The sequence below is a fragment of the Tenacibaculum piscium genome, assembly GCF_021390715.1.
Lineage (GTDB): Bacteria > Bacteroidota > Bacteroidia > Flavobacteriales > Flavobacteriaceae > Polaribacter > Polaribacter piscius.
Genome location: NZ_JAJGWT010000002.1, coordinates 115,344 through 230,686, shown reverse-complemented (window position 1 = coordinate 230,686; position 115,343 = coordinate 115,344). Strand labels below are relative to the sequence as shown.

103 protein-coding genes, 1 tRNA gene and 1 pseudogene (1 of these 105 only partly in view) are annotated in these 115,343 nt (G+C 30.3%); 47 read left to right on the top strand and 58 right to left on the bottom strand.

Translation table 11 applies throughout. The features are described 5' to 3' along the window. The 3 genes in view from trhO to L0U77_RS03195 are tightly spaced (at most 32 nt apart) and all read left to right on the top strand, a layout consistent with a single transcriptional unit that may run on beyond the window. Positions 1-626, top strand: partial view of an oxygen-dependent tRNA uridine(34) hydroxylase TrhO gene (trhO, locus tag L0U77_RS03205; protein ID WP_233861670.1) — the 3' portion only. Its footprint begins 406 nt before the window's first position; only the last 626 of its 1,032 coding nucleotides appear in the window; its start codon lies off the left edge, out of view; its stop codon occupies positions 624-626. Beyond that, positions 626-1,873 carry a peptidase U32 family protein gene (locus L0U77_RS03200; protein WP_101918479.1) on the top strand — a complete coding sequence of 416 codons (1,248 nt, stop codon included), beginning with the start codon at positions 626-628 and terminating at the stop codon, positions 1,871-1,873. Before trhO ends, L0U77_RS03200 begins: the two co-directional genes overlap by 1 nt. A 32-nt stretch (positions 1,874-1,905) precedes the next feature. Then, positions 1,906-2,136: a ferredoxin gene (locus L0U77_RS03195; RefSeq protein WP_101918480.1), complete on the top strand. Its 231-nt coding sequence runs from the start codon at positions 1,906-1,908 to the stop codon at positions 2,134-2,136. 84 nt (positions 2,137-2,220) lie between these two features. Here L0U77_RS03195 and rpmA read toward each other — a convergent pair whose 3' ends face one another. After that, on the bottom strand, positions 2,221-2,481 hold the full coding sequence (gene rpmA / locus L0U77_RS03190) for a 50S ribosomal protein L27 (RefSeq protein WP_101918481.1): 261 nt from the start codon (positions 2,479-2,481) through the stop codon (positions 2,221-2,223). Between the two features lie 36 nt (positions 2,482-2,517). Next, positions 2,518-3,144, bottom strand: coding sequence for a 50S ribosomal protein L21 (gene rplU / locus L0U77_RS03185; protein ID WP_101918482.1), 627 nt, complete (start codon positions 3,142-3,144; stop codon positions 2,518-2,520). Positions 3,145-3,383: 239 nt separating this feature from the next. On the opposite strand from rplU, the gene L0U77_RS03180 reads away from it, so the two are divergent. The 4 genes from L0U77_RS03180 to L0U77_RS03165 all read left to right on the top strand — a co-directional run bounded on the left by L0U77_RS03180 (position 3,384) and on the right by L0U77_RS03165 (position 7,949). Next, positions 3,384-4,697, top strand: coding sequence for a M16 family metallopeptidase (locus L0U77_RS03180; RefSeq protein WP_233861668.1), 1,314 nt, complete (start codon positions 3,384-3,386; stop codon positions 4,695-4,697). A gap of 24 nt (positions 4,698-4,721) precedes the next feature. Beyond that, entirely contained in the window at positions 4,722-6,185 is a 1,464-nt protein-coding gene (locus L0U77_RS03175; RefSeq protein WP_233861666.1) for a M16 family metallopeptidase, read from the top strand. A 69-nt stretch (positions 6,186-6,254) separates the two neighbouring features. Beyond that, on the top strand, positions 6,255-6,836 hold the full coding sequence (locus L0U77_RS03170; protein ID WP_101918485.1) for a cation transporter: 582 nt from the start codon (positions 6,255-6,257) through the stop codon (positions 6,834-6,836). 87 nt (positions 6,837-6,923) lie between these two features. Beyond that, the gene (locus tag L0U77_RS03165; protein ID WP_233897578.1) at positions 6,924-7,949 is read left to right on the top strand and encodes a COX15/CtaA family protein; all 1,026 of its coding nucleotides are present in this window, start codon (positions 6,924-6,926) and stop codon (positions 7,947-7,949) included. 6 nt (positions 7,950-7,955) lie between these two features. Here L0U77_RS03165 and gldD read toward each other — a convergent pair whose 3' ends face one another. Genes gldD through mutY form a run of 4 tightly spaced genes read right to left on the bottom strand, consistent with a single transcriptional unit; the run spans position 7,956 to position 11,351 of the window. Continuing rightward, on the bottom strand, positions 7,956-8,534 hold the full coding sequence (gldD, locus tag L0U77_RS03160) for a gliding motility lipoprotein GldD (protein WP_233897579.1): 579 nt from the start codon (positions 8,532-8,534) through the stop codon (positions 7,956-7,958). Continuing rightward, positions 8,527-9,828, bottom strand: coding sequence for a gliding motility-associated protein GldE (gene gldE / locus L0U77_RS03155; protein ID WP_193699921.1), 1,302 nt, complete (start codon positions 9,826-9,828; stop codon positions 8,527-8,529). Before gldE ends, gldD begins: the two co-directional genes overlap by 8 nt. A gap of 19 nt (positions 9,829-9,847) precedes the next feature. Continuing rightward, entirely contained in the window at positions 9,848-10,237 is a 390-nt protein-coding gene (locus tag L0U77_RS03150) for a single-stranded DNA-binding protein (protein ID WP_193699922.1), read from the bottom strand. A gap of 43 nt (positions 10,238-10,280) precedes the next feature. Continuing rightward, the gene (gene mutY, locus L0U77_RS03145; RefSeq protein WP_233900728.1) at positions 10,281-11,351 is read right to left on the bottom strand and encodes an A/G-specific adenine glycosylase; all 1,071 of its coding nucleotides are present in this window, start codon (positions 11,349-11,351) and stop codon (positions 10,281-10,283) included. A gap of 133 nt (positions 11,352-11,484) precedes the next feature. Here mutY and L0U77_RS03140 point away from each other — a divergent pair, with 133 nt between their 5' ends. Both L0U77_RS03140 and L0U77_RS03135 read left to right on the top strand, forming a co-directional pair. Next, positions 11,485-11,775: an HU family DNA-binding protein gene (locus tag L0U77_RS03140; protein ID WP_233883169.1), complete on the top strand. Its 291-nt coding sequence runs from the start codon at positions 11,485-11,487 to the stop codon at positions 11,773-11,775. 325 nt (positions 11,776-12,100) lie between these two features. Further along, the gene (locus L0U77_RS03135) at positions 12,101-13,636 is read left to right on the top strand and encodes an Rne/Rng family ribonuclease (RefSeq protein WP_233897581.1); all 1,536 of its coding nucleotides are present in this window, start codon (positions 12,101-12,103) and stop codon (positions 13,634-13,636) included. A gap of 61 nt (positions 13,637-13,697) precedes the next feature. Here the strand turns inward: L0U77_RS03135 and L0U77_RS03130 are convergent, their stop codons facing one another. Further along, complete coding sequence (locus tag L0U77_RS03130; protein ID WP_233897582.1) at positions 13,698-15,884, bottom strand: patatin-like phospholipase family protein; 2,187 nt, start codon at positions 15,882-15,884, stop codon at positions 13,698-13,700. 54 nt (positions 15,885-15,938) lie between these two features. Continuing rightward, positions 15,939-17,744, bottom strand: coding sequence for an excinuclease ABC subunit UvrC (gene uvrC, locus L0U77_RS03125; RefSeq protein WP_233900727.1), 1,806 nt, complete (start codon positions 17,742-17,744; stop codon positions 15,939-15,941). Positions 17,745-17,895: 151 nt separating this feature from the next. On the opposite strand from uvrC, the gene L0U77_RS03120 reads away from it, so the two are divergent. The 3 genes from L0U77_RS03120 to moaA all read left to right on the top strand — a co-directional run bounded on the left by L0U77_RS03120 (position 17,896) and on the right by moaA (position 22,025). Continuing rightward, positions 17,896-19,674, top strand: a complete 1,779-nt coding sequence (locus L0U77_RS03120; RefSeq protein ID WP_233897584.1) for a MutS-related protein — start codon at positions 17,896-17,898, stop codon at positions 19,672-19,674. A gap of 142 nt (positions 19,675-19,816) precedes the next feature. Beyond that, positions 19,817-20,842, top strand: coding sequence for a virulence RhuM family protein (locus L0U77_RS03115; RefSeq protein WP_233897585.1), 1,026 nt, complete (start codon positions 19,817-19,819; stop codon positions 20,840-20,842). A gap of 175 nt (positions 20,843-21,017) precedes the next feature. After that, positions 21,018-22,025, top strand: a complete 1,008-nt coding sequence (gene moaA / locus L0U77_RS03110) for a GTP 3',8-cyclase MoaA (protein WP_193699924.1) — start codon at positions 21,018-21,020, stop codon at positions 22,023-22,025. 114 nt (positions 22,026-22,139) lie between these two features. Here moaA and L0U77_RS03105 read toward each other — a convergent pair whose 3' ends face one another. Both L0U77_RS03105 and L0U77_RS03100 read right to left on the bottom strand, forming a co-directional pair. Beyond that, a complete protein-coding gene (locus L0U77_RS03105) occupies positions 22,140-22,757 on the bottom strand; it encodes an NAD(P)/FAD-dependent oxidoreductase (RefSeq protein WP_233900726.1) in 618 nt (205 codons plus the stop codon). Positions 22,758-22,778: 21 nt separating this feature from the next. Continuing rightward, complete coding sequence (locus L0U77_RS03100; RefSeq protein WP_101918496.1) at positions 22,779-23,360, bottom strand: MarC family protein; 582 nt, start codon at positions 23,358-23,360, stop codon at positions 22,779-22,781. Positions 23,361-23,470: 110 nt separating this feature from the next. Here L0U77_RS03100 and L0U77_RS03095 point away from each other — a divergent pair, with 110 nt between their 5' ends. Then, positions 23,471-24,040, top strand: coding sequence for a DUF3109 family protein (locus L0U77_RS03095; RefSeq protein ID WP_101918497.1), 570 nt, complete (start codon positions 23,471-23,473; stop codon positions 24,038-24,040). A gap of 93 nt (positions 24,041-24,133) precedes the next feature. On the opposite strand, the gene L0U77_RS03090 is transcribed toward L0U77_RS03095, so the two are convergent. The 4 genes from L0U77_RS03090 to L0U77_RS03075 form a co-directional block, all read right to left on the bottom strand. Continuing rightward, positions 24,134-25,108 carry a LuxE/PaaK family acyltransferase gene (locus L0U77_RS03090; RefSeq protein ID WP_233883176.1) on the bottom strand — a complete coding sequence of 325 codons (975 nt, stop codon included), beginning with the start codon at positions 25,106-25,108 and terminating at the stop codon, positions 24,134-24,136. 123 nt (positions 25,109-25,231) lie between these two features. Next, positions 25,232-25,549: a hypothetical protein gene (locus L0U77_RS03085; RefSeq protein ID WP_101918499.1), complete on the bottom strand. Its 318-nt coding sequence runs from the start codon at positions 25,547-25,549 to the stop codon at positions 25,232-25,234. Beyond that, positions 25,539-25,913: a hypothetical protein gene (locus tag L0U77_RS03080; RefSeq protein ID WP_101918500.1), complete on the bottom strand. Its 375-nt coding sequence runs from the start codon at positions 25,911-25,913 to the stop codon at positions 25,539-25,541. Before L0U77_RS03080 ends, L0U77_RS03085 begins: the two co-directional genes overlap by 11 nt. 26 nt (positions 25,914-25,939) lie before the next feature. Next, complete coding sequence (locus L0U77_RS03075) at positions 25,940-26,275, bottom strand: roadblock/LC7 domain-containing protein (protein ID WP_101918501.1); 336 nt, start codon at positions 26,273-26,275, stop codon at positions 25,940-25,942. Between the two features lie 802 nt (positions 26,276-27,077). On the opposite strand from L0U77_RS03075, the gene amaB reads away from it, so the two are divergent. From amaB to L0U77_RS03060, 3 genes are all read left to right on the top strand, one after another. Beyond that, positions 27,078-28,619 carry an L-piperidine-6-carboxylate dehydrogenase gene (gene amaB / locus L0U77_RS03070; RefSeq protein WP_101918666.1) on the top strand — a complete coding sequence of 514 codons (1,542 nt, stop codon included), beginning with the start codon at positions 27,078-27,080 and terminating at the stop codon, positions 28,617-28,619. 517 nt (positions 28,620-29,136) lie between these two features. Further along, positions 29,137-29,574, top strand: coding sequence for a hypothetical protein (locus tag L0U77_RS03065; protein ID WP_145993243.1), 438 nt, complete (start codon positions 29,137-29,139; stop codon positions 29,572-29,574). Between the two features lie 136 nt (positions 29,575-29,710). Further along, positions 29,711-30,478, top strand: a complete 768-nt coding sequence (locus tag L0U77_RS03060) for a copper resistance protein NlpE (protein WP_233900725.1) — start codon at positions 29,711-29,713, stop codon at positions 30,476-30,478. 91 nt (positions 30,479-30,569) lie between these two features. On the opposite strand, the gene L0U77_RS03055 is transcribed toward L0U77_RS03060, so the two are convergent. Next, complete coding sequence (locus tag L0U77_RS03055) at positions 30,570-31,760, bottom strand: ATP-binding protein (RefSeq protein WP_317173920.1); 1,191 nt, start codon at positions 31,758-31,760, stop codon at positions 30,570-30,572. Positions 31,761-31,991: 231 nt separating this feature from the next. Between L0U77_RS03055 and L0U77_RS03050 the strand changes: the two genes are divergently transcribed. Beyond that, positions 31,992-32,675 (top strand): ion channel, encoded by a 684-nt coding sequence (locus tag L0U77_RS03050; protein WP_233900724.1) that lies wholly within the window; start codon positions 31,992-31,994, stop codon positions 32,673-32,675. 14 nt (positions 32,676-32,689) lie between these two features. Here the strand turns inward: L0U77_RS03050 and L0U77_RS03045 are convergent, their stop codons facing one another. The 7 genes from L0U77_RS03045 to L0U77_RS03015 form a co-directional block, all read right to left on the bottom strand. Continuing rightward, the gene (locus tag L0U77_RS03045) at positions 32,690-33,943 is read right to left on the bottom strand and encodes a DUF1302 family protein (RefSeq protein WP_233900723.1); all 1,254 of its coding nucleotides are present in this window, start codon (positions 33,941-33,943) and stop codon (positions 32,690-32,692) included. Continuing rightward, a complete protein-coding gene (locus L0U77_RS03040) occupies positions 33,943-34,734 on the bottom strand; it encodes an outer membrane lipoprotein-sorting protein (protein ID WP_233900722.1) in 792 nt (263 codons plus the stop codon). The genes L0U77_RS03045 and L0U77_RS03040 overlap by 1 nt, the downstream gene beginning before the upstream one ends. A 39-nt stretch (positions 34,735-34,773) precedes the next feature. Further along, positions 34,774-37,119 carry an efflux RND transporter permease subunit gene (locus tag L0U77_RS03035; protein ID WP_233900721.1) on the bottom strand — a complete coding sequence of 782 codons (2,346 nt, stop codon included), beginning with the start codon at positions 37,117-37,119 and terminating at the stop codon, positions 34,774-34,776. A 104-nt stretch (positions 37,120-37,223) separates the two neighbouring features. Beyond that, entirely contained in the window at positions 37,224-37,808 is a 585-nt protein-coding gene (locus L0U77_RS03030; protein ID WP_233900720.1) for a TetR/AcrR family transcriptional regulator, read from the bottom strand. A 65-nt stretch (positions 37,809-37,873) separates the two neighbouring features. After that, a complete protein-coding gene (locus tag L0U77_RS03025) occupies positions 37,874-39,160 on the bottom strand; it encodes an MFS transporter (protein ID WP_233900719.1) in 1,287 nt (428 codons plus the stop codon). Between the two features lie 27 nt (positions 39,161-39,187). Further along, complete coding sequence (locus L0U77_RS03020; protein WP_101918507.1) at positions 39,188-39,847, bottom strand: hypothetical protein; 660 nt, start codon at positions 39,845-39,847, stop codon at positions 39,188-39,190. A gap of 113 nt (positions 39,848-39,960) precedes the next feature. After that, a complete protein-coding gene (locus L0U77_RS03015; protein ID WP_233883187.1) occupies positions 39,961-40,956 on the bottom strand; it encodes an NAD(P)H-dependent glycerol-3-phosphate dehydrogenase in 996 nt (331 codons plus the stop codon). Positions 40,957-41,061: 105 nt separating this feature from the next. Here L0U77_RS03015 and dut point away from each other — a divergent pair, with 105 nt between their 5' ends. Further along, entirely contained in the window at positions 41,062-41,493 is a 432-nt protein-coding gene (dut, locus tag L0U77_RS03010) for a dUTP diphosphatase (RefSeq protein ID WP_233900718.1), read from the top strand. A gap of 88 nt (positions 41,494-41,581) precedes the next feature. Here the strand turns inward: dut and recA are convergent, their stop codons facing one another. After that, complete coding sequence (gene recA, locus L0U77_RS03005; RefSeq protein ID WP_058886190.1) at positions 41,582-42,589, bottom strand: recombinase RecA; 1,008 nt, start codon at positions 42,587-42,589, stop codon at positions 41,582-41,584. A 159-nt stretch (positions 42,590-42,748) separates the two neighbouring features. Here recA and L0U77_RS03000 point away from each other — a divergent pair, with 159 nt between their 5' ends. The 4 genes from L0U77_RS03000 (at position 42,749) to L0U77_RS02985 (ending at position 45,243) form a co-directional block, all read left to right on the top strand. Beyond that, complete coding sequence (locus tag L0U77_RS03000; protein WP_233900717.1) at positions 42,749-43,546, top strand: aldose epimerase family protein; 798 nt, start codon at positions 42,749-42,751, stop codon at positions 43,544-43,546. A gap of 1 nt (position 43,547) precedes the next feature. Further along, positions 43,548-44,114 (top strand): pseudouridine synthase, encoded by a 567-nt coding sequence (locus L0U77_RS02995; protein ID WP_233900716.1) that lies wholly within the window; start codon positions 43,548-43,550, stop codon positions 44,112-44,114. 97 nt (positions 44,115-44,211) lie between these two features. Continuing rightward, entirely contained in the window at positions 44,212-44,376 is a 165-nt protein-coding gene (locus tag L0U77_RS02990) for a hypothetical protein (protein WP_233900715.1), read from the top strand. 15 nt (positions 44,377-44,391) lie between these two features. Next, the gene (locus L0U77_RS02985; RefSeq protein ID WP_233900714.1) at positions 44,392-45,243 is read left to right on the top strand and encodes an N-acetylglucosamine kinase; all 852 of its coding nucleotides are present in this window, start codon (positions 44,392-44,394) and stop codon (positions 45,241-45,243) included. Positions 45,244-45,440: 197 nt separating this feature from the next. On the opposite strand, the gene L0U77_RS02980 is transcribed toward L0U77_RS02985, so the two are convergent. Further along, on the bottom strand, positions 45,441-45,881 hold the full coding sequence (locus L0U77_RS02980) for a GNAT family N-acetyltransferase (RefSeq protein ID WP_233897594.1): 441 nt from the start codon (positions 45,879-45,881) through the stop codon (positions 45,441-45,443). A gap of 37 nt (positions 45,882-45,918) precedes the next feature. Further along, positions 45,919-46,353 carry an RpiB/LacA/LacB family sugar-phosphate isomerase gene (locus L0U77_RS02975; RefSeq protein WP_233900713.1) on the bottom strand — a complete coding sequence of 145 codons (435 nt, stop codon included), beginning with the start codon at positions 46,351-46,353 and terminating at the stop codon, positions 45,919-45,921. Positions 46,354-46,995: 642 nt separating this feature from the next. Here L0U77_RS02975 and rnr point away from each other — a divergent pair. From rnr to L0U77_RS02960, 3 genes are all read left to right on the top strand, one after another. Then, positions 46,996-49,212: a ribonuclease R gene (rnr, locus tag L0U77_RS02970; RefSeq protein WP_233900712.1), complete on the top strand. Its 2,217-nt coding sequence runs from the start codon at positions 46,996-46,998 to the stop codon at positions 49,210-49,212. A gap of 118 nt (positions 49,213-49,330) precedes the next feature. Further along, entirely contained in the window at positions 49,331-50,095 is a 765-nt protein-coding gene (locus L0U77_RS02965) for a head GIN domain-containing protein (RefSeq protein ID WP_233898904.1), read from the top strand. Positions 50,096-50,180: 85 nt separating this feature from the next. After that, positions 50,181-50,408: a Sec-independent protein translocase subunit TatA/TatB gene (locus L0U77_RS02960; RefSeq protein ID WP_101918517.1), complete on the top strand. Its 228-nt coding sequence runs from the start codon at positions 50,181-50,183 to the stop codon at positions 50,406-50,408. A gap of 67 nt (positions 50,409-50,475) precedes the next feature. On the opposite strand, the gene L0U77_RS02955 is transcribed toward L0U77_RS02960, so the two are convergent. Both L0U77_RS02955 and L0U77_RS02950 read right to left on the bottom strand, forming a co-directional pair. Continuing rightward, the gene (locus L0U77_RS02955) at positions 50,476-50,793 is read right to left on the bottom strand and encodes a heavy metal-binding domain-containing protein (protein WP_233861637.1); all 318 of its coding nucleotides are present in this window, start codon (positions 50,791-50,793) and stop codon (positions 50,476-50,478) included. Positions 50,794-50,811: 18 nt separating this feature from the next. After that, positions 50,812-51,750 carry an SPFH domain-containing protein gene (locus tag L0U77_RS02950; RefSeq protein WP_233883211.1) on the bottom strand — a complete coding sequence of 313 codons (939 nt, stop codon included), beginning with the start codon at positions 51,748-51,750 and terminating at the stop codon, positions 50,812-50,814. A 131-nt stretch (positions 51,751-51,881) separates the two neighbouring features. On the opposite strand from L0U77_RS02950, the gene L0U77_RS02945 reads away from it, so the two are divergent. Beyond that, complete coding sequence (locus L0U77_RS02945) at positions 51,882-52,280, top strand: DoxX family membrane protein (protein ID WP_101913996.1); 399 nt, start codon at positions 51,882-51,884, stop codon at positions 52,278-52,280. Positions 52,281-52,459: 179 nt separating this feature from the next. Here the strand turns inward: L0U77_RS02945 and L0U77_RS02940 are convergent, their stop codons facing one another. The 4 genes from L0U77_RS02940 to L0U77_RS02925 form a co-directional block, all read right to left on the bottom strand. Beyond that, positions 52,460-53,317: a class I SAM-dependent methyltransferase gene (locus L0U77_RS02940; protein WP_233900711.1), complete on the bottom strand. Its 858-nt coding sequence runs from the start codon at positions 53,315-53,317 to the stop codon at positions 52,460-52,462. 108 nt (positions 53,318-53,425) lie between these two features. Then, a complete protein-coding gene (mnmG, locus tag L0U77_RS02935; protein ID WP_233900710.1) occupies positions 53,426-55,303 on the bottom strand; it encodes a tRNA uridine-5-carboxymethylaminomethyl(34) synthesis enzyme MnmG in 1,878 nt (625 codons plus the stop codon). A gap of 29 nt (positions 55,304-55,332) precedes the next feature. After that, complete coding sequence (ybeY, locus tag L0U77_RS02930) at positions 55,333-55,749, bottom strand: rRNA maturation RNase YbeY (protein ID WP_233900709.1); 417 nt, start codon at positions 55,747-55,749, stop codon at positions 55,333-55,335. 36 nt (positions 55,750-55,785) lie between these two features. After that, positions 55,786-59,142, bottom strand: coding sequence for a DUF4175 family protein (locus L0U77_RS02925; protein WP_233900708.1), 3,357 nt, complete (start codon positions 59,140-59,142; stop codon positions 55,786-55,788). 132 nt (positions 59,143-59,274) lie between these two features. Here L0U77_RS02925 and gltX point away from each other — a divergent pair, with 132 nt between their 5' ends. Beyond that, positions 59,275-60,792 (top strand): glutamate--tRNA ligase, encoded by a 1,518-nt coding sequence (gene gltX / locus L0U77_RS02920; RefSeq protein WP_233897601.1) that lies wholly within the window; start codon positions 59,275-59,277, stop codon positions 60,790-60,792. Between the two features lie 82 nt (positions 60,793-60,874). On the opposite strand, the gene L0U77_RS02915 is transcribed toward gltX, so the two are convergent. Further along, positions 60,875-61,486 carry an outer membrane beta-barrel protein gene (locus L0U77_RS02915; protein WP_233900707.1) on the bottom strand — a complete coding sequence of 204 codons (612 nt, stop codon included), beginning with the start codon at positions 61,484-61,486 and terminating at the stop codon, positions 60,875-60,877. Positions 61,487-61,540: 54 nt separating this feature from the next. Further along, a complete protein-coding gene (locus tag L0U77_RS02910) occupies positions 61,541-61,975 on the bottom strand; it encodes a tellurite resistance TerB family protein (protein ID WP_101918525.1) in 435 nt (144 codons plus the stop codon). A 201-nt stretch (positions 61,976-62,176) separates the two neighbouring features. On the opposite strand from L0U77_RS02910, the gene L0U77_RS02905 reads away from it, so the two are divergent. The 4 genes from L0U77_RS02905 (at position 62,177) to L0U77_RS02890 (ending at position 71,363) form a co-directional block, all read left to right on the top strand. Next, the gene (locus L0U77_RS02905; RefSeq protein WP_233900706.1) at positions 62,177-63,379 is read left to right on the top strand and encodes an exonuclease SbcCD subunit D C-terminal domain-containing protein; all 1,203 of its coding nucleotides are present in this window, start codon (positions 62,177-62,179) and stop codon (positions 63,377-63,379) included. Positions 63,380-63,401: 22 nt separating this feature from the next. Beyond that, on the top strand, positions 63,402-67,055 hold the full coding sequence (locus L0U77_RS02900; protein ID WP_233900705.1) for an SbcC/MukB-like Walker B domain-containing protein: 3,654 nt from the start codon (positions 63,402-63,404) through the stop codon (positions 67,053-67,055). Positions 67,056-67,105: 50 nt separating this feature from the next. Then, positions 67,106-70,438 (top strand): transcription-repair coupling factor, encoded by a 3,333-nt coding sequence (gene mfd, locus L0U77_RS02895; protein WP_233900704.1) that lies wholly within the window; start codon positions 67,106-67,108, stop codon positions 70,436-70,438. Between the two features lie 67 nt (positions 70,439-70,505). Beyond that, complete coding sequence (locus tag L0U77_RS02890; RefSeq protein ID WP_233900703.1) at positions 70,506-71,363, top strand: DMT family transporter; 858 nt, start codon at positions 70,506-70,508, stop codon at positions 71,361-71,363. A 23-nt stretch (positions 71,364-71,386) separates the two neighbouring features. Here the strand turns inward: L0U77_RS02890 and L0U77_RS02885 are convergent, their stop codons facing one another. Together L0U77_RS02885 and L0U77_RS02880 are read right to left on the bottom strand one after the other, a co-directional pair. Beyond that, the gene (locus L0U77_RS02885) at positions 71,387-71,752 is read right to left on the bottom strand and encodes a helix-turn-helix domain-containing protein (protein ID WP_233897609.1); all 366 of its coding nucleotides are present in this window, start codon (positions 71,750-71,752) and stop codon (positions 71,387-71,389) included. 2 nt (positions 71,753-71,754) lie between these two features. Further along, positions 71,755-72,048 carry a type II toxin-antitoxin system HigB family toxin gene (locus L0U77_RS02880; protein WP_233883237.1) on the bottom strand — a complete coding sequence of 98 codons (294 nt, stop codon included), beginning with the start codon at positions 72,046-72,048 and terminating at the stop codon, positions 71,755-71,757. A 112-nt stretch (positions 72,049-72,160) separates the two neighbouring features. Between L0U77_RS02880 and L0U77_RS02875 the strand changes: the two are divergent. Further along, a pseudogene (locus L0U77_RS02875) lies at positions 72,161-72,307 on the top strand (EamA family transporter); the annotation flags it as partial. Positions 72,308-72,428: 121 nt separating this feature from the next. Next, on the top strand, positions 72,429-72,617 hold the full coding sequence (locus L0U77_RS02870; RefSeq protein WP_233900701.1) for a hypothetical protein: 189 nt from the start codon (positions 72,429-72,431) through the stop codon (positions 72,615-72,617). Positions 72,618-72,684: 67 nt separating this feature from the next. Here the strand turns inward: L0U77_RS02870 and L0U77_RS02865 are convergent, their stop codons facing one another. After that, positions 72,685-73,770 (bottom strand): hypothetical protein, encoded by a 1,086-nt coding sequence (locus tag L0U77_RS02865; RefSeq protein WP_233883240.1) that lies wholly within the window; start codon positions 73,768-73,770, stop codon positions 72,685-72,687. A gap of 41 nt (positions 73,771-73,811) precedes the next feature. Beyond that, the gene (gene dprA, locus L0U77_RS02860; protein ID WP_233883242.1) at positions 73,812-74,915 is read right to left on the bottom strand and encodes a DNA-processing protein DprA; all 1,104 of its coding nucleotides are present in this window, start codon (positions 74,913-74,915) and stop codon (positions 73,812-73,814) included. Between the two features lie 153 nt (positions 74,916-75,068). On the opposite strand from dprA, the gene L0U77_RS02855 reads away from it, so the two are divergent. Beyond that, positions 75,069-75,596 (top strand): acyl-CoA thioesterase, encoded by a 528-nt coding sequence (locus L0U77_RS02855; RefSeq protein ID WP_101918537.1) that lies wholly within the window; start codon positions 75,069-75,071, stop codon positions 75,594-75,596. A gap of 97 nt (positions 75,597-75,693) precedes the next feature. Here L0U77_RS02855 and L0U77_RS02850 read toward each other — a convergent pair whose 3' ends face one another. The 6 genes from L0U77_RS02850 to L0U77_RS02825 form a co-directional block, all read right to left on the bottom strand. Beyond that, positions 75,694-76,740 carry an AI-2E family transporter gene (locus L0U77_RS02850; RefSeq protein ID WP_233897612.1) on the bottom strand — a complete coding sequence of 349 codons (1,047 nt, stop codon included), beginning with the start codon at positions 76,738-76,740 and terminating at the stop codon, positions 75,694-75,696. 10 nt (positions 76,741-76,750) lie between these two features. Continuing rightward, positions 76,751-78,214, bottom strand: coding sequence for a murein hydrolase activator EnvC family protein (locus L0U77_RS02845; RefSeq protein WP_233897613.1), 1,464 nt, complete (start codon positions 78,212-78,214; stop codon positions 76,751-76,753). After that, entirely contained in the window at positions 78,214-78,984 is a 771-nt protein-coding gene (gene lolB1 / locus L0U77_RS02840; RefSeq protein ID WP_233897614.1) for a lipoprotein insertase outer membrane protein LolB1, read from the bottom strand. The genes L0U77_RS02845 and lolB1 overlap by 1 nt, the downstream gene beginning before the upstream one ends. Before the next feature lie 58 nt (positions 78,985-79,042). Then, on the bottom strand, positions 79,043-80,020 hold the full coding sequence (locus L0U77_RS02835; protein ID WP_233897615.1) for a hypothetical protein: 978 nt from the start codon (positions 80,018-80,020) through the stop codon (positions 79,043-79,045). Positions 80,021-80,081: 61 nt separating this feature from the next. Then, a complete protein-coding gene (locus L0U77_RS02830) occupies positions 80,082-81,098 on the bottom strand; it encodes a sugar phosphate nucleotidyltransferase (RefSeq protein ID WP_233897616.1) in 1,017 nt (338 codons plus the stop codon). An 88-nt stretch (positions 81,099-81,186) separates the two neighbouring features. Continuing rightward, entirely contained in the window at positions 81,187-82,848 is a 1,662-nt protein-coding gene (locus L0U77_RS02825; RefSeq protein ID WP_233897617.1) for an ABC transporter ATP-binding protein, read from the bottom strand. 139 nt (positions 82,849-82,987) lie between these two features. Here L0U77_RS02825 and L0U77_RS02820 point away from each other — a divergent pair, with 139 nt between their 5' ends. Further along, entirely contained in the window at positions 82,988-84,862 is a 1,875-nt protein-coding gene (locus L0U77_RS02820; RefSeq protein ID WP_233897618.1) for an ABC-F family ATP-binding cassette domain-containing protein, read from the top strand. 89 nt (positions 84,863-84,951) lie between these two features. Here the strand turns inward: L0U77_RS02820 and L0U77_RS02815 are convergent, their stop codons facing one another. Then, a complete protein-coding gene (locus tag L0U77_RS02815) occupies positions 84,952-85,668 on the bottom strand; it encodes a 3'-5' exonuclease (protein WP_193699953.1) in 717 nt (238 codons plus the stop codon). A gap of 245 nt (positions 85,669-85,913) precedes the next feature. On the opposite strand from L0U77_RS02815, the gene L0U77_RS02810 reads away from it, so the two are divergent. Continuing rightward, on the top strand, positions 85,914-86,603 hold the full coding sequence (locus tag L0U77_RS02810) for a response regulator transcription factor (RefSeq protein ID WP_233897619.1): 690 nt from the start codon (positions 85,914-85,916) through the stop codon (positions 86,601-86,603). A gap of 84 nt (positions 86,604-86,687) precedes the next feature. Continuing rightward, positions 86,688-87,731, top strand: coding sequence for a sensor histidine kinase (locus L0U77_RS02805; protein ID WP_233861599.1), 1,044 nt, complete (start codon positions 86,688-86,690; stop codon positions 87,729-87,731). Between the two features lie 93 nt (positions 87,732-87,824). Here the strand turns inward: L0U77_RS02805 and purD are convergent, their stop codons facing one another. From purD to L0U77_RS02780, 5 genes are all read right to left on the bottom strand, one after another. Further along, positions 87,825-89,099: a phosphoribosylamine--glycine ligase gene (gene purD / locus L0U77_RS02800; RefSeq protein WP_233899990.1), complete on the bottom strand. Its 1,275-nt coding sequence runs from the start codon at positions 89,097-89,099 to the stop codon at positions 87,825-87,827. A 58-nt stretch (positions 89,100-89,157) separates the two neighbouring features. After that, positions 89,158-90,849 (bottom strand): DUF6909 family protein, encoded by a 1,692-nt coding sequence (locus L0U77_RS02795; RefSeq protein ID WP_101918548.1) that lies wholly within the window; start codon positions 90,847-90,849, stop codon positions 89,158-89,160. Between the two features lie 55 nt (positions 90,850-90,904). Continuing rightward, positions 90,905-92,506, bottom strand: coding sequence for a S41 family peptidase (locus tag L0U77_RS02790; protein ID WP_233900700.1), 1,602 nt, complete (start codon positions 92,504-92,506; stop codon positions 90,905-90,907). Between the two features lie 17 nt (positions 92,507-92,523). After that, the gene (gene rnpA / locus L0U77_RS02785; protein WP_101918550.1) at positions 92,524-92,934 is read right to left on the bottom strand and encodes a ribonuclease P protein component; all 411 of its coding nucleotides are present in this window, start codon (positions 92,932-92,934) and stop codon (positions 92,524-92,526) included. 534 nt (positions 92,935-93,468) lie between these two features. After that, positions 93,469-93,612, bottom strand: coding sequence for a hypothetical protein (locus L0U77_RS02780; RefSeq protein ID WP_159459607.1), 144 nt, complete (start codon positions 93,610-93,612; stop codon positions 93,469-93,471). Positions 93,613-94,008: 396 nt separating this feature from the next. Between L0U77_RS02780 and L0U77_RS02775 the strand changes: the two genes are divergently transcribed. Then, positions 94,009-94,479 carry a hypothetical protein gene (locus L0U77_RS02775; RefSeq protein ID WP_233900699.1) on the top strand — a complete coding sequence of 157 codons (471 nt, stop codon included), beginning with the start codon at positions 94,009-94,011 and terminating at the stop codon, positions 94,477-94,479. A 3-nt stretch (positions 94,480-94,482) separates the two neighbouring features. On the opposite strand, the gene L0U77_RS02770 is transcribed toward L0U77_RS02775, so the two are convergent. Further along, a complete protein-coding gene (locus L0U77_RS02770; RefSeq protein ID WP_101918552.1) occupies positions 94,483-94,935 on the bottom strand; it encodes a hypothetical protein in 453 nt (150 codons plus the stop codon). Between the two features lie 114 nt (positions 94,936-95,049). Between L0U77_RS02770 and L0U77_RS02765 the strand changes: the two genes are divergently transcribed. Next, on the top strand, positions 95,050-95,508 hold the full coding sequence (locus tag L0U77_RS02765) for a GreA/GreB family elongation factor (protein ID WP_233900698.1): 459 nt from the start codon (positions 95,050-95,052) through the stop codon (positions 95,506-95,508). Between the two features lie 23 nt (positions 95,509-95,531). On the opposite strand, the gene L0U77_RS02760 is transcribed toward L0U77_RS02765, so the two are convergent. Both L0U77_RS02760 and L0U77_RS02755 read right to left on the bottom strand, forming a co-directional pair. Further along, positions 95,532-96,470 (bottom strand): ABC transporter ATP-binding protein, encoded by a 939-nt coding sequence (locus tag L0U77_RS02760; protein ID WP_233897623.1) that lies wholly within the window; start codon positions 96,468-96,470, stop codon positions 95,532-95,534. A gap of 236 nt (positions 96,471-96,706) precedes the next feature. After that, positions 96,707-98,875, bottom strand: a complete 2,169-nt coding sequence (locus tag L0U77_RS02755) for a prolyl oligopeptidase family serine peptidase (RefSeq protein WP_233900697.1) — start codon at positions 98,873-98,875, stop codon at positions 96,707-96,709. A 208-nt stretch (positions 98,876-99,083) separates the two neighbouring features. Between L0U77_RS02755 and trxA the strand changes: the two genes are divergently transcribed. From trxA to L0U77_RS02725, 6 genes are all read left to right on the top strand, one after another. Continuing rightward, positions 99,084-99,443: a thioredoxin gene (gene trxA / locus L0U77_RS02750; protein ID WP_233900696.1), complete on the top strand. Its 360-nt coding sequence runs from the start codon at positions 99,084-99,086 to the stop codon at positions 99,441-99,443. 324 nt (positions 99,444-99,767) lie between these two features. Further along, positions 99,768-100,739: a ribonucleotide-diphosphate reductase subunit beta gene (locus L0U77_RS02745; protein ID WP_101918557.1), complete on the top strand. Its 972-nt coding sequence runs from the start codon at positions 99,768-99,770 to the stop codon at positions 100,737-100,739. Positions 100,740-100,931: 192 nt separating this feature from the next. Continuing rightward, positions 100,932-103,331: a ribonucleoside-diphosphate reductase subunit alpha gene (locus L0U77_RS02740; protein ID WP_233900695.1), complete on the top strand. Its 2,400-nt coding sequence runs from the start codon at positions 100,932-100,934 to the stop codon at positions 103,329-103,331. A 620-nt stretch (positions 103,332-103,951) separates the two neighbouring features. Beyond that, positions 103,952-104,617 (top strand): succinate dehydrogenase cytochrome b subunit, encoded by a 666-nt coding sequence (locus L0U77_RS02735; protein WP_101918559.1) that lies wholly within the window; start codon positions 103,952-103,954, stop codon positions 104,615-104,617. A 12-nt stretch (positions 104,618-104,629) separates the two neighbouring features. Beyond that, positions 104,630-106,642 carry a fumarate reductase/succinate dehydrogenase flavoprotein subunit gene (locus L0U77_RS02730; RefSeq protein WP_233899995.1) on the top strand — a complete coding sequence of 671 codons (2,013 nt, stop codon included), beginning with the start codon at positions 104,630-104,632 and terminating at the stop codon, positions 106,640-106,642. 9 nt (positions 106,643-106,651) lie between these two features. Beyond that, positions 106,652-107,398, top strand: coding sequence for a succinate dehydrogenase/fumarate reductase iron-sulfur subunit (locus L0U77_RS02725; RefSeq protein WP_233899996.1), 747 nt, complete (start codon positions 106,652-106,654; stop codon positions 107,396-107,398). Positions 107,399-107,781: 383 nt separating this feature from the next. Here the strand turns inward: L0U77_RS02725 and corA are convergent, their stop codons facing one another. From corA to L0U77_RS02695, 6 genes are all read right to left on the bottom strand, one after another. After that, the gene (gene corA, locus L0U77_RS02720; RefSeq protein WP_233883273.1) at positions 107,782-108,846 is read right to left on the bottom strand and encodes a magnesium/cobalt transporter CorA; all 1,065 of its coding nucleotides are present in this window, start codon (positions 108,844-108,846) and stop codon (positions 107,782-107,784) included. Positions 108,847-108,855: 9 nt separating this feature from the next. Further along, the gene (locus tag L0U77_RS02715) at positions 108,856-109,488 is read right to left on the bottom strand and encodes a DUF6973 domain-containing protein (protein ID WP_233897627.1); all 633 of its coding nucleotides are present in this window, start codon (positions 109,486-109,488) and stop codon (positions 108,856-108,858) included. A gap of 182 nt (positions 109,489-109,670) precedes the next feature. Beyond that, positions 109,671-110,963, bottom strand: a complete 1,293-nt coding sequence (locus L0U77_RS02710) for an aminopeptidase P family protein (RefSeq protein WP_233897628.1) — start codon at positions 110,961-110,963, stop codon at positions 109,671-109,673. 306 nt (positions 110,964-111,269) lie between these two features. Then, on the bottom strand, positions 111,270-112,628 hold the full coding sequence (locus L0U77_RS02705) for a DEAD/DEAH box helicase (protein ID WP_233897629.1): 1,359 nt from the start codon (positions 112,626-112,628) through the stop codon (positions 111,270-111,272). A gap of 122 nt (positions 112,629-112,750) precedes the next feature. Further along, positions 112,751-113,716, bottom strand: coding sequence for a succinylglutamate desuccinylase/aspartoacylase family protein (locus tag L0U77_RS02700; protein ID WP_233897630.1), 966 nt, complete (start codon positions 113,714-113,716; stop codon positions 112,751-112,753). Continuing rightward, positions 113,697-114,584, bottom strand: a complete 888-nt coding sequence (locus L0U77_RS02695; protein WP_233900694.1) for a RimK family alpha-L-glutamate ligase — start codon at positions 114,582-114,584, stop codon at positions 113,697-113,699. The genes L0U77_RS02700 and L0U77_RS02695 overlap by 20 nt, the downstream gene beginning before the upstream one ends. A 153-nt stretch (positions 114,585-114,737) precedes the next feature. Between L0U77_RS02695 and folB the strand changes: the two genes are divergently transcribed. Together folB and L0U77_RS02685 are read left to right on the top strand one after the other, a co-directional pair. After that, complete coding sequence (folB, locus tag L0U77_RS02690; RefSeq protein WP_233897674.1) at positions 114,738-115,100, top strand: dihydroneopterin aldolase; 363 nt, start codon at positions 114,738-114,740, stop codon at positions 115,098-115,100. Positions 115,101-115,225: 125 nt separating this feature from the next. Then, positions 115,226-115,296: transfer RNA gene (locus L0U77_RS02685), tRNA-Cys, on the top strand. Positions 115,297-115,343: the final 47 nt, after the last annotated feature.

Genomic DNA, 115,343 nt, shown 5'->3' with positions numbered 1-115,343 from the left:
CCAAAGAATTTAATGAAATGCTAGCAAATCCAAACACCGTTTGTGTTGATATGCGAAATCATTACGAAAGTGAAATTGGTCACTTTGATGGTGCAATTACACCCGATGTTGATACTTTTAGAGATTCTTTAGACATTATTGAACAAGATTTAAAAGACAATAAAGACGATAAAAATTTGTTGATGTATTGTACTGGTGGAATCCGTTGTGAAAAAGCATCGGCATATTACAAACACAAAGGTTTTAAAAATGTTTTTCAACTTGAAGGCGGAATTATTGAATATACCCGTCAGGTAAAATCAGAAAATATTGAAAATAAATTTATCGGTAAAAATTTCGTTTTTGACCACAGAAGAGCCGAACGAATTACTGATGATGTGATATCTAACTGTCATCAATGTGGAAAAGCTTGTGATGAACACACAAACTGCGCCAATGAAGGCTGTCATTTATTGTTTATTCAATGTGATGAATGTTCAGAAAAAATGGAAAACACTTGTTCTACGGATTGTCAAGAAGTTATTCAATTATCTTGGGAAGAACAAAAAGCATTGCGAAAAGGTACACATGCTAGTAATAAAATCTTCAAAAAAGGACGCTCTGAAGTTCTAAAATTTAAGAAATAATGCAAAAAATAGAATTAATGGCACCCGCTGGTAACTTTGAATCGTTACAAGCCGCCTTAGACAATGGTTGTGATTCTATCTATTTTGGGGTAGAACAATTGAATATGCGCGCTAGAGCCACCGTGAATTTTACACTGGATGATTTAGACGAAATTTCAAAACGTTGTTCAGAAAAAGGAGTTAGAACTTACTTAACCTTAAATACCATTGTGTACGATCATGATTTATCCGTGGTTAAAAATTTAATAAAAAAAGCGAAACAAGCAAATATTACAGCCGTAATTGCCATGGATCAAGCCGTTATTTCAATGGCGAGAGCACAAGAAATGGAAGTTCATATTTCTACTCAAATCAATATCACCAACATTGAAACAGTGAAGTTTTATGCAATGTTTGCTGATACCGTCGTATTGAGTAGAGAATTAAGCTTACGTCAGGTAAAAAAAATTACCGAAGAAATTAAAAATGAAGGTATTAAAGGACCTGCAGGACGTTTACTCGAAGTTGAAATATTCGGACACGGTGCTTTATGTATGGCGGTTTCTGGTAAATGCTACATGAGTTTACATTCGCATAATTCATCAGCAAATAGAGGCGCCTGCAAACAAAATTGTCGTAAAAAATATACCGTAATTGACCAAGAATCTGGTTTTGAAATGGAATTAGACAATGAGTACATTATGTCGCCTAAAGATTTATGTACCATTGATTTTCTTGACCAAATTGCCGATGCAGGAATTAAAGTCCTGAAAATTGAAGGAAGAGGAAGAGCACCTGAATATGTAGCCAAAGTAATTAAGTGTTATCGTGATGCAATTGATAGCTTAAACAACAATACCTACGATAAAGAAAAAGTTATTTCATGGATGCAAGAACTCGAAAAAGTATACAATCGTGGGTTTTGGAATGGCTATTATTTAGGGCAAAAATTAGGAGAATGGAGTAAAGAACCTGGTTCACATGCTACTCAGAAAAAAGTATATCTTGGTAAAGGAATGCACTATTTCTCTAAAGCTGAAATTGGACAATTTAAAATTGAAGCCTACGACCTAACAATTGGCGATACCATTTTAATTACAGGACCAACAACAGGCGCTCAAGAAATGGAATTAAAAAGTATGTTTGTAAACGATAAAGAAGCGCAAACAGCCACTAAAGGAAGCGAAGTTACCATGAAATTAGATTTTAAAATTCGTCCTTCGGATAAATTATATAAAGTTGTAAAAACTGAATTTTCTAAAAATTAAAATTATTTTTAGAATTAAAAAAATAACAATAAATGGTTATAATTACATTGCAAAGAAATAAGTGTATTGGTTGTAACTATTGTGTAGAAGTTGCACCTGCACAATTTCAGATGTCTAAAAAAGATGGAAAATCAGTATTGTTATATGCTACCGAAAAAAAAGGTTTTTTCACCCTAAAGACACCCGATGATACTATTTTTGAAGCATCACTAGAAGCTAAAAAAGCCTGTCCTGTTAAAATTATCGAAGTAAAACAACGTTAATTAATTATAAATCAGAATTTAAAACATAAAAAAGCTCAAACAATATCTTGTTTGAGCTTTTTTTTTTGAATAGTCAAAAATTTCTTACGCCTCGAAAGGAACTATAGAAACATATGATCTATCATTTCTTTTCTTTCTGAAAGTAACAACACCATCAACTTTAGCATGTAAAGTATGATCTTTCCCCATGTAAACATTATTACCTGGATTGTGAGTTGTACCTCTTTGACGAACAATAATATTACCTGCAATTGCAGCTTGTCCTCCAAAAATCTTTACTCCTAATCGTTTCGATTCTGATTCTCTACCATTCTTCGAACTACCGACACCTTTTTTATGAGCCATCTTATTTTGATTTTTTTAGATTAAACTTGTACGGGATTATTTTTCAATTCCTCCGTCTAACTTGTCTTGTAACACTTTTAATACGTCCCATTCACCATCAGCAGCTAATTGTGCTTGCTTTGGCCAAGTAGTAGTAACTAAGTGTGATAAACGAGAACTAGCTTCTACTAAAATTTTACTTAATGTAGCTGGGTCTTGTTTTGCAACTTTCGCAAAAGTATCGATTCCTGCATTTACTAAAGCTTCAGCAGCTTTAGGTCCAGCACCTTCAATCTTTGTTAAGTCATCAGCTTTAGTACTTTTCTTCGCAGCTTTCTTTGGTGCAGCTTTCGCAGCAGCCTTAGAAGTACCCGAAGCAACGATAGATTCAATTTGAATCTCCGTTAAATACTGTCTGTGTCCGTTTTTCTTTTTGTAACCTTTTCTTCTTTTCTTCTTGAAAACGATTACTTTATCACCTTTTAAGTGACGTAATACCTTTGCAGTTACTCCTGCACCTGTTATAGCTGGGGCGCCAATAGTTACGTTCCCTTTGTCTGCAATTAGCATAACGTTCTCAAATGTTACATTTGATCCCTCTGCGTCTTGTAAACGGTGTACGAATACTTTTTGGTCTTGTGCTACTTTAAATTGCTGCCCTGCTATCTCTACGATTGCGTACATACTTTTTGTTTTGCGTTATACTTAAATTTTACATTTTCTTAGTGAAAATGAGGATGCAAATATACACCCTTTAAAAATAAGAAACAATCTATCAATCAGAAAATTACTACTTTTTTATCTCCCTAAAAAAACACCCTATTTTTTAGTAACAAATAGCGTAACTTCACGTCAAATATCTTTAAATCAATTAAAAAAACGTTTAAATAGTTTCAATATAACCCAAAAAAATATCAAAATAAATGAAAAAAATACGAATAACTCTTGCTTTAACATTCTTAATTACAACCTACGCAAAGGCACAAAAAGTAAGCTTTGAAGAGTATGATTTAAACAACGGAATGCACGTAATTTTACATCAAGATACCTCAGCTCCCGTAGTAACTACTGCTGTAATGTATCATGTTGGCGCAAAAGATGAACAACCGAACAGAACAGGAATGGCACATTTTTTTGAACACTTATTGTTCGAAGGAACTAAAAACATCAAAAAAGGAGATTGGTTTAAAATAGTAGCCGCTAACGGTGGAAAAAATAACGCAAATACCACCGATGACAGAACCTATTATTATGAAATATTTCCATCAAATAATCTAGCCTTAGGTTTATGGATGGAATCAGAAAGATTACTGCATCCTGTAATTAATCAAAGTGGTGTAGATACTCAAAATGAAGTCGTTAAAGAAGAAAAAAGATTGCGTGTCGATAATCAACCCTATGGAAAATTTTTGGAAAATGTAAAAAAACATATCTTCAAAAAACATCCCTACAAAGGAACAACTATCGGAAAAATGGAACACTTAGACAACGCAACTTTAGAAGAATTTTTAGCATTCAATAAAAAATTCTATGTTCCAAATAATGCCACTTTAGTAGTTGCTGGTGATATTGATATCAAAAATACCAAAAAATTAATCCAAGATTATTTTGCAACAATTCCTAGAGGTGCCGAAATAACAAGAAATTTTAGCAAAGAAACGCCTATCACACAGCAAATAAACGCCAAAGCGTATGATGCCAATATTCAAATTCCTGCCATTGTAAACGCTTACAGAACTCCCGCTATGAAAACCAGAGATGCCCGAGTTTTAGACATGATTTCAACCTATCTAAGCGACGGAAAAAGCTCCGTTTTATATAAAAAATTAGTCGACACCAAAAAAATGGCACTTCAAGTTGGCGCTTTTAGCTTTAGTCAAGAAGATTACGGAACTTATATCGTGTATGGTCTTCCTTTAGGAAAAACCTCCCTGACTGATATAACCAAAGAAATTGATGAAGAAATTGTGAAAATTCAAACCAATTTAATATCCGTAAAAGCCTACCAGAAATTACAAAACAAATTCGAAAATAACTTCGTAAATGCCAATGCAAGCGTCGAAGGAATCGCTAATTCTTTAGCAAGATACCACGTTTTATATGGCGATACCAATTTAATTAATACCGAAATCGATATTTATAGAAGTATCACTCGTAAAGAAATTAAAGAAGTAGCAAAGAAATATTTAAACCCAAATCAACGATTGGTTTTAGAATATTTACCAACAAAAAAATAAATCAAAAGACATTAATATTTTATTATGAAAACAAAAATAATAACACTTATCACAATTTTAGCAATGTCTTTTGTTAGTACTGCACAAATTGATAGAAGCATACAACCAACGCCAACATCAGCACCAAAAGTCAAATTAGGAAAGGTTGAAAAATTTACCCTACCCAACGGATTACAAGTAATTATGGTCGAAAATCATAAATTACCAAGAGCATCCGCTAGTTTAACCATTGATAACAAACCCGTTTTTGAAGCCAACAAAGCAGGCGTTGCGAGTATGATGGGAAGCCTATTAGGACGTGGAACACCAAGTATTTCTAAAGACGATTTTAACGAAAAAGTAGATTACTTAGGAGCGTATGTTAATTTTTATAGTTCGGGCGCATCAGCAAGTTCTTTAAAAAAATACTTTCCTGAAATAATAGCTTTAATGGCGGACGGAATTAAAAATTCAACATTCACACAAGAAGAATTTAACAAAGAAGTAAAAGTAACTTTAGATGGTTTAAAATCCGAAGAAAAAAGTGTAACCGCCATCGCTAGAAGAGTCGAAAATGCGTTGATATACGGAAAAAAGCATCCTTATGGAGAATTTATCAGCAAAGAAACTATTGAAAATATTTCACTTGCCGATGTACAAAAAAATTTCAATACGTATTACAAACCAAACAACGCATATCTAGTGATTGTTGGTGATATTAATCCATCAAAAACAAAGAAAATGGTTACCAAATTATTTGGCGACTGGAAAAAAGGAACTATTCCTGCTAATTCTTTTGAGAAACCAAAAAATGTAAAAAATACCCAAATCAATTTTATTGATATGCCAAACGCTGTACAATCTGAAATTGTGGTGGCAAATAATATCAATTTAAAATTAGGCGATAAAGATTATTACGCAGCAATAGTAGCAAACACCATTCTTGGTGGTGGCGGAACAGCTCGTTTATTCTTGAATCTACGAGAAGATAAAGGCTATACTTATGGTTCATATTCGAGCGTTAGACAAAGTCGTATTGCCGCCACATTTAGAGCAACCGCAAGTGTTCGAAATATAGTTACCGATAGTTCTGTGGTAGAAATCATGAAAGAAATTCATGAAATTCGAACTCAAAAAGTAAGCCCAGAAGAACTCAAAAATGCCAAAGCAAAATATGTTGGAGATTTTGTGATGGAAGTTCAAAAACCAGTAACAGCAGCAAGGTATGCCCTGAATATCGCCTTATATAATTTGCCAGAAAATTTTTACGAAAACTATTTGAAAAATATCAATGCCGTAACTTTAGAAGATGTTCAAAATGCCGCTATCAACTATTTTAAAGCCGATAAAGCTAGAGTTATTATCACAGGAAAAGCAACCGATGTCCTGGAAAATTTAACGAAAAATAACACCTATCCTATTCAATATTTCGATACTCAAGCGAATAAAACCTCTAAACCAACAATGAAATCAGTAGAGAAATCAGCAGTGAAATCAAGAATAAAATAAAACCAAGAATAAATAATATTTAATACTCAAAGAATAATAACTTTGCAAATAATCCATAAAATTAATATGATGAAAATAATCAAAATAGTATTCGTACTTGCCTTTGTTAGTTTTTTAACAATCAGCTGTAAAAATGACACCAAAAAAACTGAAACAACTCAAGAACAAAGTATTAAAACAGCTCCTAGCGATGTAAAAGAACTTTCTTTAAACATCTCTGGAATGACCTGCGAAATAGGTTGTGCTAAAAAAATAGCCTCAGATTTATCTAAAAAAGAAGGCGTTTTAGAAGCAAATGTTGTTTTTAAAGATAGCGTTGCCAACATCAAATACAATGAAAAAACGACTAATAAAGCCGATTTAATTGCGTTTGTAGAAGCTATTGGAAACGGAAAATTATACAAAGCATCAGAAACAAGTAAAAAAACGTGCAAAACTGGCGATAAAAAAGCATGTGCATCAAAATGTAAAAAAGAATGCGAAATGGCTTGTTGTGACAAAAATGGCACAGCTAAAAAAGAATGTACATCAAAATGTAAAGAAGAGTGCAAAAAAGAATGCAGTGCTAAAACAGGTGAAGCCAAAAAAGAATGTGCTGCTGCTTGTGAAAAAAAATGTTGTACCAAAACAACAAATGAAATAAAAGCATAATTTTTATTAAAAATTAGATCGTAAGCTCCTCAAATGAGGAGCTTTTTTTGTGCGTTTGTAGTATCTTTGTAAAAAAAATTTCTTCTGATGAAAAAACATTTTCCTCTCATCGTAAAAATAGCATTAGTATCAGTATATATTATCTTTTTAGCAGGTTCAATAGTCCGCATGACAGGCGCAGGAATGGGATGTCCCGATTGGCCTAAATGTTTTGGATATTATATCCCGCCAACATCCGAAGCACAAATTACTTGGCAACCCAATACCGAATATCAAAAAGGAATGATTATCATCAAAAATGAAACCCTTTTTGTTGCCGAAAATCATTTAAAAACAAGCACTGATTTTAATCTTGATAATTGGGAAAAATATACCAAACACGAATACGCAAAATTTAATAAATTACACACCTGGACAGAATATATCAATCGCTTATCTTCTGCCCTAGCGGGAATTCCATTCTTATTTCTAATTGTAATTTCGCTTTCTTTTTGGAAAGAAAATAAAAAAATCACGCTCTTATCTTTCGGAGCTTTCTTTTTGATGCTCTTTGAAGCTTGGCTTGGTAAAACAGTTGTAGATACCAATTTAAAACCAGCCATTATTACCATTCACATGATTGGAGGATTGGTTATTATCGGCTTGTTATTATGGTTATTATTCATCGTTTCTACGCATAAAAAAACAACGTATAAATACAATTCATTATTTAATAAATTGCTGATTTTTTCAGTAATATTTTCTTTAATTCAAATTGCCTTAGGAACGCAAGTTCGTCAGTTTATTGATGAACAAGTAAAACTATTTGGTTTTGAAAACAAACAGTATAGTTTATTAAATCCGAATCTTAAATTTTACATACATCGCTCCTTTACTATCGCCATTGTGTTGGTAAATTTAGGATTGTTTTATTTAAATCAACTTAAAAATTTAGGCTATAAACTCATCAATTGGATTGTTTTTTTACTATTTCTAGAAACAATTACAGGAATTTTAATGTACTATGCCGAATTTCCATTAGGAACACAAGCGATACATTTGCTTTCTGGAGCGGTTTTATTTGGGTTGCAATTCTATTTATTATTACAGAGTAGAAAAAATACACATCTATAAAGCGTATTATTTTTCCCATTTTAACGTTTCTAACAGATGAATCATATCTTTTTTGATGTATGCAACGGCTGGTAAAATAGAATCGTAATTGGGTTTGGTATAGAAAAATAACGACCCTTTTAAAAAATGATGCGTACTATCGGTTACATGAAATTGAATTTGAGAAGCGGCATTTCCTGAAATTTCGCACATTTTACCATATACTTTTTTATCGGTATGTGCATAATCTCTCCATGAAATATGATCGGCTTTTACAGTGTGTTCTAATACCAATTTTTCGGCTTCCATTAATAATTCTCGTAAATTATTCGTTATAGGACGATACGTAATATCAATGGAAGCCTTTAATGTTGGATACTCAATTTTCAACCAATTTTTGGGCATTTTTTTGATGCGTGCATTCTTTGATACCTCAAAATTATAGGGCATATTTTTATTTAATTCATTCGATTCATTCGATTGATTTAATGCACGATACCCTAATTCGGGATATTCTAAACGCAAATACGCCTTGGGTTTAGGCAACGATTCTTCGCCACAACTGCTACATATCAATAAAAATAAGAATCCTAAAAATTTAAACATTTCGAGTTGTTTTTATTTGTTTAATACGTTTTTGATCTGATGACTCAATCGTAAAAGTATACGTACTAAAATTTATTTTTTCATCTTTTTTAGGAACACGCCCAAAAACTTCTAATAGAAATCCTGCTAAGGTTTCACTTTCTCCTTTTAAGACTTCAAATTTTTCTTGGTCATCATCCTCTAAAACACGACAAAAATCTTTAATGGTTATTTTGCCTTCAAAAATATAATTATTTTCATCAAGTTTTGAATATCTTAAATCATCATCATCAAATTCATCATTAATATCGCCTACAATTTCCTCGATAACATCTTCTAAAGTAACAATTCCACTAGTACCTCCGTACTCATCAACCACAATTGCTAAGTGCATTTTTAAGGCTTTAAACTCATTTAATAAGTCATCTAGTTTTTTATTTTCAGGAACGAAAAATGGTGCTCTAATTAATTTTTGCCAATTCAGTGTTTTTTTATTCAGATGTGCCAATAAATCTTTGGCATATAAAACACCGATAATCGTATCTATATTTTCATGATACACAGGATTTCGTGAATATCCATGCTTTAAAATCATCTTTAAAACCTCTTCATAAGAAGTATCATCAGCAATCGCACAGACATCGGTTCTTGGCTTCATTATTTGCACGGTTTCGGTATTTCCAAAATTTACGATGCCTTCTAAAATTTTCTGTTCTTCTTTGGTCGTTGCTCCACTTGAGGTCAATTCTAAGGCTTCCGATAAGCGTTCTACCGAAAAATTACTGTTTTTATTTCCTAATTTGTTTTCGACAATGCTCGTTAATTTGATTAGCGGAGTGCTAAAAGGCGTTAAAAGGACATTTAAAAACTGAATTGGTTTTGCCATAAAATTGGCAAATTGTAATGATTTTCTGGTTGCGTATACTTTTGGTAATACTTCGCCAAATAGCAAAATTAAGAAGGTTACAAAAACGACTTCTAGTAAAAATTTTACGCCCTCTGAGAGTCCGCTAAAAAATACTTCACCAAGAGTTGCGAATAATAATACGATAAGAATATTGATAAAATTATTAGTTATTAAAATGGTTCCTAATAATTTCTTCGGATTATCTAGCAGTTTTACAACGGTATTTTTCTCTTTTGATGCGGTTCTTAATTCGTCTATTTCTGTTGGTGAAATAGAGAAAAAAGCAACTTCAGTTCCTGAAACTAATGCGGAACCTATCAATAATAAAAGTAATAATAAACAGTGTAGCGTCGTTAATACATCGGTATTTAATAACACTAAAAACAAGGAGCTGGGTTCTGTATCCAATTTTTAAGATTTAAGTAAACTAGAAGGGTCGATTATCATCTTTTTGCGTTGTAATTGCTGGTTTTGCAAGGTCTTTTTGGGTTGATAAAAAGGTCATTTCTTGTACCTGAATTTCGGTAACGTATCGTTTTTGTCCATCGGCTTCATATTGACGTGTTTTAATACGTCCTTCACAGTATATTTTATCGCCTTTGGTTAAATATTTTTCACAGATTTCCGCCAATTTATTACGCACCACAAGATTGTGCCACTCAACATTGGTTATTTTTTCACCTGTTTGACGATTTGTATATCGGTCACTGGTCGCCAATGAAAAACGCCCTACGGCTTTTCCTGCTTCAAAATAATGCATTTTTACTTCCGTTCCTAAGCGTCCTACTAAAATAACTTTATTTACTGTTCCTGACATAAATTATGAAATATGAATCGGTATAAAATCAAATATACAAAATTTACAGAGCCTTATTAAAAAAATCATTTAAAAAGTTGGCTATCAAAACAGGTACGGCAAACTCATTTATCGCCTTCCATGAAGTTATTTCGAAATCGTTTTTATTGATTTGATTGATTTCATTGATTTGGTTCATTTTTACAATCCAAAATTTTGTGTATAAATGCTGATGCGATAATTTATGTACAATATCCTTTTGATTATATAATGATACAGAGGTTTGCTTTGTAAAAAGTGTTTCAACTATTTGATGCTCGATCAATGGAACTTCAGTAATAGGTTCGGAAGTTTCAATAAGCGGAAATTGATATAATCCTTGCCAAATTCCTTTATCGACTCTTTGTTGAATAAGTGTTTTATTAGCATCAGTAACGACTACCAGATAATTAAAATAGCGTTTTTTTACTTTAATTTTCTTCTCTTTTACAGGAAGTTCTTTTATAAGTTTTTTTTCTAAAGCGATACAACTTGCTGATAAAGGACAAGAATCGCACAACGGATTTTGTGGTTTACATTGTATCGCTCCGAAATCCATAATTGCCTGATTATAGGTTCCAGGTTGTGAGGTATCCAATAATGTTTGTGCCAATTCTTTAAATTCCTTTATTCCTTTGGAGGAATTAATCGGCGTTTTGATGCCAAAATAACGTGCTAATACTCGATATACATTTCCATCAACAACCGCCACAGGTTCCTCAAAACAAATCGAAGCAATCGCCGATGCCGTATAATCACCAACGCCTTTTAAGGTTAATAACTCTTTATAGGTCGTTGGAAAAACTCCCTGAAGTTCATCAGCAATATATTTTGCCGTAAAATGTAAATTCCTCGCACGAGAATAATATCCTAAACCTTGCCATAATTTAAGCACCAGATCTTGCTCGGCTTTTGCCAAATCAAACACGGTTTCAAAGTTGGTTGTAAAACGTAGAAAATAAGGCAAACCTTGAGCAACACGCGTTTGTTGTAACATAATTTCACTCAGCCAAACCAAGTATGGATCTTTGGTTTTTCGCCAAGGTAAATCTCTTTTATTTTTTAAATACCAATAAATAAGTTGGTTAGCAAACATTGTTTATGTAAATTGAGCCCGTAAAATTACTGTTTTTTATTTAGATATTTTTATTCTTATTATTTTCCGAATAGATTAATTATCATATATTTGCACCCTCTATTTCAAAAAATAAATTCAAAATATATATAGAATGACAAAAGCAGATATCGTATCTAAAATTTCAGACAAGAGTGGAATTGAAAAAGCGGATGTATTAGCAACTGTGGAAGCGTTTATGAACGAGGTAAAGGATGCATTAGAGAGCGGAGATAATGTATATTTAAGAGGTTTTGGAAGTTTCATTATCAAAACTAGAGCAGAAAAAACAGGTAGAAATATTTCTAAAAATACGACCATCAAAATTCCTGCACACAACATACCTGCTTTTAAACCATCAAAAGTGTTTACAGAAGGGGTAAAAACAAAAGTATCTGTAAAGTAATAATATTATTAACCAAAAATCTTTATTTTAATAAGGTTTTATAACACATTTTAATTATGCCAAGCGGTAAGAAAAGAAAGAGAGCAAAGATCTCGACACACAAAAGAAAGAAAAGAGCAAGAGCAAATCGCCATAAGAAAAAGTAAGCTAACGCTTACTTTTTCATTGCTTTTAAAAGTAATTGAAAAAAAAATCAGTTCATTGACATTAAGGTTTAAACACCTTAAAACGGTATAAAAATTATACCTGTTTACAAATTTTAATCCGTCTTCGTAAATTTATGTGATTTTTTACATAATTGCGTTGGCACAAAACTATATTCAGAATGAAAACAGAATTAATAATTCGCTCAAATTCTTCTGATATTGATTTCGCCTTACTAAGAGATGGTAGATTAATTGAACTAAACAAAGAAACAAGCGATAATAAATTTGCTGTTGGTGACATTTTCCTTGCTAAAATAGGAAAAGTTTTAACAGGATTAAACGCCGCTTTTGTAAATGTTGGATATCCTAAAGATGGTTTTTTACACTATCATGACCTAGGACCTCAAGTACAATCTTTAAATAGTTTTATTAAAAAGGTAAGCATCGGTAATTATAAAGATTTCACTTTAAAAAACTTTCGCGCTGAAAAAGATATCAATAAAGACGGAAGTATTCATGATGTACTAAAATCAGGTCAAAATTTATTAGTACAAATTGTAAAAGAACCAATTTCTACCAAAGGACCGCGCATTAGCTCGGAACTATCAATAGCTGGTAGGTATTTAGTTTTAGTTCCTTTTTCTAACAGAGTATCTGTATCGCAAAAAATAGCAGACCCAAAAGAAAAAGAACGTTTAAAAAAATTAGCAAAAAGTATCAAACCCAAAGGATTTGGACTTATTTTACGTACTGTTGCCCAACATAAAAAGGTAGCAGAACTAGATAAAGATTTACAAAATTCACTTGAACGTTGGGAAAAAATGTGTAACAGCATTGCCAATCAAAATACCCCAACAAAAATTTTAAGTGAGTTAAACAGAGCATCCTCTATCTTAAGAGATGTAATGAACGATTCTTTTACAAGTATTGTAACAAATGATGAAACACTAATGGTGGAAATTAAAGAATATTTACAAGAAATTTATCCTGAAAAGGAAAATATTGTAAAACTTCACCAAAATGACACGCCCATTTTTGAAAAATATGGTATCGAACGTCAAATAAAAACATCATTTGGAAAAACAGTTTCTATGAGCAAAGGTGCGTATTTAGTTATTGAACACACCGAAGCATTACATGTTATTGATGTAAATAGTGGTAACCGCTCCAATAAAGCATTAAACCAAGAAGAAACTGCCTTAGAAGTTAACTTAATTTCTGCCACCGAAGTTGCACGTCAGTTGCAATTACGCGATATGGGAGGAATTATTGTCGTTGACTTTATTGATATGAAAAGCACTGAAAATAGGCAAAAATTATATCAACACTTAAAAGATGCGATGTCTTTAGACCGTACGAAACATAAAATTTTACCTCCGAGTAAATTTGGTTTAATACAAATTACAAGACAACGTGTACGACCTGAATTAGCAATAAAAACACGTGAACCAAATCCTAATAAAAACGCAGAAGTTGAGGCTCCTATTGTTTTAATAGATAAAATAGCCGTTGAATTAGAACGTTTGATTAATAGCGATAAAAATTATAAAAATATTACATTAAATGTACATCCTTTTATAGCCGCTTATTTAACAAAAGGTCCTGTTTCTATTCGTTTAAAATGGTTTTTAGAACACAAAAAGTGGATTAAAATATTACCAAGAGATGCATACCAATACTTACAATATAAATTCTTTTTAAAAAAGAATACGTAAGTAAGGCAATCTTATTATGAAATTAAAAACCCGTTTCTAAAGAAACGGGTTTTTTTATGGCTTAAAACCAAAATCCTAAATTGAATAACCAATGTCTTTCTTTATGGTCTGGAGACCAAGTGTACTTTAATTCAATAGGTCCTAAGAACGTTTCGACACTATATCCCAAAGCATAGCCTGATTTAGTATTGTCAAAAAAATAGCCTCCCGAAAGAATATCTTCTTCTACCCGCGCATAATTAGCGATAAAACTTACATAATGCTTGTTTAAAATTTCATATCGAATATTAAATTCCGACTTTAAAAAAGATTGATTACTTAAAGCTCCCGAAGCATATCCGTATAAAGGCGTAAAATTATTAATGAAATTCTGATTATATCCTCCCAAACGGTAATCAAACATTTCTGAGTTTTTTTTACCCAAAGTATAGCCTATATCAGAAGTATATTGAACAGTCATTTTATCTAAAAAAGTAGTCGCAAAACCGATAGTCGCATTTGCTTGTGAAAATTGATGAAATGGATTACTATTCGCCTCCAACCTATTTAACCTATTATTTCTATCAGACCAAGTGAACCATTTAAAGCCAAAATCAGCATAAAAACCTTCGGTGGGAAACATCACTTTATTGTAGGTATCTAATTTTAAAAAAGCATATAAATTTACATAGTTACTTTTATCAAAAAAAGATTGCTTTCCATTGGTTAAAATATTTTCTGAGGATGCTTGTAACCATTTATGTTCAATTCCTGTTCCGAACGCGAACTTTTTATCAATTGTTGTTTTTAAATACAAGGCATTTGTAAAATCATTATATTTTATATTGATTAAACTATTATCAAATAAAAATTCACTTTTAAAAGAATTATGACTCGATGAAAAACCATAACTTGGTGTTATTCCGTTATCAATAAAATATTCAAAATTATAACGAACTCGATCACCAATAGCGATATCTAGTGATAATTCATCATTTTGTTTTAGAAATTTTTTATGATTATAATTTAACAATACTGCTGATTTATATAAAACATCATAATGTAATCCAAATCGTAAATACGACTGAATAGGTTCTTCTTTAACGGTTATCATCAATTTTTTACCTGAAAATGATTTTGTTAAATGATAATCTATTCTTCTAAAATTATTCGTTGCTGTTAGGGTGTTTATTTTTCTAGAAATTCCTTGATACGAAACACTATCGCCTTTTTCTAGCTGAAGTTTTCCTAGAATATAATCATTGGTATAGTTTTTATTTCCTTTGATAATAATTCTATCGACTAAAAACTTTCTTTTTTTTAAGTTTCTGACAGGTGCTTTTCTTTTAATAACTTGAAACTTTGCAATGCTATCAAAAACAGCTTTAAAAGGTTTAACAGTTTTAGTTCCTTCTTTTAAGATTTCAGCTGTTTTATCAAAAGAAATGACATTATATTCAAGTAAACTAGGTTGTAAATAGACGTCTAATAAAGCTACTTGTTCATCTGATTTTTTATACATCTGAAAGTTAATAATTTGCATTAATAGCGAGGCTGCGGATGCTAATTCTTGTTTTTCCAATAATTTACCTTGCACGCTAACACCAATAACGAAATCAACTTTTTCTTTCATAATATCGACAGGAAAATTATTGACCACGCCTCCATCAATGAGTAGTTTTCCATCAATTTCCACAGGATTTAACAAAGAAGGAAACGCACCACTCGCTCTTAACGCTAAGGGTAACGAACCACTTTCGAGCACTTCTTGCGCGCCTGTTTCAATATTTGTGGCGATACAAAAAAAAGGAATTGGCAGGTTTGAAAAGCTTTTAATATCATCGACAGGCGCTAATAATTCTGTTAAAAAGTTTAAAACATTTTGTCCTTTTGACACGCCTAAAGGAAGTCCTATTTTTTTATTTTTGATCGGTAAACTAATGGCATATTTTTCATCATGTTCTTTATTAAAAAAGGGCATTTCTCGTCTAGGGATTTTATCTACGACCATTTGCATAAAATCAGTAGTTAGCACAATTTCTTTGATTTGGTCAGCAGTATATCCTGAGGCATATAAGCCACCAACAATAGCGCCCATGCTGGTTCCTCCGATATAATCTAATTGAACACCTGATTTTTCTAATTCTTTTAAAACGGCAATATGAGCAAGTCCTTTAGCGCCTCCACCACTTAAAACAAGTCCAACTTTAGGTTGTTTTTGTGCAAAAATTACTACTGGAATCAACAAGAATAGTAACAGCTTTTTCATTTTTATTGTGTTATTTTAAATATTATTTTAGATGTTTTTTGTTTATTTTTTTGTTTATTTTTTCTGATAGAACTCTTGTATCTTAAGTGCTTTTGCCTTTCCAATAGCATTTTTTAAAGCTTCAAAAGATGCTTCTTTGATTCTTTTTGTCGATTTAAATGTACGTAATAAGGTGGCAATTGTTTGCTCTCCAATCGTCGGAATTTGTTCTAATTCTGATTTTATAGCCGTTTTACTTCTTTTATTTCGATGAAGCGTAATTCCAAAGCGATGGGCTTCGTTTCGTAAAAATTGAATTATTTTTAAGCTTTCTGATTTTTTATCTAAATATAACGGCACAGAATCTCCAGGATAATAAATTTCTTCCAATCGTTTTGCAATCCCGATAATGGCTATTTTTCCTCGTAAATTTAAAGCGTCTAAACTTTTTAAGGCAGATGATAATTGTCCTTTTCCACCATCAACAATAATAAGCTGTGGCAATGGCTCATTTTCAGCTAACAAACGTTTGTATCTACGAAAAACAACTTCTTCCATCGATGCAAAATCATCAGGACCTTCCACGGTTTTTATATTATAATGACGATAGTCTTTTTTACTTGGTTTCCCATCTTTAAAAACCACACAAGCAGCAACAGGATGCGTTCCTTGAATATTTGAATTATCGAAACATTCAATATGACGAGGTTCATCTTGCAAACGTAAATCTCGTTGCATTTGCCTCATTATTCGATTTATATGACGCTCAGGATTGACCATTTTTAATTGCTTAAATTGCTCCATTCGATAATATTTCGCATTGCGTTGCGACAAATCAACCAATCGTTTTTTATCGCCTACTTTAGGAACAAATACATTTATTTTTTCGCCTAAATCAATATCAAAAGGCAGATAAATTTGGCTAGATATCGAATTAAATCGACGGCGTGTTTCAATAATAAATAATGTTAATAATTGTGTATCTGTTTCGGCTAATTTCTTTTTTATTTCCGTGGTGTACGATTGCACAATAGCTCCATTCATCACTTTAAAGAAATTGACATAGCCATGAGTTTCATCAGAAATAATAGAAAATACATCGACATTATTAATAGACGGATTTACAATAGTCGATTTTGATTGATAGTTTTGTAAAGAAGCTAATTTATCTTTGATTTTCTGAGCTTCTTCAAATTTCATTTCCGAAGCAAAATCGAGCATTTTTTGTTCAAATTTAGCCAGAATTTCTTTAAAATTTCCTTTTAAAATACTGCGTATCGCTTTAATTTCTTCTAAATAATTTTCTTCATCCTGATAACCTTCGCAAGCACCTTTACAATTTCCTAAATGATATTCTAAACAGACTTTATATTTATGAGTTGCTATTTTTTGTTCGCTCAAATCGTAAGAGCAAGTTCGCAACGGATAGAGTTCTTTTATCAAACTTAACAGCGACTGCACCATTTTCATATTGGTATATGGACCAAAATATTCCGAGCCATCTTTGTTGTAATTTCGGGTAGAAAATACTCTAGGAAAACGCTCTTTTTTAATACAAAGCCACGGATACGATTTATCATCTTTCAATAAAACATTGTAGCGAGGTTGGTATTTTTTTATCAGATTATTTTCTAATAATAACGCATCTGTTTCCGTATCGACCACAATATGTTCGATACGCACAATTTTTTTTACTAAAATACGCGTTTTGCCATTTTCATGCGTTTTTGTAAAATAAGAAGCAACTCGCTTCTTTAAATTTTTTGCTTTTCCGACATAAATAATCACTTCCTCTTTATCAAAATATTGATAAACTCCTGGCGAAGTAGGCAGTGTTTTTAGTTGAAGTGCTAATGAAGTTGATATTGGTAAAATCGACATACAACAAATGTATAATTTTATAAAGATACTCAAACTATATTCAAAGATATATAAGATATCTAAATTGCTATATGTACATTTACCTCCATATTTATTTACACAATTATTTATACAGTTATTTTTAGATTATTTTTAAATTATTTTCAACAAAATGTCAACACCAATCCAATTTTATAAAAAAACAATAAACTCTCTAACAAACGAATTACAACAGCTAAAAAAACAATTACGAATCACGAATATTTTACGACTTTTAGCCTTTTTACTGATTTGTTTTTCAAGTTATACGGGCTTTACCAAAAATAATTTATTTTTTATCGGTAGTTTTTTGGGTATTGTTATTTTTATATCTTTAGTCTCTAAAAATCAACGATTAAGAACACAAAAAAATCTTATTGATGCTAAATTAAAAATCAATAAAATAGAAATTGACGTTTTAAATGATGAGTTTTCCAACTTAGAAAATGGCGAAGAATTTATAAATCCAGCACATCATTTTAGCCATGATATTGACTTATTTGGTAAGGGTTCTTTTTTTCAATATATCAACAGAACAAGCACCGATGCAGGAAAAAAACGACTCGCCAACAGTTTAAGTAGTAACGATATTAATACCATTCAAGAAAAACAAAAAATAGTACAAGAACTCGCTTTAAAAATAACTTGGCGACAACATTTCAACGCCCTAGCAAGTTTAATAACAATCAAAACTCCGATACCGAAAATTGTAAATTGGTTGGATTTATATCAACAAAAATTACCGTCATTTTTACGCTTATTTTCATATATATTTTCAGGGATTTCACTTGTTTTAATAGGCTTGTTATATTTTGAAATTATCCCGTTTTCAATCCTGTTGATTTGGTTTTTAATTGGTATATCCATCACTGCTTTTTACATTAAAAATATTCAAGAACTTGCTGGTCAAACAAGCAATGCTAAAGAAACATTTAATCAATATTATCAGTTATTAGCACACATCGAAAATGAAGATTTCAGCAATGAAACCCTACAAAAAAAACAACAACAAATTCAGCAAGAAAACCAAAAAGCTTCCAAAATATTTAAAGATTTTTCCAAAATATTAGACGCTTTCGACCAACGTAATAATGTTATTATCGGCATTCTTGGAAACGGACTTTTTCTGATGGATATTCGCAATACCATCAAAATAGAACAATGGATTATCCGCTACAAAAATACAGTGGAACAATGGTTTAACACCGTTTCTTTTTTTGATGCACAAAACTCTTTAGCCAATCTTGTTTTTAACAAACCTGCATATATTTTTCCAAATATTATGTCAGAAAATACCGAAAAACAAGTTTTAAACGCCGTGAATTTAGGGCATCCTTTATTAGATCCAACCAAAAGAATTGACAATGATTTTGTAATCGATACTCAAGATTTTTTTATTGTTACAGGAGCCAATATGGCAGGAAAAAGTACCTTTTTAAGAAGTATTTCTTTGGCGATTGTAATGTCGAACGTTGGTTTGCCGATTTGTGCCGAAAAAGCAAGATATACTCCGATAAAATTAATTACCAGCATGCGAACTTCCGATTCGTTAAATGATGATGAATCGTATTTTTATGCGGAATTAAAACGATTGAAATTTATCGTAAATGAAATTAAAACCGAAAAATATTTTATCATTTTAGATGAAATTTTAAAAGGAACCAATAGCCAAGATAAAGCCAGCGGTTCTAAAAAATTCGTTGAAAAATTAAACAATTCAACAGCTACTGGAATTATCGCCACACACGATGTGAGTTTGTGTGATTTATCAGAACAATACAACAGTATTCACAACTATTATTTTGATGCCGAAATTATTAATAATGAATTAGATTTCGACTATAAAATAAAAAATGGTATCTGTAAAAATATGAACGCTTCATTCTTATTGAAGAAAATGGAAATTATTTAAAATTGAATGATAAACATCAGTAATGTATAAGCCTCTTTTTACCTAAAAATACACTGTACTGATTCTATGAACTAGATATTCTTACACATAAAGTTATAATATAAATTGATTATTTTATTTACATTTGAGTAAAATTAAAACAATGAGTAATTTAGATGAACAAAAAAACTTTATATTTTACACTTCTGAAAGTGGAGCAACAAGTATTCAAGTTAGTATTGATGAAGATACAGTTTGGATGAATGAAAAAGCAATTGCAGAAGTTTTTGGTACATCTAGACAGAACATAAATTACCATATTAATAATATATTTTTAGAAGGAGAATTATCTAAAAGTTCCGTGTGCAAAGAAGTTTTGCACACGAGAAAATTAGGAAATAATACTTTTCAACAAAGTACCGCTTATTTCAATCTAGATGCAATTATATCAATTGGTTATAGAGTAAATTCTGTTGAAGCTACACGATTTAGAGTTTGGGCAACAAAAGCATTAAAAGAATATCTCATAAAAGGATTTGTATTAGACGATGACAGATTAAAACAAGGAAAAAACTTATTTGATAAAGATTATTTTGATGAATTAATTGAACGTATAAGAGAGATACGAGCTTCTGAAAGACGTTTTTACCAAAAAATAACAGATATATATGCTACTGCAATTGATTACGATACAGCATCACCTATAACAAAAACATTTTTTGCTACAGTTCAAAATAAATTAGAATTTGCTATAACAAAACATACAGCTCCTGAATTAATTAAATTACGAGCAAGTTCTGAAAAACCCAATATGGGATTAACAAGTTGGAAAAATGAAAAAAAGGGAGGTAAAATCTTAAAAACAGATGTTAGAGTTGCTAAAAATTATTTAGAAAAAGAAGAGATAACGGAACTAAATAGAATTGTAACAATGTATCTTGATTATGCTGAAAATCAAGCAGAAAAAGGCAGAAAAATGTCTATGAAAGATTGGGTTGATAAATTAGATGCTTTTTTAGTATTTAATGAGTATAATATTCTGAAAGATGCAGGAAAAGTTAAAACAATAGTAGCTAAAAAATTTGCAGAAGAAGAATATAAAAAATTTAGAATACTACAAGATAATGAATATGAATCAGATTTTGATAAATTAGTATCAAAAACGAAAAAAGGAAAAATATCAGAATAATATTTTATTTAAGTTAAACTGTTTACAACAATCGTAACCGTTACTCAACTCATTAAAAACACTTTTGTTAATTTTTAAACAGGCTCTAAAACCTTTCTTTCAATAAAAAAACATCAATATAAAACTATCATAAATAGCATAAAACAATTGAATCCGTAAAGCGTATCTTTGTACTATGGATACACTTATCGATACTTTTGGCAGACAAATTAACTATCTTCGATTGGCAGTTACCGATCGCTGTAACCTTCGCTGTCAGTACTGTATGCCCGCACACGGAATTGATATTGTTGCTCGAAAAGAGCTTTTAAGCTACAAAGAAATGTACCGAATTATTCGAGTACTTACCGAACTTGGCGTTCGTAAAGTTCGATTAACAGGAGGCGAACCTTTTGCACGTAAAGACTTTATGTCTTTTTTAGAAATGCTGTCTTATAATGATTTATTGGACGAAATAAACATTACTACAAACGGTGTATTGATTGGTAAACATATCGAAACCTTAGAAAAATTAGATAAAGTAAAAACCATTAATTTAAGTATTGATAGTTTAGATACCGATAAATTTGCCAAAATTACACGTCGTGATGTGTTTACAGAAGTGTATAAAACTTTTGAAGTATTAGCAAAAAGTAGTCTTCATTTAAAATTAAATGTGGTGATACAATCGGGGGTTAACACCAATGAAATTAACGATTTTGTAGGATTAACAAAAGATAAAAATATCGCAGTTCGGTTTATTGAAGAAATGCCTTTTAACGGAAAAGGACAACGAAATATTCAAGAAAACTGGAATTATAACAAAATTTTAGCAGAAATAAAATCAGGGTACAGGCTTGAGAATATGATTTCAGAAAAATCATCGACTTCCCGTAATTTTACCATTGAAAATCATCAAGGAAAAAAACATGTAGGAACAGTTGGTATTATTCCTGCTTTTACACGCACTATTTGCAACGATTGTAATCGCATCAGAATTACCTCAACAGGAACTTTTAAAAATTGTTTATTTGATGATGGTGTTTTTAACTTACGTGATTTTATCAGAAATGGTGCTTCTAATAACGATTTAAAAGAACTTTTTTTATCATTAATAAAAGAAAAACCTGAAAATGGTTTTATCGCAGAGGCAAACAGAAAAAAAGGTGCTGTTTCCGAAAGTATGAGTACTATTGGTGGATAAACTTTAGAAGAATTAAAAGCAAGAAGTTTTAACTCCTTGCTTTTTTGCTATTTTACTATTTTACTATTTTGATGTTAGCATATAAATTTCATGATGTATTCTTATCATGTATTTTTATTTATTTTTGTCATGTATTTTTGTCGGAATATTATCATTCCAAACAGTTAGAATATCGGTAGCGACACTTGCTCCACTACCAGCTGCAATAGCAAACTGACTTCGCCAACCCGCTAGGGTTCCGCAAACATATAATCCTTTTTTTATCAAATGATTAAAATTACGCAATTGGATTCTATGTTTCATAACATTGGCTCGGCTGTGAGGCTCTATATATTGTGCTAAACCAGCTATTTCAAAAGGTTTTGAATAATTTAAAGCGATAACCACTTTTTCACTATAATAATCGCCTTTATTGGTGCTAATCTTATAAATATTCTCTTGATTATCAGCATCTAAAACTGCCAATACTTTTTCATTTTCAATTTGAAACACCTCAGGATATTGACTTTTTAACTTTGCTTTTCCTTGAATTAAAATATCACTTCCTAAAGTTTCAGCAGGCAATCCTAAGACATTGTTAAACAATGCATCTTGTAAATGAGATGTTTTTTGATGCATGATTATTCCTATTTTTTTATCTATTGCATAGGATTTTTTATGCGCTGAACCCAATACCAACGCACATTGCATACCCGAAACGCCTCCTCCGATTATTAATACATCAAAAATCATATTAAAAATTATATTAAAAAATTAAGCTAATAATACTTTTATATTTTCAGCGAATAATCGAACCGCAATAGCTAATAAAATTACACCAAAAATCTTTCTAATAATTTTAATTCCGTTGTTTCCGATAAGCTTTTCAATTTTTACGGATGTTTTTAATACAATGTAAATAAGTATAACATTTAGTAAAACGGCTACAATAATATTTTCGATATTAAATTCTGCTCGCAAAGACAGTAAAGTTGTTAAACTTCCTGGTCCTGCAATTAAAGGAAAAGCAAGCGGAAAAACAGTCGCTGTTAAAGTTTCATCTTCATCTTCTTTATATAAAGTAATTCCTAAAATCATTTCTAAGGCGATAAAAAACAGAATAAATGCCCCTGCAACAGCAAAAGAATGTACATCTACGCCAATAACACTTAACAACTGTTTTCCTACAAATAAAAATAAAATCATAATGGCCCCTGCTATAATGGAGGCTTTTTCTGATTGAATATGTCCTACTTTTTTTCGTAGATCGATAATAATAGGAATATTTCCAATAATATCAATTACTGCAAACAGTACCATAAAGGCGGTAAAAATTTCTTTGATGTTAAAATTCATAATATTTTGTTTTTCAGGCACAATATTAGATAAAGTAATGTTACAATCTAGTATTTTTGCATTTAAATTTTATGTGAAGTTATTGTTAACTTCCAACTTAAACTATTTTTATGTTCCAATTAGGAAAAACACTTGTTTCTGAAAGTATTATAGATACTGACTTTGTTTGTAATATTTCCGCCTGTAAAGGTGCTTGTTGTATTGATGGAGATGCTGGCGCACCCTTAGAAAAAGAGGAAACAACGATTTTAGAGGATATTTATCCTCAAATCAAGCCTTTTTTACGAAAAGAAGGGATTAAGGCTATTGAAGAACAAGGTACTTGGGTTACTGGTGATTTTGGAGAGTTAGAAACGCCTTTAATTAATGGTGCTGATTGTGCCTATGTTATTTTTGATGAGAAAAACACCGCTCTGTGTGCTATTGAAGAGGCATATAATCAAGGAATTGTGACTTGGAAAAAGCCTGTTTCCTGTCATTTATATCCTGTTCGTATTAAAGAATATAGTGAGTTTTCGGCTGTAAATTATGATAAATGGGATATTTGTGATGATGCTTGTTCTTTAGGAAAAGAATTACAAGTACCTGTGTATAAGTTTGTAAAACAAGCCTTGATTCGAAAATTTGGTCAAAACTGGTATGATGAATTGGAAGAAGTAGCACAGAATAGACAGAAATAGTAAAAAAATAAAGTCTATTTTTATAAACTTTCATGAATTTTCATAAAAAATGATGCTTTTAAATTTTTAAGGATTATTTTTTATGAAAATATTTTATAAAACCATCAAATTACAGCCACGAATATCGGAATTATCAAAGCGACCAATAATTTCAAAGCTAGTATCGGGATATACCTTCCCCAAATCTTGCGTAGCAATAAAAGAACACGAATTATAATTAGCTAAATCAATAATATTAATTCCTCCTGCTTTTGCTTTGGGTAGTATTGTTAAAGCATCTTCGGTATCGCGCGTAAGTACACGCATCCAATTGGGGCAGTTAAAAACACCATTTCCTTTTGAATATGCTTGACTTAATAATTCAGTCATTCCATATTCAGAATGAATTTCTGATACACCAAAACCTGTTTTTAAAAGATCATGCAATTCATTTCTAATCAGTTCTTTTCGTTTACCTTTCATGCCACCAGTTTCCATAATGATGGTATTTTTGAGCTGAAATTGTTGTTTTTCAACTAAATCTAATAAGGCAAATGAAACGCCAATAAGCAATACTTTTTGTCCTTTTTTATCTAATTCGATTAGTTTTTTGGCTAATTCGTCTAAATTATTCAAATAAAAACCACTTTCGGGTTGCTCCGATTTTTTAATTAAATCATCGACCATATACACTAATGAAGAACCTGTTCGTTCTAAATAATTTGGCAATAATGCCAATACTACATATTGTTGAATATCGCCATAAAAAAAGTCAAAAGCTTTTGAATAACTGTTTTCATACCAAGATAAATCAGTAATAAAATGTTTACTTGTACTGCTTCCCGTAGTTCCTGAACTAGTAAATGTTTCTTGAATTGTATCTAAAGAAGAAATTATTTCTTTGGATTTAAAAAATTGAATGGGTAAAAAAGGAATTTGTTCAATATTTTTAACATCAGTATAATATATGTTTAATAAATCACAGAATGACCTGTAGGTTTTATTATGTTTAAATTGATGTTTAAAAATATGAAGGGTTACTTGAATAAATTCCTGCTCTGATTGTATGTTAAAAACCTGTTGTTTCATAAAGTTTTACAAAAATAAGGGTTATAACAGTAGTATGATATCGTTGTACTGTTTTTTTTTGTAAAATTTAAGATTTATAAAAAAGCAAAGCACTGTTACAAAACAGTAATAGTACAATAATAATTAAGATGCTTTTTTAGAAAACATGGTAAACATATTATCAAACTTAGGTTCAAAAAGGAAATCAAAAACAATTTCTGAAATCTTTTTATCCTTCTCTGGATCTTGTTCATCAATACTATCGGTATTCAATACAAGCTCAACAGATGGTACAGATTCAACAGCTTGTGTCTTTTCAACAACGGCTATTTTTGGTGCTATTTCTTCTTGAATCAATCCAATACCTAGTATCGTTTGATATTCTTGCTGTCCTATTTTTAAAATAGACGCAACTTTTGCGTCTATTTTAAAAGTAGATAAATCTAATGGCTTATATGGCATCGTTTAACTGAGTTTTATACTTGTTAAGTAATGTTTTTGTAATAGCAATATTTGCTCTAGCTGAATCAATTGCTAAATAGATAAAATATCCTCCTGTAGGAGCAATATTGATAATATGGATTTGATCTGTTAAGGTAATCGTAATGTCTTTAACTTCTTCTTTTAAGCCTAAAGCATTAATTGCTTTTAACTTAGCATTTACAACTTCTAAGTTATAAGCAGAAGCTAATGCTACATCGAAATCAGCTTTTGCTGAATCAGATACTAAAGCTTCTCCTGATTCCATTTCTGTTACACTTAAAGCGATATAACCTGGAATATTTTTACTTACGTTTGCTACTAAATCATTTAAAATTTCTGTCATTGCGGTATTTTTTAGTTGTTATTAATTTATTTTTGCTCTTTTGCTGTCTTTTGTAAAGACAGACTAATCAAACTCCTATTCATCACACCATCAGATAGGACACATAAAATATGGTCATCGTCACATTTTCTGATGTAAAAATTCTGTTCTGCTGTTTTTATAATAATTTCAGTAAGGGGTTCGATTGATAAAACATCAGTAAAAAAATTATCAATAATATTAATTACAACTTTTGTAACCGCTGAAAAATCTTCAGGATTTTCATAAGAAATTTTACTGTAAGCTTCTACAATTTTCCCTTCTTTATTAATTAGGAGTATTGCTTTAGATTTCGTACTCTCGTACAACTCTTTTAAATTCATAAAAAATTTTATATTAGATCTAAAAAAAAATACTGTGAAGGGTTGTGTAAGAAGTGTACATCTTACGCTACAAAAGTATCAAATAAATTAAAAACAACAACTTTTTAATGCTTTTTTTTTAACAAAAAAATAACATTAGCATATTTTAATTAAAAGATAAGCGAAGATGTTATTTTTATTGATTAACAGTGTTTTATTTGATAAAATTAACCTATATCATACTTTTTTTTAAATATATTTCACGCTCTTTTAAACACGATTTTAATATTTTTAAACATAATTTATATTTCTGTTTAAAAAATTAGATTTATTTTTTTTTATCAACCAAATTAGCAGTTTTAAACGTACTTAAAATTAACTTATTTACGAATGTCAAAAATACTAAAGTTCAAGATTTTAGACCGCTGTTTCAACTCTTAAAAATTAGTTAATTTTTAAACTAATTTCATAAGAAAAACACAATAAATCATTAGAAAACAACTCCTTTTTAAAGTTTTTAATTACTTAAGTTAAAGAATTGTTAATTATATGCTTAACTACGTTTTTTATCATGATAAAAAAATCTTCAAAAAGATATTTTAGCAAACACTCTTACACTCTTTAACATTCTATTATTTAATTATTACCTATCTCGAAAACGATTCTTTAAAAAAAAATTTTCATCAAAAAATAAAAGAATAACGAGACAAGAAAAACAAATGTTTAATATTTAACAAAAATACTACTTTTTGTTAAATTTACAATGTCTAAAATTAGTTGTATTTTCGTGATTCAATTTAAACAACTTAAATTTAAAAGCAAAATGGCAGATTTCGGAATCAAAGAAGCGTTAGCACAATTAGGCGTAAAAGATATTAATAATGGAACTTCTACAGGTGCTGTAAATTTCTCTACTGGAGAACTTATTGAAAGTTATTCACCTGTTGATGGTAAATTAATCGGAAAAGTAAAAGCGACGACCAAAGAAGATTACGAAAAAGTAATGGAAGCGGCTACAAAGGCATATAAGTCTTTCAGACATATGCCAGCGCCACAAAGAGGTGAAATTGTACGTCAGTTTGGTAATAAATTAAGAGAATTAAAAGAACCATTAGGAAAGTTAGTTTCTTACGAAATGGGGAAATCGTTACAAGAAGGATACGGAGAAGTTCAAGAAATGATTGATATCTGTGATTTTGCTGTTGGATTATCACGTCAATTAAACGGACAAACAATTCCTTCGGAACGTCCAGGACACGTAATGAGAGAACAATGGCATCCAATTGGAGTTGTTGGTATTATTTCTGCATTTAACTTTCCTGTGGCTGTTTGGGCTTGGAATACTGCTTTAGCTTGGATTTGTGGTGATGTTTGTGTTTGGAAAGGTTCTGAAAAAGCACCTTTATGTTCAATCGCATGTCAAAATATTATTGCTGATGTTTTAAAAGAAAATAACTTGCCAGAAGGAATTTCTTCTATCATCAATGGAGATTATAAAGTTGGTGAAATGATGACGACCGATACACGTATTCCTTTAGTTTCTGCTACAGGATCTACCAGAATGGGACGTATTGTTGGAGCAACTGTTGCACAACGTTTCGGAAAATCATTATTAGAATTAGGCGGAAATAACGCAATTATCATTACGCCAACTGCCGATTTAAAAGTAGTCGTTCCTGGTGCTGTATTCGGAGCTGTTGGAACTTGTGGACAACGTTGTACTTCTACTCGTAGATTAATTATTCATGAATCAGTATATGACAAAGTAAGAGATGCCATTGTTGGTGCTTACGGGCAATTAACCATTGGAAATCCTTTAGATGAAACAAATCATATTGGGCCGTTAATTGACAAAGATTCGGTAAATACGTATTTAGCTGCTATTGAAAAAGCAAAAGCGGAAGGTGGAAACGTATTAGTTGAAGGAGGTGTTTTAGAAGGTGAAGGGTACGAAAGCGGATGTTACGTAAAACCAGCCATTATTGAAGCTGAAAATCATTTTGAAATAGTGCAACATGAAACTTTTGCTCCTATTTTATATTTAATGAAATATTCAGGAGAAGTTGAAAATGCTATTGAAAAACAAAATGGTGTTGCTCAAGGATTATCATCAGCAATTATGACGAATGAATTAAAAGAAGCTGAAAAGTTTTTATCATACGCTGGTTCTGATTGTGGTATTGCAAATGTAAACATCGGAACTTCTGGTGCTGAAATTGGAGGTGCTTTTGGTGGTGAAAAAGAAACTGGTGGCGGACGTGAGTCTGGTTCTGATGCTTGGAAAGTATATATGAGACGTCAAACAAATACGATAAATTATTCTGATGAATTGCCGTTAGCACAAGGAATTAAATTTGATTTATAAGCCTTATAACAGTATAAAAATTTAATCCAAGGTTAACAAAATAGCAATTAAAAGTTAACAAATAGTTTCCTAAAGGTTAACAAATAGCTTCTTTAAGGTTAATTTAGCGTTAAATAAATGTTAAAAACATGAAAGTTGCATCGAAAGATGTGACTTTTTTTGTTATTTTGCATCAAATAGATAGCACATAGTAGTACGTTTTATTTTTCGAAAATCCATAAATAAATAAAAATCAAGTGATTATAACGGAAATACAACGAACACTTTAAATACCCATTTTACCAAACAAAAATAAAGCTCCAATTCTTCTCCAGTAGCTTTAGGTAAATTTGAAAACTAAAGCTGATTCAGTAAAAAAATTAGTAGCTTACTTTAAAAATCTCTAAGAGTATTTAAGAGCTCCAAGAAAAATTATTGCTATCAGAAAAAAATACTACATCATTATTTTTTGAAATGCTTTCTTATCAGAAAAAAAGCATCAAAAAATAACAATACGAACCCTTAAAAAAATAATACTATGATTTTATCAATAACAACAATAACATTTTGGCTTATTCCAGTACTCATAATAATGAGCATTTATAGCATTTTTAAATATCAATTAAGCTTGTTATCTGAGCATCAAAATAAAAATAACGATGCCTCAGATGAAAACTTAAACGAAAACCTAGTAACCGCTCAAAATATACTTGCCAAAAGAGTTAAAGAAAATGATTTGAAAATTGTCGCAGGAATTAATCCGAAAATTGAAGGATTATTTCATGCTTTTGGAATTGAAACTTGGGAAGATTTAGGAGAAACTTCTGTAGAAAAATGTCAGAAAATTTTGAAAAGTGTCGGAAACCGTTATAAAATTCTAAAACCTAAAACATGGCCTAAACAAGCAAAATTAGCACATCAAGGTAAATGGGAAGAATTACAACAATGGCAAGGTGAATTAACCGCTCAAAAATAAAAAACAACTAAAAACCCCGTTATAAACAACGGGGTTTTAATGTATAAAAAATACTTTTTAATCAGTAATTTTAGTTCTTTTTAAGACAAAAAAATATTGAAAATTAGTAATTTTACAAAACATAAAAAATACCCCCATGAAAAATAGTTATATTTTAATAATAGCAATGACACTCTCTTTAATCGGATGTAAAGAAGTTTCTAAAAAAAACAATGAAGACACGCTTACAAAACAACCTAAAACAGATGTTGAAAAACCGCTAAATAATGATGAAATTTCAAAAAAAATAATAGCATCAAACGGAACATATACCGGATTACTTCCTTGTGCTAGTTGCCCTGGAATCGTAAGTACTGTATTTCTTAAAAAAGATGGTACTTTTGAAAAAAATGATTTTTATCTAGATAGTAAAGATGGATATTTTACCGAAAAAGGAACCTTCTCTTTTACTAAAAAGAACAACGTCATTTTAAAAACAGCTACCGAAAGTATGTCGTATGCACTGGAAGAAAATACACTTACTTTATTAGGAATGGATGGAGAAAAAAGTAGCAGTGCCGTATCAGAAATGTATAAATTAACCAAAATGAGTACTAATAAAGTTAATTTTTCAGCAGAACCCGTAAAAGGATTGCTTATTTTTGGACACGAAGTAGCCTCTTTTCAACCTTGTGGTTCGGTAAAAACATATTGGATTAACGATGTAACAAATGGTGATTTAACCAAAATTTATAACCAAAAAACAAGTCAAAAACAAACACCCTATACTCCAGTAATAGCGGAATTAATCTTAAAAAATACTCAAAAAACAGCCGAAGGTTTTGCAGAAGCATACGACGGAATTCTAGAAGTATTAGAAATAAAATCCGTAGAAAATATTAGCCCAGAAAATTATTGTAACTAAGTAATAGTTGGCTCATTTTTACTACGAAAGTAAAGCATCATAGGCTTTTGAAGAAATCTAAAAAATTCTTTAAAAGCCTATTTTTTTGAAACTATTTGATACTGTTTGATGCTCTTTTCAACTGTTTTTGGTGATGTTTTACCTTGCGTAACACCCGCATTACTTCTTTATACTTAATATATGTGGTTTTATCTTTTAAAGATTTAAAGTATTTTTTTGCTTTTTTTAATTGATTAGGTGCTTCTAAAAAGCCATGTAAAGAACAAATTAAATAAGAAGTTGGTAATTTATAAATGGCTTCTTTTTCGCTTGTAGTAAGTAGTTTGTTTTGCAGAATTTTTAAAAGTAATTGGTTATTTTTATCGTAAATATGTTTAAGAATCGTGCTGTTATAAAGAGGTGGTTTAAATAAAAAATTAGTGGTAATAATATATTTTCCATTGTCTTTAAAATGAATACTTGTTTGCTCTAATGGATACTGTTTTTCCGTTTTATCAATCCCCAAAGCAATGTATTCGGTAATGATAAATGACTGCTCATTATAACGAATTTGAACCGCATCTAAGGATGAAAAAAATAATCGAACCTGTTCATTTATCAATTCAATATCCACACGTGTGTAAAATAATTGATGATGAATCATCTTCTTTTTTCCTGCCCAACAAAGCACAAATTGCTCCTTAAAAACCTTATATTGTGGGTGATATTTAGGCTCATGATTATTTATAAAATCAAAAACACCAGCAAGCGTTAATTCAATATTATTACTCGCATTTTTTTGAATCGCTTTCACAATATCCGCATTATTTGTCGCTCTTATTCTTGCATTTTTTGTTTTGAAAATAGGAATATCAACAGAGACATCAAAAGGAACAGAATTACTACCTTGTCGATAAAAACCTGTATTTTTAAGATATTTCCAACTATTTTTAAGTAAAAAACTCTTTCTATTATTAGGAAAAATAGTTACTAATCCAAGAACCTTATGACGTTGCAACCGAGGAAAAGCAACATTTTCATACGTTATTTTAGGCGGGTTTTTTAAATAAGCATTTACTAAATTTTGAATTTTACTATCATCATAAAAATCAACCCCGATAATTTTATTTTCCTCATCTTCAACCCCAATAACAATGTATGAATTATTCGTAGGATTCGAATTTGATAACGCACATACCAATTTTATAAACTTCGCTTTTCCTTCTTTTGAAGCCAAGGATATTTCTTGCTTTTTATCATAAAACGTATTTTCATCATTATGAGCAAGTAAATTTTTAATCAAAAGACGTTTGTTTATCAAAAGATAATTTTTGCCTAAAGATACTTAAAACAACATGCGATTTTTAAGAAAAAAGCAAGCTTAACATTAAGATTATTTACAAATAATTTAGAAGCTTTAAAAAAAAAATCAAATTTTAGGAGCTACTAATTTCGCTCAAAATTGATTAGTTTTGCAATAATTTTGCGAAAATTTTCCTGAAAAAGAGATTTCTTTTAAGTGCATAAAAAAATAATGTTAGATAAATTATACAATCATCGTTTTGAGTTTTTCTTTTTTAGTCAATTATCTATTTTATTTGGTTCGTTAATTGTTCCACAAACTTTTTTTGACGAACGCTTATCACCTATTTTATTTTTAATTAATTTATCGGCAGGTATTTTATTGATTTCTAAAAAGAAAATATTGCTACGTTTTTTCATCTTTTTATTGATTATTGCCTCCCTTGTTTTTGGTTCAGATTTAATAAATCCTTCTCAAAAAGTAGTATTTCCGTACATTCGAGTTATTAGTTATTTTCTGTTTTACGTAGTGGTCACCTATGAAATGATTAAACAAGTATGGCGCGCCGTTGAAATTAATAAGAATGTAATTTTAGGACTTATCAGTGGTTATATTTCCTTAGGATTAATCGGTTTTTTTATTTGTTTAAGTATTGAAATAACAACTCCTGGAGCCTTTCATTTTACGCAAACAAGTTTTGTGAATCAACCGGAACTTATTTTTGAAAATTTAATGTATTTTAGTTACATAACCTTACTGACTATCGGCTATGGCGATGTGTATCCTGTAGGTAGATTGGCACATAAAACAGCTATTTTAATCGGTTTGATGGGACAGATTTATTTGGTTATCCTCACCGCAATTGTGGTTGGAAAATACATCAACCAAGTATCGACTAAAAATGATAAAAGTTAAAAACAAACGCTATTTTAAAAACTGTATTTCAAACTTGCATAAACCATATCATTTTGATCATATTGCCCAAATTGTCCTGCTTTTTCTGTTATATATTTTTCATTTTTGATAAATAAATTAGTTCCAATTTCAATAGTTGTGCCGTCATAGGGAAAATAATAACCTCTCAAACGTAGCAAGGCGTCTTGTTTATTTAGTCCGATATAACTAAAAAATTCTACACGTAATTTTTCTCTTAAAAGTGTTTTATTGATGATAAATGTTGCTAGATTATCGTGTTTATCATTTTGCATTGTATTTTGATAATTCAAGATAATTTTTTGAATGAATTGCCCGCTTATTTTCCAATCTCCTAAAGTTCTATCAAGTCCGATTACATAGTTTATATAATTTTTTTTAGTGAGTGCGTCGGTTACTTTTTGGTCGTTAGTTTGAAAATATTTATTTTGATAAAATGCTCCTTCACCTCTTAAAATAAATCCGTTAATTTCGGTACTAAAACTTCCTCCAAGCAATCCTAATCGATGGTATTTTGGACGAATTAGAAGCGTTTTTTCTTGTTTTTTGAGATGAAAACTAGCATCATCGTCCCAAGTATATCCTGCCATTAGTTGCAAATCTATGGCTGATTTGCTTAAAGAATATCGGATAAAAAGCTCACTATTTTTAAGATTTTCTTTCACTTTTTTTTCTGATGTATCAAAAATGGGTTCTACTTTATAAGTTGATTTTGGTCGCCAAATACTTTCTTTTTCGGGCGTTATCGTTGGACTAAAAGTGGGCATCAAAACGATTTCAAAAGTACTTGATATTGTAGGAAAATATGTTATTTTAAGCGCATTTACGCCGATTCTAATTTCATTAAAATCCCACAATAAAAAGTTGGTTAAATTTTTAGGCGATACGACATCGGTAATAAAAACGCCATCGGCTTGACCCCAAATAATTTGTTGTTTTCCTATTTTCAGGGCAATTTTATCGGAATTATATTCGATATATAATTCTCGAAACCCGTAATAATTATCTTTATTTGGATATTGATACACAAATGGATTTGCAAAAAAAGACAGGTTTTCTCGCTGATGTTCTAGTTTTATATCAAGAGTATTTTCGAGGTTATTAAAATCAGAATTTTTCAATAAAACACTGCTATAACTTCTTACAAAACCTGTTATTTCTAAGGGCAATTTTTCATTTTGGGCTGTTATAAATGATATTTGAAGAAATAACAGAATTGTAAAAATGGTTCTATATTTTTTTAACATCATTATAAACCTCTTTGCATTTTACGTTGTGTAAAAATATTTTTATTTAGATTTTTATCTACACTTAGATTTGTTAATTTCATAATTGTTTTATGATTTTTCTGATGATTTTTCATTTCTTGTTGTGTAATCACCCAATATTTCGATATTTTAATTATTTCCGTAGCCGTTAATGTTTTCAGTAATTCATTGTCTTGGTCATAAAAATCGATTTTCAACGGAATATTTCTAGTTTTAGAAATCCACGCAATTTTTCGGGCATATTGTTCTTCTTTTTTGGGCGTTGCTTCTATAACCCAAGCATCTTCTTGTTTTATTTTTTCACTTTTTATGAAGCGTTGCGTATCTTTTATGGGATTTCTTTTTTCCATATCTTGATAGGTAAAATCAGAGCCCATAAAATTACTATCTTTATTGCTATTGGCGATTCGTTTCACTTTTTTTAAGGCGGGTAAGTAGAGCCATTGGTCGTCATTTTTTGGTTCATTATTTTTGATTTCATCATCATTATCATCATCATAAGACCAATTCATAAATGCGGTATTTTTGACATCAGAAGGAGCTTTAAAAAAGAGAATTTGTTTTTCAACATTTCCTAAATCGATAAAAAACTTATGTAAACTTCGGACTCTTTTTTTATTTTTTTTATTGATAAGTATCATTGTCATATCACTTTCACCATCTTTTGGCACTTCTCGATTATAGAGTTTTTCGGCAATTTCTGTCGCATTTTGCGCTTGTATTGCAAAGCTTGAGAATAAACTTAAAATTATAAAGATTTTTTGTGTTTTCATTTTGCGTTAATTTTTAATTATTTTATATAAAATATTTAATTATTTTTTCTTTTTTAAAAATATTTTTTGGCTATATAATACTAAAAACATGATAGTTACCGTTGCGATAAAACTGGTTAGCATATTTAGAGCTACAATTATTCCGAGTGCTTTATTTGGTTTAAAAGTAGAAAATATCAGCACTAAAAAACCTAAAATAACGACAACGGCATTAAAAGAAATTGCTCTACCAGAATGTGCCATTGTTTCGGACACTGTTTTTTGTATATCATTGGTTTTTAATGCGTTAATTTTATATCTATCAATAAAATGCACGGCATAATCGATTCCAATTCCTATTGCGATGCTTGAAATAAGTGCGGTTGTTGTTTCTAGCGGAATATTTAACCAACCTAAAACGCCAAAAGAAATAACGGTTGTTAGTATAATTGGTATGGTTGCGATAAATCCTAATTTGATACTTTTAAACATAAAAGACAATAAAATAATAACTAGAATAAAAGAATACAGCAAACTTTTAATTTGTCCAATTAAAATTAAATCATTAAAAATCAATATCTTATAACCACTTCCTGCAAAATTCAGTTTAATTCCGAGTGTTTTAAATTCTTCTTTATAATTTTTTATGTTGGCAATTGTTTCATTTAATCCTTTGGAATTATCGCCTTTTAGTTGAAATTGCAAGTTTGCAGTTTTAAAATCGTCAGTAACAATGTCCCATAATCTGTCGGAACCGCCACTCATTTCGTAGAGTAAAAAATATTGAGCAATTAAATTTTGAGCATCAGGAACTTTATAAAATTCGGATTTATTTTCATGTAAAACCTTGTTCATTCTTTTGATAAAATCAACTACGGATAAACTTCCGCCAACAATTTCGCCATCATTAACTACCTGATTTGTAACTTTATCTATTAATTTTAGTACCGTTGGATTTTTAAAAGTATCCGCATTATTTCCTTCTAAAATAACATTTACGGTCGTTGTTCCTAAGAAATTTTTATTGACAAAAGCATCTGTTTTTACTAAAGGATTTTCATTTGGAAAACGGGCTAAAAAGCTAGAATTTATCCAAACTTTAGACATTCCAAATCCAAAAAATAGGAGAATTAAAAGCGTAATTCCGACTACTAATTTTTGATTTTGAAGTATTAAATTTGAAAATTTTTCGGCATAAATAGCAAAAAAATCTTTTTTAGGAATCTCATTTTTTCCAATTTCTGAAGATTTTAATATTTTTAAAGATGATTTTGAAAATTTCAATATTTTTGGCAATCCAAAAACATTTACACAGGCAGGAATTAAAATCAGTGAAAAAAACATGGCTAACACTACGCCGTAAGCGGTAAAAAAAGCAAAATATTTAATTGGAAAAATATCAGAAGTTAGCAAGGATAAAAAACCGACCGCTGTTGTAACAGATGTCATTAATACAGGACGAAACATTTCCGAAGTCATATTTTGGATAAGTTGTTCTTTGCTCCAAGTCGGCTGTTTTTTCATGGTTAATTGCAAGTGACTAAAAAGATGAATTGCATCAGCAACCCCAATAGCAATAAGCATTACAGGAATTAATGAACTTGGTGCGTAAATAGGGATTCCGATGCCAAGCATCAATCCAAAAGTCCAAATTGAAGAAAATAAAACCACTAATACGGATATTATTGTCGCCTTAATACTTCTTAAAACGATAAAAAGTACGACTATAATCAGCAATAAAACGATGGGAAACATTTTTTGCATATCCGAAGGCATTAAAATAGCCATTGTGCCTTCTACAATGGGCTGTCCTGCTACATAAATCGTATTATTTTCATCTTCATATTTTTTAGAAATAGCTAAAATAACTTGATATAATTCGGGCGTAAAACTATTATTTTTGATTTTTGTAAAAACGAGCGTTGCCTGTCCATTTTCAGAAACCAATCGTTTATGAATCATTTCATTGGTGCTAATACTATTTTTTATAGCATCAAATTTTTCTTGTGATTTCGGAATTTTCTTAAAAAAAGGTTCAATTTCCAATCCTTCGATGCCACTTTTTATATTATCGGCAGTGTAGAGCGATAAAACATCTTCTTTATCTTCAACAACGGCTAATTTTTGAATTTCCTTTGTCAAATTTTTTATTTTCAGAAAAGTTTCCGCATTATAAATGCCCTTTTTATTTTCGATAGCAATCATAATGGCATCTCTGATGTCAAAAATTTCTTCCGCTTTATCGCTATATATAAATGCGGGGTGATTTTTGGGCATATACGTATCTAAATTCGTTTCTATTTTAAAATTATTTTTGATACTAAAGATGCTTAATAACATTCCTATCAGCAAGATAAGTAAGGTTATTTTACTATTATTTAAGATAAAAGCAGTTATTTTCTTCATTATTTTTGTACTTTTTTTATTTTAGATTACGTCTAATTTCTTATAATTCTCTTTTGATTTATGCTAGAAAGTTAGTAAATACTAACTTTTAGAAGCAAATTTTTTTAAGGAATTTTGATTAATTTTTCCACTGTTTCCCAGAGGTCTTTTCCTTCTTTTTTGAGGTCAAATTCATAGTTTGATAAGCGCCATCTTAGGATAAGAAATCGCATACTTCCCATAATCATGGTTGTTAATTGTGTTGGAGAAATATCTGTTCTAATATTTTTATTTTCTTGTCCTTTTTCGATCATAATTTCGACCATTTTCTTTTTCTGAAGTAGAATTTGATGAACCGTTTTTGATAATTCATTATTAAATTGAAAACTTGTTTCGGAAAAAATAACCATAATAACGGCAGGATTTTCTGAAAAATGCTTAAATTGAAATGTCATCATTTGTTTGATTTTTTCAATTTCGATAATTTCTTGTTTTAAAATTTGCGTTAATTTATTTTTCAATTGCATTTTATAAAACAACAATACGGAATTTAATATTTCGGTTTTATTTTTAAAATGTCGATATAAAGCAGGTTCTGAAAAAGACATTTTTTCAGCTAAATTTTTGGTCGTTAGGTTTTGAATTCCTTTTTCTCCAATTAAAATAGTTGCTTTTTCTATTATTTCAAGTTGTCTTTTGGTAAAATCCATACCACAAAGTTAGTGAACACTAACTTTATAATCAAATTATTTAATTAATTTTTTCATCAAGTTGATTATTCCAATTTTTCGTGAGCTTCTAAATCTTTGGTTAAGTCTAATTTTCGCAAAGTAGGATTTAAAATTCCTGTGGTAATAACTGTGATTAATGTCATGGTTCCACCAAAGACAACAGCAGTTACCGTTCCCATTAATTTAGCAGTTACGCCACTTTCAAAAGCGCCTAATTCGTTAGAAGATCCTACAAACATCGAGTTTACCGAAGCCACTCGCCCACGCATATTATCGGGTGTTTTTAGTTGTAAAATGGTTTGGCGAATCACCATCGAAACACCATCAGTAACGCCACTAAAAAATAAAGCGACCATAGAAATCCAAAAAATATTCGATAATCCGAAGATAATAATGCAAATTCCGAAGCCAAAAATTGCCGCTAATAATTTCATTCCTGCATTTTTACTAATCGGAATATATGCCGTTATTAACATCGTTAAAAAAGCGCCGATTGCAGGCGCAGCACGTAAAGCGCCAAATCCTTCTGGTCCTACTTTTAAAATATCCTGTGCATAAATAGGCAATAAAGCGATAGCACCTCCAAATAATACCGAAATCATATCTAAAGTAATCGCGCCTAAAATGGCTTTTGTTTTAAACACGAAATTAATTCCTTCCTGTAAACTTTTTAAGATTGGTTCGCCAATTTTAGGGTTTAAAATAGGTTTTCTATCGATAAAAAACACCATCAAAAATGAAAATAAAACCAAGCCAAAAACAATGCAAAGCGACCAATGAACTCCCATCCAAGAAATAGTAAAACCTGCAAAAGCGGGTCCTAAAACTGAAGCCATTTGCCAAGTAGAACTACTCCAAGTAGCCGCATTTGGATATAATTTTTTAGGAACTATTAAAGCAATTAATGAAAATATCGTTGGTCCAAAGAACGAGCGTAAAAGTCCGCCAAAGAATACTAAGCCGTAAATGGCATATAAAACCGTATTTTGTTGCCAACCTTCCACAAAACTAGGAAGCGTTAAAAAAAACAAGCCCAAACTTATCAACGAAAAAATACCGATACAAAGTGCGAGTAAATTTCTTTTTTCTTTCTGATCGACAATATGCCCTGCAAATAACGCCATCGAAACAGCAGGAATTACTTCCATTAAACCAATTATCCCTAATGATAAAGGATTTTTAGTAATGCTATATACTTGCCATTCTATAATGATAAATTGCATCGACCAGCCAAAAACCAACGCAAAACGCACTAAAAGAAAGATATTAAATTCTTTAATTCTTAACGAAGCATACGGATCTTTCTTTTTTTTATTTGCTCCTTTTTTCATTTTCTATTTTTAATCTTTTTACTCTGATTAATTCAATTTCAAATCCATTAAAATAGCAAACGTTTCGTTTACATCTTCTTCTTTTACAACAATCGTCATTTCATGCGTGGTAGAAATTATTTCTTGTACCGCAATATTTGCCCAGGCAAATTGCTTCAAAATAAAATAATAAATACCCGATTGTTCTAAATTGTTTTTAGGAAGTTTAATGGTTATCGAGGCTAAATCGTTTACATTATGAATTAACGTTTCTCGTTTAAAAATTTCCTCAACATAGGTACGCAAATTTTTACTCGTTACAATGTTTGTTTCAAAAATTCCTTGAGAAACGGTTAAAAAATAATCATTACTATCGGCTGATTTGCTTAATATTTTGGCAATTTCTTTTAATAATGAAGACGTATTTTTAAAAGTAAAATCACACAAATCGGAACGTACAATAACATCACCTAAATCGAGGGCTAATTTTTTAATATTTTTACGTACTCGCAATTCATTGGCTGGCGATAATCTATTTATTGCCATCATTACAGCACCAACTTTTATTTCTTTTTTAAGTAATTTTGATACTTCTGGCAAAATTTCTCTAGCTAAAGAAGACACGTTTATTAATTTTTCATGCAACGCTTCTTCAATAAAAGGTGTCTTTCTGATGGTAATTTCTACAGCTTCCTGAATTGTTTTCATTTTTAATATATTTACTGTTTAATTTTAAACAAAAGTAACTGAAATTAAACTAGTAATTCTCTTATATTTTTTTAAACTTTAAAAAAAATGAGCCATATTTAGAGTACTGTGAATTAATTTAACTTATCTGTTAATTTTAAAAATTCATCTTTTGCTTCTTTTTTATCATATAGAACATTGTAAACAGCTTCAATAATTGGTGTTTTTGCTCCATTTTTCTGATTGATTTCAAAGGCACTTTTAGTCGCATAATACCCTTCGGCAACCATACTCATTTCTAGCATTGCAGATTTTACCGTGTACCCTTTTCCAATCATATTTCCAAACATTCTGTTTCTGCTAAAAGTAGAATATCCTGTAACTAATAAATCGCCTAAATACGCCGAGTCATTAATATTTCGTTTCATTTTGTGCACTTTTTTGATAAAGCGTTTCATTTCACGAATACCGTTACTCATTAATACTGCCTGAAAATTATCGCCATATCCTAAACCATGAGCAATACCTGCGGCGATGGCATAAATATTTTTTAACATGGCAGCATATTCTGTACCTACAATATCGTCTGAAATTTTAGTTTTTATATAACGACTGGCAATACATTTGCTTAAAAATTGTGCTTTTTCTTGATCTTGACACGCAATTGTTAAGTATGATAAACGCTCCATCGCTACTTCTTCAGCATGGCAAGGACCTGTAAGAACTCCAATATTTTCATACGGAATATCAAATGTTTGATGAAAATGTTCGCCAACAATTAAGCCTGTTTCGGGTACAATGCCTTTAATAGCGGAAAAAATTATTTTATCTTTTAAAGATGCTGTTAATTTTTCTAATTCTGAATTTAAAAATGCAGAAGGAATTGCAAAAATTAAAAGGTCATAATTTTCAACGATGTAATTCATATCGTCAGACAAATCTAACTGTTCGGTATTAAATTCTGCGGAACTTAAATAATTAGGATTGTGTTTATTACGTTTTATGTGTTCAACAGCATACGCACTTCGCATATACCAACCAATGGTTGCTAAGTTTTCTGATAGCATTTTTACAATTGCCGTTGCCCAGCTTCCACCGCCTAAAACGGCTATTTTAGTTTGCTTATTCATATCGTAGTTTGATTAAGGGGCTAAATTAATGAATCTATGTGCTTCTAGTAAAAGTTATGAGTATTATATTTGATTTTTGAAGAATTAAGAATTTTAATAAAAAACATGAACATACAAATCATCAACAAGTCGAAACATCAAACACCAGCTTATGAAAGCCAAGGTGCTGCAGGAATGGATTTACGTGCCAATTTAAATGAACCTGTGGTTTTAAAACCGTTGGAAAGAGCCATTATAAAAACAGGTTTATTCATCGCATTACCTGTAGGTTTTGAAGCGCAAGTACGCCCAAGAAGCGGGTTGGCAGCTAAAAAAGGAGTGACTGTATTAAATGCTCCAGGTACTATTGATGCTGATTATCGTGGTGAAATTGGGGTTATTTTGGTGAATTTATCCAATGAAGAATTTACAGTAAATGACGGCGAACGTATTGCACAATTAATCATTGCAAAACACGAACGTGCAACCTGGCAAGAAGTAACAGTTTTAGACGAAACCGAACGAGGCGAAAAAGGTTTTGGAAGTACTGGTGTTTAATAAAGTCTGATAAAAAAATAAAAACCTGCTTTAGATGATTTCTAAAACAGGTTTTTTTAGCTATTTAAAATATCAAAATTATGCTTGATTATTCTTGATTTTCAATCGCCGCCTTTATTTTAGTTTCTAATTCTTCTGCCAATTCAGGATTGTCTTTAATTAAACCTTTTACAGCATCTCTACCCTGTCCTAGCTTTGTTTCGCCGTAGCTAAACCATGAACCACTTTTTTTGATGATACCATATTCAACACCAATATCTAAAATTTCACCAACTTTTGAAATTCCTTTACCATACATAATATCAAATTCTGCAATTTGAAATGGTGGCGCTACTTTATTTTTTACAATTTTAACTTTCGTACTATTTCCGATAACTTTATCGCCATCTTTAATTTGCGTTCTACGACGAATATCTAAACGTACAGAAGCATAAAATTTTAAAGCATTTCCCCCTGTAGTTGTTTCAGGATTTCCGAACATTACCCCAATTTTTTCACGTAATTGGTTGATAAAAATAACCGTACATTTTGTTTTACTAATTGTACCTGTTAATTTACGCAATGCTTGCGACATTAAACGGGCATGTAATCCCATTTTAGAATCTCCCATTTCACCTTCAATTTCCGATTTTGGTGTTAATGCTGCAACAGAATCAACCACTACAATATCAACAGCTCCTGAACGGATTAAATTTTCGGTAATTTCTAAGGCTTGCTCCCCATGATCTGGTTGAGAAATAATTAAATTATCAGTATCAACACCTAAATTTTCAGCATAAAAGCGGTCAAAAGCATGTTCTGCATCAATAAAAGCGGCAATACCACCAGCTTTTTGAGCTTCTGCAATAGCGTGCAATGTTAAGGTTGTTTTTCCTGATGATTCTGGTCCATAAATTTCAATAACTCTTCCACGAGGATATCCTCCAACGCCTAAAGCTAAATCCAACCCTAAAGATCCTGATGAAATCACTTCCATATCTTCAACCTTAGTATCCCCTAATTTCATCACTGCACCTTTTCCGTAAGTTTTATCTAACTTGTCTAAGGTAAGTTGAAGGGCTTTTAATTTCGCTTCTTTTTCTTTATCTGCTGCCATAAATCTTGTTGTTTTTAATGCTATTTTTAGTTCTTTTCTTATTAAAATATGTACAATAAGTGTGGCTAAGTTATGAAAAACTACTTTTATCTTAGCAGCTTTTTTGGCATCTTTTTCATGCTACATTTTGTAATATTGTTTTTTTAATTTTCAATAAAAATGAGCGCGAGTATTCTTTTAAAAAACAGCCATAGTTTAGCAACTATATATAAAGGTGAGCTAATTAGTTTTATCATTAATAATGAAGAACTAATACATTCTAAAAATTCACCTGGTTGGAATGCTTCGGATATTGAAATGTTTCCGATTATTGGTCCTACAAAATTAAATAATTTTTCTATTGATACACCTAACGGAATTGCCAAACAAGACCAACACGGTTTATTAAGAGAGCTTAATTACAAGCTTATTTCTAGCGATAAAACTTCCGCAGTTTTCGAAAAAAAGTATGTAAAAAATACACTGATAAAAAACAGTAAATTTCCTGAAAAATCGACACAAGAATATTTATTTTGGACGTATGATTTTATCTTTAGAAAAATTATTTCACTTGAAAAATCAGCTATAAAAATAGCTTTTGAAATTATTAGTGATAAAAAAATGCCTTATATGTTTGGCTATCATCCGAGTTTTAAACTGTCTGGTTTTGCTGATGAAATTATAAAATCAAAAGAAAAAGAAATTACTTTAGATAGTGTTTTAAATGTAGGTTCGGCAGCTTATAAAGTTTTAAATACCAACGAAATTATTTTAGTAAAAAAAGACGGGCTTAGTATAAAAATTACAACCAAAAATTTTGATAATTTTATGCTATGGACTCCCGTTAAAAATATGGTTTGTATTGAACCTATAACGCAATATCCATTAGAAAAAAATACTGAAAACTCCATAAAAAACAGTAGAATAAGTACAGGCAAAGATTTCTTTTCAGTAACAATTAGCACCTTATCAATTTAATATGAAACACCGTCATTTTATTATTCATAAACCTTATGGGTTTCTTTCGCAATTTATTACGAATCAAACTAAAAGAAAGAAAAAAATGCTAGGCGAATTGTTTGATTTCCCTGAAAAAACAATGGCAATTGGTCGTTTAGATGCTGCATCCGAAGGACTTTTATTTTTAACTACCGATGGAAAAGTAAGCGCCGAGGTTCGCAGTAAAAAAGTAGAAAAAGAATATTACGTACAAGTTGATGGAATCATAACACCAGAAGCCCTCGAAAAACTACAAAAAGGCGTAGAAATTGGGGTTGATGGTCAAAAATATACCACACTTCCAGGGAAGGCATTTGCTTTAAAAATGCCTAATTTTCCGAACAGAACTCAAAAAATTAGAGATGAACGCCATGGTCCTACAAGCTGGGTTAGTATTGTAATTTGTGAAGGGAAATTCAGGCAAGTTCGTAAAATGACTGCAGCAGTTGGCTTTCCAACATTGCGTTTAATTAGGGTTCGTATTGGAAATATTCTTTTAAATGATATGGAATCGGGAGCTGTAATTGAAACCCAAACCTTATTATAAGTAATCTAAAATTAAGGTAACTATTCGTGTTTTTTAACGTAGTATTTTATGTAAATTTACAGTGTTATTACTAATATTTCACATTAAATTTTACACTATGAGAGATAATTCAAACACTTTTATTTATATAATAGCCAGTATTATTATACTGCATTTTTTGGTTGGTTTTGCTTATTTAATTTATAAAATGACTAAAAAACCAGCTTCCCAAAAAGAGGATGAAAAAGAATTGAAAAATGCTGAAAATGATAAAAAAAACTAAAAAATAAAAAACAGCATGATATTAATTGCAGATGGTGGCTCTACAAAGGTAGATTGGGTTGCTTTAAATAGTAGCAAAAAAGAAGTTTTTAGATTGCAAACACTGGGTTTAAACCCGAATATTTTATCTAAAAAAAAGTTATTAACAATTCTTGAAAACTGTGCCGATTTAAAAAAATATCAAAAAGCTATTAAAAAAATTTATTTTTATGGCGCTGGTTGTGGTACACAAATCCCTAAAGATATTTTAACCGAAATTTTACTTGATTTTTTTTCTGCAACAACAAATGTTCTTGTTCAAGAAGATATTTTAGGAGCGGTATATGCTACTGCAAAAAATAAAGAAGCGATTGTTTGTATTTTAGGAACAGGTGCAAATAGTTGTTATTTTGACGGTAAAAATATCACTTATATTTCAGCATCTTTGGGCTATTTAGTTATGGATGAAGCAAGTGGAAATTATTTTGGTAAAAAATTACTTAGAGATTTTTTCTATAAAAAAATGCCTGCTGAAATAGCACATAATTTTGAAAAAGAATTTAATTTAGATCCTGATTTTATAAAACAAAATTTATATCAAAACCAAAGTCCAAATAGATATTTAGCAACTTTTGCTAAATTTATGTTTGAGTATAAAAATACAAGATATATTCAAAAATTAGTAAAAAAAGGATTTCAGCAATTTTTTAAATATCATGTTTTAGCGTATCGTAAAAACAAAGATACTCCGGTGTATTTTGTAGGTTCTATCGCATTTTATTTTAAAGATATTTTAGAAGAAGTTGCTCTTAAAAACAATATTAAAATTACAAATATTATAGAAAAACCAATTCATAATTTACTAGAATATCATCAAAAATTTTTGTAACGTCAAAATAGTATGGCAAGGGGTTAAAACCCCTTGTTTTAAAAATAAAAATGCGTCAAAAAGATTTTATTTCAGTTTCTCATCCTGATTTGCCACATTTTTTAGCTCCTTTTAACAAGGGGTTTTAACCCCTTGCCGCCATTTTTTGCCACTATATTTTTTTCAGATGAAATTTAAACAGGAAATAAATATATTTTTTATACTATTTTCATTTTAACATGTGGTATTCCATCTTCTAAATATTCTTTTCCTATTTTTTTAAATCCGTGGGATTCATAGAATTTTATTAAATATTTTTGAGCTGAAATTGTAATTTTATTTTCATTATAATAATCAAAAATAGCGTATACAGAAGCTTTTATTAAATGATGACCGTATCCAAATTTACGCTGATTTTCTTTTACTAAAACTCTACCAATACTTGGCGTTTCAAAATATTCGCCACTATTAAATAAACGGGTGTAGGCTATAATTTTACCTTGCTTTATTCCTAATATATGCAATGCTTTTTGATCTTTTCCATCAATATCTTGATAAACACAATTTTGCTCCACAACAAAAACTTCAGAACGTAATTGAAGAATTTCATATAGTTCTGAAGTTGTTAATTCTGTAAATTTTTTGATTAAAAAATTCATTTAAAATATTCTAATTTATAATGATTATAAATTTCGATTAGCAATTACAAGCAATTTTATTAACTCTATCGGCATGTCTTCCTCCTTCAAATTCTGTCGCTAAAAAAATAGTTACAAAACCTAAAGCTTGTTGTAATGAAACAAAACGTGCAGGTATAGTTAAAATATTAGCATTGTTATGTTGTCTTGTTAATGCGACTAATTCATTATTCCAACATAAAGCTGCACGTACACCTTGATGTTTATTTGCCGTCATTTGTGCGCCATTACCACTTCCGCATAAAATAATTCCCATGTCAGCTTGCTCCGTTTCTACCGCTTCCGCTGTTGGATGAATAGCGTCTGGATAATCCATACTATTAGCATCATTTGTTCCGAAATTAAGTACTTTATGTCCTAGTTGTTCTAAAAGTTTTATAATTTCAAATTTATACTCAGTACCTGCATGGTCATTTCCGATGGCAATTGTCATAATTTGTTGATTTTAATTTAGTTGTCTATCACAAAAATACAGTTATTCAAGGTTATCAACAGAGATTAACAAGGCTTTTTTCAGATTTTTTAATAAAAGACTAATAATTAGGGATTTATAAAAAATGACTAAATGTTAGTAACTAATGGTATCTTCTGAAAACTTTTTTTGGTTATTTCATTTATTTTTACAAAGCAGAATAGGTATAACATACACAACTTTTTTTATCATTTTATAATAAACATTTATCAACATAAAATTAACCCTTTGTTAACAATACAAGCTCAAATAGATATTAAGAATTTAGGGTTAATAACTGTTAATAAGTATTGTTAATAAGTATGATTATCCATTTATAATCAAGCTATTAAGTAGCTAATAAAATGTTAATAATTTTTAATAAGTCATATAGGCAAGTATTATGCCTTTTATTTATTGTAGCTATTAACATACTATAATAACAACCATTTTTATTTTTAAATTTTAAAGAAAGTTTTATATGATATAATAAATGTTAATAACATTTGTTGATAACGTTTTAGCAATGTTATTTTAACCCTGAAAATTGATAACAGTTATTTATCATGAATACCATAAATTTATTTGTACTTTGGTCTTTATTACAAATAAGACGAAAGATTCATGACCCGAAAGAAAAAAATATACAAGAAAAAAGGAAACGTAATTAAAGACTTAACCTTAAAGATTTTTAAAATATTAAAAGAAGATACTTCAAAAACATATAATTATAAACAAATTGCTAGTAAAATAGGAATTACAGATTCTGATGGAAAAAGTCAAGTGCTTAAAAAATTAGTGGAATTGCATGAAACTAAAAAAATAAAAGAACTTGATCGTGGAAAATATCAAATCAATGAAGATCGCAAATATCATGTGGGAACATTAGATGTAACATCAAATGGAAATGCGTATTTTATATGCGATGATTTTGAAAATGATATTTTTATTCCATCTATAAATTTAGGAAAAGGACTGCATCAAGATACCGTAAAAGTATATGTTTATAAAAAACGACGCGCTAGCAAATTAGAAGGCGAAGTCGTCGAAATAATGGAACGTAAAAAAACAACATTTGTTGGGGTTTTACAAATGAATAAAAATTTTGGTTTTGTAATTCCTGATAGTCAAAAAATGCAAGCCGATTTATTCATCGCTCAAAATAAATTAAACGGTGCCGAAGATGGCGATAAAGTAGTCGTAGAGATGACCGATTGGCCTGAAAATTCTAAAAATCCTTTTGGTAAAATTACCCAAGTTTTAGGAAAACCAGGAGAACATGAAACTGAAATTCATTCTATTTTATTAGAATATGGCTTGCCGTATGAATTTCCTGAAGAAGTTGAAAAAGAAGCTGAAAATTTATCATTAGAAATTACCGAAACTGAAATTGCTAAAAGAAGAGATATGCGTAAAGATTTAACCTTTACCATTGATCCAAAAGATGCCAAAGATTTTGATGATGCATTATCATTTACAAAATTAGAAAATGGTAATTATGAAATCGGAATTCATATTGCCGATGTATCACATTATGTACAGCCAAAAACAATTTTAGACGACGAAGCTTTTGATAGAGCAACCTCTGTTTATTTAGTGGATAGAGTAGTGCCGATGTTGCCAGAAATATTAAGTAACGGTGCTTGTTCTTTACGACCAAATGAAGAAAAATTAACATTTTCAGCGGTTTTTGAAATGAATGAAAAAACCCAAATCGTAAACCAGTGGTTTGGTAGAACGGTAACCTATTCCGACCAACGTTTTGCCTACGAAGAAGCACAAGCAATTATCGAAAACTGTACTTTATCAGAAAATATGGAAGCCTACGAAATGCCCGTAGATATTTCAATTACAGACCAAAGTTATCTAGTTACTCCAGCAATCGTTGAAGCGACCTTAAAACTAGATGAATTAGCCAAAAAACTACGTAAAAAACGTATGAAAGCAGGTGCTATTTCTTTTGATAGAGTGGAAGTAAAGTTCGATTTAGATGAAAAAGCAAATCCTATTGGCGTTTTCTTTAAAGAATCGAAAGATGCGAATAAATTAATTGAAGAATTTATGTTATTAGCCAATCGAAAAGTGGCTGAATTTATTGGTTTTTCTAAAGGAAAAGAAACAAAAAATACGTTTATATATCGTACACACGATGAACCAAATATTGATAAATTAGCTTCTTTACAAAATATTATCAACAAATTTGGCTATAAAATTAATACTGAAACTAAAGAGAAAACATCGCAATCATTAAATAAATTATTAAATGATGTACAAGGAAAAGGAGAAGCGAATATGGTGGAAACCTTAACGATTCGTTCGATGAGTAAAGCAGCTTATACGACCCAAAATATAGGGCATTATGGATTGGCTTTTGATTATTATTCGCATTTCACATCACCAATTCGTCGGTACCCTGATGTGATGACGCATCGTTTATTACAGCATTATTTAGATGGTGGAATCTCTCCTAAATCAGATGATTATGAAGTAAAATGTAAGCATACTTCACAGATGGAAGAATTAGCAGCAAAAGCAGAGCGTTCTAGCATCAAGTATATGCAGATAAAATACATGAAAGATCATCAAGATGAAGAATTTGAAGGTGTTGTTTCGGGAGTTACTGAATGGGGAATTTATGTGGAAATTATCGCCAATAAATGTGAAGGAATGGTGCGTATTAGAGATATCAAAGATGATTATTATATTTTTGACGAAAAACAATATGCCATTATAGGACAGTCATCAAACAATATTATTCAATTAGGAGATACCGTTGTTGTAAAAGTAAAAAATACCGACTTAGAACGTAAACATTTAGATTTTAATTTAATTTCTCATTAAAATATTAATGAGAATATTAATGAGAATAACACGAAGTAAAACAATAAAAAATAAATCGATGCAATAAAAAGGAAATTTTGTCTTTATAGTATTGGTACAATTATTGAACATCATATAATTGAATATAAATGTATCAAGTATTAAAACAATAGACAAAACAATAGACAAAACAACAGATAAAGGAACAGCTAAAACAACAGGTATGATTAAAAAAATAATCTTTTTAAGTTTGTTATTGATGCCTATTTTAGCATCGGCACAAACAACAATTACAACAACATTAGGGGATTTCTCTAAAGTAAAAGTATTTAATGGAATTGATGTTTATTTAGTTAAATCAGCCGAAAATAAAGTGGTTATTACAGGTGATAAATCAGAAAAAGTAATCATCAAAAATAAAAATAAGACCTTAAAAATATCGTTGCAATTTCCTGAAACTACTGCTGATGGCACTGTTAAAATAACACTGTATTACGCAGCAGCATTAAAAATAATTGATGCCAATGAAGGCGCAATTATCACAACAAAATTGATAGAACAGCCACAAATTGAAATAAAAGCACAAGAAGGTGCTTTTATTAATATGGTTGTAAATGTGAAACATTTAAAGGTTAAAACATCTTCAGGAGCTGTTATTAAGCTTTCTGGAACGGCTAAAAATCAAACTGTAGATGCTAATTTAGGAGGAATGTATCACGGATACAAGGTAACTGTTACTGATTTAAATTATGTTCGTGCAGGTTCAGGTGCTAAAGTAGAAGTAAATTCTGGTGAAACCTTAGACGCGAAAGTTTCTTTCGGAGGTTCTATTTTTTATAAAGGAACTCCAGAGATTGTCAAAGAAAAAAAAGTAATTGGCGGAGTAATTGAACACAGAATTTAATTTAGTACCTTTGTCTGATCATATCGATAAGTAACGGTACGTAGCCAAAATAATGATATTGATTATATTATAAAAATTAATAAAAATGATTTCACTTAGTATATTTTTAGGAATGATAGGCCCATTGCAAATAGCCTTAATAGTTGGATTAGCATTGTTAATGTTTGGAGGTAAAAAAATTCCAGAATTAATGAAAGGTTTGGGTACAGGTATCAAAGAATTTAAAGATGCTACCAAAGCTGAAGAAGAGCAAGAGGATGAGAAAGGTGAAAAAAAAGAAGAAATTAAAGCAACTTCTGAAGATAAAAAATAAGTATTTTTAATACATATAAAAAAACCGAAACGATACTCGTTTCGGTTTTTTTGTTTAATTTTTACCATTAAAATTTAATGGCCGTTCCTGAAGATGTTACCATAATCATTCCACCTTTAGGACCTATGGTTTCATAATCTAAATCGACACCAACAATAGCATCTGCACCTAATGCTTCAGCACGTTCTTGCATCTCTTTTAAAGAAGTATCTTTAGCCTCTCGCAATACTTTTTCATAAGAACCAGAGCGTCCACCAACAATATCTCTAATTCCTGCAAAAAAATCTTTGATGAAATTAGCGCCAATAATTGTTTCACCAGTTACAATTCCTAAATAGGCGGTTGCGGGTTTATTTTCGATAGTAGGGGTTGTGCTTATAATCATACTATATTTTTACTTAATTTATTTTGATTTATTTTTTTCTTCTAGTTGTTTTTTGTTTTCCTTCATACTTTCCCCTATTTGATTGGTAGCTGCAAAACTAGCGACCATATCATTTAACATAGAACTTGCTGCATTCGGATTGTTTGGAAGTAAAATCAGGTTACTATTGGTATCAGCACCAATAGATTGTAAGGTATCGTAATGTTGTGTAATTACAATTAATGCAGATGCTTCTTGTGAGTTAATTCCTGCTCTATTTAAAACCTCTACTGATTCTTCTAAACCACGTGCAATTTCTCTACGCTGATCAGCAATTCCTTTTCCTTGTAAACGTTTACTTTCTGCTTCAGCTTTGGCTCTTTCAACAATTAAAATACGTTGTGCATCACCTTCATATTGAGCAGCTGTTTTTTCTCTATCAGCAGCATTAATACGGTTCATAGCTTCTTTTACTTGCGCATCAGGATCAATATCGGTAACTAATGTTTTAATGATATCATATCCGTAAGTCATCATTGCTTCATTTAATTCTGATTTTACAGCAATGGCTATATCATCTTTTTTTAAGAAAACATCGTCTAAAATCATTTTAGGAACTTCGGCACGAACTACATCAAATACATACGAAGTAATTTGATCGTGAGGATAATCTAATTTATAAAATGAATCATAGACTTTTTCTTTTATAACCTTATATTGAACAGATACTTTTAGTTTTACAAAAACATTATCTAAGGTTTTTGTTTCAATAATTACATCTAATTGCTGAATTTTTAAACTTAGTTTTCCTGAAATTTTATCAACTAAAGGAATTTTTAAATGCAAACCTGATTGACAAATTCTGTGAAATTTACCAAAACGTTCAAGGATTGCCGCAGATTGTTGTTTGACGGTAAAAAATGATTTGAAGAAAATAAATAGTCCAATAATTATTATTGGATACAAATAATTAAACATAGTTTTAATTTTTTTAGTTAGTAATTTTTAAGCATTGGTTAAAGATACTATTTATAATAGATACTTATAGGAGGTTTTTCTTTAGTTTTGTTACAAATTTTTTATTCAAAAATAATTTAAAAATCAATTATATGGAAATTATTCAACAACACGGAACAGCTATTTTAATTTTACTTTTTTTAATCGTTACTTTTTTACAATCGGGTATTGATAAGGTTTCTGATTGGAGTGGAAATGTTGCTTTTATCAAAGAACATTTTAAAGATTCGCCTTTAAAAAATTCAGTACCACTTTTATTGATGGTAATTTTAGTGATGGAATTAATTGCAGGAGCTTTTATGTTTATCGGAATTTTTAATTTGATAACAATGAACGATGCTAATTTAGCATTATTAGGAGTTCAAATTTCGGCACTCTGTTTAATTTTTCTTTTAATAGGACAGCGATTGGCTAAAGATTATGCTGGAGCAATGTCGTTAGCAGTTTATTTTATCGTAACAGTTTTAGGAATGCATTTACTAAGTAATTAAGCTTGATTATTTAAATTATCATTGTTTTTTTTGATGATAAAATAAATAGCAATAATTTTTATTGATAAAAAACACCTCTTAAAACAAGTATTTAAGAGGTGTTTTGTTTTTTTTAGGTAAATTATATGTTTTATTTATTTTGATTATTAAAAACCACTTTAAAATAGTTTAAAATGATTTTAATTGTTTTTTATCAAATAAATTAAAGAAGAATACTCGCCTGATTTTTTTGCTTTCATATTTGATGTTAATCCTGTAAAAAAAGCACTAATTGGTTTTGATGTATTATTTTTATATTTTTCTGATAATAAAGAAACATAAAAAGCATCAAATTTCATCGGAAGTATTTTTACAACTTTCATATTAGTAGTTGCAAATATTTTTTTGATAGCCGTTTGCGAGAAATGCCATAAATGTCTTGGAACATCATAAGCCGCCCAAAATTCTTTATATTTTTTTGCGTCGTAACTTTTATAATTTGGCACTGCAATAATTAAAACACCGTTTGGTTTTAATAATTTTTTTAATTGATTTGTATATTCAATTAAATTAGGGATATGTTCTAAAACATGCCAAAGAGAAATAACATCAAATTGTTTTCCTTTATAGTTAGAAATATCTTCTTGAAGCTCAATATTTTTTTTTGAAGCAAAGTTTCTAGCTTTTTCTGATGGTTCAACACCTGATATTTTCCAATTATTTTCTTTACAAACTTTTAAAAAATCACCAGTACCAGCACCAATATCTAAAATTGTTTTTTCTTCGGAATTAAAAGAATTTATCAATTTTAATTTTTGCTTTAAAGTATGATTTTTTACTAATTGATAGGCTTTATCAAACAGCGTTTTTTTACTATCAGTATGTGAAATATAGGTTTCACTTACATAGTAATTTTCTAAATTTTCAGGAACAGGTGAAGTAACAAGCATATCATATTTCTTGTTATACATTACTTCGTAACTTTCATCAGAAACCGTATGATCGATACAATTTAGTAATGGTGTAAGATTTTTGTAAAGCTCTTTTGTTGTTTCCAATTTTTTATTTTTTATGATGTTCTAAGCTAAATATTGATGCTTTATTATTGCAATAATACGTAAAAAAAAACGCTCCATACGGAACGTTTTTTTATCATTTTTATTTTATTATCTTCCCATGTAAACTAATAAAACGGAAATATCACTTGGTGATACACCACTTATTCTACTAGCTTGCGATATTGAAGTTGGTTGAATTTTGTTTAATTTTTCTCTAGCTTCATGCGATAATGAATGAACTTTATTAAAATCGAATTTAGCAGGAATTTTAACTTTTTCTAATCGATTTAATTTATCGGCATTATTTTTTTCCTTTTCAATATAACCAGAATATTTCAAATGAATTTCAACTTGTTCAATAATTTCTTGATCCATATCATTTTCTTGTAAATAATTTTCTAGTTTTTCAATAACTCTAAAATCATTAAATGTTAATTGCGGTCTTGTGGCAATTTTAAATAATTTTACTGATTGATTAACTAAACTAAGTCCTTTACTTTCTAAAATAGGATTTACCTCTTCTTGTTTAACGCTTAAATTTTCTACAAATTTAACAAGAGCGGCTGTTTTAATTCTCTTATTTGTTACTCTGTCTAATCTTTCTTTAGATGCTAAACCAAGATTATAAGCTATTTCTGTTAAACGTAAATCAGCATTATCTTGTCGTAATAAAGTTCTATATTCAGCACGAGAAGTAAACATTCTGTAAGGTTCTTCTGTACCTTTTGTAATTAAATCATCAATTAAAACTCCAATATAAGCTTCACTTCTTTTTAAGATAAAAGGTTCTTTATTTTGAGTTTTTAAAGCTGCATTTACACCAGCCATTAAACCTTGTGCAGCTGCTTCTTCGTAACCTGTAGTTCCGTTAATTTGTCCTGCAAAAAATAAATTTTCAATTAACTTAGTTTCTAAGTTGTGTTTTAATTGCGTTGGCTGAAAGAAATCATATTCAATAGCATATCCAAAACGTAAGAATTTCACATTTTCAAAACCTGCAATATGTCGAATTGCTTTGTCTTGAATATCTTCAGGTAATGATGTAGAAAATCCGTTTACATAAATTTCTACGGTGTTCCATCCTTCAGGTTCAACAAAAACCTGATGACGTTCTTTATCAGCAAAACGATCAATTTTATCTTCTACCGATGGGCAATATCTTGGTCCTGTCGATTTAATTCTACCATTAAACATTGGCGAACGATCAAAACCTTCACGTAAAATATCGTGTACTTTTTGATTTGTATATGTTAAATAACAAGAACGCTGTGTGGTTAATTTTTCAGTAATTGGTAAGTAAGAAAATTTCTCAGGATTTTCATCACCAGGTTGTTCTGTCATTTTAGAAAAATCTAAAGAACGACTATCAACTCTTGGTGGAGTTCCTGTTTTCATCCTTCCAGATTCAAAACCTTTTTCAACTAAATCTTCAGTAATTCCTGTTGAAGCACCTTCACCAGCTCTACCACCGCCAAATGTTTTTTCACCAATATGGATTAATCCATTTAAAAAAGTACCCGCAGTAATAATTACTGTTTTTGCTTTTATTTCTAAACCTAAGGCTGTTTTTACGCCAACAATTTTATTTTCATCAAAAATTAATCCGTTAACGGCATCTTGATAAAAATCTAAATTATCGGTTTTTTCAAGCATATTTCTCCAACATTCTGCAAATTGCATTCTGTCAGATTGCGCTCTAGGACTCCACATTGCAGGTCCTTTTGATTTGTTAAGCATCTTAAATTGAATCGCCGTTTTATCGGTTACAATGGCGCTGTAACCACCTAAAGCATCAATTTCTCGTACTATTTGTCCTTTCGCAATACCACCCATTGCAGGGTTACAGCTCATTTGAGCAATATTTTGAAGGTTCATTGTTATTAGTAATGTGTGCGCTCCCATGTTTGCACTTGCTGCGGCAGCTTCACTACCAGCATGTCCACCACCTACTACAATTACATCGTATGTTGTATTAAATAAACTCATTTTTTAATGCTGTTCCATGTGGAACGATTTTAGTTTAAATTTAAAAGTTTTAAAGAATCATTTTCTTTAGTACGCATTAGTTGTTTTTCTTCATCCGTTTTATCTTTGTACTTCATGTAGTGTAATACGCCATGAATAATAACTCGGTGCAATTCGTTTTCAAATAACACATCAAACTCTTTTGCATTTTCTTTTACTCTTTCAATCGAAATAAAAATATCTCCACCAACTAATTTTCCTAAGGTATAATCGAAACTAATAATATCTGTTAAGGTATCATGTTGTAAAAACTCCACATTCATTTTATGTAAATAGGTATCATCACAAAAAACATAGTTTATTTCTCCTAATTCGAAACCTTCTTTTTCGATACAATTTAAAATCCATTGTGCCGTTTTTTCTTCGTTTTTTAGTTGAAAATCGGTTTCGTAATTAAATGCAATCATGTTATTTTAGTTGTTTAAAAATACTATTTTTAAGTATTATTTGTTGCTTTTAGGAAGGCTAAAATACTCTTGAACCTTCTTTTTATAATCAGGTTGCAAAGGTAATGATTGTCTATTTAATATTTCTGTTTGGTTATAAAACAACTTCTTAAACTTTAATTCTTTAGCCGATTTACTATTAAACTCTTTTAAATTAGCGTCAGATTTTCGTTGTTTATCTTTATTTTGTTCAAAAGTGGCTTTATCTAATTTCAACAATTGATAGTTTAATTGTTGCATTCTGTCAATGCTTTGTTGGGTAAAACCTTTTTCTAAAATGTCGTTTTCTAATTGTTCCATTTTTTTTATGGCTTTTTTAGCATTTCCATTTCCGTTATTACCTTGTTTTAAAGCTTCTTCTAATTGCTGTCTTAATTGCGATTGTTCTTTATAAATTTGATACAATTCTCCATTTAATTTTTCGCCTTGTCCTTCGCCTTCACCTTCTTTGCTTCCTTTTTTCTCACCAGGTTTATTTCCTTTCTTTTTACCTCCTTTGCCATCTTTAGGTTTTCCACCTTTTTTCTTTTTCATTCCATCTTGCATCTTTTTCATTAATTCACCTTGCTTTTTAATGATGTCAGGAAGGCTAAAAGATTTCCCTTTTCCCTTTCCTTTTCCGCTACCAGGTTTTGGGTTTTTCATGGCATCAAGCGTGCTACTTAACATATCGGCTAAGGCATTTGCGGCAGTCATTATATATCGTTGATTTGTAATTCCATTTTGAAATTTATTATCGGCAAAATTTTCTAATGATTCATCTAAATTATAATGAGCTAAAGAAAGTTGATCTTGAATTTTTGAAGATATTTTAGGATTTTTCATCGATAAAACAAATAAACTATCATCAATATGTTCAAAATAAGTTTTAAGTTGAAATTGCTTTTGTAAGTTTTTTCCGAAGTTCGGATGTGAAGAATTACTTTTTGAAAACACAGTCATTAAGGCTTCTTGGTTAAAAGAAAACATAATTAAATTTTCTAAAACCTGACGCAAACCTTCCATGTTTTCTTCTTCAGATTCTGCGCTCATTTGTTGCATTGATTTTTGCATTTTCTGAGCCATCTCTTCCATTTTTTCGGAAGCTTTTTTCTGATTTTTTTTCGATTCAGGTTCGTTTTTCTTTTCTAAATTTTCTTTTGCTTTGTTTAATTCTTCTTGCGTTTTTTTCGCTAAATCTTCCATTTTTGGAATTTCCATTGGAGATTTTAAATTTTTATTATCTTTTTTAAGTTCGTTTAGCTCTTTTTTAACTTGCTGAAAATCTTTGTTTATTTTTTGTTGTTCTTCTTTTATTTTTTCTTCGGAAGCTTTTTTATCAGCTTCTTTAGATGTTTCTTTTTTACTTAAATCTTTTTGTTTTTTTGATAAATCTTTTAAGTTATCAGCTATTTTTTGCATTTTTTGTTCCATATAAAAACGCTTGGTCATTTCTAAAATACGCTCTAAACTTTTTTCTTGTTGTTTGTTTTGTTCGGCTAATTCTTTAGTTTTTTTCAGTAAATCTTCTCTATTTAATTTTTCGGCTAACTTTTCAAGTTCGTCTAGTAATTTTTGTTGTTTATCTAATTTTTTAAGCTCTTCAATTCGTTTTTTTAAGTCTTCTTTCTTTTCTTGTAAGGCTTCATTTTTCTCTTTTTTCTCCGAAAAATTTTCTTTTAAATTATCAGTTTGTCGTTGCATCATTTTTTTATATTGATTTTGACGCTTAATTAAACTTTCAATTTTTTTCTGATTATTCCAGTTTACATTTTTCTTATTTTGAAGCTCAAATTGAATTTTTTCTAATGATTTTTTATCTTCTTTTTGCTTACTTAAAGACTTTTCTAAATTTTCAATATGATTACGTTGTTCTTGTAAAAGTTCCGTTTCAATTTGATTTTTTGTTTTTTGTTGATACGAAAATTTCTGACTTTTAGTCTTTTTACTACCGTTGATAATATCGTTATCAAACACTTGAAAATAGAGTTCGTAATCGATACCTTTTTGTAAATTCAAGCTATCAGGAAATTCAAAAAAGAAAGTTTGCAAGGTGTTTTTAGTCAGTTTAATTTTTTTGAATTGCTTATTTTGTTGATTATTATTTTTATCATAATAAACCAATTCTAATTTTTTGAAACCATAATCATCAGAAATTTGACCTACAAACTGCGCATTTCCACGTGATATACTATCAATATTAGATTTTACATTAATTGTCGGATGTTCATCTTTAGTAACTCCAATCGAAAATTGTAATTTTTCGTAATCTTTTAAATTTTTATTGGTCGTTGTAATTTTATAATTGATTGCTTTTTTTATCTGTTTTTTTAATTGAAATTTATTTTTATTATCCTTTAAAAAAGCAAATCGTTTGTTATTTGAAAGTAAATGAACGCTATCCGTTTCAGAAGTTTTAACATCCCATTTTACAATTGTTCCTTGTGGAACAATTATATTTCCTGTGTTTTTAATGATTTCATTTTTCTTTTTGATATAGTTCGGATACGTTAAATGCAATGAAATATTTTGAATCGAAGGCGTATTTATTACCGCTATTTTAAAGACACCCGAAGTAATACCATTTGCACTTGCATAAAAATCAACAGGCTTTTGTACTTGTGTAAAAGTGTAAGAAAACAAACCATTTCCTTCATTTTTGAAGAAATATTGTTGTTCATTAAAATGAATTTTTGCTTGTTCAGGAATAGCTTTTCCTGTTGTTTGCACATACACAGTAATATCTTTTTCTTTTATAACAGTCAAGTTTTTTGAGGTGATATTAAAGTGAAAATCGGCGGGAGCTTTATAAGCAACCGAATGATTTACAACTCTATTAAAACTTTCAGATAATTGTTGAGAAGTACCTGTTAAAAAAAATAATCCCCAAATAATTAAGGGAATTAAAGCATATTTTAAGTAGCGAATATTAGTTTTAAAATCGATTGCTTTGTTAAAAGAAATAGGTTGTATTTCTTCTGATTTTTGATTAATACTTGCTATTAATAAATCAGATTTAGTGTTATTTTGTTTTAATTGAAGCAGATTTAAAAGTTTATCTTGTACTTCAGGAAAATGATTTCCTATTATTTTTGATGCTTCTTCAAAAGAAATTCCTTGTTGTAAACCGATGATTTTAAAAATCGGAAAACAGATAAATCGAACAAATAAAAATAATTCAACAATAATAAATATCCAAAATAATAGGGTTCTAGCAGTGGGTTTCAGCCATAAAAAATACTCTATAAATAAGGTGAAAAATAAATATATTAATCCTAAAGAAATAAATAAAATACTTCCTTTTATCAATTTATTAGTGTAGAATTTTCTACTAAATTGTTGTAGTTTTTGTTCGATGTTATTAAAGTTCTCCATATCAGTTTATAAAAGTACTATTTTTTAAACGTGTTTACAGATAATAATAACACGTGATTTTTAATTAAAGATATAATATTTTACAGTAAAATTAGATTATCAACTATATTTGTGCCTTCAAATCAACAAAAAATGACTGATAACGTAAGAGTACGCTTTGCTCCTAGCCCAACAGGACCTTTACATATTGGTGGTGTAAGAACCGCTTTGTTCAACTATTTATTCGCTAAAAAATATAACGGAACTTTTGTGTTACGTATCGAAGATACCGACCAAACTCGTTATGTTAAAAATGCCGAACAATATATAGTTGATGCCTTAAAATGGTGTAATATTCCTTTTGATGAAGGACCAGGAAATAATGAAAAATTCGGACCTTATCGTCAGTCAGAACGTAAAGAATTATATAAAGAATATGCCAATATCTTATTAGAAAAAGGATGGGCATATTATGCTTTTGATACTGCTGAAGAGTTAGATGCTCATCGTAAAAATCATGAAGAAAACGGAAAAACGTTTACTTATAATTGGCATAATCGTCAAAAATTAAACAGTTCATTAGCACTTTCATCAGAAGAAGTAGAAGCTAAATTAGCTGCAGGTGATAAATACGTTGTTCGTTTTAAAACGCCACAAGATGAAACCTTGATACTTGAGGATGAAATCCGTGGGAAAATTAAAATAGATACCAATGTTTTAGATGATAAAGTATTGTTTAAATCGGATGGAATGCCAACCTATCATTTAGCAAATATTGTTGATGACCATTTAATGGAAATTTCACATGTTATTCGTGGTGAAGAATGGTTACCATCAATGGCATTACATATTTTATTATATCGTGCTTTTGATTGGGAAGCGCCAAAATTTGCACATTTACCGTTAATCTTAAAACCTGTAGGAAAAGGAAAATTAAGTAAACGTGATGGTGATAAATTAGGATTCCCTGTATTTCCATTAGAATACACCAACGAGCAAACTGGTGATGTTTCAAGAGGATATAAAGAAGATGGTTATTTTAACGATGCTTTTATAAATATGTTAGCTTTATTAGGATGGAATCCTGGTACGGAGCAAGAAATTTTTTCATTAGAAGAATTAGTGGAAGCTTTTGATTTAAGCAGAGTTAGTAAATCGGGAGCGAAATTTAGCCCAGACAAAACAAACTGGTTTAATCAGCAATATTTACAGACAAAATCAAACGAAGAATTAACCGCTTTATATATTCCTATTTTGAAAGAAAAAGGAATTACTGCGGATGAAAATTTCACTCAAAAAATTGTTTCATTAATAAAAGAACGTGCTACATTTGTAGCCGATTTTTGGGAATTATCAAACTTTTTCTTTGAAAATCCATCAGAATATGATGAAAAAGCAGCTAAAAAACAATGGAAAGAAACTACTGGCGAATTAATGCAAGAATTAATTACAGTAATTTCTACTATTGAAGAATTCAATATAGAAAACGCACAAACCGAAATTAAAGGATGGATAACATCCAAAGAAATTGGTTTTGGAAAGGTAATGCAACCGCTTCGTTTAAGCTTAGTAGGAAAATTAGCAGGACCAGATTTATTTGATATTATGACTTTAATTGGTAAAGAAAATACGATTGCAAGAATTAAAAATGCGATTGAAAAATTGTCTTAAAAAAACATCAAAATAAATAGATAGAAAACGCCACTTTGTAATAAAGTGGCGTTTTTATGTTTTATAAAGATGTTTTAATAAATTATTTAAATTGATTGTAATTACAAGAAGGTCTTGATTTTGAGGCACGACGGCTTCTATTATTACTATCATACATCCAACTCAATCTAAAAACAACACCGAGCGTTCCTTGAATATGAGAACGCATACTTTCAGAAGTTTCTAACGAATATTTATAAAATAATTGAGGATTGATTCCTATTTTATCACTAACCCAATAAATTCCTCCCGCACCAATATTTATTGTCGGACTTATTTTTCGATCAGAATCTACGGCACTTAATCCCGTAAATACATACGGACTAAATTTTTTAAAAACCGCATCAAAATGATATCGTAAAGAACCATCTAGTGAAAAATAACGTGCCGTATTACTCATAAAACCAACATCATCAATACTATTGATTGAAAGAGCTCCATCTACCGATAAACGCTTGCCAATTGGTATGGTTAAACTCATCGCAGGTAATTGAAACATGTTGTTATCACCTATAAAATCGGCATCACTATTGCTGAACTTTGTAACGCCCATACCAAGGGTTATTTGCCAAGAATTATGTAAATTTTGTGAACATACAGGCATCGAAATCATTGTGAAACAAAGTAAGGCAAACAGTAAAAATTTATTTTTCATCAATAGCAGATTTTTTAACAATAAGTTGATTAACGGCAATTTAACATAAAATTATTAAATAGCATTCACTTTTTTTATTGCTAAGGTAAAATCTTCTAAATCATTGTTATTCATCACTAAGAAAATTGCTTCATCACACACTTTTTCTACATTATCATTTGGAAAATGTAAGGCAACAGCTACTTTTTGTAGTAAGGAAACTTCTTTTTTATCGATATGTTCATCAGCATATAACATTCTTGTTAAACGAAATAAACGTTCAATACGTTCTTCATAACTCACCGGTGGATTTACAGGAAATTTCTCAGGATTCTTTAAAATTGCTGTATATTCAGTAGCATCAATGTTTAATTTTTCAGCAATTCTTTCTAAGAATTGTTGTTCTTTTTCTGTAATAACACCATCAGTAGTTGCCATTTTTACAACACTTGCAAAGTGTCCAATTTCTTGTTTGTGTTTTCCACTAGAATATAAATCTGATATTGACATTTTTTTTGTTTTAATAAATTTTTAAATTATGATAACTACTTAAATAGCTAGTTCTAGCTACTTGGCAAAGATTAAAAAAAAGTTATGAAAAAACCTTTACAAAAGCTAATAAAAGTTGATAAATATATTTTAATAAATAATTTTTTGCTGATTTATTTTAGTAAAAGTGTATTTTTAAAGATAAAAGATAAAAGATAAAAGATGAAAATACTTCATACTGCCGATTGGCATTTAGGACATCGCTTGCATGAACATTCGCAATTGGAAGAGCAAACCTTGTTTTTAGCGTGGATAGAAAATTATATCAGCAATGAAAAAATAGATTTGCTTTTAATTTCAGGTGATGTTTTTGATAATGGTTCGCCGTCTAATCAAAGTTTAGCGATGTATTATAATTTTTTGATAAAGTTAAAATCAACCACTTGTAGCCAAATTATTATTACAGGCGGAAATCATGATTCGCCAGGAACTTTAAACGCTCCCAAAGAATTATTAAATGCCTTATCAATAAAAGTAGTGGGAAAAGCTACCGAAAAGATTGCTGATGAAGTTTTTGAAATAAATATAAATGATGAAAAAGTACTTATTGGCGCTGTTCCGTATTTGCGTGATGGCGATATTAGGCGTGCCGTTGCAGGCGAATCTTTTGATGATTTAACCGATAAATATAAAAAAGCTTTAATCAATCATTATCAAGAAATCGCTATTGAATCTGAAAAAATAAATAGCAGCAATGCGCCCGTTATTGCTATGGGACATTTATTTGCTACCGGTGGTTCGGTTTCTGATAGCGAGCAAAATATTTATGTAGGAACTTTAGGGCATATTGGCGCTCAAGATTTTCCAACGTATTTTGATTATGTTGCTTTAGGACATTTACACAGACCGCAAATAGTTGGCGAAAATGATAAAATCAGATATTCAGGTTCTCCAAATATTTTAAGTTTCAGTGAACTTACTTATGATAAAAAAATCATTGTTTTAGAAATATCAGCAAATAAAATCAGTAATATTGAAGATGTTATAGTTCCTAATTTTAGAGAATTTTACAAATTAAAAGGAAGTATGGAAGACTGTATTGCCAAATTTCCAAGTATTATTTCGAATTCGTATCAATTAAAACCTTGGGTAGAAATTGTTTTAGATGAAGATAATACGATACAAACTGATGAATTAAAAATAGCTTCCGAAGCATACGATTTTGAAATATTAAAAATCACCTTAAAAAATCAACGAAAAATAAAAGGAATTGAAGAGTTATTAGCCGATGCAACCTCCATAAAAGAATTAGTTCCTACCGAAGTTTTTAAATTAAAATGCGAAGAAATGGATTTTGATTTAGACCAAAATCAGCAAGTTTGGGACGCTTTTAATGAAGTTTTACAAGCAGTTAAAAATCAATAAAAATTAATATTCTTTATTCGTTATGAAAATTTTAAAGATAGCATTACAAAATATAAATTCGTTAAAATCAGAAACGCCAATTGTTATCGATTTTGAAAATGAAAACTTTAAAGACGTTGGTTTATATGCCATAACAGGTGTTACAGGCGCAGGAAAAACGACTATTTTAGATGCCATTACAATCGCTTTATATCAAAAAGTCCCTCGTTTTAAGGATACAAAAGGATCTTTAATTGATGTAGTAAGTCATGGTGCAAATAATGCTTTTACCCGCATTACTTTCGAAAATAATAATTTTATTTATGAAGGATATTGGGGAATCCAACTTGCAAATAAAGCGGGTAAAAAATATACAAATCCAAAAGAAGAGGTGAGCTTAAAAAATTTATCTACGGATAAAATAATCGCCACTCAAAAAAGAAAATATATTGAAGAGGTTCAAAAAGTAACCCAATTAAATTACGATCAATTTTTACGCTCTGTATTATTGGCACAAGGTGAATTTGCCTCTTTTTTATCAGCAAAAGGACCTGATAAAGGAAAATTATTAGAGCAAATTACAGGCGAACAAATCTATAAAAAAATTGGTGAAGAAATTTTAAATAGAAAATCATCCGAAGAAAAAAAATTAGCTATAATTAAAGCAAAAATTAATGCTGATGATATTTTATCGAAAGAAGAAAAAGAAGCATTATTAGAAAAATCAGCAATTTTAACAACCGATATTGCTAAAAATGAAGCCGAAATAACAAAAATTACAGCTGTTATTAATTGGTATATAAATTATCAAAAATTACTTGAAAAAGATATAATTTTTGAAAAAGAAACTGAAAAACTTTCTCTTTTTATTGATAATTATAAACAAGAATTAAATCTATTATCGTTACATGAAAAAGCATCTCCTTTTATAGAATTGATTCAGAGTTTTAAAAGAAATGAGAAAAATAATATTGATAAAACTAATCAAAAGAAAATATTAGAAGATGAATTAATAAAGCTTACGCCTAAAATTGAAAGCTTCAAAAATCAAGTTAAAAATGAAACAACAGCTTTAGAAAATACAGATAAAGAGTTTGCTATTTGGTTGCCGAAATTTGATAAAATTACAAAGTTAGATGCGCAATTAAAAAATGAAATTGATATTACTTTTCAATCATCTGAAAAATTAAAAGACTTAAAAGTAGAAATTACAAATTTTGAAACTAAAGAAAATAAGCTAAAAATAAATTTAGAGAAATTAAAAGGAACTATTAAAATTGATGAAAAAAATCTAACTGAAAACAACTTTTTATTAGAAGTTAAAAATCATATTTCTAGTTGGAATTCAGATTTAATTACTTTAAAATCAAATAAAAAAATCTTAAAAGAAAATGCTGTTTTTATTGATGAAAAAAATGAAGAAGTAAAAAAAACAAAGATATTTTTAAAAGAAAAAAATAATTTTTTATCTAAAGAAAATACCGAAATTGAAAAGCTTGAAAAAGAAATTTTAGATAAAAACACAAAGTTATCAAAAAATAATAGTACTGATTTATTTGCAAAACAAAAACAACTTGCTACATCAGAAAATAATTGGAAAGAATTTAAAAGTTTATCCGAAGAAATTACAAAAAATGAGAAAGAACAAACTGAAAAAATAGCTCAAAAAGCAACTTTATCAACGGAGTTAATCAATTGTAAATTAGAAATTGAAAAGTTTGAAACAGCTATTTCAAAACAAGAAATAGCAGTTAAAGATGCTGAAAAAATTCTAAACTTAGAAAAAAGTATCGCTAATTACGAAGCTGACCGTCAAAAATTAAAAAAAGGGGAACCTTGTGTTTTATGTGGTTCAGAAGAACATCCGTTTGCAGAAAATTTGGAAGTTATTGGAATTTCAGAATCTGAAAAAATACTTATCGAAAGAAAAAATAGTTTAAGAAATTTAGAAGAATCAAAAGTAGCTTTAAAGATAAAAGAAACACAATTAAATACCAATATTGAAGCTTTAAAAACTCAACTAAATTCGATTTTAGAGGATGTAAAAAAACTAAAATTAAAATCTTCTGAATTGCCAATTTCTTCTGATTTAACAAATATTACTGAAATTAATATAGCGTTAAATTCAATATCGGAAGAACTAAAAGTACTTGATAAAAACCTAAAAATAGCACAAGAATTACAAATTGATAAAGATAGTTTATCTAAAAAAATTGAACTTAAGAAAAACGAAGTAAATACACTTAAAACAGCCGTTGCAACGCTTACCGAGAAAAATAAAAATGCCACTGCTGAAATAACATCTAAAGGTAAAATAACGGATGAATTAACGATTACTTGTAATAAGTTAGAAAATACTTTAAAAACTAATTTAGCCAAATTTAAGTACGAATTACCAGCTATAAATCAGGCGGATTTATTTATCGAAAATATTGAAAAATCTGTTACTGAATATTTAAAAATTCAACAAAATTTAGAGGCTTTAAAATCCGAAGAGAAAGTAAATAATCTTGATTTAGAAAATACTAAAAAACAAGTAGAAAATTATACAAAAACGCAAAATGAATTTCTTCAAAAAAAATCAGTATCTGAAAATAATACGAAGCGTTTAAAAGAACAACGAAATAGTATTTTACTATCTGAAATTACCGTTGAAAATAAACGTGAAAATTTACAATTAGCACGTAAAGATATTTTTGAAAAACTAGAAGCTAGTAAAAAAACTAGTCAAAAATTATCAGATGTTAAATCGGTAAAAGAAGCGTTAAAAGTTAAAAATAATCAAGATTTAAAAGTTTTATCCGAAGAAATAAAAAGTTTAGAAATTGATTTTAATAAACAACTAAAAAATAGTGATTTTGAATCGAAAGAAGCTATTGAAAAGGCGTTGTTATCGAAAGAAAATATTTTAAAATTTAGCGAGAATAAAGAGCAAATCAACAAAAAACAAGTTGAATTAAAAACGCTAAAAGAAGAGAATATAAAAGCAAAAGAAGTTTTAAATACTGCTAGAAATTTTGAAGTTTCTGAGGAAGATAGCAAACTAAAATTAGCTGATTTTCAACAAAAAAACAAAGATTTTTTAACTGAAAAAGGAGAAATTTCAGAGGCTTTTAGAAAGGACAAAGAAATACAGGATAGAAACCAGGATATTTGTCAAAAAATTGATGCTCAAACCGCTATTTGTAACGTTTGGAAGCAGTTATTTAAAATTATCGGGAACTCAAAAGATGCGTTTAATATCTATGTGCAACGTTTAACTTTAAAGCATTTATTAGACCTCGCCAACGTGCATTTGTACAAATTGAACAAGCGTTATTCCTTGAAAATGGAGGATTTATACAAGCAAAAAGAGGAGCTTAATTTTAATTTAATCGACCATTATCAAACCGATCAGGCTCGATTGGTAGATACTTCGAGTGGTGGCGAAAAGTTTATTATTAGTCTTGCCTTGGCATTAGGATTATCGGATTTGGCGAGTAAAAATGTGAAAATTGATTCGCTTTTTATTGATGAAGGTTTCGGAACTTTAGACAGCAATACGCTTGAAACGGTAATATCAACCTTAGAAACTTTACAAGCACAAGGAAAAATGATTGGGATTATATCGCATGTCGAAAACCTGAAAGAACGTATTCCGACGCAAATACAGATAACCAAAAAAAGTAACGGGGTTAGTGTTTTGGATGTTGTGTAATAAAATATTAAAAAAATAAACCACGTATATTTGTGTAAAATTTTTATACGTTGAGCAAACAATTGATTGTAAACCATTACCAACAATCTGATACTATCAAACAGATTGTTAAAGAGCTTCAACAAGAACAAAACCACTTTCAAATATCGAATTTGGTGGGTTCTTCGTTGTCTTTTGTTATTTCTGAAACTTTTAAAAAAGCCGAAAAACCTTATGTATTAATTTTTAATGATAAGGAAGAAGCAGCCTATTATTTAAACGATTTAGAGCAATTATTAGGCGATAAAAATGTGTTATTTTATCCAGGTTCGTATCGCCGACCGTATCAGATTGAAGAAACAGATAACGCCAATGTTTTATTGCGCTCAGAGGTTTTAAATCGGATTAATTCGAGAAGAAAACCTGCAATTATTGTAACGTATCCGACAGCTTTATTTGAAAAAGTAGTCACCAAAAAAGAACTTGATAAAAACACTTTGAAAATTACAGTTGGCGAAAATTTATCTCCAGATTTTGTAAACGAAGTATTGTTTGAATATCAGTTTCATCGGGTCGATTTTGTTACTGAACCTGGTGATTTTTCAGTTCGTGGAGGAATTATTGATGTTTTTTCATTTTCGAATGATGAACCTTATCGAATGGAGTTTTTTGGTGATGAAGTAGAAAGCATCCGAACTTTTGATGTGGAAACACAGTTATCAAAAGAAAAACAACAGAAAGTAAGTATCATGCCTAATGTTGAAAACAAAGGGCTACAAGAAAATAGAGAAAGTTTTTTAAAATATATTTCAGCTAAAACAGCAATTTTTGTAAAAAATAGGGAAACTATTATTTCTAATTTAGATACATTTTTTAAAAAGTCTGAACTTTCATTTGATGAATTATCGACAGAAATAAAACATTCAAAACCATCTGAGTTATTTTGTGATGGTGCTTTAATTCAACAAGAATTACAACGATTTACTACTGTAAATATGAGTAAATCTGTTATCAAAAATGTAACAAATATTACTTTTGATACACACGCACAGCCTTCTTTTAATAAAAAATTCGATTTATTAATTCAGAATTTTAACGAATTTTCAGCAAAAGGATTTACTAATTATATTTTTTGTTCTAATGATAAACAAGCTCAGCGTTTTCATGATATTTTTGATGATAATGAAGCCGAAGTATCTTATGAAACCATTGTTTTTCCTTTGTATCAGGGATTTGTAGATATTCAAAATAAAATTGTTTGTTATACTGACCATCAAATATTTGAGCGTTACTATAAATTTCGCTTAAAAAATGGGTATGAAAAAAAGCAATCCATCACTTTACAAGAACTTACCAGATTAGAAATTGGCGATTATGTAACACATATCGATCATGGAATTGGAAAATTTGGAGGGCTTCAAAAAATTGATGTAGAAGGAAAAAAACAAGAAGCAATTAAGTTAATTTATGGGGATAGAGATATTTTATATGTAAGTATTCACTCATTACATAAAATTTCAAAGTTTAACGGAAAAGACGGAAAACCACCTAAAATATATAAATTAGGTTCGGGTGCTTGGAAAAAAGTAAAACAAAAAACCAAGGCTCGAGTTAAACATATTGCGTATAATTTAATTCAATTATATGCTAAAAGAAAATTACAAAAAGGCTACGCTTTTGCTCCTGATACGCACATGCAACACGAGCTGGAAGCAAGTTTTATTTATGAAGATACACCCGATCAATTTACATCAACTCAAGATGTAAAAACCGACATGGAAAAACCGCAACCCATGGACAGATTGGTGTGTGGTGATGTTGGTTTTGGAAAAACAGAAGTCGCTATTCGTGCTGCTTTTAAAGCGGTGGATAACGGAAAACAAGTAGCAATTTTAGTTCCTACGACTATTTTAGCGTTTCAACATTTTAAAACTTTTTCGGAACGTTTAAAAGATTTTCCTGTTACGGTTGATTATTTGAATCGTTTTAGAACAGTAAAACAACGAAATACTGTTTTAGAAGGTGTTGCAAACGGAAGTGTTGATATTGTAATCGGAACGCATCAATTAACTAATAAAAAATTACAATTTAAAGATTTAGGATTGTTAGTTATTGATGAAGAACAAAAGTTTGGAGTTGCCGTAAAAGACAAGCTAAAAACTATCAAAGAAAATGTAGATACGCTAACATTAACTGCTACGCCAATACCAAGAACGCTACAATTTAGTTTGATGGCGGCTAGAGATTTATCAGTAATAAAAACAGCGCCACCAAATCGACATCCGATTGAAACCAATGTCATCCGCTTTAGCGAAGAAACAATTCGTGATGCAATTTCTTATGAAATTTCTCGTGGAGGACAAATATTTTTTATCCATAATAGAATCGAAAATATTAAGGAAGTAGCAGGATTATTACAACGTTTAGTTCCGAATGCTAAAATTTGTATCGGTCATGGGCAAATGGAAGGGAAGAAGCTAGAAGAATTAATGCTTGCTTTTATGAATGGTGAATTTGATGTATTGGTGTCAACGACTATTATTGAAAGTGGATTGGACGTGCCAAATGCGAATACTATTTTTATCAACAATGCAAATAACTTCGGATTGTCAGATTTGCATCAAATGCGAGGTCGTGTAGGGCGTTCGAATAAAAAAGCATTCTGTTATTTTATTACGCCAGCGTATCATATGATGACTGAAGATGCACGTAAACGTATCGAAGCTTTAGAATTATTTTCAGAATTAGGAAGTGGTTTAAATATCGCCATGAAAGATTTAGAAATTCGTGGCGCTGGAGATTTATTAGGAGGTGAACAAAGTGGATTTATCAATGATATTGGCTTTGAAACGTATCAGAAAATATTACAAGAAGCTATTGAAGAACTGAAAGAAAATGAGTTTAAAGAATTATATCCTACGGATGAAAATACGCCGAAAGAATATGTAAAAGAGGTGCAAATTGATACTGATTTTGAAATTCTTTTTCCTGATAATTATATCAATTCGGTAACCGAAAGATTAAGCTTGTACAATGAGTTAGGAAATTTAACAAAAGAAGAAGAGTTATTAACATTTGAAAAACAAATTGTTGATAGGTTTGGAGAATATCCACCAGAAGTACAAGATTTATTAGATAGTGTTCGCATAAAATGGCTTGCGAAAGAATTAGGTATTGAAAAAATCATATTAAAGCAAAAACGATTATTAGGATATTTTATAGCAGATCAACAAAGTAAATTTTACGAAACTGATGGCTTTACAAAGATGTTACAATATGTGCAAGAAAATCCAAAAAGTTGCGTGATGAAACAGAAAGAAACCAAAAATGGTTTACGTTTACTCATCACTTTTATTCGAATTGATTCAGTAAAAACAGCCTTGAATTTATTGCGAGAAATATAAAAAAGTCAAGTGAAATTAAATCAATGTAAGGCAAGGGGTTGAAACCCCTTGTTGAAAAAAATATAAAATGCAAAATAATCATTCAAAAAATATATCGGGCTTGTTATTGGCAACCTTATTTGTGAGTACTTCTGGAGTTTTAGGAAAATATATTGCAATGCCTTCGGAAGTAATTATTTGGTTTCGCTCGGTGTTTGCGATGTTAATTTTATTGGCTTTCTGTAAGTTTAAAAAAATTGATTTAACCATAAAATCAAGCAAACATATTTTTCCCTTTATTATCAGCGGAATTTTTATGGCAGGGCATTGGATTACCTATTTTTATGCCTTAAAATTATCGAGTGTTGCCATTGGAATGCTTTCTTTATACACCTTTCCTGTGATGGTTGCTTTTTTAGAACCCTTATTTTTAAAAGTAAAATTTAATCCGATTTATCTTGTTTTGGGCTGCATGGTTTTGCTAGGTGTTTATATTTTAGCACCCGATTTTAATTTAGAAAGTTCGAATGTTCAGGGGATTTTATTCGGATTGCTTTCGGCATTGTTTTATGCTATCAGAATTTTGATGTTAAAGCAATATGTAATTCAATATAACGGAACTATGTTGATGTTTTATCAAACTTTAATTATTACGGTTTGTTTGCTTCCTGTATTATTTTTTATGGATATTTCAGGTTTTGAAAACCAATATCCGTATGTATTATTATTGGCACTTTTAACTACGGCAATTGGGCATAGCTTAATGGTACATTCTTTACAGTTTTTTACGGTTTCAACAGCGAGTATTATTAGTAGCGTACAACCTATTTTTGGGATTATTTTGGCATTTATCTTTTTAAATGAAATACCAACATGGAATACTTTTATTGGTGGTTCTTTAATTTTAGCAACGGTGGTTATTGAGAGTGTGAGGAGTAGGAGGTGATTGAAAAGTTGTTTTATAAAATTTTATTCAGCAACATATTCTTGTATTAAAACATCAGTAGGAATATGCAATGAATCACTTATTTTTCTAATCATTTTTAAAGTCAGTTTTCGTTTTTTATTTAAAATTTCACTTACTCTACTTTTAAAACCAAGAAGTTCTGCAAGGTCTTTTTGTTTCATTCCCATTTGCTCCATTCTGAATTTAATCGCTTCAATAGGGTCAGGCATTTCAATTGGAAAATTTTCATTTTCATATTTGTCAATTAGAATGGTAAGGATTTCAAGTTCATCTCCTTTTTCTGTTCCTTTTTTTGCATCAAAAATAAATTCAAGTCTATGAAGAGCTTCTTGGTAATCTGCTTCGTTTTTTATCGGTTTAATTTGCATAATTATAATTTGTTAGCATTAATTTTATCATATTCGGCATGTGTTCCAATAAATAGAATCCAAGATATTTGAAATTCAAAGTTCATTTTAACAATGAGTCTATAATTATTTCCTTTAATATTGAAAACTATTTTATTGTCTTTTAAAACACTAGCACTTGGGTATTCTATTTTTAATTCATTGATGTTTTTCCAAGATGCTTTTTCTGTTTCTCGATACCAAGCTTTTAATTGTTGTTCACTATCAGCGTGTTTTTCCCAAAATTCTCGTAGTGTTCTTCTTGATATTATTCTCACAAATTTATTCTTTATATACTGCAAATATAATAAAAAGTTCCCGTTTTGGTATTTTCATGTACTTTTTTATTATTTACAATAATATTGTATATAGTTTTTTACGGTTTCAACAGCGAGTATTATTAGTAGCGTACAACCTATTTTTGGGATTATTTTGGCATTTATCTTTTTAAATGAAATACCAACATGGAATACTTTTATTGGTGGTTCTTTAATTTTAGCAACGGTGGTTATTGAGAGTGTGAGGAGTAGGAGGTGATGGGGAATAGTTTTTTTGTATGATACTTTTAGGCTAACATCCTCATAATTTAGGTTCTAATTAGTTTTAAAATTAAAGAAAGCGTAAATTTAAAAATTAAAAAAAATGAATCAGAAAAACTATGAACAAACTCTTTGATATATGCGTCGATATTTTACAATACGTAGGAAATGTAACAGGATTAGGGTATAAACCTGCAAATATTTGGATTTTTGTTATTATTCATCCACTTCTAACAATTTATTTTTTCTATTTATGCCGAAAATATAAAAAACGATGTAAATTATTAAAGGAATCTTCTGAAAAATAAAAACCTTATTATAGGTAGCGCCTGTTTAAATTTTACTTAAAAAAAATTTAAACAAGCGCTAAAAAACCTAATACCCTTTTTGTTGTTGTTGTATGATACTTTTCATCGTAACATCTTCGTAGTTTCGGCGGACAAAGGTTAGTGCATTGTATAATATTTCGCCCATTCCGTCGCTATCTCTAAAATTGATATCACCTGTAAAATCAAAAATTTCAGCTTTTAATTTTTCGATATTCTTCGGAATAGAAATAGTGTCAGATTTCATCGCAGCAAGCAATCTGTTTAAGCGAGAACGAGATCCTAAAATACGTTTAGCTACAATTGAGCGTTCTTCCAATTGATATTGTTCAATAGAATCTGAGGTTAATTTTTGGGCGACTAATTGCACAAATTTTAAATTTTCTTTAAAAAATTGTGGATAATACACTTTAAATTTTCCTTCATAACATTGCTGATCAAAATCGATGGGTCTAATTTTATAGATGACATTTTCAAAATCGTGCGTAGGAACGACCACGTAATTATACGAACGCATATCACCTAATAAACGAATCATACAGCGTTCGTTAAACTTCACAAATTCTTTGGCTATTTGTGCTTTTTCAATATCAATACAATCCTCTAAATAATCATTAATAAAAACATCTCCAGGAATCCCTGAAATATGTTCTTCAATTAAGGTGTCTTTATACACCAAAAAATTTAAGTTATAAGGTGATAAAATATCTTCTAATTCGAGTCCATAAATACGAGAAGCATCGGTTTTTTTAACGTAAAAATAGGTGTAATTATCATTTAAAATATTACGAACTTTCACTCTAAAAGGTTGTGAATTTCCGAAGGTACAGAAGTCTACCGCATCAACATTTAAGTGTTGAATACTAGCATCAGAACCATTTGAATGTAAAATATTATATATTTTTTTTAAGCTAAAATCGATTTCTTCTCGTTCGAATTCATTGTAATAAACGCGGACCCATAAGGTATCTTTATCATTTTTATCATAGACCGTAATTGCGCCTTGATATCGCAATAAATCGTCATAAAATATGGGTATTTGAATAGTGCGATTGTGTTTTTTTAAATAAAGTGCTAATTTTTTGGTAACAGGATATGCTGGTTTCCTTTGGGATATTAATTTTTCTTGTGTCATTTTTCTTACGTCAATTTTCTTGCGTCAATTTTTTAAAGATACTAAACTTCAAAGAGTTTCCCAGGTAAAGGTTTGAGAATTCCTTTGAGTTCCATTTGCAGTACTAATGATGATAATTTATATACAGGAATTTCACATTTATAGGCAATTACATCGAATAATTGTTTGCCATTTTGATGTAAGAAATCATAAATTTTTTGTTCTTCATTGGTTAGGTTTATAAATAATTCTTTTTGAATTGGTATTTTTTGTATAGTTGTTGGCACATCCCAATTGAGCATTTTGATGATATCTTTGGGGGTATTTAATAAATGTGCTTGGTTATTTTTGATTAGATTATTACAGCCTTTACTGTATACATCGGTTGTTCTACCTGGCAGCGCAAAAACATCTCGATTATAGGAATTGGCAATATCGGCGGTTACTAGCGAGCCTCCTTTTTCGGCAGATTCAATAACAATCGTTGCTTTGGAGATGCCTGCAACAATCCGATTTCGTTTTAAAAAATTTTCACGTAATGGAGCTTCTTGGTGCCAAAATTCGGTAATAAATCCGCCATTTTGGGTGACTTCAGCACAATATTGTTTATGTGTTTGTGGATATATTCGTTCTAAACCGTGTGCTAAAACGGCAATGGTTTGCAGATTATTTTTGATAGCCGATTTATGCGCACAAATATCGACACCGTAAGCAAAACCACTTACAATTATCGGATTATGGCTGGCTAATTCTTCGATTAATTGATGACAGAAATCACGTCCATAGGTGGTTATTTTCCTTGTTCCAACAATCGATATTATTTTTTGACTATTTAAATTAATAGTTCCATCTTTAAAAAATAGGATAGGGGCATCAATACAGTTTTTTAAATTCTGCGGATACTCAGCCTCTAAAAAATAAGAAAATTGAATGTTATTTTTTTGGATATATTCAAATTCTTCGGTTGCTTTTTTTATATTTTCAGGATTTAAAAGTTGTTGTATTACATGATTGCCGATGCCATTTATTTTTTGAAGTGTGCTTGCTTTTTCTTTGAATATTTGTTCGACATTTCCTGTACTGGCAATTAATTTTTTAGCGATAATATCACCTACATTTTTGGTGGCTTGTAGTCTTAAAATGGCTAAAATTTCTTCGGATTTCATAGGGCAATTGTTTGAATATCAAAATATAAAAAAGCAAAAATACGATTGGCAATACTTCCTGACAAGTTATAATCGGCTATAAATAATCAAAATTAAAAGCACTTGCTTTTTAGCTTTATGTATATTTGCATTAAAATTTAATCGATTTAATTGATGACAGCTAAAACACCTATAGAATCATTAACCGTACTAACGGACCTTGTTTTACCAGGGGAAACTAATTATTTAGACAACCTTTTTGGAGGTGAATTATTAGCCCGTATGGACAGAGCTTGTAGCATTGCGGCACGCCGTCATTCTCGAAGAATTGTGGTTACGGCTTCGGTGAATCATGTTGCTTTTTCAAAAGCAGTGCCTGTGGGAAGTGTTGTTACGGTGGAAGCAAAAGTATCAAGAGCTTTTAATTCATCTATGGAAATTTATGTAGATGTTTGGACGGAAGACCGTCAATCTGGTGTAAAAACGAAAGTAAATGAAGGAATTTATACCTTTGTCGCAGTCGATGAAACAGGAAGACCTGTACCCGTTGCACAAATAGTTCCAGAAACTGAATTAGAGAAAAAACGCTACGATGGTGCTTTGCGTAGAAAGGAATTAAGTTTGGTATTGGCAGGAAAATTAGACCCAAAAGAAGCTACAGAATTAAAAGCTGTTTTCTTAGGAAAAGAAGAAGAAAAATAACTAAGTAATCACAGCTTTATTTTACATAAATTTATAAAAAAACGATTGTTCTTAAAAGCAATCGTTTTTTCTATTTTTATAACTTCTGATATTCTGTTTAAATTTTATCAATTTCACCATTTTCAGATAAAAGGACGGCAACTGATTTTGTTTTTTCAAATTGAGAGAAAATAATAATCATAATTACGGTAATCGGTACACTTAAAATCATGCCTGTAATGCCCCAAATTTTCCCCCAAATTGCCAGCGATAATATCGTTACAAGTGGACTTAAATTCAGTGATTTACCAAAAACTTTAGGTTCAATAATATTTCCAACAATTACTTGAACAGCTCCTACGGCTATCAATACTACTAAGAAAGGAGTGAATTCTCCAAATTGAATTAAGCTAAAAATAGCTGGAAAAACAGTTGCAATTAAAGAACCAATGGTCGGAATATAGTTTAATAAAAAGATTAAAAAAGCCCAAAAAGGTGCGCTATCAATACCAACAATTAGCAGAATACTATAACTTAAAATTCCTGTAAGTAGGCTTACATAGGTTTTTAATCGAAGATAATTTGAAATTGAAAATTCAATTTTTGATAACATTCGATGCATATTTTCATTTTTATTTTCAGTATCTGTTTCATTCGTATAAAAAATTTTAGCAAGCTTTTTTTGTAGGCTACTTTCTTCTAAAAACATGAACAACGCATAAATGATAATCATAAAAGTATCGCCTAATAATCCGCTAATAGCATTGGCTGTTTCTGCTAATACGGCTCCGTAATTAAAATCGCCAAAAATTGTTTTGGCTGATTTTACAATATCAATATGAAAATAGTTGTTTAAATTTTTGATAACCACATCAATATTGGGTTCATATTTTGAGTACGAACTTGATAAATTCATAATACTATTGGTTATAATTTCTGATATAAAACTAAAACTAATAATAATCATGGTAAAGACTAAAATATTACTTAACCAAATGGGAATAAATTTTTTAGCAAAGGGTATTTTATAAATTGTTTTACGAATTTCACGTGTTAGAAACCAAAAAATCAGGGCAAAAATGAATGGAATAAGGATTCCTTTACCAATCACTAGAGCGGCAATAATGAAAACAATAATGATGATAAGATTTGCAGAATTTTTCATATTTTTTTGGTTAATGTGTACGAATCCATTTTGCAGGATTTAGTTTATCGGTATTTTTAAATAGTACAAAAAGCAACTTTGTTTTCCCTGAAATTTTATCGGTAAAAATTTTACCAATTTTATCGCCTGTTTTTACACGGTCGCCTTTTTTGACGTATACTTTTTCGAGGTTATTATAGGCAGAAATATAATTACCATGTTGAACTAACACTGATTTTTTACCTGCAGATTGTGTTTGTAGCGCAAGGATTTTGCCATTAAAAATACTTTTAGCATCGGCATTTTGTTTTGCGGCAATGTGTAATCCTGGGCTATTAATATTAATTCCAGAAAATGTTGGATGTGGTTGTACGCCGTATTTTCGGGTAATAATTCCTTGTACTGGCCAGGGTAAATTTCCTTTATTTTGTTCAAACTCAAGTAACAATTCTTTTTCATCATCATCTAAAACGAAGGTATTGTTGGGTTCTTTATTGTTTGCTTTTTCTTTGGCGATTAATTTTTGTTTTTCTTTTTCTTTGGCTTTTTCGTTGGCAATTTCTTTGTCGATTTCTTTTCTTTTTTTCTCGGCAAGTTCTTTTGCTTTTATGATTGCAATAGCTCTTTCTTTTTCATTTTCAATTTCGTTGGCTTTTTTTCTGGCTTTTTCGATTGCTATTTTTCTTTCTTTTTCTCTTTTTAGTTGGCGTTCTTTTTTGCGTGCTTTTTCTCTTGCTTTTTCTTCGGCTCTCTTTTTTTCATTTGCTTTTGCGATTGCTTTTCTAATTAATTTATCGATACGTGCTGTAATTTCTTTTTCTTCTTTTATTTTATCGAGTAATACTGTTTTGTATTTTTTTTCTTCTTTTTTAATTTTGGTGATTAAGATTTCTTGATTTTCTTTATCAGTTTCGATGGTTTCTTTTTGTAGTTTTTCATCAGAAATAAGTATTTCTTTTGCTTTTTTCTGAAGGGCTAGGGTCTTGTTAATTTCTTGAATTTCGGTTGTTTTTTCGATAATTACTTTCCCTTGTTTTTTTCGATATTCATTGTATTGTTGCATGTATTTGAGTCTTTTATAGGCTTGGTGAAAGCTTTTAGACGATAATAAAAACATGGTTTTACTTTGTTGTGATTTGCTTTTATAGGTTTTCACGACCATATCGGCATATTCTTTTTTTAAATTATTGAGTTGTCGCTTGTATTTTTTTATTTTCTGTTGATTTTCTGTTATTTCTGTTGAAATTTTACGTGCTTCTAGCTCAATGATTTCGATTAATTCGGCTCTAGTATCAATTTTTTGAGTTAAATCTTTTAAATCTTCTAGTGCGTTTCCTTTTTCTTTTTTTGTTTCAAAGAGCAGGTTATTAATTTGTTTGATTTCATTTTTAAGTTTTTGATGTTTTTCTTCAAGAGATTTTATTTCTTGAGAAAAGGCATTAAAATTTGTAAAGAAATAGTAGAAAAAGCAAAGATATACGGCGATATTTTTCATTATAATTTAATTTCTTTATAGCCTTTTGGTATTTTAAAATCAATATTTATGTTGGTGTTAAAGGCTACTGATTTGGTAATGATATCAATATTGGTAAACTTTTTAGGTTCTTTGGTGTGTATGTAAATTTGTTGAGGAAATAACACGCCTTTTTCATTGTAATACTTTGGATATGAAATATCTAATCGTTGTTTTTTGGAGGTGTTTACAATGGATTGTTTGTTTAATTTATAGTGTTTCGGATTGATTTGAAAAAAAATATCAAAAAGTTCGGCTTGTTTTCTAGGGGATAGTTGATATGCGTTATTATGAATGGCAATATTTTGTCGATTATCTCTAACATTCAATACCGATTGTCCGAGCAACATATTTTGTAATTGGTTGAAATTAAGGGTTGTTCCTAGTATTTTTTGTAGCATTTTAAAATCTCCATCAAAATAATTTTTATATAAAGGCGAATAAAACTGTATTTTATTTTGGGTGATTTTAGCTTTAAATACGGTAATAAATTTGGTTCCTTTGAGCCAGATAGTTTCTCCTTTTTCTATTTTCATACGTACGGAGAATGCTATTTTTTCTGTTGGGTTTGTATATTTTATTTTTAAGTGTGCGTCTACTGTTTTTTGTTTAAAGTTTGCTTGGATATGTTTTTTAGCTACGTTACGTGCGGACATTTCCTTAATAGCATTGGTATTTTCGATACTATTTTTGCTTGATTTACACGAAGTAATACTGATACAAAATAGGGTAATTAGAACAAAATATTTCATAAATTTTCAGGAATAGGGAATCAATTTAAGTCAGAATTACGATAGCGTTATAGTAGCGTTATGGTGTAATTTCGTTGGCTTTTTGTTGATATATTTTTGCTTTGTCGATTTTTTTTAATCCTTTGTATGCTTTGGCTATTTCCACATAGAATTGGGCTTGATTTTCGGTGGAATCAATTACAAAATCGATGCCATTTAGCAAATTTTGCAATGCTTTTTTGTATTGATTTTTATGATTGTTCGCTTTTCCGTTAATTAGATATACGAAGGGTTGCATTGGGAAAAGCATTATTCCTTGTTGGCTATATTTTATTAAATCCTTGGTATATTTTTGATTATTTACGTTATTATTTGTTTGAAAATTTAAAGATAAATTTTCTAGTAACAATTTCAAATTATGATATGATTTTTCTTTTTCGAAGGTACTTTTTAGTTTTTCGTTTTCCTTTTTTGTTGCAATTTTTTTTACGGTTTTTGTTGTTGAATTGCTTACAATATCTTTTTTTTGATTTTTTGTGTTGTTATTTTGGTTTAGTTTTTCTTGAATTTTTCGAAGTCTCGGATTTAAGAGTTTGGCTTTTTTTAAATCGGATAATACTTTTTTAGCACCAACGATATCATCATTTTGCAAATAAAGAAAGACTAAATTTTGTTGTTCTTTGGGATCTTTTTGAGCTATTTTTTCTTGTATTTTTATGGCTTGTGTAAAATCTTGAAGTTTTTTAAGAATGCTTACTTTGTGATGTAAGAGCCATTTACGTTGTGTTTCTTTTTGCTTTTTCCCTTGCTTTTTTTCTTGTGTATCAATTGCGAGATTGATGTATTGTAAGGCTAGTGTATGTTGTTTAAGTTCGGTATAATTTTTAGAGATTTCGAATAATACGGCGGTATTATTGGGTTGTATTTGGAGGCAATTTTCTAAATATCCGAGGGCATTTTTAGGATTAAAAATAGCTTTTTCGGTGAGTGCTTTGAAGAAATTTTCTTGAAATTCGGTATTATTTTTTTGTGCTTTAATGTTTAGAATAATGCACAACAGCAAAAATAACGGCAAAAATAGTTTAATTTTTGCCGTTAAAAATTGTGGGATATTTTTTTTATGTAAGGTCTGTGTAATCACCGATGCTTACAGATGTATAATTTGCATTATATTTTGCATGATTACCAATCATTGCGTTGTCTAATTTGGCATTTTGAATGCGAACATTTGTTTGAATTAATGAATTTACAATTGTTGAATTTTCAACAATACTATTTTCACCAATAGAAACATAAGGGCCTATTTTTGTATTTTTCAAAACAACATTTTTTCCAACATAACAGGGTTGAATAATTTCTGAATTTTCTAAAACAACATCATCAGCAACTAAATTATTTCCATCTGCTTGTTCGAATCCTAAAACTTGTTTGTTAGTATCAACCGTTGGATCTTTTTTACCACAATCCATCCAGGCATCTACTTTTCCAGGGATAAATTTAGCACCTTGTTGTTTTAAAGATTCTAAAACTTCTGTTAATTGAAATTCACCAGAAGGTCTAATATCATTATCAATTAAATGTTTAATTTCTTCACGAAGTTTATCACCATCTTTAAAATAATAGATTCCGATAATAGCTAAATCAGAAACAAATTCTGTTGGTTTTTCAACAAAATCGGTAATAAAACCATCTTTTAATTTTACCACACCAAAAGCGCTTGGATCTTCCACTTGTTTTACCCAAATAGCGCCATCTGCGTTTGCATCTAACGTAAAATCAGCTTTAAATAAAGTATCAGCAAAAGCCACAACACAAGAGCCATTTAAGGCTTCTTTGGCACAATAAATTGCGTGTGCCGTTCCTAAAGCTTCTTCTTGAATAAATACAGAACCTTTAGCGCCTAAGCTTTCAGCAATGGCGATTAATTTATCTTTGGTATCCGCTGGAAATCCTTTTGCAGTACTTCCAATGATGAAGGCAATTTCTTCAATTGGTTGGTTTACCACTGCGGTAATATCTTCTACTAAACGTTGTACGATTGGTTTACCAGCAATAACGGTTAAAGGTTTAGGAGTTGTTAAAGAATGGGGTCTTAATCGAGAGCCTATTCCTGCCATTGGAACTATAATTTTCATATTATTTTTATAATTTTTAATAAATTTCTATTGTTTTCTTATTTTAATGTTGCAATATATACTATTTAAAAAAAGTATTGAAAAAAAATTAGTATCCTTTTGGGATTGCTTGTATTAATTTTCGGGTATATTTTTTCTTTGGATTTCGATAAATTTCATCGGCATCATTAATTTCTTCAATTTTACCTTTGTTCATAACGACTAATTGGTCGGACATATATTTGACGACTGCTAAATCGTGTGAGATAAAAATATAGGTAAAATTAAACTCATTTTTGAGTTGATTTAAAAGGTTTAGTACTTGTGCTTGTACTGATACGTCTAATGCAGAAACGGATTCATCACAAATAATTAATGTTGGTTGTAGGGCGATAGTTCTGGCAATTCCGATTCGTTGTCGTTGTCCTCCTGAAAATTCATGTGGATATCGATAAAAATGTTTTTTTTCGAGTCCTACTTTTTCTAATAAATTCAACACATATTCTTTTCGTTCTTTTGATGAGTTAAGAATACGATGTACTTTCATGGGTTCTATAATGCTATTTCCTACGGTAATTCTTGGGTTTAGTGATGAAAAAGGATCTTGAAAGATGATTTGAATTTCTTTTCGTAATTTTTTCAATTCTTTTTTAGCGAGTTTTGTGCTATCTTTTCCTTTATAAATTATCTGTCCTGAAGTAGCTTTTTCTAATTGTAAAATAGTTCTTCCGAGGGTTGTTTTTCCGCATCCGCTTTCTCCTACGAGTCCGAGTGTTTCGCCTTTATATATTTTAAAAGATACATCATTTACGGCTTTCACGGTATTTTTTTTAGAAAACCAATTTGGTTTAGATACAAAATAGGTGTGTAAGTTTTTAATTTCTAACAGCGGTTTTTGTTGGTATATTTTCTGATGAAATTCTTGGCGTTCTTCTTGTGTATATATGGTTGTATTTACAGTTTTGTTGATAAAATCACGAACGGTTGGCAGTATTTTGAAGCGTTTTTTAGTGGTTGGTTTTGAGTTTAAGAGTGCTTTGGTATAATTTTCTTTGGGATGTAAAAAAAGTTCTTTGGTTGTTCCTTGTTCTACAATTTTTCCTTGACGCATTACGGCTACGGAATCGGCAATTTCGGCGACTAATTCTAAATCATGAGAAATAAAGATAATTGCCATTTGATATTCTTGTTGCAGTTCTTTTAAAAGCAGGATTATTTCTTTTTGAACGGTAACATCTAAGGCGGTTGTTGGTTCATCAGCAATTAAAAGAGTTGGTTTGCAGGCAATTGCCATGGCAATCATAACGCGTTGTTTTTGTCCGCCACTTATTTGGTGCGGATAGGCGTTAAAAATGGCATTTGCTCGTGGTAGTTTTACTTTTTCAAATAATGCAATAACATTTTTTTTTATTTCTTTTTTTGATAAAGAAGTATGTTTTTCAAATACTTCAGCTACTTGAAATCCGCAGGTTATTGTTGGATTTAAAGAACTCATCGGTTCTTGAAAAATCATGGCGATTTCTTGTCCTCTAATTTTCTGAAAGTCATTTTCATGATAATTCAGAAGGTTTTGTTTTTTAAATAAAATTTCGCCTGTGATGTGTGCAAATTTTGGTAATAATCCTAAAATTGCTAAGGAAGTTACCGATTTTCCACTACCACTTTCGCCAACAATTCCGAGTATTTTATTCGGATGTAGCGTAAATGAAACGTTTTGTATTACGGGAGTTTCGTTTTTAAAACGAATCGCTAAATTATGAACTTGAAGCATTTCTGGAAAATTTTAATAAAAGTAGTATAAAAAAAGCAGTATTTTTTTTTGACACCATTTTTTTGATATTCTTTTTTGATAAAGAAAAACTAAAGCATTTGCTCGGGTTTTTTGTTTCTTTGCATAAAATTTAGATTTTATGAATTATCTATCAGTTGAGGGCATTGCAAAAGCATATGGAGAAAAAGTGTTATTTGACGACCTTTCTTTCGGAATTAATAAAGATCAAAAAATAGCTTTTGTTGCTAAAAATGGTAGTGGAAAAACCTCTATTTTAAATATCGTTGCAGGGGTTGATACTCCTGATGCTGGACAGGTTGTTAGTAGAAAAGATATCGATATTGCGTATTTATCGCAAGCCGATACGTTAAATCCTGAGTTAACGATTGAAGAAACTATTTTTTCTACGGATAATAAAGTTTTATCAGTTATAAAACAATATGAAAAAGCCGTAGAAAATCCTGATAATGCAGATGCTTTTCAAGAAGCTTTTGAATTGATGGAGCAATACAATGCGTGGGATTTTGAAACACAATACACGCAAATTTTATCAAAATTAAAATTAGATAACTTACAATTAAAAGTAAGCAAATTATCTGGAGGGCAAAAAAAGCGTTTGGCATTGGCAATCGTACTTATCAAAAAACCCGATTTATTAATTTTAGATGAGCCAACAAATCATTTAGATTTAGAAATGATTGAATGGTTAGAGGCTTTTTTCGCTAAAGAAAAAATCACCTTATTTATGGTTACCCACGACCGTTATTTTTTAGAGCGTGTGTGTAATGAAATCATCGAATTAGACAACGGACAATTATATAAATACAAAGGAAATTACTCATATTATTTACAAAATAAAGAAGAACGTTTAGCGCTTGAAGCAACCAATTTAGGAAAAGCAAAAAGTTTATTCAAAAAAGAATTAGATTGGATGCGTCGTCAACCAAAGGCTCGTACGACAAAATCGAAATCTCGTACCGATGATTTTTATGAAATCAAAGAAAAAGCACACAAACGCCGTAATGAACACGAAGTTCAGCTGGAAATTAATATGGAGCGTTTAGGAAGTAAAATTTTAGAACTTCATAAAATGCAAAAATCGTTTGATGATAAAGTGATTTTAAACGGTTTCGATTATGTGTTTAAACGTGGCGAACGTATCGGAATTATTGGTAAAAATGGTACGGGAAAGTCATCTTTTTTAAACATGCTTACTGGCGGAATCGAATTAGATGGCGGTAAAGTTGTGGTTGGTGAAACTGTCAAGTTTGGGTATTATACGCAAAATGGAATTGTTATCAAACCAGGACAAAAAGTTATTGAAGTCGTAAAAGAATTTGGAGAATATATTCCGTTATCAAAAGGACGTAAAATATCGGCAGGACAACTTTTAGAACGCTTTTTGTTTGATAGAAAAAAACAACACGATTTTGTTGAAAAATTAAGTGGAGGAGAGCAAAAGCGATTGTATTTATGTGCTATTTTAATTCAAAATCCAAACTTTTTAATTTTAGATGAGCCAACCAACGATTTAGATGTTGTTACTCTAAATGTATTGGAAAATTTCTTATTAGATTATCCTGGTAACTTAATGGTAGTTTCCCATGACCGTTACTTTATGGATAAAATTGTTGATAACTTATTTGTGTTTAGAGGCGATGGAGTTATTGATAATTTTCCTGGTAATTATTCTGATTTTAGAGCCTATGAAGATTCTAAAGTAAAAGAAGCAAGAGAAGTAAAAAATGAAGCTAAAAAAGTAGTTGCCACTCCTGTTAAATCAGCGAAAAAAGTAGCTTTAAGTTTTGATGAAAAACGAGAATGGGGCTTATTAGAAAAAGATATTGAAAAACTTCAAAAGAAGAAACAAGTTATTGAAACAAAGTTTATGAATGTGGAGTTTTCTCCTGAAGAAATTAACGATAAATCAAAAGAACTTCAAGAAATTATCGAAGCTCTAGAAACCAAAGAAGAACGTTGGTTTGAGCTTTCAATGAAAATTGAAGGTGAATAATTTAAAAATAACAGTTGTTTAAAAAAAATAAAGAAAACACGTTTAAAAATATTTTAAACGTGTTTTTTTTATCTGATTTATTACGTGTTTTATACTTTTATAATATCCGATTCATCAAGTAACGGTTTGTTTAAAAAACGTAACAAAAGCTGTGCAACGGCAATCGTATCTCGCTCACAATATTCAACAATGCGAGGAAGGTTTTTTTCTTGATAAAATATTTTTGAAATTTCACTACCATCAATATCTTGCTTTGGCGAAGGAATATCCAAAATAGTAGTTAATAATTGCAAGGAAGTATAGTGTTTGTAATCGCCAAATTTCCACAATTCTAAGGTGTCTAAATGTGGAATTTCCCAGGGCTTTTTACCAAATAAATTCAGCTTTTTAGGCAAATCAATACGGTTGATAATCATGCGACGAGCAATATATGGAAAATCAAATTCTTTACCATTATGAGCACATAATAAATACTTATCTTGGCTGAAATGCTTATCGAGTAATTTTTTAAAATCAGCTAAAATAGTAGCCTCATTATCTCCAGAAAAAGACCTGATTCGAAGTTGTTTTTTATCTTCCATAGCCACAAAAAAACCAACCGAAATACAAATTATTTTTCCAAATTCAGCCCAAATTCCTGCTCGATGATAAAAATCGTTGGCATCAATTTCTTCTTTTCGTTGATACGCCGTTTTTAACGCATAAAGTGCCTGTTTTTCTTCGGATAAATCAGTGAAAAATTCCTGTTCAGGAACGGTTTCAATATCTAAAAATAAAATATTTTCTAAAACTGTTTTTTGTAGCATTTTTTAAAGGTATAGGTGATGTTCAGTATCGATTTTATAAAAAAACAACATAAAGATACAAGATAAATATACAAGATAAAGATATAAAAAGATACAAAAATCAAAATAAAAAAATAGTAAGCATATTATCCGCTAGTAGTTAAGCAGAATGTTTATGAATGATTAAATCAACGTTAAGTTAAACCAGAAATACCAAGGTTTGTAATTTTATAGTTACTTTTGGGTAACATAATATAAAATGACTTATGAACACGAATGATGTTAAAATTTTACTAGTTGATGATGAGCCAGATATCCTAGAAATTGTTGGGTATAACTTAAAATCAGAAGGCTATCAAGTTTTTACGGCAAGTAATGGTGCTGAAGCAGTAAAATTAGCAAAAAAAGTAATCCCGCATTTAATATTATTAGATATTATGATGCCTCAAATGGATGGTATTGAAGCCTGTGAGAAAATTAGAAATATTAAATCATTAGAAAATGTAATTATTTCTTTTTTAACTGCTAGAGGTGAAGATTATTCACAAATGGCTGGTTTTGATGCTGGTGCTGATGATTATATTACCAAACCCGTAAAACCAAAAGTATTAGTTAGTAAAATAAAATCGTTACTAAGACGCTTAAAAACCGAAGACAAAACTGATGCAACCACAACATTAGGCGATATTGTTATCAATAGAGATGAATATGTCGTATTAAAAGGTGATAAAAAAATAGCCTTACCAAGAAAAGAATTTGAATTATTATCATTATTAACCTCAAAACCTGGAAAAGTATTTAAAAGAGAAGTAATTTTAGATAGCGTTTGGGGAAATGAAGTAGTCGTTGGTGGACGTACAATTGATGTTCATATTCGTAAATTACGAGAAAAAATTGGTGATGATTTTTTCAAAACCGTTAAAGGTGTTGGGTATAAATTTGTACTAGAAGAATAAAATACGAGTAATATTTGTATCAAAAAAAATCAATAAATTAATAAAAATTAGGTAGATTGCTGTAAAAGCAATCTATTTTTTTATATGAAAAAAATCAAAAAAACATACCGATATGCCTTGTGGTCGGCATTTTATTCTACGTCAATTTCTGTTATAATAGCCTTATTATCCTATTTCCTGTTGATTAATTTATTAGGAATCGGTGCTGTTCTTGTTTTTGGAATTGTCATGTTTATTTTTTCTTTTTTTATTATTCAATATCGAGCGGAACACTTTATATATCGAAGAGTAAAAAAATTATATGAAGAAATTTCTATTTTAGATGTCAATGATTTAGAACGAAAAACAGTAACCACCGATGTAGAAGCATTAACCAAAAGTTTGCAAACTTATGTCGAAGATAGAAGTAAGGAAATCGTAGTATTAACACAACGAGATTCCTTTCGAAGAGATTTTTTAGGAAATGTAGCGCACGAATTAAAAACACCACTTTTTACTGTGCAAGGCTATATTTTAACCCTGATTGAAGGAGCTGCTGAAGATAAAGAAATCCGTACTAAATATTTAGGAAGAGCCAATAAAGGAGTCGAACGTTTAGCTTCTATCGTTAAAGATTTAGACATGATTGCTAAATTAGAAACTGAAGGAATGAAGATGAATATTGAAACTTTCAATATTATTGAACTGATTCAAAATGTTTTTGATTTGTTTGAAATGAAGGCTAAAAAACGAAATATTACCTTATTATTCGATAAAATATATGAATTTCCTCGTTTTGTAAAAGGAGATATTGAGCGTATCGAACAGGTGTTAATCAACCTGATTGTAAATTCTATAAAATATGGAAAAATAGGCGGTAGCACTATGGTTAGTGTCGAAAGTTACAATCCGAATAAGTTTATTATCAAAATAATTGACGATGGTGAAGGAATTAAAGAAGAACATATTTCTCGTTTATTTGAACGTTTTTATCGAGTAGATCGAAGTCGTTCTCGAGATCAAGGCGGTTCAGGCTTAGGATTATCGATTGTAAAACATATTATTGAGGCTCATAATGAAACCATTTTATTAAAAAGTGAATATGGTAAAGGTTCTGAATTTTCATTTACTTTAGAAAAAGCGATGTAATTTAAATTTAATAAAAAAAGGAGTTGTTTTTAGCAACTCCTTTTTTTGTTTTTATAATTGACGAAATAGATTCTTACATTAATTTAAGAGAATTTAAACTAAGTCAAAACCAATATCTTTTCTATAATTCATTCCTTCAAAAGAAATTTTGTCGATACTTTTATATGATTTATCAAGGGCTTCTTGAATAGAATCTCCAAAAGAAGTAACCGCCATCACTCTTCCTCCGTTTGAAACTACTCTTCCATCTTTCAGGGTTGTTCCTGCATGAAAAACAATCGAATCTTCTGCTAAATCGAAACCAGTAATTTCTTTTCCTTTTTCGTATGCTTCAGGATATCCACCTGCAACTAACATAACTGTTGTTGCTGTTTGAGAAGTTACTTTATATGATTTTTCATCTAAAGTTCTGTTCGCAACACCTTCGAATAAATCCACTAAATCAGATTCAATTCTTGGTAAAACAACTTCTGTTTCAGGGTCGCCCATACGCACATTGTATTCTACAACTGATGGATTTCCGTTATCGTTCATTAAGCCGATAAAAATAAAGCCACGATAATCAATTCCATCTTTTTGTAAGCCGTTAATGGTTGGTTTCACTACTAAATCTTCCACTTTTTGTAAGAAATCATCGGTTGCAAAAGGAACAGGAGAAATAGCACCCATTCCACCAGTATTTAAACCAGCATCGCCTTCGCCAATTCGTTTGTAATCTTTGGCAGAAGGTAAAATTTTATAGTTTTTTCCATCGGTTAAAACAAATACAGAAAGTTCAATTCCTTTTAAAAATTCTTCAATAACAACGGTTGCTGAAGCATCTCCAAATTTTTGATTGGAAAGCATTTCTTTTAATTCTGATTTTGCTTGTTCTAAATCAGTTAAAATTAAAACACCTTTTCCACCTGCTAATCCATCCGCTTTTAAAACATACGGAGGTGATAACGTTTCTAAAAAAGCCTGTCCTTTTTGTAAGGTTTCGCTGGTGAATGATTCATATCTTGCGGTAGGAATACCATGTTTAATCATAAATTGCTTTGAAAAATCTTTACTTCCTTCTAACAAAGCACCGTCTTTTTTAGGACCAATAACCGCAATATTTTTTAACTCGCTATCAGCTAAAAAGAAATCGTGAATCCCTTCGACTAAAGGTGCTTCAGGACCTACGACAACCATGGTAATGTCATTTTGTAAAACAACCTCTTTTACTTGGTTAAAATTTGTTGGATTAATAGCGATATTCGTAGCTACAGCACTTGTTCCCGCATTACCAGGAGCTACAAAAAGCTTGGTTATTTTGTTACTTTCAGAAAGTTTTTTTGCAAAGGCATGTTCTCTACCTCCAGACCCTAAAATTAAGATATTCATGATATATATGGTGTGTTTCGTGTTGTTTTTGTCTTGTTTTATTTTGCAAATATAAGTATTAAAACAGCTGTTCTAGTATTTTTTGAGTAATGGCATAGGTAGGTGTTACACCACTCATTCCTAAACCTCCAGAGGCGAGTGTTGCGCCTGTTTCTAGTGGATTATCAGAGGCATAATAGGCGTATCGTACTTTAACATCTTCTCGAATATTTCCTCTAATTTTTGATGCTGATTGAATGGCTTTTTGATAATGAGCACCTTCCATTTCGAGTCCGATTACATTCCAAGTAGAATCGTGAAAGAATTTAAGTAAATCTTTATTTTGTAGTGAAGTTCCCAGTACACTGACCATTGCACCTTCAAAAACGTTTACGCCAAAACCTTCTAAATCTTGTTTGGTTAATTCATTTTTAAAAGGATAATTATCTGCTGTACCTTCAAAAATATGTGCCGATGGAATCATAATATCGCCTTTTCCTCCCTCTAAGATTCCTGCTTTTCCCATAATAGAAATTGACGCTACCTCTAAATGAACTGTTTTAGTGGTTGTTTTATGTTTAATTTTATAGGGTTTTAGTAGTTCGTCCATGGTTTCAAAGGCTTGTTCTCCAAAGGCGTAATCCATCACGATGAGTACAGGTTTTTGAGCTGCTGAATTGACTTTATCAAAAGAAGTATTTTCAAAATTTATTTTATCAGTATCAATAATTTGAACGTTGATATTTGTTCCAGAAGTATCTTTTATATAGATTAATCCATTTTCGGAAGCATATTTTTTTACTTCTTTTTGTAAATTTTGGCTATTAGCGTTGCTTAATGCTTCAAAAAGTTCAAAATTTTTGTATTTTTTTGCTTCTTTTGGCAAGGCATTTTTAGCATAAATACTATTCATAACACTGTGCATATTAGCACTAATAATATGAATTGGACGTTCTAATAAGTTATTTTCAAGAAGATTTTTTTTGATAGTATTTGCCCAAATTTCGCCATAAAAATGATGTCCAATTTCTTCAATTAACACGCTACTAAATTTAACAGAACGTTTTTGATCGTTTAGCGTTTCGTTGATAGCAAGTTTTCCTAACCAGTAAATTAAATGAAAGAATCGGTTTGGATTTTGTTCAGAAGCAAAGGTATTGTAAGCGTCATATATTTGGTCATAACTCCGTCCTAAAATATTTCCAAGGTGTACTACAAGCACATCTTTTTCTTGATGATTCAGTGTTTTATTGTAGAGTACGGCATCTTCTAAAATGAGCCATTCTCTGATAAATCCGTCTTCATTGTCGTTTATAACACGGTCTTTTATTTTATGTGATTCAATAAATAGAAAGGTAATATGAGTTAGAATATCGTAAATTTCGGAGCGTCCTCGTGTAATTTCAATATTCATTTGGTCTTTATCGATACGATAACAATTTCGTCTTCTTTTAGGTGGGATAATTGTTTTAAATTCAGAATTTTTAAAGCCTTCATCGGCAGTTAAATAGATGAATCGGCATTCTTCAATTCCTTCAGGCAATCGTTCAATAACGTATATAAGTCCGTTTAATTCGGTTTTATCTTCGGCGATTGAGCCGTAAATTTCGGGTCTTAATTGCAGTAATGATTTTCGTAATGTTTCACCAGAGATTCCCATTGGTTTATAAAATCCACGACTAAATAAATGACGCATCGAGATGTATAATTTTTCAATGGCATTGGTAGATTCTTGTGATCTGCTACGTTCTTTATGAGTTGGTTTTTGCATCTTTTTTTTACATCAAATATACCAAATACAACTTATAGAAATAATGTAAAGGGTTTTATTTGGCTAAAATATGTTGATATTTTTTTTGATTATCCAATAATTTCACGGCTTTTTCAATAGTTGTATCAGTATGAAGTTGTTGTTTAAATACGCCTTGTTGATACGCATTTCTTTTGATAAGTTCTTTTTGTATTTCTTTGGATAAAAAATCTTGATTGTCTCTTATTTTTTCAATTTTATCAGCTTTTAATTGTTGCGTAATACTGTTATAGGTTGTTGAAATTGTGGTATTATTTTTTACAGAAGTATAGGCTTTTTTAAAGAGTTTTTCTGGAGTTGTTACAAAACTGGTATCTATAGTTAGTAGGTATTTTTCAAAATTTTTAAAATCTAAATTTTTAGAAGTTGATTTTTTCTGTATAAAATCGGTTACAAAATTAAAGATAGCTTTTGATTGTAATAATTTTTTTGTTTCGGCTGATTTTTTAGCAAATCCTGTTTTTATATCAGGAGTTACGCCACCGCCATCGTAGACTTTTCGTCCATTTTTGGTGGTAAATATATGAGTCGCTGTTTCTGAAAATTTAGGAATTTTTCCTGTCTTTACATTTCGATTTGCATAATCTAATTCTTGAATACAACGTCCGCTTGGCGTATAATATTTAGAAATAGTGGCTTTCATTTGTGTACCGTAATTCAGTTTAAAATAACGTTGCACTAAACCTTTTCCAAAAGAGCGTTCGCCCATAATAACGGCTCGATCATAATCTTGCAAAGCTCCAGATACAATTTCAGAAGCCGAAGCTGAGCGGTCATTTATTAAAACAACCAACGGAATTTGAGTATCTAAAGGTTGTTGATTTGTGTTATAGGTTCGTGTATTTTTTTCAATTTTCCCACGGGTATCGACTACTTTTAATCCTTTAGGAATGAATAAATTAGTGATATTTACGGCATCATATAACGAACCTCCAGGATTGTTTCTCAAATCGAAAATTAACTTTTTCATTCCTTTTTCCTTGAGTTCCTTGAAAGCATTGCGTACTTGTTCGGTCGCTTTTTGATTGGTAAATTTACGCAAAACAATATACCCTGTTTCGCTATTAATCATGCTATAAAATGGCACAGGATTTAAAATAACTTTATCTAATTTTAACTTAATTTCTTGAGTCTTATTATTGGTGTCAATACGTAATGAAAGTTCTTTGTTAGGCGTTCCTTTTAACGTTTGTGAGCGTTGTTTTTTAGGCAATTCAGCTAACTTTTGACCATCGACCCAAGTAATAATATCCCCGATTTTTAAACCTGCTTTATCTCCAGAAAATCCTTGGTAAACCTCCGAAATAACCAACCCTTTTTTATTGTTAAAAATAGCAATTCCCAGACCACCATATTCACCTTCACGTCTGATTCTGGCAGTTTCAACATCTTGTTCGTTATAAAAATTTGTGTAAGGATCTAAATTTTTAAGCGTACTTTTAATCGCTTTGTCCGTTAATTCCGCAGGATTAATCTCATCAATATAATTAATGTTTAATTCCTTAAATAAATTGTTGTAAATCTCTAGTTGCTTTGCAATTTCAAAAAAACGAGATTGAAACGAAAATAATCCGCCAATAATAAGGATAAAAATTAAAAAAAATAGTTTCTTTTTCATCATCATTATTTAGTGGTTTACTTTTTCGATGTATCGTTCATCTTTCCATTTTCTTCTTTATTGATTTCTGCAACAAAAAGAGTTAGTAATTTCTTCATTTTAAGCGCTAAATCAGCATAAGACCAATGATCTTTTGCAATATAAGAAATCATGAAAATATGAGGCTTTTGTACCGCATCATATACCGTATATTTTTCTTTTCGATACGTTTCACGCAATAATCGTTTCAGGCGATTTCTATCAACCGCACTCTTAAAATTCCTTTTCGCAACAGAAACTCCTACCTGAACAGGAAATTTCGAACTATGTTCCGTTTGTATATATACCATGCGAAGTGGAAAAACTTTAATAGATTTTCCCTCTTCATAGAGCTTGCCTAGTAGCTTTTTGCTCTTTAATCGTTCTTGCTTGCCTAATGTAAATTTCATCTGATACAAACATACATAAACATACACAAAACTGCACAATCTTTATAAAAATTAACCAACTTATCAAGATTGCCAAAACAATATAAAAAAATCTAGCCCCGATTGAAGCAATTGTTTGAGCTCTTTTTTTGATTTTTCTTCAAAAAAAAGCGAGTGCGGAAAGCGGGAAATAGCTCCAAAAAAAATAAAAAAAAATTAACTAGAAAATCAAACAAAAAATGAAGATATAATACTCGAAAAATAAAAAGAAGAAGCACTCTAGACGCTAAACCACTAACATATAAATAGAGCACTTCTTCTAAAAATTAACTATAAAAAAACCATACTAAATTAAACTTTATCAATAAAAAGAAATGTCCCAAATAGTAGCCCCCCAGCATAATATATTAGAACATTTCTTATAAAGAATAACTATAAAAAAACATATTAGATTAAACTTTAATTTAAAAGAAATAGCCTAAATAATAAGCCCCCCAGCATAAAATAAAAAGTATTTCCTTTTAAAGAATAACTATAAAAAACTATAAATAAAATTTATTCCTTCTTTTTACCAGTACTTCCTGTACCAATAAGAATTAAAAGAGTCGCAACTAATCCTACACAAACAAGTGCGAAAATTGCAATCATAATAGTACCGTTTGTCCAAGAAACCAGTGGTAAATTAACCAATTGTATCATATTATATTCTTTTCCGACAAAAATAGCACTACTTCTGTGTTTAAAATATGATTTTTATCAGGTTTTGAAAATTTATCGTTAATGCCTTGTTTTTTTAACCCCTAAATTGACTAAGTATTTGTTTTTAAGAAAAATACACGACCTATAAGTACCGTTTTTATCCACCATTTCTTTGTTGAAATAGCCTCTGAAAAGAGATTTATCACACTAGAAATTAACGAATATTCGGCATAGATTTTGTATGTTTCTGTTTAAATAATTTAAAAAAAAAATAACCAAATAAAACCGTTTCTAATAATTTAAATCCGTAATTTAAATCCTTTTTTTCAAATTCAAAATCATTAAAAAAATATCTACAAAAATATGATTCAAAATTTTATAATAAGTCTATTTATATTGAGCAGTTTTATTGCTAAAAGTCAAACGAGTAATATTGTTACTGCTTCCGAATTAGATGCCTTTAAAATAAATAATATTTCATTAGCAGATCTCAAAAAAACACAAGGAAAACAAGACGCAGTTAAAGCCTTATTAGGAACGATAACATCTTATAAAACGGCTGAAAATAATAGTACTTATTTTGTTTTTGATGGATTTACTGTTGATTTTTCAACCCTTGAAGGAAATACAATTTATATCGAATCTTTTGAAATAAAAAACAATCAATATAAATTAACCCTAAAAAATAGTAGCATTACCGTAGGCGATGATATTAAATTATTAGGAACTGTCGTTTTTAGCCCAGGAAGAAATGGTGCAAAAAGTATCATATATACGCCTTGCGAGGATTGTGATAATTTTATTAATATTGAATTTGATCAAACAAGTAATCGCATCACAAAAATTAGCTATTTAGATATGTCTTAGCATTTATTTTTTTAAATGGATATTTTCAATTTTATAAATATAATTTTTATTCTTTATTTTATATTCGATAATAGCTTGATTGTCTTTTAATTGATACGGAAATTTTTCTTTATTTATAAGAATTTTGTTTCCGTATTCTTTTTCAGGATTGACATCTAATACCAAATTTTTTATCGCTTTATTTATCGCTGTTTTAGAATGTGCACTAATATATTTTTTACCCATTGTATGCTCAATAATAGGATTCATTATTTTATGTTTGAAATATACTTTTTCAAAATCAACAGTTTTATCCGATGTAAATTCAATTATTAAATTCAGATTGCTATTATAAAGTGAATCATTAACAAGAGAATAAGATGCTTTTTTTATGCTAAAAGGCAAAGTATCATTTGATGTAACACTAGCACATTGTGTTAAAAAAAGTATTAAAAATAAGATTCCAACTAATTTCATAGTAGTACTTTTTAGGGTTTAATTTTATATATTACAACTAATATACCAAGTTATAAAAGATAAGGTTTATAATATCTTAAAAAGATTAAAACTTAATCAATACAAAATATTTATATGAGCATTAAAGAAAAACTGTATGAACAATGTGTAATTTTTGTAGTAAATCGTTTAAAAACAGTCGAAGAAATTATTTCATCGAATCAAAAAGCTTTGCAATCAGAAACTAAAAGTTCGGCAGGCGACAAGCACGAAACAGGAAGAGCAATGCTACAATTAGAAATGGAAAAAGCAGGGCAACAACTTCACGGAATTATCAAAATGAAAGAAATACTTTCTAAAATAAATACTCAAAATTCGCAAGAAAATTCAAAAATCGCACACTTAGGAAGTCTTGTGAAAACAACCAAAAATTCGTTTTATTTAAGTATTAGTTCAGGGCAATTAATCATTGATAATCAGCCTTATTTTGCCGTTTCTGTATCTTCGCCAATTGGTCGTATTTTATTAGGGAAAAAACAAGGCGATAGTTTTGTTTTTGATACTATGGAACAAAAAATTGTGGAAATTTTGTAGTAATAATTCACTATAATAAAAAATTAAATTTTAAACTTCAGTGAAACTATTTCATCAATTTCCATTTTTGTAGGATGCTTTAAAAAGACAAATCGACTGTTATAAATTACTTTTATCAGCCAATGAGAACCTTTAAAATAGACTTCTTTTACCACAGCTTTACGTGCTGAATTTGCTACAATTTCTATTTGATGTGGATATAATAAAATAGTTTTTTCTACTTCTTTTTGATTGATAACAATTTCGTTAACGGTATCAAATAAAGACGCAACATATTTTATTTTTGGATTTTGATACAAATGTTGAGGCGTATCGTTGGCAATTATTTCCCCATTTTGAAGAACAATAACATGATCGGCAAAAGACAAAGCATCTGTTCCTTGATGCGTGGCTGTAATACAAGTAATTTTCTTTTTATTCAGATAATTAAATAAGTTTCTACGCAGTGAATTTTTTTTGAAATTATCAATTTGACTAAAAGGTTCATCAAGTAATAATAATTGTGGTTCTTTAGCCAAAGCCTTTGCAATTGCTACGCGTTGTTTTTGTCCACCGCTTAGGTTTTCTACTTTTGTATTGGCGAAATCGGTCATTTCAATAATGTTCAATAACTCGTTGGTTCTTTTTTGAGCTTCCTCGGGATGAAAACGAGATAAGAATTTTTTAATATTTTCACTAACGGAAGTAAAGGGCATTAAATCGAAGTCTTGGGCTACGTATTTAAAAAAATCGACGCCAGGAACTAAATAATATTCAGGTCCTAGAATTTGAAAATCATTATAAAAAATAGTTCCACTTTTTAAATCTAATAATCCGTAAAGGGCTTTTAATAAAGTTGATTTTCCACAACCACTTGCGCCCATTATACATAAATGTTCTCCTTTTTGAAGGGTGAAATTGATGTTTTTTAGGATTATTTTTTCTTCGGAATATTCGAATGTAATGTTGTTTACTTGTAGCATAGTTGCAAAAATATAATTTCTATTTTAAAATAGTGTTACTGTTGTGTTTATCTTTTTGTTTTAAGTTAAAATGCACGCGTTAGCGATTGTAGCAATTGTTTGAGGGCTGTTTTATTTTTCTTTTGAAAAAATAAAAAAAGCGAGTGCGCAAAGCGCGAGCCTTGTGATAACGCCTAAATTATAAACACAAAAAACCGATACTTTTGCATCGGTTTTTTATGAATTTTATTGATATTTTACTTTTTATCTTGATTTGGCAATTCTTTAAAACCCATGTTATATAAGGTAAATCCGAAAATATCGGCATATTGTTCGATAGTTTTGGCAACGGGAGTTCCAGCGCCATGACCCGCATTTGTTTCAATACGAATTAATACAGGATTTTCGCCTTGTTGCTTGTCTTGTAGTTCAGCCGCAAACTTAAAACTGTGGGCAGGAACGACACGATCATCATGATCGCCAGTCGTTACCATTGTTGCAGGATACCCCACTTTTTGAACATTATGTACAGGAGAATATCCGTTTAAATAATCGAACATTTTTTTGTTATCGGCTGATGTTCCATAATCATACGCCCAACCTGCACCCGCAGTAAACGTGTGATAACGTAACATATCTAAAACTCCAACGGCAGGCAAAGCGACTTTCATTAAATCGGGGCGCTGTGTCATTGTTGCACCAACTAATAATCCACCGTTTGAACCTCCACGGATTGCTAAATAATCCGAAGAAGTATATTTTTCTTTGATTAAATATTCTGCTGCAGCGATAAAATCGTCAAACACATTTTGTTTTTTTAATTTCGTTCCTGCATCGTGCCATTTTTTACCATATTCACCACCACCACGTAAATTAGGAACTGCATATACTCCGCCTTGTTCCATCCAAACGGCATTTGCAATGCTAAAAGCAGGTGTTAAACTGACATTAAATCCGCCGTAACCGTATAAAATAGTTGGATTTTTCCCGTTTAATTCTAAGCCTTTTTTATAGGTAATTATCATCGGAACTTTTGTTCCATCTTTTGATGTATAAAATACTTGTTTACTTTCGTAAGCATCCGAATTGAAAGAAATTTCAGGTTTCCAAGATAAAACATACGTTCCATCTTCAGGATTAAATTTATATGATGAGCTTGGTGTATTGTAGTTTGTAAATGAAAAATAGATTTCTTTAGCTTTTGTTTTTCCGCCAAAACCACCAACAGAACCAACACCTGGAAGTGTTACTTCACGGATTAATTTTCCATCAAAGTCGTATTGTAAAACTTTAGAAACGGCATCAACCATATATTCTGTAAAAAAATAACCTGCACCTGTTGATGGGGATAATACGTTTTCAGTTTCTGCAATAAAATCTGCCCAATTTTCTGGTGTCGGATTTTTAGCATCCACCGTTACTATTTTTTTATTTGGTGCATTTAAGTTGGTAACTAAATATAATTTGTCGCCACGGCTGTCAATTACATACGTATCGTTATCGTAAGTATCGGTAATGGTAACTAACTTACTATTTGGAGTTGTTAAATCTTTTAAAAATAATTTATTTCCTGATGTTGAGGTTGCCGCAGAAATAAGTAAATATTTGTTATCCTCAGTTAAAGAACCGCCAACATACCTATTTTTTTCTTCGGATGTTGCACCAAAAATAACTTTGTCGGTTTTTTGTGGCGTATTTAAAGTATGATAATATAATTTATGCTGGTCTGTTTTTGCTGATAATTCGCTTCCTTCAGGTTTATCGTAGCTAGAATAATAAAAACCTTCGTTGCCTTTCCAAGCAATTCCAGAGAATTTTACATCAATTAAAGTATCACCAATTACTTCTTTAGTTTCGGTGTTTAAAACAATAATTTTTCGCCAATCGCTTCCTCCTTCAGAAATTGAATACGCTACGATGCTTCCATCTTTGGTAAAACTTACCGAACCTAATGAGGTTGTTCCATCTTCAGAAAAAGTATTTGGATTTAAGAATATTTCTTCTTTTCCTTCGGAATCTTTTCTATATAAAACAGCTTGATTTTGTAAGCCGTCATTTTTATAAAAATAGGTATAATCACCTTCTTTAAAAGGCGTTCCTAATTTTTCGTAATTCCATAATTCTGATAACCTATTTTTTAGTTGCTCACGATACGGAATTTTACTTAAATAAGTAAAAGTAACCTTATTTTCGGCTTTTACCCAATTTTCGGTTTCGGTGCTTTTATCGTCTTCTAACCAACGATAATTATCGGTTACTTTTGTTCCAAAATAATCATCTACAATTGGTTTTTTAGCGGTTTTAGGATAGTTTAACATTGTGTTTTTTTGAGTGTTTTTTTGAATATCTTTTTCAGAATGCTTTTCTTTTTTGCAAGACATCAAAATAGTACTGATACAAAAAATAGAAAAAAGTATTTTTTTCATAGTATAAGGTTGGTTAATTGTTTCAAAGTTAGTAGAAAAAAGAAATAGTAGCCTATTTTTTAAGATGACTTTAACACAAACTGATACTAAGTTAATACAGCTGTAATTTTAAACAAAAAAAACGACTATCTTTATAATTGAAAATTTTCAACATTAAAAATGAGTGAAAAATCAGTAAAAAAAGAATAAAAAATTAGTACGATATAGCATGACAGAAAATTTAACAAAAGAAACTTTTTTAAAAAAAGTATTTAATTTTGAAGAGAATAAAGAATGGAAATTTGAAGGCGATAAACCTGCATTAATTGATTTTTATGCTGATTGGTGTGGTCCTTGTAAAGCATTAGCACCCGTTTTAGAAGAATTAAGTAATGAGTATGCAGGAAAAATTAATATCTATAAAATTGATACGGAAGCTGAGCAAGAATTAGCTGCAGCTTTCGATATTCGAAGTATTCCTTCAATGTTGTTTTGCCCTGTTGGTGAAGCGCCTCAAATGGCGAACGGAGCATTGCCAAAGACCCAGTTAGTACAAATTATAAGAGATGTTTTAAAAGTTGAAAAATAAAGTTTATTTTAAGTTAAAAAGTGATGTTTTAACATCACTTTTTTTGGCTTAAAAAAGTAAAATAGCGAACTGCGTGAGTATCACACTTCAAGCTATTTTTTTGTTTTTAAATGATTGTTTTTAAGGATGTTATTCTTTTGTAGAAAACCTCCTGTTTTTTACTTTTTTTTCAATTTGTTGAAAACTTCAAGGGATTTGTGAATAAGTAAAGCTTTCGGATTTTAGCAATTTTTAAGACCTTTGTAAAGTTCTTTATAAAGAATATTTAAAGATTTTTTAGAGAATATAGTAACGAATCAAATTATCACAATTAGCACATATATAATGACAAGCATCGAACCAATTTTACAAGAAAATAAAGATAGATTTGTAATTTTTCCAATTCAACATGATGATTTATGGGACTGGTATAAAAAACAACAAGCTTGTTTTTGGACTGCCGAAGAAATTGATTTATCCGTAGATGTTATCGATTGGGAAACTAAATTATCGGAAGACGAACGTTATTTTATTAAACACGTTTTAGCTTTTTTTGCCGCTTCTGATGGAATTGTAAATGAAAATTTAGCAGAAAATTTTGTGAATGAAGTACAATATTCAGAAGCAAAATTCTTTTACGGTTTTCAAATAATGATGGAAAATGTACACTCTGAAACCTATTCATTATTAATTGATAGTTATGTGAAAAATGAAGCAGAAAAAGATCAATTATTTAAAGCAATTGAAGTTTTTCCAGCCATAAAAAAGAAAGCAGATTGGGCTTTAAAATGGATCGAATCAGATTCGTTTGCAGAACGTTTAATTGCTTTTGCAGCCGTAGAAGGTATTTTCTTTTCAGGATCGTTTTGTTCAATTTTTTGGTTGAAAAAACGAGGATTATTACCAGGATTAGCTTTCTCTAATGAATTAATTTCCAGAGATGAAGGAATGCATTGTGATTTTGCAGTTCATTTGCACAATCATCACATTGTTAATAAAGTATCTAAAGAACGTATTCGTGAAATTATTTTAGATGCCTTAACTATTGAAAGAGAGTTTATTACAGAATCATTACCTGTAAGTTTAATTGGAATGAATGCCAAATTAATGACGCAGTATTTAGAATACGTAACCGACAGATTATTGTTAGAATTTGGTTGCGATAAAGAATATAATGCAACCAATCCATTTGATTTTATGGAAATGATTTCTTTAGAAGGAAAAACAAATTTCTTTGAAAAAAGAGTATCAGAATACCAAAAAGCAGGTGTTTCTTCTGGAGGTACAGGAGATATCAGTTTTGATGCTGATTTTTAGAGAACAATACTACTGCTAATCCCCTACAAGTAGTAATTTTTTACCACAAGTTTCTTTAAAAAGAAACAAATTTTATTAAACGATATACGTTACGATAGCGCTATATATTAGATCACAATATTATTATATATGTGCATGATTTATATAGTGTTATCGTAGCGTTATCAATCAAATTAAAACTATAAAAAAAATATGTATGTAGCCAAGAGAGATGGGAAAAAGGAGCTTGTAATGTTCGATAAAATTACAGCAAGGGTTAAAAGAATGTGTTATGAATTAAACCCTATCGTAGATCCTGTAAAAGTAGCGATGCGTGTTATTGAAGGTTTATATGATGGCGTAACCACTATAGAATTAGATAATTTAGCCGCTGAGGTTGCTGCAACAATGACCACTGCACATCCTGATTATGCTAAATTAGCAGCAAGAATTGCCGTATCAAACTTACATAAAAACACCAAACCATCGTTCTCTGAAACGATGATTGATTTATATGAATATGAGAATCCTCGTACTCAAAAAAAATCACCTTTATTAGCGGATGATGTTTATGAAATCATCATGAAAAATGCTGATAAATTAGATACTGCGATTGTTTATAGACGTGATTTTAATTATGATTACTTCGGATTTAAAACACTTGAACGCTCGTATTTATTAAAATTAAATGGCATTATTGTAGAGCGTCCGCAACATATGTTGATGCGTGTTTCAATCGGTATTCATAAAGAAGATATTAACGAAGCAATCGCAACCTACGAGTTGATGAGTAAAAAATATTTTACCCATGCAACACCAACGTTATTTAATGCAGGTACGCCAAAACCACAAATGTCGTCTTGTTTTTTATTGCAGATGCAAGATGATAGTATCGAAGGAATTTATGATACGTTAAAACAAACTGCAAAAATATCACAATCGGCAGGAGGGATTGGTTTATCGTTACACAATATCCGTGCTACGGGAAGTTATATTGCAGGAACAAACGGAACTTCAAACGGAATTGTTCCGATGTTAAAGGTGTTTAATGATACCGCTCGTTATGTAGATCAAGGAGGCGGAAAGCGTAAAGGTTCTTTCGCGATGTATTTAGAGCCTTGGCATGCCGATATTTTTGAATTTCTAGATTTAAAGAAAAATCACGGGAAAGAAGAAATGAGAGCACGTGATTTATTTTATGCCATGTGGATTTCTGATTTATTTATGGAACGTGTACAGCAAGATGCTGATTGGACATTAATGTGTCCGCAAGAATGCCCTAATTTATTTGATACTTATGGGGAAGAGTTTGAGCGTTTATATACAGGATATGAAGCGGCTGGGAAAGGTAGAAAAACCATCAAAGCACGTGAATTATGGGAGAAAATATTAGAATCGCAAATTGAAACAGGTACGCCGTACATGTTATACAAAGATGCTGCAAACCGTAAATCGAATCAAAAGAATTTAGGAACTATCCGTTCTTCAAATTTATGTACCGAAATTATGGAATATACTGCTAAAGATGAAGTAGCGGTATGTAATTTAGCATCTATCGCAATACCAATGTTTGTTGGAGAAGATAAAAATGGTGTTACGTTTTTCGATCATAAGAAATTATATAAAGTAACCAAAAAGGTTATCAGAAACCTCGATACAGTAATTGATCAAAATTATTATCCTGTTGTTGAAGCCGAAAACTCAAATACGAGACACCGTCCAGTAGGTTTAGGGATTCAAGGACTTGCCGATGCGTTTATTATGTTACGCATGCCTTTTACTTCGGATGAAGCTAAAAAGTTAAATCAAGAAATTTTTGAAACCTTGTATTTTGCAGCGGTAACTTCATCAATGGAAATTGCAAAAGCTAAAGAACCATATTCAACCTTTAAAGGGTCACCAATGTCTAGAGGAGAATTTCAGCACAATATGTGGGGAATTAAAGAAGAAGACTTAAGTGGACGTTGGAATTGGAGTAATTTGCGTAAAGATGTAATGAAACATGGTGTTCGTAATTCGTTATTAGTAGCACCAATGCCAACAGCATCTACTTCTCAGATTTTAGGAAATAACGAAGCTTTTGAACCATATACGTCTAATATTTATACGCGTAGAGTATTATCTGGTGAATTTATTGTGGTAAACAAACATTTATTAGAAGATTTAGTAGCTCTAAATTTATGGGATAATTCAATGAAAGAAGATATTATGCGTGCAAACGGATCTATCCAACATATTGCGACTATTCCACAAGATTTAAAAGATTTATATCGAACGGTTTGGGAAATGAGTATGAAAGATATCATTGATATGGCACGTGATAGAGGCTATTTTATCGATCAATCTCAATCGTTAAATTTATTTATGAAAGATCCTGATTATGCCAAGTTAACTTCTATGCATTTCTACGGTTGGAGAGCTGGATTAAAAACAGGAATGTATTATTTACGTACTAAATCGGCAGTAAATGCAAAGCAATTTACCTTAAATATTGATAAAACTGTAGATGTTATCACCGAAGATAAAGCAATGAGTCCTCAGGAATTTAAAGCAATGGTAGACGCCTCAAAAAATACGGTAGAAGAAGATGATTGCCTAATGTGTGGTTCTTAGAATTAAGAGAAATTAAAAATAAAAATTATAATTAAAGAGAAGTCGAAAGGCTTCTCTTTTTTATTTTGATTATTTTTTAAAAAGTTTTTCAGATAAAATTTAAAGAAAATTTAAGAGTTTTCAAAAAAATATTTTATGACGTATTTACACCAAAAAAAACATTTTTTAAGTCTTTTTTGAGTGTTTTTATTCGTTTTTCAAAAGTCGTTTTTTTTACGTAATTTAAATTCTTGATTACTTATTTTTGGTTTAAAACAGTAATTTGTTAAAATTTTGGCGATTTTATTTTAAATTTCAGTTACAAAAACAACATCAAAATATAGTTTATAAAGAACAGTCTAAATAGCTATTTATTAATAGATGTTACGGCGGATAAATAATTGCTAATTACTTTATTTTTAGTTCTTTTTTACGTATTTTTCAATTTGTTTTTAGTTGATTTTCGCTTGTTTTTTTGATGTTTTATCGTGTAAATAATAGGTGAAATATCATCTAAAATTATAAAAAAGTAAGCGTTATTTAAACCAATTCTAAATGTTAAATAAAAGAATTGTTAAAGCTTGTAAAAGATGTGAATACCCCTTAAATTTGTTAGAATATTATTTAAATAAACAAACAAAATAATGGGATTATTAAAATCTTCTATTGGAAGAAAATTTGCCATGGCACTTTCGGCTTTCTTCTTGATGTTCTTCTTATTGCAACACTTTGTAATAAACATCACCTCAATTTTTCCTGACAAGGGAGCAACCTTTAACAAGTTATCTCATTTTATGGGAACTAACCCGTTAATTCAATACGTGATGCAACCTGTCTTAATTTTTGGTGTCGTTTTTCATTTTGTAATGGGATTCGTCTTAGAAGTAAAAAACAACAGTGCAACTAATGTAAGTTATGCGAAAGATAACGGAGCAGCAAATTCTACTTGGATGAGTAGAAATATGATTTGGTCTGGTGCGGCAATTTTAGCATTCGTAGTATTACACTTTATTGATTTTTGGTTTCCAGAAATCAATCATAAGTATATTGCTATGTTGCCAGAAGATCCAACCCGCTATTTTCATGAATTGCAAGAAAAATTCGTAAATCCACTTAGAGTTGTGGCATATATCGTAGCTTTTGTTTTCTTAGCGTTACACTTATTACATGGTTTTACTTCAGCATTCCAATCGGTTGGAGCTAATAACAAATACACTAAAGGATTGAAAACATTTTGTAAAGTGTATGCAATTGGTATTCCTGTAGGATTTATCATTATTGCATTATTTCATCATTTCAATCATTAATACGAAACTAGTATGGCTTTAGATTCAAAAATTCCAAAGGGTCCAATTAAAGATAAATGGACAGATTATAAAAATAAGATTGATTTAGTAAATCCTGCAAACAAACGTAATATTGATATTATTGTTGTTGGTACAGGATTAGCTGGTGGATCTGCTTCAGCTACCTTAGCTGAATTAGGTTATAACGTAAAAGCATTTGCGTATCAAGATTCTCCACGTAGAGCGCATTCAATTGCAGCACAAGGTGGAATTAATGCCGCAAAAAATTATCAAGGTGATGGTGATTCTTTTTACCGTTTATTTTATGATACCGTAAAAGGGGGAGATTACCGTTCACGTGAAGCAAACGTATATCGTTTGGCTGAAGTTTCTGCAAATATTATTGACCAGTGTGTGGCACAAGGAGTTCCTTTTGCTCGTGATTATGGTGGTTTGTTAGACAACCGTTCGTTTGGTGGAGTTTTAGTTTCTAGAACTTTTTATGCTAAAGGACAAACAGGACAACAATTATTATTAGGTGCATATTCGGCTATGAACCGTCAAATTGCTCGTGGAAAGATTGAAATGTTCAATCGTCATGAAATGTTAGACGTTGTTAAAGTTGATGGAAAAGCGCGTGGAATTATCGCTCGTAATTTAATTACAGGTGAAATTGAACGTCATTCAGCACACGCGGTAGTTGTTGCTACTGGTGGATACGGAAATGTATATTTCTTATCAACAAATGCGATGGGTTCAAATGCAACGGCAGCTTGGAAAATCCATAAAAAAGGTGCATTTTTTGCAAATCCTTGTTATACGCAAATTCACCCAACGTGTATTCCTCGTTCAGGTGATTATCAATCGAAATTAACGTTGATGTCAGAATCATTACGTAATGACGGTCGTATTTGGGTTCCTAAAAACATGGAAGATGTACTGGCAATTCGTGAAGGTCGTAAAAAACCAACTCAATTATCAGAAGAAGAAAGAGATTATTATTTAGAAAGAAGATATCCTGCCTTTGGTAACTTAGTACCTCGTGATGTTGCTTCAAGAGCAGCAAAAGAGCGTTGTGATGCTGGTTACGGAGTAAATGCAACTGGTGAAGCAGTGTATTTAGATTTTAAATCGGCAATTGCTCGTTACGGTAAAGAACAAGCAAAATTACATCATATTACAAATCCTTCTGAAGCTAAAGTCTATGAATTAGGACAGGCTGTAATAGAAGCGAAATATGGGAACTTATTCCAAATGTATGAGAAAATTGTAGATGAAAATCCATACAAAACACCAATGATGATTTATCCTGCAACACACTATACAATGGGTGGTGTTTGGGTTGATTATAACTTAATGACTACCGTTGATGGATTGTACTGTATTGGAGAAGCAAATTTCTCTGATCACGGAGCAAACCGTTTAGGAGCTTCTGCATTAATGCAAGGTTTAGCAGATGGTTATTTCGTATTACCGTATACTATTGGAGATTATTTATCTAAAGATATTCGTACAGGAAAAATTTCAACAGAAACACCAGAATTTGTAGCTGCTGAAAAAGAAGTTACCGAGCGTGTAAACTTTTTTATCAACAATAAAGGAACACATTCTGTAGATTATTACCACAAGAAGTTAGGAAAAATAATGTGGGAAAAATGTGGAATGGCTCGTAATGAAAAAGATTTAAAATCAGCAATGGTTGAAATTAAAGCATTGCGTGAAGATTTCTGGAAAAACGTAACAGTTCCTGGTGATGCAAACGAAATGAATCCTGAATTAGAGAAAGCTGGTCGTGTGGCTGATTTCCTTGAATTAGGGGAATTATTTGCCAAAGATGCTTTAGATAGAAAAGAATCATGTGGAGGTCACTTTAGAGAAGAATCAGCAGAAATTGATGGTCCTCAAAAAGGAGAAGCAAAACGTAATGATAAAGAGTACGCCTATGTTGCTGCTTGGGAATACAAAGGAGAACCTGCAGACGCAGTTTTACACAAAGAAGAATTAGAGTTTAACGATATTGAATTAAAACAACGTTCATACAAATAAGAAGATATTATGAATTTAACACTTAAAGTTTGGCGTCAGAAAAACGCAAGTGATAAGGGAAAGATGGTCGATTACCAAGTAACCGAGATTTCTGAGCATATGTCTTTCTTAGAAATGATGGATGTACTTAATGAGCAAATAATCAATAAAGGTGATGAGCCTATCGCATTTGACCATGATTGTCGTGAAGGAATTTGCGGAATGTGTTCAATGTATATTAACGGTGAAGCTCATGGTCCTGATAGAGGAGTAACTACCTGTCAGTTACATATGCGTATGTTTAAAGATGGCGATACCATTACAATCGAGCCATTTAGAGCAGCAGCATTTCCTGTAATTAAAGATTTAGTAGTTGATAGAATGGCTTTCGAGCGTATTCAACAAGCAGGAGGATATATTTCTGTAAATACATCAGGAAATACCCAAGATGCCAATTCAATTCCAATTCCTAAAAAAGATGCTGATGACGCAATGGATGCAGCAACTTGTATTGGTTGTGGAGCGTGTGTGGCAACTTGTAAGAATTCTTCTGCAATGTTATTTGTTGGAGCTAAAGTATCGCAATATGCGTTATTACCACAAGGACAAATTGAAGCTACCGATCGTGTATTAAACATGGTAGCTCAAATGGATGCAGAAGGTTTTGGTAACTGTACTAATACAGGAGCTTGTGAGGTGGAATGTCCGAAAGGAATTTCATTAGAAAACATCGCTCGTATGAATAGCGAATTTATGAAAGCGAGTTTAAAAGGATAAACTCGGTATCAAAATATAATTTATTAAAAAAACCTGAGCAATAAAATTGTTCAGGTTTTTTTTGATTTATAAATTTAGAAAATCTACAAAAAATAGTACTGAAAATTAAGCATAAAAAAAAACCTCAACAATTACGTTAGGCTTCCTTTATATGTGTTATTATTTATCGTGGGGGGATTAGCGTTGGGGGGATGCTACACATAATAACACTACAAATATACAGTGCTATTTACTGTTAAAAGTATAGTAAAAGTTAACAAAACATATTGTTTTTGTTATCTAAAATAGGTCAATTTTACTTCTTGATTTCTTCTTATTTTTTAAGTGTTGGTTTTAAGTGATTTGTAGATTTTAAATTAAAAAACATCACATTTAAAGAGTTCTTAAAACCATTTTTTATTTTTGAAAAACAACAACATTGCGATGGCAGTAACCAACATTATTCCCCACATTATAAAATAACTGTATTTGTAAGATAGTTCTGGAATGTATTCGAAATTTGTGCCGTAAATACCAGCGATAAACGTTAATGGAATAAAAATAACCGAAAAAATGGTTAAAAATCGCATTATATCGTTTAATTTACTACTTATAGTGGTGTGATATATGTTTAATTGATCTGACAATATTTCTCGATAATTATCGGTTGCATCATTGGCTTGACTAATATTATCTTCTAATTCTTTAAAGTAGATATAGGTATTTTCTTTGATAAAATCGGTATCTGTTTTTGCTAATGAAAAAATCATTTCTTTAGCTGGTTTTATATTTTTTCGTAAAAAATTGAGTTCTCGTTTGTAATTATTTATTTCAGTAATAATATTCTGCGTTGGGTTTATTAATAAATTTTCTTCTAAAGTTTCAATTTTATCACCTAAAAAACCTAGTACGTATAAATAATTATCAACCACAATATCCAATAGGGCGAAGGTTAAATAATCCGTTCCTGCTGTTCGAATTCTCTTTTTTTGTTTTCTGATGCGTTCTCGTACAGGTTCAAAGACATCTCCTTTTTGCTCTTGGAATGAAAATAAAAGTTTCTCAGTGAGTATTAAACTTAGGTTTTCTACTGTTGTTTTTCCATTTTTTTCGTTGAGCATTAACATTTTAATACTTATTAAAGTACAGTTTTCATATTCGATAACTCTAGGTCTTGCGTCTGTATTTAAAACCTCCGCCATCACGAGCGGACTAAATTTAAAAACACTACTTATTTCTTGCATTACTGCCATATTATGCAATCCATCTAAATTTAACCAAGTTACGCTATCGCTGTGTTGTAATTCGCTGAGGTCTTTTACTTTTTTAGTGGTATTTTCGGTAAGATTTTGTGCATCAAAATCAATAACTCGGAATAAAATTTCTTCGGTTTTTTGTTCTCCTCTAAAAATTAATTCATCAGGAGATAGCCCAATATCTTGTTTCTTTTTTTTGATAATTCGTGCCATTCTTTACGCTTATTTTCTTTGATTTACTTGATTAGAAGCAACTAAACATTTATTATTTTCCCATTTTCCTTTTAATGATTTTTCAGAAATTGGTGTATTATTACAGGTTAAGAAATTTCCGTTAGCATCTTTTTTAATGATTTTTAATCTTCCATTTTTAATAGCTTTTATCACTTTATGGATTAATTTTTTTGGAGGAATTATTTTTCCTTTTTTACTAAGTGATAACCCGATATTATTATTAAACAAATCCATAGTTGTCGCTATTTTATCAGGAATAACACCGTCTTCAAGTTTTCGTTTTTTGTAGGTTTTATAATTTTCTCTTTCGTGTGCTTTTCCTAAAGAACGAGATGCATTTTCACCTATTTCTTGTCGTAAACTAGCCATCCAAAAGGCATGACGAAAGGCATCAACTTGTCCACCAGCACCATCACCATCTAATAATGGCGATTTTTTTATAGAATCGGCAATTCGATACGCTTCTTTAGAAATTCGCTGTGCTTTTTTAGCTTTAAAAGGATGAAAGATAATCCATATTTTTTTTGGTGTAGAAATTTTTTTGAATTTTTTCCAGCTCGATTGTGAAAAAGAGAAACAGCTAACAAATAATAAAAGAATAGTTACATATTTTTTAATCATAGAATTTTTTTTAGTAATAATATTGCGTTATTTTTTACTGATAAAGATATTATTTTTCAGCCGTATCAATTTATTTTTTTAGCTATTTTTAAGTTTAAAACAAAAAACAAGGGGCTAAAACCCCTTGTTATTCCCTTACTTTTATTTACGGGCTATTTTGAAACATGTCTAAAATAACAATATTATGAATTCATAATATCTTCAATTTCATCAGCATCAATAGGAATGTTGCGCATTAAATTAAACGGTGCACCATTTTCTTGAATAACAACATCATCTTCTAAACGAATACCAAAACCTTCTTTTGGGATATAAATTCCAGGTTCAACGGTAAACACCATATTTGCTTGCATTGGTTGATGTAACAATCCGTAATCGTGGGTATCTAAGCCCATGTGATGCGAAGTTCCGTGCATAAAATATTTTTTATATGCAGGCCAGTTTGGGTCTTCATTTTGAACATCCGCTTTGTCAATTAATTTTAATTTCAACAATTCTGAAGTCATTATTTGACCCACTTCTGTATGATAATCAGCCCAAATAGTTCCAGGAACTAATAATTTGGTTGCTTCCATTTTCACATGATTTACGGCATTATACACTGCTTTTTGACGTTCCGAAAAACGACCAGAAACAGGCACAGTTCTAGTCATGTCAGAAGCATAATTGGCATATTGTGCACCAACATCCATCAAAATTAAATCGCCCGCTTTACATTGCTGATTGTTTTCAATATAATGCAATACGTTCGCATTATTTCCTGAAGCTACAATTGGCGTGTAGGCAAATCTTTTTGATCTATTTTTGATAAATTCATGAATATATTCGGCTTCAATTTCATATTCCCAAACTCCAGGTTTGATAAAATCTAACACACGTCTGAATCCTTTTTCGGTAATATCGCAGGCTTTTTGAATTAAATCTAATTCAATTTGGTCTTTTAAAGAGCGTAAATGCTGTAAAATCGGGTTACTTTTAGCCACAGAATGTGCAGGATATTTGGCTAATAACCATTTTGTAAAACGCGCTTCACGAGTTTCTGTTTCTACTGATGCGCGGTAATGTTCATTGGTGTTTATGTAGATGTTTTCGGCAAGTGCCATTATTTCGGCAAGTACTTTTTCTAAATCTTGTAACCAATATATGCTTTTGATTCCGCTAGTTTCTGTAGCTTTTTCTTTGGTTAATTTTGCACCTTCCCAAACCGCAATATGTTCATTTGTTTCACGGACAAATAATACTTCACGTAAATGTTCTTTTGGGCAATTAGGAAATAAAAGTAAAATACTTTCTTCTTGATCTACACCACTTAAAAAGAAAATATCACGATGTTGTTCAAAAGGAAGCATGCTGTCTGCACTTACAGGATACACGTCATTTGAATTAAAAATAGCAACACTATTTGGCTTCATTTGTGCCATAAAGTTTTTGCGATTTTTGATAAATAAGTTACTGTTTATTTGGTCGTATTTCATAATGCTAACAATTAAAATTCTTGTTCAAAAATACTTAAAACTTGGGGTTAAAGTTGTTGTAGTGTGGTGTTTTTTTATGATTTTCAATTTTTTTTAATAAGCTGTAAGTTGTTTTGTTCTATCGTTTAAAGATAGTTAAAATCCCTAGCCCCGATTGTAGCAATTGTTTGAGCTCTTTTTTATTTTTCTTTTTAAAAAATAAAAAAAGCGAGTGCGGAAAGCGGGAAATAGCTCCAAAAAAAACCTTCAAAATTTGAAAAATCAAACTTTGAAGGTTTTAGTATTTTTATAAGAAGTTAAAAAAAATTATCTTCTTGTATTTCTTCTTGATGAACTTTCAGAATTGCTAGAAGAACTACCTTTTGATGAATTTCCTCTAGAAGAACTTCCTGAGTTGCTTCTTGAATTATTAGTAGGACGCTGTCTTTTTGGTTTTGCAGCAGTATTACCACCTCTATGACTCGCGCCTACGCCTTTTTTCTTAGCAGTAGACCCCTTCTTTTGTGTAGCAGCTCTTTTAGGACCTGCAGTATCTCTAGGTTCGTACCCAGGAATAATTTCGGTTTTTAACTTTTGCTTTAATATTTTTTCTATTTCCTTTTGATACTCCGTTTCTTCGCTACAAACTAATGAAAGCGCTTCACCTTTTGCACCTGCTCTACCTGTTCTACCAATTCTATGTACATAATCTTCTGGTACATTTGGTAATTCGAAGTTGATAACGTGTGGCAATAAAGGAATATCAATTCCACGGGCTGCAATATCAGTAGCTACTAAAACTCTGTTGGTATTATTTTTGAAATTTGCCAATGCTTTTGTACGAGCTCCTTGACTTTTATTTCCATGAATTGCCGCTGCTGAAATTCCTGATTTTATTAACTTTTCAGTTAATTTATTTGCACCGTGTTTAGTTCTTGTAAAAATTAAAACCTGACTCCAGTTACCTTCTTTAATTAAGTTGATAACTACTTCTGTTTTTTGACCTTTATCTACTGCATATACTTTTTGAGAAACTTTCTCGGCAGTTGAATTTTCAGGTTCTGCTTCTACTGAAACAGGATTTCTTAAAATCCCTGAAGCTAATCGTTTAATTTCTGTTGAAAATGTTGCAGAAAACATCAAGTTTTGACGTTTTGCAGGCATAAAACTAATGATTTTGTTAATATCTCTAACAAAACCCATATCTAACATTCTATCAGCTTCATCTAAAATAAGTACTTCTATTCTGTTAAATGATACTGCTTTCTGATCGTGTAAATCTAACAATCTACCAGGAGTGGCAACTAAAATATCGACTCCTTGTCGTAACGTTCTTATTTGGCTTGCAGCTTTTACACCTCCAAAAACTACGGTCGATCTGATGTCTAAATACTTGCTATATTCTCTTACATTGTCATGAACTTGCGCGGCAAGTTCTCTTGTTGGTGTAAGCACTAATGCTCTTACGGGTCTGTATTTAGGGTGTTTAGATTCTGCTAAACGCTGTAAAACAGGTAGTGTAAATCCTGCTGTTTTTCCTGTCCCTGTTTGTGCTGAAGCTAATACATCTTTCCCTTCTAAAATAGGTGGTATTGCTTTTGCTTGAATTGGTGATGGGGTATCGTATCCTTTTTCTTCGATGGCTTTTAATAGTGCATCGGATAATCCTAAAGATTTAAATGTCATATATATTATTTCAGAAATACTCTAAAATAAGCACTTCTATGAAGATGCAAAGATACTGCTATTTATTTATAGGTGTGTTTTTAATAAATTTAGTAGTATTTCGGCTTCTTTTTGATAAATTATTAAGCATTTCCGAAATGAAATAACGCATCGCCCATATTTACGATTGGGAAATTATTTTTAGCGATAATATAGCCATTATCGGGTGCTTTTACAGGAAAATTTGTTTTACCATAAGTATCCATAATATGTCCTAAAATTTGATTTTTGGTAACTTTTGCGCCATTTTTTACACTTGGATTAAATAATCCTGCAACTTTAGCACGAATCCATTTTCGTTTTTTACTGATAAGAATGCTTGTATTTTCAGGAATTTCAATGGTTTGAGAAATCATGTTAAAATGTTTTAAAACTCGTAATGTTCCGTTAATTCCTTCTTGAATCGCATGTTCATTTAAGCGTAACGATTCGCCTCCTTCATATACAATTACGGGAATATTATTTTTAAAACATTGATTTCTAAATGATTTTGGAATCAGTTTTGATTCAAATAATAAAGGTGCATTAAATAGTTTTGCTAATTGAAAAGCACGAGTATCTTGTGGCGTATATCGTACTTGCGGAAAATTACTTCTTTGTGCGCCTCCTGTATGAAAATCGATGGCAAAATCGACATTTTTAACTAATTCTTTCATAAGATAATAAGCCATTCTTCCCGCTAAAGAGCCATTTTTTGCTCCAGGAAAACTTCTGTTTACATCTTTACCGTGCATATTTCGAGACAAATTTAAGAATCCAAAAATATTTAATAACGGCATTACAATAACGCATCCTTGGTTAATTTTATAGGATTTATCGATTAACATTCTTCGTACCAATTCGATACTATTTATTTCATCACCGTGTAAACCGCCTTGTAATAAAATACTTGGACCAGGTTTTTTTCCGTTAAAAACATACACAGGAATTTCGATAAGCGTACCTGTTGGCAATCTATCGATCGGAATTTTAATAAGTTTAGATTCGCCTAAACCAACACGTTGTCCTTGAATTTCGATGGTTTGATTTTTAAAATTTTGTGTGAACATTTTTTTCTGAAAAGTTAATAATTTCTTTGGCGATGTTTTGTTTTGTATAGGTTTCTATGCCTTGTAAACCTGGTGTGGAATTGACTTCTATTAATAAAGCGCCTCTTTTAGAGCGTATTAAATCGACTCCAGCAACGGGCAAATTTAAATAATTTGTTGCTTTTATGGCCATGGTAATTTCTTCTTCGGATAAGGAAACTTTACAACCGCGTCCTCCTTGATGAATATTGGAGCGAAAATCATCTTTACTGCCTATTCTTTTCATTGCTGATACAACCTTATTTCCAACAACTAAAGCTCGAATATCTTGGCTATTACTCTCGGCGATAAATTCTTGTAATAACACGCTTGTATTTGCATTGTAAAAGGTATCGATAATTGATTTTGCTGATTGATTACTTTCTGCCAAAATAACGCCAGAACCGTGTGTTCCTTCTTGAAGTTTTATAATGATTGGTGCGCCATTTAATGCTTTAATTTGCTGGTCAATATTTTCAAGATTCACTGAAAATAAAGTATTTGGAATCGGAATTTTTTTTTGATTCATTATTTGTAGCGTCGTCGCTTTATTTTGAGCTTGTAAAATTCCTAAAGAACTTGCCGTACTATACACGCCATTTAGTTCAAATTCTTTAACGACTGCCGAGCCATGTCGCGTAGCACCAGCACCAATACGAGGAATAATTACATCAGGAATATCAATAATATTTTTACCGTTATAAATAATTGCTGATTTTCCATTGGTAAGTTTTATGCTACATTTTAAGTGATTAATTACGCTAACAGTATGTCCTGAGCGACTTGCTTCTTGGTATATTCTTTGGGTAGAATATATTTGATCGCTTACAGAAAGTATAAAAATAGTCATAAATTTGAAGTATTGATGCTAGACAAAATTACTGTTTTTTTCGAGTGAAAATTTATTTAAAAAAAAGAAGTGTATTTTTGTGTTTATAAGTTTAATAAAATTCTGATTGCAAATTAGGTGAAAATTATGGAAACGACTGGAAAGACGCAAACGATGGGAACGATACGTGTAAATAATATTCGATTATTTACAAATCATGGATGTTTAGAAGAGGAAGCTAAAATTGGTTCAGAATATCGTGTGGATATTGAGGTAAAAGCGAATTTACAAAAATCATCAAAAACAGATAAACTTGCCGATACGGTAGATTATGTCCATTTAAATCATATTGTAAAAGAAGAAATGGCAATTCGTTCGGAATTATTAGAACACGTTGCACAGCGTATTTTAAACAGAATCTTCAAAGAAATTCAACTTGTTGAACAAGCAGAAGTTAGTGTTGCTAAAATTAATCCGCCAATCGGAGGAAATGTATCCGAAGTCGTAATTATTTTAAAAGATGTACGTACCTATTAACGTAAAATGTTTATAAGTTGTTGACATAGTATTGCTATAATGTTGATAACATTTTTATAAAAATTTCTATAAAAAAAGGAAAGTTTAAAAAAAAAAATGTAAATTTGCAGTCTTAATTATTAAAAGGTGTCTTGGCCGAGTGGCTAGGCAATGGTTTGCAAAACCATGTACAGCGGTTCGAATCCGCTAGACACCTCTACAAAACCTTATAAGTCTTTTGATTTATAAGGTTTTTTTTGCTCA

Bases quoted from the DNA above. Each gene is read 5' to 3' on its own strand.
- L0U77_RS02710 (WP_233897628.1), bottom strand. From the start codon at position 110,963: ATGAAATACGACCAAATAAACAGTAACTTATTTATCAAAAATCGCAAA.
- L0U77_RS02865 (WP_233883240.1), bottom strand. From the start codon at position 73,770: ATGACACAAGAAAAATTAATATCCCAAAGGAAACCAGCATATCCTGTT.
- L0U77_RS02990 (WP_233900715.1), top strand. From the start codon at position 44,212: ATGAGAGATAATTCAAACACTTTTATTTATATAATAGCCAGTATTATT.
- L0U77_RS03175 (WP_233861666.1), top strand. From the start codon at position 4,722: ATGAAAACAAAAATAATAACACTTATCACAATTTTAGCAATGTCTTTT.
- L0U77_RS02975 (WP_233900713.1), bottom strand. From the start codon at position 46,353: ATGACAATTGCCATCGGAAATGACCATGCAGGTACTGAGTATAAATTT.
- L0U77_RS02900 (WP_233900705.1), top strand. From the start codon at position 63,402: ATGAAAATTTTAAAGATAGCATTACAAAATATAAATTCGTTAAAATCA.
- L0U77_RS02905 (WP_233900706.1), top strand. From the start codon at position 62,177: ATGAAAATACTTCATACTGCCGATTGGCATTTAGGACATCGCTTGCAT.
- L0U77_RS02945 (WP_101913996.1), top strand. From the start codon at position 51,882: ATGGAAATTATTCAACAACACGGAACAGCTATTTTAATTTTACTTTTT.
- L0U77_RS03020 (WP_101918507.1), bottom strand. From the start codon at position 39,847: ATGAAAACAATTCAGGAAGCTGTAGAAATTACCATCAGAAAGACACCT.
- L0U77_RS02740 (WP_233900695.1), top strand. From the start codon at position 100,932: ATGTATGTAGCCAAGAGAGATGGGAAAAAGGAGCTTGTAATGTTCGAT.
- L0U77_RS02780 (WP_159459607.1), bottom strand. From the start codon at position 93,612: ATGATACAATTGGTTAATTTACCACTGGTTTCTTGGACAAACGGTACT.
- L0U77_RS02925 (WP_233900708.1), bottom strand. From the start codon at position 59,142: ATGGAGAACTTTAATAACATCGAACAAAAACTACAACAATTTAGTAGA.
- L0U77_RS02700 (WP_233897630.1), bottom strand. From the start codon at position 113,716: ATGTTCACACAAAATTTTAAAAATCAAACCATCGAAATTCAAGGACAA.
- moaA (WP_193699924.1), top strand. From the start codon at position 21,018: ATGGATACACTTATCGATACTTTTGGCAGACAAATTAACTATCTTCGA.
- ybeY (WP_233900709.1), bottom strand. From the start codon at position 55,749: ATGATTGCATTTAATTACGAAACCGATTTTCAACTAAAAAACGAAGAA.
- dprA (WP_233883242.1), bottom strand. From the start codon at position 74,915: ATGAAATCCGAAGAAATTTTAGCCATTTTAAGACTACAAGCCACCAAA.
- L0U77_RS02985 (WP_233900714.1), top strand. From the start codon at position 44,392: ATGATATTAATTGCAGATGGTGGCTCTACAAAGGTAGATTGGGTTGCT.
- L0U77_RS03080 (WP_101918500.1), bottom strand. From the start codon at position 25,913: ATGACAGAAATTTTAAATGATTTAGTAGCAAACGTAAGTAAAAATATT.
- L0U77_RS03120 (WP_233897584.1), top strand. From the start codon at position 17,896: ATGTCAACACCAATCCAATTTTATAAAAAAACAATAAACTCTCTAACA.
- L0U77_RS03150 (WP_193699922.1), bottom strand. From the start codon at position 10,237: ATGTCAGGAACAGTAAATAAAGTTATTTTAGTAGGACGCTTAGGAACG.
- L0U77_RS02980 (WP_233897594.1), bottom strand. From the start codon at position 45,881: ATGAATTTTTTAATCAAAAAATTTACAGAATTAACAACTTCAGAACTA.
- L0U77_RS02705 (WP_233897629.1), bottom strand. From the start codon at position 112,628: ATGACATTTAAATCTTTAGGATTATCCGATGCACTATTAAAAGCCATC.
- L0U77_RS02820 (WP_233897618.1), top strand. From the start codon at position 82,988: ATGAATTATCTATCAGTTGAGGGCATTGCAAAAGCATATGGAGAAAAA.
- rpmA (WP_101918481.1), bottom strand. From the start codon at position 2,481: ATGGCTCATAAAAAAGGTGTCGGTAGTTCGAAGAATGGTAGAGAATCA.
- L0U77_RS02870 (WP_233900701.1), top strand. From the start codon at position 72,429: ATGAACAAACTCTTTGATATATGCGTCGATATTTTACAATACGTAGGA.
- L0U77_RS03060 (WP_233900725.1), top strand. From the start codon at position 29,711: ATGAAAAATAGTTATATTTTAATAATAGCAATGACACTCTCTTTAATC.
- gltX (WP_233897601.1), top strand. From the start codon at position 59,275: ATGACTGATAACGTAAGAGTACGCTTTGCTCCTAGCCCAACAGGACCT.
- L0U77_RS03130 (WP_233897582.1), bottom strand. From the start codon at position 15,884: ATGAAAAAGCTGTTACTATTCTTGTTGATTCCAGTAGTAATTTTTGCA.
- L0U77_RS03135 (WP_233897581.1), top strand. From the start codon at position 12,101: ATGAAAACAGAATTAATAATTCGCTCAAATTCTTCTGATATTGATTTC.
- purD (WP_233899990.1), bottom strand. From the start codon at position 89,099: ATGAATATCTTAATTTTAGGGTCTGGAGGTAGAGAACATGCCTTTGCA.
- dut (WP_233900718.1), top strand. From the start codon at position 41,062: ATGAACATACAAATCATCAACAAGTCGAAACATCAAACACCAGCTTAT.
- L0U77_RS03025 (WP_233900719.1), bottom strand. From the start codon at position 39,160: ATGAAAAAAGGAGCAAATAAAAAAAAGAAAGATCCGTATGCTTCGTTA.
- L0U77_RS02730 (WP_233899995.1), top strand. From the start codon at position 104,630: ATGGCTTTAGATTCAAAAATTCCAAAGGGTCCAATTAAAGATAAATGG.
- L0U77_RS03065 (WP_145993243.1), top strand. From the start codon at position 29,137: ATGATTTTATCAATAACAACAATAACATTTTGGCTTATTCCAGTACTC.
- L0U77_RS02810 (WP_233897619.1), top strand. From the start codon at position 85,914: ATGAACACGAATGATGTTAAAATTTTACTAGTTGATGATGAGCCAGAT.
- L0U77_RS02845 (WP_233897613.1), bottom strand. From the start codon at position 78,214: ATGAAAAATATCGCCGTATATCTTTGCTTTTTCTACTATTTCTTTACA.
- uvrC (WP_233900727.1), bottom strand. From the start codon at position 17,744: ATGTCGATTTTACCAATATCAACTTCATTAGCACTTCAACTAAAAACA.
- L0U77_RS02695 (WP_233900694.1), bottom strand. From the start codon at position 114,584: ATGACTATTTTTATACTTTCTGTAAGCGATCAAATATATTCTACCCAA.
- L0U77_RS03100 (WP_101918496.1), bottom strand. From the start codon at position 23,360: ATGAATTTTAACATCAAAGAAATTTTTACCGCCTTTATGGTACTGTTT.
- L0U77_RS02755 (WP_233900697.1), bottom strand. From the start codon at position 98,875: ATGAAAAAAATACTTTTTTCTATTTTTTGTATCAGTACTATTTTGATG.
- L0U77_RS03195 (WP_101918480.1), top strand. From the start codon at position 1,906: ATGGTTATAATTACATTGCAAAGAAATAAGTGTATTGGTTGTAACTAT.
- L0U77_RS02770 (WP_101918552.1), bottom strand. From the start codon at position 94,935: ATGAAATTAGTTGGAATCTTATTTTTAATACTTTTTTTAACACAATGT.
- mnmG (WP_233900710.1), bottom strand. From the start codon at position 55,303: ATGAGTTTATTTAATACAACATACGATGTAATTGTAGTAGGTGGTGGA.
- trxA (WP_233900696.1), top strand. From the start codon at position 99,084: ATGACAGAAAATTTAACAAAAGAAACTTTTTTAAAAAAAGTATTTAAT.
- L0U77_RS02790 (WP_233900700.1), bottom strand. From the start codon at position 92,506: ATGAAAAAGAAACTATTTTTTTTAATTTTTATCCTTATTATTGGCGGA.
- L0U77_RS02765 (WP_233900698.1), top strand. From the start codon at position 95,050: ATGAGCATTAAAGAAAAACTGTATGAACAATGTGTAATTTTTGTAGTA.
- L0U77_RS02825 (WP_233897617.1), bottom strand. From the start codon at position 82,848: ATGCTTCAAGTTCATAATTTAGCGATTCGTTTTAAAAACGAAACTCCC.
- L0U77_RS02830 (WP_233897616.1), bottom strand. From the start codon at position 81,098: ATGAAAATTATAGTTCCAATGGCAGGAATAGGCTCTCGATTAAGACCC.
- L0U77_RS02910 (WP_101918525.1), bottom strand. From the start codon at position 61,975: ATGTCAATATCAGATTTATATTCTAGTGGAAAACACAAACAAGAAATT.
- L0U77_RS03095 (WP_101918497.1), top strand. From the start codon at position 23,471: ATGTTCCAATTAGGAAAAACACTTGTTTCTGAAAGTATTATAGATACT.
- L0U77_RS03030 (WP_233900720.1), bottom strand. From the start codon at position 37,808: ATGGATTTTACCAAAAGACAACTTGAAATAATAGAAAAAGCAACTATT.
- L0U77_RS02995 (WP_233900716.1), top strand. From the start codon at position 43,548: ATGAAACACCGTCATTTTATTATTCATAAACCTTATGGGTTTCTTTCG.
- recA (WP_058886190.1), bottom strand. From the start codon at position 42,589: ATGGCAGCAGATAAAGAAAAAGAAGCGAAATTAAAAGCCCTTCAACTT.
- L0U77_RS03140 (WP_233883169.1), top strand. From the start codon at position 11,485: ATGACAAAAGCAGATATCGTATCTAAAATTTCAGACAAGAGTGGAATT.
- L0U77_RS02815 (WP_193699953.1), bottom strand. From the start codon at position 85,668: ATGCTACAAAAAACAGTTTTAGAAAATATTTTATTTTTAGATATTGAA.
- L0U77_RS02745 (WP_101918557.1), top strand. From the start codon at position 99,768: ATGACAAGCATCGAACCAATTTTACAAGAAAATAAAGATAGATTTGTA.
- L0U77_RS02915 (WP_233900707.1), bottom strand. From the start codon at position 61,486: ATGAAAAATAAATTTTTACTGTTTGCCTTACTTTGTTTCACAATGATT.
- mutY (WP_233900728.1), bottom strand. From the start codon at position 11,351: ATGTTTGCTAACCAACTTATTTATTGGTATTTAAAAAATAAAAGAGAT.
- L0U77_RS02850 (WP_233897612.1), bottom strand. From the start codon at position 76,740: ATGAAAAATTCTGCAAATCTTATCATCATTATTGTTTTCATTATTGCC.
- lolB1 (WP_233897614.1), bottom strand. From the start codon at position 78,984: ATGAAATATTTTGTTCTAATTACCCTATTTTGTATCAGTATTACTTCG.
- L0U77_RS03000 (WP_233900717.1), top strand. From the start codon at position 42,749: ATGAGCGCGAGTATTCTTTTAAAAAACAGCCATAGTTTAGCAACTATA.
- L0U77_RS03090 (WP_233883176.1), bottom strand. From the start codon at position 25,108: ATGAAACAACAGGTTTTTAACATACAATCAGAGCAGGAATTTATTCAA.
- L0U77_RS03040 (WP_233900722.1), bottom strand. From the start codon at position 34,734: ATGAAAACACAAAAAATCTTTATAATTTTAAGTTTATTCTCAAGCTTT.
- amaB (WP_101918666.1), top strand. From the start codon at position 27,078: ATGGCAGATTTCGGAATCAAAGAAGCGTTAGCACAATTAGGCGTAAAA.
- L0U77_RS02890 (WP_233900703.1), top strand. From the start codon at position 70,506: ATGCAAAATAATCATTCAAAAAATATATCGGGCTTGTTATTGGCAACC.
- corA (WP_233883273.1), bottom strand. From the start codon at position 108,846: ATGGCACGAATTATCAAAAAAAAGAAACAAGATATTGGGCTATCTCCT.
- rnpA (WP_101918550.1), bottom strand. From the start codon at position 92,934: ATGAAATTTACATTAGGCAAGCAAGAACGATTAAAGAGCAAAAAGCTA.
- L0U77_RS02725 (WP_233899996.1), top strand. From the start codon at position 106,652: ATGAATTTAACACTTAAAGTTTGGCGTCAGAAAAACGCAAGTGATAAG.
- L0U77_RS02715 (WP_233897627.1), bottom strand. From the start codon at position 109,488: ATGATTAAAAAATATGTAACTATTCTTTTATTATTTGTTAGCTGTTTC.
- L0U77_RS03075 (WP_101918501.1), bottom strand. From the start codon at position 26,275: ATGAATTTAAAAGAGTTGTACGAGAGTACGAAATCTAAAGCAATACTC.
- L0U77_RS03015 (WP_233883187.1), bottom strand. From the start codon at position 40,956: ATGAATAAGCAAACTAAAATAGCCGTTTTAGGCGGTGGAAGCTGGGCA.
- L0U77_RS02795 (WP_101918548.1), bottom strand. From the start codon at position 90,849: ATGCAAAAACCAACTCATAAAGAACGTAGCAGATCACAAGAATCTACC.
- L0U77_RS03165 (WP_233897578.1), top strand. From the start codon at position 6,924: ATGAAAAAACATTTTCCTCTCATCGTAAAAATAGCATTAGTATCAGTA.
- L0U77_RS03170 (WP_101918485.1), top strand. From the start codon at position 6,255: ATGAAAATAATCAAAATAGTATTCGTACTTGCCTTTGTTAGTTTTTTA.
- L0U77_RS02855 (WP_101918537.1), top strand. From the start codon at position 75,069: ATGACAGCTAAAACACCTATAGAATCATTAACCGTACTAACGGACCTT.
- L0U77_RS02955 (WP_233861637.1), bottom strand. From the start codon at position 50,793: ATGATTATAAGCACAACCCCTACTATCGAAAATAAACCCGCAACCGCC.
- rplU (WP_101918482.1), bottom strand. From the start codon at position 3,144: ATGTACGCAATCGTAGAGATAGCAGGGCAGCAATTTAAAGTAGCACAA.
- L0U77_RS02885 (WP_233897609.1), bottom strand. From the start codon at position 71,752: ATGCAAATTAAACCGATAAAAAACGAAGCAGATTACCAAGAAGCTCTT.
- L0U77_RS02760 (WP_233897623.1), bottom strand. From the start codon at position 96,470: ATGCTACAAGTAAACAACATTACATTCGAATATTCCGAAGAAAAAATA.
- L0U77_RS02960 (WP_101918517.1), top strand. From the start codon at position 50,181: ATGATTTCACTTAGTATATTTTTAGGAATGATAGGCCCATTGCAAATA.
- L0U77_RS03115 (WP_233897585.1), top strand. From the start codon at position 19,817: ATGAGTAATTTAGATGAACAAAAAAACTTTATATTTTACACTTCTGAA.
- L0U77_RS03035 (WP_233900721.1), bottom strand. From the start codon at position 37,119: ATGAAGAAAATAACTGCTTTTATCTTAAATAATAGTAAAATAACCTTA.
- L0U77_RS03200 (WP_101918479.1), top strand. From the start codon at position 626: ATGCAAAAAATAGAATTAATGGCACCCGCTGGTAACTTTGAATCGTTA.
- rnr (WP_233900712.1), top strand. From the start codon at position 46,996: ATGACCCGAAAGAAAAAAATATACAAGAAAAAAGGAAACGTAATTAAA.
- L0U77_RS03180 (WP_233861668.1), top strand. From the start codon at position 3,384: ATGAAAAAAATACGAATAACTCTTGCTTTAACATTCTTAATTACAACC.
- L0U77_RS03085 (WP_101918499.1), bottom strand. From the start codon at position 25,549: ATGCCATATAAGCCATTAGATTTATCTACTTTTAAAATAGACGCAAAA.
- folB (WP_233897674.1), top strand. From the start codon at position 114,738: ATGGGAACGATACGTGTAAATAATATTCGATTATTTACAAATCATGGA.
- L0U77_RS02805 (WP_233861599.1), top strand. From the start codon at position 86,688: ATGAAAAAAATCAAAAAAACATACCGATATGCCTTGTGGTCGGCATTT.
- gldD (WP_233897579.1), bottom strand. From the start codon at position 8,534: ATGTTTAAATTTTTAGGATTCTTATTTTTATTGATATGTAGCAGTTGT.
- L0U77_RS03045 (WP_233900723.1), bottom strand. From the start codon at position 33,943: ATGATGTTAAAAAAATATAGAACCATTTTTACAATTCTGTTATTTCTT.
- L0U77_RS03105 (WP_233900726.1), bottom strand. From the start codon at position 22,757: ATGATTTTTGATGTATTAATAATCGGAGGAGGCGTTTCGGGTATGCAA.
- L0U77_RS02950 (WP_233883211.1), bottom strand. From the start codon at position 51,750: ATGTTTAATTATTTGTATCCAATAATAATTATTGGACTATTTATTTTC.
- L0U77_RS03050 (WP_233900724.1), top strand. From the start codon at position 31,992: ATGTTAGATAAATTATACAATCATCGTTTTGAGTTTTTCTTTTTTAGT.